Source organism: Musicola keenii, from assembly GCF_014855505.1.
GTDB lineage: Bacteria > Pseudomonadota > Gammaproteobacteria > Enterobacterales > Enterobacteriaceae > Musicola > Musicola paradisiaca.
This window is the reverse complement of sequence record NZ_JAAWVW010000008.1, coordinates 115,343-217,690: the sequence shown is the minus strand read 5'-3', so window position 1 is coordinate 217,690 and position 102,348 is coordinate 115,343. Positions and strand designations below refer to the sequence as shown.

Annotated in this window: 90 protein-coding genes (1 of these 90 running past the window's edge); 33 read left to right on the top strand and 57 right to left on the bottom strand. The window is 53.9% G+C overall.

Features of this window, described 5'->3' with window-relative positions; translation table 11 throughout:
* Window positions 1-182: 182 nt before the first annotated feature.
* From amtB to HEP82_RS11275, 5 genes are all read right to left on the bottom strand, one after another.
* The gene (gene amtB / locus HEP82_RS11295; RefSeq protein ID WP_192458166.1) at window positions 183-1,475 is read right to left on the bottom strand and encodes an ammonium transporter AmtB; all 1,293 of its coding nucleotides are present in this window, start codon (window positions 1,473-1,475) and stop codon (window positions 183-185) included.
* A 42-nt stretch (window positions 1,476-1,517) separates the two neighbouring features.
* Complete coding sequence (glnK, locus tag HEP82_RS11290) at window positions 1,518-1,856, bottom strand: P-II family nitrogen regulator (protein ID WP_002208627.1); 339 nt, start codon at window positions 1,854-1,856, stop codon at window positions 1,518-1,520.
* 304 nt (window positions 1,857-2,160) lie between these two features.
* Entirely contained in the window at window positions 2,161-3,945 is a 1,785-nt protein-coding gene (locus HEP82_RS11285) for a SmdB family multidrug efflux ABC transporter permease/ATP-binding protein (protein WP_192458165.1), read from the bottom strand.
* A complete protein-coding gene (locus tag HEP82_RS11280; protein WP_192458164.1) occupies window positions 3,942-5,711 on the bottom strand; it encodes a SmdA family multidrug ABC transporter permease/ATP-binding protein in 1,770 nt (589 codons plus the stop codon). Before HEP82_RS11280 ends, HEP82_RS11285 begins: the two co-directional genes overlap by 4 nt.
* An 81-nt stretch (window positions 5,712-5,792) precedes the next feature.
* Window positions 5,793-6,254, bottom strand: coding sequence for an Lrp/AsnC family transcriptional regulator (locus HEP82_RS11275; protein WP_015854546.1), 462 nt, complete (start codon window positions 6,252-6,254; stop codon window positions 5,793-5,795).
* 120 nt (window positions 6,255-6,374) lie between these two features.
* Here HEP82_RS11275 and HEP82_RS11270 point away from each other — a divergent pair, with 120 nt between their 5' ends.
* A complete protein-coding gene (locus HEP82_RS11270) occupies window positions 6,375-7,451 on the top strand; it encodes a PLP-dependent cysteine synthase family protein (protein WP_192458163.1) in 1,077 nt (358 codons plus the stop codon).
* A gap of 107 nt (window positions 7,452-7,558) precedes the next feature.
* On the top strand, window positions 7,559-8,254 hold the full coding sequence (gene queC / locus HEP82_RS11265; protein ID WP_192458162.1) for a 7-cyano-7-deazaguanine synthase QueC: 696 nt from the start codon (window positions 7,559-7,561) through the stop codon (window positions 8,252-8,254).
* Window positions 8,255-8,368: 114 nt separating this feature from the next.
* Here the strand turns inward: queC and HEP82_RS11260 are convergent, their stop codons facing one another.
* The 8 genes from HEP82_RS11260 to bolA form a co-directional block, all read right to left on the bottom strand.
* Entirely contained in the window at window positions 8,369-8,737 is a 369-nt protein-coding gene (locus HEP82_RS11260) for a ComEA family DNA-binding protein (RefSeq protein WP_192458161.1), read from the bottom strand.
* A gap of 138 nt (window positions 8,738-8,875) precedes the next feature.
* Window positions 8,876-10,756, bottom strand: coding sequence for a peptidylprolyl isomerase (gene ppiD / locus HEP82_RS11255; protein ID WP_192458160.1), 1,881 nt, complete (start codon window positions 10,754-10,756; stop codon window positions 8,876-8,878).
* A 251-nt stretch (window positions 10,757-11,007) separates the two neighbouring features.
* A complete protein-coding gene (gene hupB / locus HEP82_RS11250) occupies window positions 11,008-11,280 on the bottom strand; it encodes a nucleoid-associated protein HU-beta (RefSeq protein WP_015854551.1) in 273 nt (90 codons plus the stop codon).
* Between the two features lie 189 nt (window positions 11,281-11,469).
* Window positions 11,470-13,830 carry an endopeptidase La gene (gene lon / locus HEP82_RS11245; RefSeq protein WP_192458159.1) on the bottom strand — a complete coding sequence of 787 codons (2,361 nt, stop codon included), beginning with the start codon at window positions 13,828-13,830 and terminating at the stop codon, window positions 11,470-11,472.
* Window positions 13,831-14,019: 189 nt separating this feature from the next.
* Entirely contained in the window at window positions 14,020-15,294 is a 1,275-nt protein-coding gene (gene clpX / locus HEP82_RS11240; RefSeq protein WP_015854553.1) for an ATP-dependent protease ATP-binding subunit ClpX, read from the bottom strand.
* A 147-nt stretch (window positions 15,295-15,441) separates the two neighbouring features.
* Window positions 15,442-16,065, bottom strand: a complete 624-nt coding sequence (gene clpP, locus HEP82_RS11235) for an ATP-dependent Clp endopeptidase proteolytic subunit ClpP (protein ID WP_015854554.1) — start codon at window positions 16,063-16,065, stop codon at window positions 15,442-15,444.
* A 529-nt stretch (window positions 16,066-16,594) separates the two neighbouring features.
* Window positions 16,595-17,899 carry a trigger factor gene (gene tig, locus HEP82_RS11230; RefSeq protein ID WP_192458158.1) on the bottom strand — a complete coding sequence of 435 codons (1,305 nt, stop codon included), beginning with the start codon at window positions 17,897-17,899 and terminating at the stop codon, window positions 16,595-16,597.
* Between the two features lie 293 nt (window positions 17,900-18,192).
* The gene (bolA, locus tag HEP82_RS11225; protein ID WP_192458157.1) at window positions 18,193-18,507 is read right to left on the bottom strand and encodes a transcriptional regulator BolA; all 315 of its coding nucleotides are present in this window, start codon (window positions 18,505-18,507) and stop codon (window positions 18,193-18,195) included.
* A 324-nt stretch (window positions 18,508-18,831) separates the two neighbouring features.
* Between bolA and HEP82_RS11220 the strand changes: the two genes are divergently transcribed.
* From HEP82_RS11220 to HEP82_RS11185, 8 genes are all read left to right on the top strand, one after another.
* Window positions 18,832-19,410, top strand: a complete 579-nt coding sequence (locus HEP82_RS11220; RefSeq protein ID WP_192458156.1) for a lipoprotein — start codon at window positions 18,832-18,834, stop codon at window positions 19,408-19,410.
* A gap of 54 nt (window positions 19,411-19,464) precedes the next feature.
* The gene (ampG, locus tag HEP82_RS11215; protein ID WP_192458155.1) at window positions 19,465-20,934 is read left to right on the top strand and encodes a muropeptide MFS transporter AmpG; all 1,470 of its coding nucleotides are present in this window, start codon (window positions 19,465-19,467) and stop codon (window positions 20,932-20,934) included.
* Between the two features lie 424 nt (window positions 20,935-21,358).
* Entirely contained in the window at window positions 21,359-22,312 is a 954-nt protein-coding gene (gene cyoA, locus HEP82_RS11210) for a cytochrome o ubiquinol oxidase subunit II (RefSeq protein ID WP_192458154.1), read from the top strand.
* A gap of 19 nt (window positions 22,313-22,331) precedes the next feature.
* Window positions 22,332-24,323: a cytochrome o ubiquinol oxidase subunit I gene (gene cyoB, locus HEP82_RS11205; RefSeq protein WP_192458153.1), complete on the top strand. Its 1,992-nt coding sequence runs from the start codon at window positions 22,332-22,334 to the stop codon at window positions 24,321-24,323.
* Window positions 24,313-24,924 (top strand): cytochrome o ubiquinol oxidase subunit III, encoded by a 612-nt coding sequence (locus tag HEP82_RS11200; protein WP_192458152.1) that lies wholly within the window; start codon window positions 24,313-24,315, stop codon window positions 24,922-24,924. The genes cyoB and HEP82_RS11200 overlap by 11 nt, the downstream gene beginning before the upstream one ends.
* Window positions 24,924-25,256: a cytochrome o ubiquinol oxidase subunit IV gene (locus HEP82_RS11195; protein ID WP_192458151.1), complete on the top strand. Its 333-nt coding sequence runs from the start codon at window positions 24,924-24,926 to the stop codon at window positions 25,254-25,256. Before HEP82_RS11200 ends, HEP82_RS11195 begins: the two co-directional genes overlap by 1 nt.
* A 14-nt stretch (window positions 25,257-25,270) precedes the next feature.
* Complete coding sequence (gene cyoE / locus HEP82_RS11190) at window positions 25,271-26,161, top strand: heme o synthase (protein ID WP_192458150.1); 891 nt, start codon at window positions 25,271-25,273, stop codon at window positions 26,159-26,161.
* Window positions 26,162-26,309: 148 nt separating this feature from the next.
* Window positions 26,310-27,677 (top strand): MFS transporter, encoded by a 1,368-nt coding sequence (locus HEP82_RS11185; RefSeq protein WP_192458149.1) that lies wholly within the window; start codon window positions 26,310-26,312, stop codon window positions 27,675-27,677.
* A gap of 106 nt (window positions 27,678-27,783) precedes the next feature.
* Here the strand turns inward: HEP82_RS11185 and HEP82_RS11180 are convergent, their stop codons facing one another.
* A complete protein-coding gene (locus tag HEP82_RS11180) occupies window positions 27,784-28,275 on the bottom strand; it encodes a YajQ family cyclic di-GMP-binding protein (protein WP_192458172.1) in 492 nt (163 codons plus the stop codon).
* A gap of 390 nt (window positions 28,276-28,665) precedes the next feature.
* Between HEP82_RS11180 and panE the strand changes: the two genes are divergently transcribed.
* Complete coding sequence (gene panE / locus HEP82_RS11175) at window positions 28,666-29,574, top strand: 2-dehydropantoate 2-reductase (RefSeq protein ID WP_192458148.1); 909 nt, start codon at window positions 28,666-28,668, stop codon at window positions 29,572-29,574.
* Complete coding sequence (gene yajL / locus HEP82_RS11170; RefSeq protein ID WP_192458147.1) at window positions 29,537-30,127, top strand: protein deglycase YajL; 591 nt, start codon at window positions 29,537-29,539, stop codon at window positions 30,125-30,127. The genes panE and yajL overlap by 38 nt, the downstream gene beginning before the upstream one ends.
* Before the next feature lie 60 nt (window positions 30,128-30,187).
* Here yajL and thiI read toward each other — a convergent pair whose 3' ends face one another.
* The gene (thiI, locus tag HEP82_RS11165) at window positions 30,188-31,636 is read right to left on the bottom strand and encodes a tRNA uracil 4-sulfurtransferase ThiI (RefSeq protein WP_192458146.1); all 1,449 of its coding nucleotides are present in this window, start codon (window positions 31,634-31,636) and stop codon (window positions 30,188-30,190) included.
* 236 nt (window positions 31,637-31,872) lie between these two features.
* Between thiI and xseB the strand changes: the two genes are divergently transcribed.
* Genes xseB through dxs form a run of 3 tightly spaced genes read left to right on the top strand, consistent with a single transcriptional unit; the run spans window position 31,873 to window position 34,933 of the window.
* The gene (gene xseB, locus HEP82_RS11160; protein WP_015854570.1) at window positions 31,873-32,121 is read left to right on the top strand and encodes an exodeoxyribonuclease VII small subunit; all 249 of its coding nucleotides are present in this window, start codon (window positions 31,873-31,875) and stop codon (window positions 32,119-32,121) included.
* A complete protein-coding gene (gene ispA / locus HEP82_RS11155; protein ID WP_192458145.1) occupies window positions 32,118-33,029 on the top strand; it encodes a (2E,6E)-farnesyl diphosphate synthase in 912 nt (303 codons plus the stop codon). The genes xseB and ispA overlap by 4 nt, the downstream gene beginning before the upstream one ends.
* A gap of 32 nt (window positions 33,030-33,061) precedes the next feature.
* A complete protein-coding gene (dxs, locus tag HEP82_RS11150; RefSeq protein WP_192458144.1) occupies window positions 33,062-34,933 on the top strand; it encodes a 1-deoxy-D-xylulose-5-phosphate synthase in 1,872 nt (623 codons plus the stop codon).
* Between the two features lie 26 nt (window positions 34,934-34,959).
* Here dxs and pgpA read toward each other — a convergent pair whose 3' ends face one another.
* From pgpA to nrdR, 6 genes are all read right to left on the bottom strand, one after another.
* Window positions 34,960-35,466: a phosphatidylglycerophosphatase A gene (gene pgpA / locus HEP82_RS11145; RefSeq protein WP_192458143.1), complete on the bottom strand. Its 507-nt coding sequence runs from the start codon at window positions 35,464-35,466 to the stop codon at window positions 34,960-34,962.
* Window positions 35,456-36,430, bottom strand: coding sequence for a thiamine-phosphate kinase (thiL, locus tag HEP82_RS11140; protein WP_192458142.1), 975 nt, complete (start codon window positions 36,428-36,430; stop codon window positions 35,456-35,458). Before thiL ends, pgpA begins: the two co-directional genes overlap by 11 nt.
* Window positions 36,431-36,488: 58 nt before the next feature.
* Window positions 36,489-36,908 carry a transcription antitermination factor NusB gene (gene nusB, locus HEP82_RS11135; protein ID WP_192458141.1) on the bottom strand — a complete coding sequence of 140 codons (420 nt, stop codon included), beginning with the start codon at window positions 36,906-36,908 and terminating at the stop codon, window positions 36,489-36,491.
* Window positions 36,909-36,936: 28 nt separating this feature from the next.
* Complete coding sequence (ribH, locus tag HEP82_RS11130) at window positions 36,937-37,404, bottom strand: 6,7-dimethyl-8-ribityllumazine synthase (protein ID WP_192458140.1); 468 nt, start codon at window positions 37,402-37,404, stop codon at window positions 36,937-36,939.
* Between the two features lie 194 nt (window positions 37,405-37,598).
* A complete protein-coding gene (gene ribD, locus HEP82_RS11125; RefSeq protein ID WP_192458139.1) occupies window positions 37,599-38,711 on the bottom strand; it encodes a bifunctional diaminohydroxyphosphoribosylaminopyrimidine deaminase/5-amino-6-(5-phosphoribosylamino)uracil reductase RibD in 1,113 nt (370 codons plus the stop codon).
* A 62-nt stretch (window positions 38,712-38,773) separates the two neighbouring features.
* Window positions 38,774-39,223, bottom strand: a complete 450-nt coding sequence (gene nrdR, locus HEP82_RS11120) for a transcriptional regulator NrdR (RefSeq protein WP_015854578.1) — start codon at window positions 39,221-39,223, stop codon at window positions 38,774-38,776.
* A 537-nt stretch (window positions 39,224-39,760) separates the two neighbouring features.
* Here nrdR and mgtA point away from each other — a divergent pair.
* Window positions 39,761-42,472, top strand: a complete 2,712-nt coding sequence (gene mgtA, locus HEP82_RS11115) for a magnesium-translocating P-type ATPase (protein ID WP_192458138.1) — start codon at window positions 39,761-39,763, stop codon at window positions 42,470-42,472.
* 133 nt (window positions 42,473-42,605) lie between these two features.
* Window positions 42,606-43,160 (top strand): SadB/YajI family lipoprotein, encoded by a 555-nt coding sequence (locus HEP82_RS11110; protein ID WP_192458137.1) that lies wholly within the window; start codon window positions 42,606-42,608, stop codon window positions 43,158-43,160.
* Window positions 43,161-43,444: 284 nt separating this feature from the next.
* On the opposite strand, the gene secF is transcribed toward HEP82_RS11110, so the two are convergent.
* The 5 genes from secF to queA form a co-directional block, all read right to left on the bottom strand.
* On the bottom strand, window positions 43,445-44,416 hold the full coding sequence (secF, locus tag HEP82_RS11105) for a protein translocase subunit SecF (RefSeq protein WP_192458136.1): 972 nt from the start codon (window positions 44,414-44,416) through the stop codon (window positions 43,445-43,447).
* A gap of 10 nt (window positions 44,417-44,426) precedes the next feature.
* Window positions 44,427-46,274: a protein translocase subunit SecD gene (secD, locus tag HEP82_RS11100; protein ID WP_192458135.1), complete on the bottom strand. Its 1,848-nt coding sequence runs from the start codon at window positions 46,272-46,274 to the stop codon at window positions 44,427-44,429.
* 29 nt (window positions 46,275-46,303) lie between these two features.
* Complete coding sequence (yajC, locus tag HEP82_RS11095) at window positions 46,304-46,639, bottom strand: preprotein translocase subunit YajC (RefSeq protein WP_015854583.1); 336 nt, start codon at window positions 46,637-46,639, stop codon at window positions 46,304-46,306.
* A gap of 98 nt (window positions 46,640-46,737) precedes the next feature.
* On the bottom strand, window positions 46,738-47,901 hold the full coding sequence (gene tgt / locus HEP82_RS11090) for a tRNA guanosine(34) transglycosylase Tgt (RefSeq protein ID WP_192458171.1): 1,164 nt from the start codon (window positions 47,899-47,901) through the stop codon (window positions 46,738-46,740).
* 109 nt (window positions 47,902-48,010) lie between these two features.
* A complete protein-coding gene (queA, locus tag HEP82_RS11085) occupies window positions 48,011-49,093 on the bottom strand; it encodes a tRNA preQ1(34) S-adenosylmethionine ribosyltransferase-isomerase QueA (protein WP_192458134.1) in 1,083 nt (360 codons plus the stop codon).
* A gap of 196 nt (window positions 49,094-49,289) precedes the next feature.
* Here queA and HEP82_RS11080 point away from each other — a divergent pair, with 196 nt between their 5' ends.
* Together HEP82_RS11080 and HEP82_RS11075 are read left to right on the top strand one after the other, a co-directional pair.
* A complete protein-coding gene (locus HEP82_RS11080) occupies window positions 49,290-49,889 on the top strand; it encodes an acyl carrier protein phosphodiesterase (protein ID WP_192458133.1) in 600 nt (199 codons plus the stop codon).
* 206 nt (window positions 49,890-50,095) lie between these two features.
* On the top strand, window positions 50,096-50,698 hold the full coding sequence (locus tag HEP82_RS11075; protein WP_192458132.1) for a peroxiredoxin C: 603 nt from the start codon (window positions 50,096-50,098) through the stop codon (window positions 50,696-50,698).
* Window positions 50,699-50,811: 113 nt separating this feature from the next.
* On the opposite strand, the gene proY is transcribed toward HEP82_RS11075, so the two are convergent.
* The 6 genes from proY to phoB form a co-directional block, all read right to left on the bottom strand.
* Window positions 50,812-52,191: a proline-specific permease ProY gene (proY, locus tag HEP82_RS11070; protein WP_192458131.1), complete on the bottom strand. Its 1,380-nt coding sequence runs from the start codon at window positions 52,189-52,191 to the stop codon at window positions 50,812-50,814.
* Between the two features lie 78 nt (window positions 52,192-52,269).
* The gene (brnQ, locus tag HEP82_RS11065; protein WP_192458130.1) at window positions 52,270-53,589 is read right to left on the bottom strand and encodes a branched-chain amino acid transport system II carrier protein; all 1,320 of its coding nucleotides are present in this window, start codon (window positions 53,587-53,589) and stop codon (window positions 52,270-52,272) included.
* 454 nt (window positions 53,590-54,043) lie between these two features.
* Window positions 54,044-55,150 (bottom strand): cobalamin-independent methionine synthase II family protein, encoded by a 1,107-nt coding sequence (locus HEP82_RS11060; RefSeq protein ID WP_192458129.1) that lies wholly within the window; start codon window positions 55,148-55,150, stop codon window positions 54,044-54,046.
* Between the two features lie 281 nt (window positions 55,151-55,431).
* Window positions 55,432-56,367, bottom strand: coding sequence for a PstS family phosphate ABC transporter substrate-binding protein (locus HEP82_RS11055; RefSeq protein WP_015854591.1), 936 nt, complete (start codon window positions 56,365-56,367; stop codon window positions 55,432-55,434).
* A 100-nt stretch (window positions 56,368-56,467) separates the two neighbouring features.
* Window positions 56,468-57,790, bottom strand: a complete 1,323-nt coding sequence (gene phoR, locus HEP82_RS11050) for a phosphate regulon sensor histidine kinase PhoR (protein WP_015854592.1) — start codon at window positions 57,788-57,790, stop codon at window positions 56,468-56,470.
* A 26-nt stretch (window positions 57,791-57,816) separates the two neighbouring features.
* Entirely contained in the window at window positions 57,817-58,506 is a 690-nt protein-coding gene (gene phoB, locus HEP82_RS11045; RefSeq protein ID WP_015854593.1) for a phosphate response regulator transcription factor PhoB, read from the bottom strand.
* Between the two features lie 313 nt (window positions 58,507-58,819).
* Between phoB and sbcD the strand changes: the two genes are divergently transcribed.
* A complete protein-coding gene (gene sbcD, locus HEP82_RS11040; protein WP_192458128.1) occupies window positions 58,820-60,052 on the top strand; it encodes an exonuclease subunit SbcD in 1,233 nt (410 codons plus the stop codon).
* Window positions 60,049-63,732, top strand: a complete 3,684-nt coding sequence (locus HEP82_RS11035; RefSeq protein ID WP_192458127.1) for an AAA family ATPase — start codon at window positions 60,049-60,051, stop codon at window positions 63,730-63,732. Before sbcD ends, HEP82_RS11035 begins: the two co-directional genes overlap by 4 nt.
* 42 nt (window positions 63,733-63,774) lie before the next feature.
* Here HEP82_RS11035 and mak read toward each other — a convergent pair whose 3' ends face one another.
* A complete protein-coding gene (mak, locus tag HEP82_RS11030) occupies window positions 63,775-64,695 on the bottom strand; it encodes a fructokinase (RefSeq protein WP_192458126.1) in 921 nt (306 codons plus the stop codon).
* A 170-nt stretch (window positions 64,696-64,865) separates the two neighbouring features.
* Here mak and rdgC point away from each other — a divergent pair, with 170 nt between their 5' ends.
* Entirely contained in the window at window positions 64,866-65,777 is a 912-nt protein-coding gene (rdgC, locus tag HEP82_RS11025; protein ID WP_192458125.1) for a recombination-associated protein RdgC, read from the top strand.
* Window positions 65,778-65,824: 47 nt separating this feature from the next.
* On the opposite strand, the gene HEP82_RS11020 is transcribed toward rdgC, so the two are convergent.
* The 7 genes from HEP82_RS11020 to HEP82_RS10990 form a co-directional block, all read right to left on the bottom strand.
* Entirely contained in the window at window positions 65,825-67,615 is a 1,791-nt protein-coding gene (locus tag HEP82_RS11020; RefSeq protein ID WP_192458124.1) for a methyl-accepting chemotaxis protein, read from the bottom strand.
* Window positions 67,616-68,154: 539 nt separating this feature from the next.
* Window positions 68,155-68,439: a pyrimidine/purine nucleoside phosphorylase gene (ppnP, locus tag HEP82_RS11015; RefSeq protein ID WP_192458123.1), complete on the bottom strand. Its 285-nt coding sequence runs from the start codon at window positions 68,437-68,439 to the stop codon at window positions 68,155-68,157.
* Between the two features lie 76 nt (window positions 68,440-68,515).
* The gene (gene aroL / locus HEP82_RS11010; protein WP_015854600.1) at window positions 68,516-69,037 is read right to left on the bottom strand and encodes a shikimate kinase AroL; all 522 of its coding nucleotides are present in this window, start codon (window positions 69,035-69,037) and stop codon (window positions 68,516-68,518) included.
* Window positions 69,034-69,336, bottom strand: a complete 303-nt coding sequence (locus tag HEP82_RS11005; RefSeq protein WP_192458122.1) for a hypothetical protein — start codon at window positions 69,334-69,336, stop codon at window positions 69,034-69,036. Before HEP82_RS11005 ends, aroL begins: the two co-directional genes overlap by 4 nt.
* 119 nt (window positions 69,337-69,455) lie before the next feature.
* A complete protein-coding gene (locus HEP82_RS11000; protein ID WP_192458121.1) occupies window positions 69,456-70,502 on the bottom strand; it encodes a type II asparaginase in 1,047 nt (348 codons plus the stop codon).
* 174 nt (window positions 70,503-70,676) lie between these two features.
* On the bottom strand, window positions 70,677-72,338 hold the full coding sequence (locus HEP82_RS10995) for a multidrug ABC transporter permease/ATP-binding protein (protein ID WP_192458120.1): 1,662 nt from the start codon (window positions 72,336-72,338) through the stop codon (window positions 70,677-70,679).
* Window positions 72,339-72,482: 144 nt separating this feature from the next.
* Entirely contained in the window at window positions 72,483-73,586 is a 1,104-nt protein-coding gene (locus tag HEP82_RS10990; RefSeq protein WP_192458119.1) for a 5-methyltetrahydropteroyltriglutamate--homocysteine S-methyltransferase, read from the bottom strand.
* 554 nt (window positions 73,587-74,140) lie between these two features.
* Here HEP82_RS10990 and HEP82_RS10985 point away from each other — a divergent pair.
* Entirely contained in the window at window positions 74,141-74,812 is a 672-nt protein-coding gene (locus tag HEP82_RS10985; RefSeq protein ID WP_192458170.1) for an HAD family hydrolase, read from the top strand.
* Window positions 74,813-74,817: 5 nt separating this feature from the next.
* Here the strand turns inward: HEP82_RS10985 and HEP82_RS10980 are convergent, their stop codons facing one another.
* Window positions 74,818-75,747, bottom strand: coding sequence for a LysR family transcriptional regulator (locus HEP82_RS10980; RefSeq protein WP_192458118.1), 930 nt, complete (start codon window positions 75,745-75,747; stop codon window positions 74,818-74,820).
* Window positions 75,748-75,887: 140 nt separating this feature from the next.
* Here HEP82_RS10980 and HEP82_RS10975 point away from each other — a divergent pair, with 140 nt between their 5' ends.
* Window positions 75,888-77,315 (top strand): M20 family metallopeptidase, encoded by a 1,428-nt coding sequence (locus HEP82_RS10975; RefSeq protein WP_192458117.1) that lies wholly within the window; start codon window positions 75,888-75,890, stop codon window positions 77,313-77,315.
* On the top strand, window positions 77,312-78,589 hold the full coding sequence (locus HEP82_RS10970) for an MFS transporter (protein WP_192458116.1): 1,278 nt from the start codon (window positions 77,312-77,314) through the stop codon (window positions 78,587-78,589). Before HEP82_RS10975 ends, HEP82_RS10970 begins: the two co-directional genes overlap by 4 nt.
* A gap of 74 nt (window positions 78,590-78,663) precedes the next feature.
* Here HEP82_RS10970 and HEP82_RS10965 read toward each other — a convergent pair whose 3' ends face one another.
* Window positions 78,664-79,200: a GNAT family N-acetyltransferase gene (locus tag HEP82_RS10965; protein ID WP_192458115.1), complete on the bottom strand. Its 537-nt coding sequence runs from the start codon at window positions 79,198-79,200 to the stop codon at window positions 78,664-78,666.
* 617 nt (window positions 79,201-79,817) lie between these two features.
* Complete coding sequence (locus tag HEP82_RS10960) at window positions 79,818-80,465, bottom strand: hypothetical protein (RefSeq protein ID WP_192458114.1); 648 nt, start codon at window positions 80,463-80,465, stop codon at window positions 79,818-79,820.
* A gap of 530 nt (window positions 80,466-80,995) precedes the next feature.
* Here HEP82_RS10960 and HEP82_RS10955 point away from each other — a divergent pair.
* Genes HEP82_RS10955 through HEP82_RS10940 form a run of 4 tightly spaced genes read left to right on the top strand, consistent with a single transcriptional unit; the run spans window position 80,996 to window position 83,965 of the window.
* Window positions 80,996-82,228: a SpoIIE family protein phosphatase gene (locus HEP82_RS10955; RefSeq protein ID WP_192458113.1), complete on the top strand. Its 1,233-nt coding sequence runs from the start codon at window positions 80,996-80,998 to the stop codon at window positions 82,226-82,228.
* Window positions 82,207-82,812, top strand: coding sequence for a SiaB family protein kinase (locus HEP82_RS10950; RefSeq protein ID WP_269150422.1), 606 nt, complete (start codon window positions 82,207-82,209; stop codon window positions 82,810-82,812). Before HEP82_RS10955 ends, HEP82_RS10950 begins: the two co-directional genes overlap by 22 nt.
* A gap of 2 nt (window positions 82,813-82,814) precedes the next feature.
* Window positions 82,815-83,234, top strand: coding sequence for a DUF1987 domain-containing protein (locus tag HEP82_RS10945; RefSeq protein WP_015854614.1), 420 nt, complete (start codon window positions 82,815-82,817; stop codon window positions 83,232-83,234).
* A gap of 5 nt (window positions 83,235-83,239) precedes the next feature.
* Window positions 83,240-83,965, top strand: a complete 726-nt coding sequence (locus HEP82_RS10940; RefSeq protein WP_192458112.1) for a GGDEF domain-containing protein — start codon at window positions 83,240-83,242, stop codon at window positions 83,963-83,965.
* A 16-nt stretch (window positions 83,966-83,981) separates the two neighbouring features.
* On the opposite strand, the gene HEP82_RS10935 is transcribed toward HEP82_RS10940, so the two are convergent.
* Window positions 83,982-84,323: a zinc ribbon domain-containing protein YjdM gene (locus tag HEP82_RS10935; protein ID WP_192458111.1), complete on the bottom strand. Its 342-nt coding sequence runs from the start codon at window positions 84,321-84,323 to the stop codon at window positions 83,982-83,984.
* Between the two features lie 304 nt (window positions 84,324-84,627).
* Here HEP82_RS10935 and HEP82_RS10930 point away from each other — a divergent pair, with 304 nt between their 5' ends.
* A complete protein-coding gene (locus tag HEP82_RS10930; protein ID WP_192458110.1) occupies window positions 84,628-85,896 on the top strand; it encodes an MFS transporter in 1,269 nt (422 codons plus the stop codon).
* A 557-nt stretch (window positions 85,897-86,453) separates the two neighbouring features.
* A complete protein-coding gene (mutS, locus tag HEP82_RS10925; RefSeq protein WP_192458109.1) occupies window positions 86,454-89,018 on the top strand; it encodes a DNA mismatch repair protein MutS in 2,565 nt (854 codons plus the stop codon).
* An 84-nt stretch (window positions 89,019-89,102) separates the two neighbouring features.
* Here mutS and HEP82_RS10920 read toward each other — a convergent pair whose 3' ends face one another.
* Together HEP82_RS10920 and HEP82_RS10915 are read right to left on the bottom strand one after the other, a co-directional pair.
* Entirely contained in the window at window positions 89,103-89,618 is a 516-nt protein-coding gene (locus HEP82_RS10920) for a copper resistance protein NlpE N-terminal domain-containing protein (RefSeq protein WP_192458108.1), read from the bottom strand.
* Window positions 89,619-89,672: 54 nt separating this feature from the next.
* On the bottom strand, window positions 89,673-90,227 hold the full coding sequence (locus tag HEP82_RS10915) for a YaeQ family protein (protein ID WP_192458107.1): 555 nt from the start codon (window positions 90,225-90,227) through the stop codon (window positions 89,673-89,675).
* Between the two features lie 297 nt (window positions 90,228-90,524).
* Between HEP82_RS10915 and HEP82_RS10910 the strand changes: the two genes are divergently transcribed.
* Complete coding sequence (locus tag HEP82_RS10910) at window positions 90,525-90,725, top strand: YaeP family protein (protein ID WP_015854636.1); 201 nt, start codon at window positions 90,525-90,527, stop codon at window positions 90,723-90,725.
* The gene (rof, locus tag HEP82_RS10905) at window positions 90,712-90,972 is read left to right on the top strand and encodes a Rho-binding antiterminator (RefSeq protein WP_192458106.1); all 261 of its coding nucleotides are present in this window, start codon (window positions 90,712-90,714) and stop codon (window positions 90,970-90,972) included. Before HEP82_RS10910 ends, rof begins: the two co-directional genes overlap by 14 nt.
* A 164-nt stretch (window positions 90,973-91,136) precedes the next feature.
* Here rof and tilS read toward each other — a convergent pair whose 3' ends face one another.
* The 11 genes from tilS to bamA form a co-directional block, all read right to left on the bottom strand.
* Window positions 91,137-92,483: a tRNA lysidine(34) synthetase TilS gene (gene tilS / locus HEP82_RS10900; RefSeq protein WP_192458105.1), complete on the bottom strand. Its 1,347-nt coding sequence runs from the start codon at window positions 92,481-92,483 to the stop codon at window positions 91,137-91,139.
* Entirely contained in the window at window positions 92,473-92,862 is a 390-nt protein-coding gene (locus HEP82_RS10895) for a VOC family protein (protein ID WP_192458104.1), read from the bottom strand. The genes tilS and HEP82_RS10895 overlap by 11 nt, the downstream gene beginning before the upstream one ends.
* A 100-nt stretch (window positions 92,863-92,962) precedes the next feature.
* The gene (accA, locus tag HEP82_RS10890) at window positions 92,963-93,922 is read right to left on the bottom strand and encodes an acetyl-CoA carboxylase carboxyl transferase subunit alpha (RefSeq protein ID WP_015854640.1); all 960 of its coding nucleotides are present in this window, start codon (window positions 93,920-93,922) and stop codon (window positions 92,963-92,965) included.
* Between the two features lie 12 nt (window positions 93,923-93,934).
* Window positions 93,935-97,417 carry a DNA polymerase III subunit alpha gene (gene dnaE, locus HEP82_RS10885; protein ID WP_192458103.1) on the bottom strand — a complete coding sequence of 1,161 codons (3,483 nt, stop codon included), beginning with the start codon at window positions 97,415-97,417 and terminating at the stop codon, window positions 93,935-93,937.
* Window positions 97,418-97,483: 66 nt separating this feature from the next.
* Entirely contained in the window at window positions 97,484-98,080 is a 597-nt protein-coding gene (gene rnhB, locus HEP82_RS10880) for a ribonuclease HII (protein ID WP_192458102.1), read from the bottom strand.
* Entirely contained in the window at window positions 98,077-99,225 is a 1,149-nt protein-coding gene (gene lpxB, locus HEP82_RS10875) for a lipid-A-disaccharide synthase (protein ID WP_192458101.1), read from the bottom strand. Before lpxB ends, rnhB begins: the two co-directional genes overlap by 4 nt.
* Window positions 99,226-99,228: 3 nt before the next feature.
* On the bottom strand, window positions 99,229-100,017 hold the full coding sequence (lpxA, locus tag HEP82_RS10870; protein WP_192458100.1) for an acyl-ACP--UDP-N-acetylglucosamine O-acyltransferase: 789 nt from the start codon (window positions 100,015-100,017) through the stop codon (window positions 99,229-99,231).
* A gap of 4 nt (window positions 100,018-100,021) precedes the next feature.
* Window positions 100,022-100,495 (bottom strand): 3-hydroxyacyl-ACP dehydratase FabZ, encoded by a 474-nt coding sequence (gene fabZ / locus HEP82_RS10865; protein ID WP_192458099.1) that lies wholly within the window; start codon window positions 100,493-100,495, stop codon window positions 100,022-100,024.
* Between the two features lie 132 nt (window positions 100,496-100,627).
* Entirely contained in the window at window positions 100,628-101,650 is a 1,023-nt protein-coding gene (gene lpxD / locus HEP82_RS10860) for a UDP-3-O-(3-hydroxymyristoyl)glucosamine N-acyltransferase (protein ID WP_192458098.1), read from the bottom strand.
* 3 nt (window positions 101,651-101,653) lie between these two features.
* A complete protein-coding gene (skp, locus tag HEP82_RS10855) occupies window positions 101,654-102,151 on the bottom strand; it encodes a molecular chaperone Skp (RefSeq protein ID WP_192458097.1) in 498 nt (165 codons plus the stop codon).
* A gap of 150 nt (window positions 102,152-102,301) precedes the next feature.
* A protein-coding gene (gene bamA, locus HEP82_RS10850) for an outer membrane protein assembly factor BamA (protein WP_192458096.1) crosses the window boundary here: on the bottom strand, window positions 102,302-102,348 show its end. 2,377 nt of this gene lie beyond the right edge of the window; 47 of the gene's 2,424 nt are visible here — the last part of the coding sequence; its start codon lies off the right edge, out of view — the gene reads right to left on this strand; the stop codon is at window positions 102,302-102,304.

Below are 102,348 nucleotides of genomic sequence, written 5' to 3'. Positions count from 1 at the left end.
GCGGTAAGGTTGATAATGCCGAGGGCCTGTGAAAGTTCCATTAAAAAGGGTCCATGTGAAGACATGAACCCTTTTTACATCAGCCACCGGATCGGTCAACCGATCCTTAAACGATCGGCATTAGCCCAACGGGTGTTTTTTTATTGTCATTATGCGCCGTTGCCGGCGCATCCAGAAGAGGGTTACTGGTTGTAAGCATTTTCGCCATGGCTGTTGACGTCCAGACCTTCGCGTTCCTGTTCTTCCGGTACACGCAGACCAACAGCGATATCAGCAATTTTGAAAGAGATGAAAGCCGCAACACCGGACCACACAATGGCGACGATAACGCTGAACAGCTGAACCCAGAATTGATGCGCCATCGTTACGCCATCGGCATAACCTATACCGCCCAAAGAAGCCGAGGTAAAAATACCGGTCAGCAAGCAGCCGACGATACCGCATACACCGTGAACACCGAACACGTCGCAAGGATCGTCAACACGCAGCCATCTTTTCAGAACGGTAACACCCCATAGACCGGCAAAACCACCCGCGAAACCGATAATCATGGCACCGCCAATCCCAACAGTACCCGCAGCCGGAGTGATGGCAACCAGCCCGGCAATACAACCGGAGCAAGCCCCTAGCAGAGAAGGTTTGCCACGAGCAACCCACTCGCCGATAACCCATGCCAGAATCGCAGCGGCAGTCGCAACTACCGTGGTCAAAAACGCCAGACCAGCAATATTGTTGGCCGCAGCGGCGGAACCGGCATTAAAGCCAAACCAACCGATATACAGAATCGCGGTTCCCAGGAACACCATCGGCAAGTTATGCGGCTTGAACGCTTCTTTACCGAAACCGACACGTTTGCCCAGCAACAACGCACCGACCAAACCAGCAACAGCGGCGTTGATATGTACAACGGTGCCACCCGCAAAGTCCAGAGCGCCATCAGCAGCCAGATAACCACCGCCCCAAACCATATGGGTCATCGGTAGATAAGACAGCGTGAACCACAATGTGGAGAAAATCAGTACCGCAGAGAAGCGGATACGCTCACCCAAAGCACCAATCACCAGACCAACGGTAATGCAGGCGAAAGAAGCCTGATAGGCAACATGGATAAACTGATAGAAAGTACCGCTTAGGGAATTGATCGTGATGCCGTTCAGCATGAAGTTAGTCAGGCCGCCGAAGAACGCGCTGCCGGTACTGAAAGCCACGCTGTAACCGTAAATCACCCACAGAATACAGACCAACGCAAACGCTACAAAAATCTGAGTCAACATGGACAAAACGTTTTTGCCACGAATCAGACCACCGTAAAACAGCGCCAAGCCGGGAATTGTCATGAAAAGCACCAGAGCGGTACAAATCATCATAAACGCATTATCCGCTTTATCAACAACAGGTGCTGGCGTATCGGCCAACACCCATGCTGGCAGCATGGCAGCAGCACCAAGACCTAACGACAAAGAAAGTTTCTTCATTTTTTCACTCATCCCTATTTAAAGGCTAAATCAGGCAGTTTCTTATAATGCAGCTTCGTCGGTTTCACCGGTACGAATACGGATGACACGCTGCAATTCAGCAACGAAAATCTTGCCGTCGCCAATTTTTCCGGTATAAGCAGCTTTGCTAATCACATCGATAACTTCGTCGAGTTGATCGTCGGCAATAGCAATGTCGATCTTCACCTTGGGCAGAAAATTAACGCTATACTCCGCGCCACGATACAATTCAGCATGACCTTTCTGGCGTCCAAACCCTTTCACCTCAGTGACGGTGAGCCCCTGGATGCCCACAGAAGATAACGCTTCACGCACATCTTCCAGCTTGAACGGTTTAATTACGACAGTAACCAGTTTCATTCTCATCCCCCTAACCATGTAAGTTCAGGCCTGCGCCCGTCACTCTCAAATATGTCGACGCGATCACTAAAGCAAATCATGTGCCATAAATGATTTATCTGGTCAAAACGAGAAAAAAGCGATGGTCTCAAGGGTGAAAAGATATAGACCGTATAAAGTATGGACAATGACAGGAAAAACAGGAGCACGAAGCGCACAAAAAAAGTGCATCGCGCCTGCTTTCAGTGCACCACGATGAATGCAAGGGCACCAGGCTGCCAAGTTATGGTGCGAAGTGTTACGTTATGCCCGATTTCATGGTGCTTCAGGGCACAATATCTGCTGTACGACAGAGGTCTGCGCTCACTAACTGTTGCCCGGCCTGCTGCAACTGATACATCTGGTAATAGCGACCTTGCTGAGCCAGCAGTTGTTCATGCGAACCGTGCTCTACCGTTCGGCCATGATGCAGAACCAGAATGCTGTCGGCCTCGACGATAGTGGAAAGACGGTGCGCGATAACCACCAACGTAGTATGGTCACGTACCAGGCGCAGAGCACGTTGGATAGCCTGTTCAGTACCGGAATCAATATTCGCAGTCGCCTCATCCAGAATCAGAATCCTCGGCGTTTGCACCAAAACCCGGGCCAACGCCAACAATTGCTTCTGGCCAACCGACAGATTATTGCCTTGTTCGCCAATACGGCTGTGAATTCCCTCAGGCATCGCTCTCACCAAATCAGCCAACTGCACCGCTTCCAATGCGTGCCAAACACAGTCCTCACTGATATCGCGCCCCAATGTCACATTGGCATACATCGAATCGGCCAGTACGACGGGATCCTGTTGAACCATCGCCACATCCTGACGCAGAACCTGATGGGAAAGCGAAGACAACGGCCGACCGTCAAGCTGGATATCACCACAGTCTGGCACGTAATACCCCATCAGCAAATTTGCCAACGTACTCTTGCCGCTGCCGGTATGGCCGACCAATGCAATGAAACCGCGATCAGGCACCTGCAAGCATATATGACTCAGCACAGGTTTACCGGTGCGGTAGGAGAACGTGACATCGTTAATACCGATGCGCCCGCTAGCCAGTGCCCTGGCGTCTTCGCCGTACTGCTGACGCTCGCCATCCATCAACTCAAAAATCCGCTCGCCGGCTACTACCGCCTGTTGCAGGATCGACTGTTGTGTCGTCAGTTCGATAAGCGGCTCATTCAAACGGCCAAGGTAGTTGATAAACGCATACAAAACGCCCACACCGACGGTACCGACAGGGCTAAAACCGAACAATATCAATAGCCCACAAAGTACCATGGCGGAAAACAAGCTGAGCAACGGACGGAGCAGAAAACCATCCAGACGCAGCGTCTGCATTCGCGCCTCATAGTGCGACCAACTGGCCTGACTCAACACGTTGCCGAACTTCACCTGTTGGCGGAACTGCTGAATCACGCTCATGCCATTAATGGCCTCATTAAAACCATCATTAATATCAGCGAGATAACTGCGGACTTGGCGTACAATCGGCGTACTGTAGCGCTGATAGATCACCATCACGACCAATACCGCAGGGAAAATTGCCATACATACCAGTGCCATACGCCAATCGAGGCTGAACATGGCTATCAGCATGGCGCCAATCAGCGCAGTGCTTCGCAACACATTGCCGACCACCATTACGTACAGGTCTCTGACAACCTCGGTATCGTTAGTGACTCGGGAGATCAGCTGCCCTACGGGTTGCGTATCAAATACTGCCAACGGCTGCCGCAACGCCGCATCCATCACATCGGTACGCAATTGCTGCACAACACCAACCGCCACCCGATTAAACATCAGCGCCTGTACATAGTGCAGCAGCGCAGCCAGCGCCTGAAGCGCCACGTACCCTACCGCCAACCCGAGCGCCAGTTGAACAGGAAACTCGCCCCGCGCGATCACATGGTCGATAAAATAACTGACCAGCGCAGGCCCAGAGACCTCAGCCGCCGCCGCGAGCCACAGCAACAACACGCCCCCGCCAAGCGATTTACGCCACGGTATACCGTATGCCAACAACCGTTTCAGCGTGGGCCATAATGAACGGGAAGACGTCATGCTGTTTGCACCTCTTCTTCTACAGGTACATCATCCAGTGCAGCTTCCAGTTGCTGGTAACGATACATATCCCGATACCAGCCAGTCGATTGGGAAAGCTGTTGATGTGAACCACGCTGAGCCACATGGCCTTGCTGTAAAACCAGAATCTCATCGGCATCAGCCAACGCGGACAGACGGTGGGCGCTGATAATCAGCGTCCGTTTGTGTCCCCATTGGCGCAGATTACTCAGTATCTGATGCTCGGTTCGCCCATCGACCGCCGACAACGCATCATCCAGAACCAGCACCTCCGCCTCCAACAACAACGCTCGGGCAATAGCTATACGCTGTTTTTGCCCGCCGGAAAGCATCACGCCGCGCTCCCCTACTTCCGTCTGATACCCCTGAGGCAAACGCAAAATGTCGTCATGCACATTGGCCAGGCGAGCCGCTTCCTCAATCTGTAACGACGTCGCCCCAGGACGGCCAAGAGCGATGTTATTCGCCACCGTATCGGAAAAAAGAAATGGCATTTGCCCTACAACGGCAAACCGGCTGCGCAGTACATCCAAACGGATGTCGGGCAACCGCAAGTGGTGATATTCAATCTGCCCTTCCGCTACGTCAAAATGACGCAACAGTAGCGCCAGCAGGGTACTTTTCCCCGAGCCGGTGGGCCCGCATAACCCCAGTGTTTTACCTGGTTCCAATGTAAAACTGACGTCGTTGAGCACCGACGGCAAGCTGTGCGGATAATGAAATGATCGGATATCAGCCGTCAGCAGACCGGCCGTTTCCGGTAGATCCCGCTCGCCATCCATCACAACCAACTCTTCGGACAACAGATGGCGAATACGGCTATAAGCGGCACTACCACGTTCAACGATGTTGAACATCCACGCCAACGCCAACATCGGCCAGATCATCAATCCCAGGTACATCACAAAACTGGTTAACGCCCCCAGGGTCAGAGAACCGTGAATAACCATCCAACTGCCTCCGCCCACGGCCAGCAAATTGGACATAGCCACCGCAATGTAAATTGTCGGATCGAAACGGGCATCAACCTGCGCCACTCGCATGTTTTTGACCCCGGCATCCGCCGCCACCTCGGCAAAACGGCGAGACTGATAGTCCTCCAGACCAAACGCCTTAATCATGCGGATACTGGTCAAACTCTCCTGCGCCTGATCATTCAACGATGAGAACGCCGCCTGAGACAGCTTGAAACGCTGATGTAACTGCGAGCCGTAATGCTTGATCACCAACGCCATCAGCGGCATGGGGATCAGCGCCAGCAGCGTCAGTTGCCAACTGAGTTGGGTACACATAATCACCAACACCGCACACCCCATCACCAACGAATCCACCAGCGTTAACACCCCCTCACCGGCGGCAAACACAACGCGATCGACATCATTGGTGGCGCGGGCGATAAGATCGCCAGTGCGATGACGCAGATAAAAAGCGGGATGTTGTCGACTAAGTTGTTGATAGAAGTCTTGCCGCAGCTCGACCGCAAGTTGATAGGCCGCACCGAAAAGCCAGATACGCCAAAAATAACGCAGCAAATAAATCAACGCCGCGATCGCCAGCATCACGCCGATCCAGCGCAATACCGTCGATGCCGACATATTGTCGCGAGTTACACCATCCACGATAACGCCGACCAATTTCGGCGGCAGCAATTGCAGGATAGCGATCACCATCAACAGGATTACCGCCCCCAGATAACGCTTCCATTCGCGGCGAAAATACCATCCCAATTGAACAAAAAGTCTCACGCAATATTCGTCCGATAGCTGAAGATCAAGGTTGTGGCGCAACAAGCGGCACATTATACATGAAGTACACAGCGGATAATTTTATACCTGCAGCGGTAACGCCGTCGTATGCTTGATGCGTTCCATGGCAAAGCTGGAAGTGACATCCACCAACCCCGGAATGCCATTCACCAGCCGTTTGTAAAAATTGTCGTAACTCTTCATATCGGCGACCTGCACCTGCATCAGGTAATCGTATTCGCCAGCCATACGGTAAAATGTCAGCACTTCCGGCATCTCCGAGACAAAACCGGAAAACTCACGATACCAGGTGCTGTTATGGTGCTGAGTTTTCAGCAACACAAACGCCGTTAATCCCAAACCCACTTTGTCGCTATCCAGCAATGCCACGCGCGCGGTGATATAGCCCTCTTCTTCCAGGCGCTTCAGGCGCTTCCAACAAGGCGTCGACGTCAGGTTCACCGCTTCTGACAACGCCTGCAGCGACAGCGTACAATCCCGTTGCAGCAAAGAGAGCAACATTCGGTCAGTTTTATCTAACATAAAGCAACCTTATAGAAAAATTTTCTCTTATTACCCACAATGACGACTAAAAAAGCAATCTTTTTTCCCAATACACAGAGTAGGCTAGCATCATAACAATACAGAGCAGGACACATCATCATGACCAACACCTGGGTAAAAAACGCCATCAGCGCCATAGAAGCTGATTTTCAGCGCTCAGCCGACACGCACCTGATCCGTTTTACCCTGCCGGAATACCCCGGCATCTACTTTTATCTTAAAGACGAAAGCACACATCCCAGCGGCAGTCTGAAACACCGCCTGGCGCGCTCGCTGTTTCTTTACGGATTGTCCAATGGCTGGATTAAGGAAAATACCACCATTATCGAGGCGTCCTCTGGCAGTACCGCCGTCTCCGAGGCTTATTTCGCTCGTTTACTGGGCTTGCCGTTCATCGCGGTGATGCCGTCCTGCACGGCGAAAAGGAAAATCGAGCAAATCTCCTTTTATGGCGGTAAGTGCCACTTCGTGGAACATTCCGACCAGATCTATGCCGCTTCCGAGCAGTTGGCCCGTGAATTAAATGGTCACTACATGGATCAATTCACCTACGCCGAACGCGCAACTGACTGGCGCGGCAACAACAACATTGCCGATAGCATTTACCGCCAGATGGAGCGCGAACCTTTCCCTATTCCTGATTATCTGGTGATGAGCGCCGGAACCGGCGGAACCTCCGCCACCTTAGGACGCTATATCCGCTATAAAGGGCTGGACACCCGTTTGCTGGTGGCAGACCCGGAGAACTCCGTGTTCTACGATTATTACCACCAGCGCGATCGCACAATCACGGGCAAATGCAGCAGCCGTATTGAAGGAATCGGCCGCCCGCGTGTGGAGCCCTCTTTCATCCCCGATGTTATCGATGACATGGTAAAAGTACCTGACGCCGCCAGCGTTGCTACGCTCTACTGGCTCGAACGCATTCTGGGACGCAAGGCAGGCCCATCCACCGGAACCAACGTCTGGAGCATGTTGCAAGTGGCGAAGAGCATGGTTGCCGAGAACAGGCAAGGGGCCATCGTTACGCTGCTGTGCGACAGCGGCGAACGTTATCTCGACACCTATTACAATCACGGTTGGGTAAATGCGCACATCGGCGATATCGCCCCCTACCTTGCCCAGCTTACCGCCCATACCACGCCACAGAATGCCAAAGAGCCGCAACCAGCCTGACGAGTATCCCTTCACGCTGAAGCGTGAAGGGATTTCAGTTACCATATGCGTTAATGACGTTCTTTCCCGACCGCATCTCACACTTATTCACAAAAGGAGAATTGGAAATGTCATGCGCAGTTGTGGTTTTCAGTGGCGGACAGGACTCCACCACTTGCCTGATTCAGGCTTTACAACAATATGATGAAGTTCATTGCGTCACATTCGACTACGGGCAGCGACACCATGCAGAGATCGATGCAGCGGCTGAACTGACACAACGTCTGGGGGCCCGTGCCCACAAAATTCTGAATGTCGAGCTACTTAATCAATTGGCAGTCAGCAGCCTTACCCGAGACAGTATCCCGGTTCCTGAATACGACGAAACGAGTGAAGGGCTGCCAAGCACCTTTGTGCCAGGCCGCAATATTCTTTTTCTGACGTTGGCATCCATTTACGCCTACCAAGTCGGCGCAGAAAGTGTCATCACCGGTGTATGCGAAACCGATTTTTCCGGCTACCCGGATTGCCGCGACGAGTTTGTCAAAGCGCTCAATCAGGCGGTGTCGTTAGGGCTTGCCAGAGAGATACGTTTCGTCACGCCGCTGATGTGGCTTAACAAAGCAGAAACCTGGGCATTGGCGGATTACTATCATCAGTTAGACACAGTCAAACACCATACGTTGACCTGTTATAACGGCATCAAAGGAGAGGGGTGCGGTCAGTGTGCAGCCTGTCACCTACGCGCCCAAGGGCTTACCCAGTACCAGCAAAACAGAGAAGCCGTCATCGCCTCTCTGAAGAGTAAAACCGGTCTGAAATAACCTCGAAGGCCAGACCAGAGTCATCAGTTTCCGGTCTGGCTCCCGTTTCTTTACAGGTTCGGAGGTTTTCCCCATTGATGGGGATCGCCCCGACAGAACATCACCCTGCGCATATTACAGCCTGATGCGAGACTGGTTGCGCTCCACCAACGCCGCGCCAATCCCCGGAACCTCCTGCAGTTGTTCTATCTGGGTAAAAGGGCCATTCTGCTCGCGGTAGGCCACAATCGCCTGAGCCTTCTTCAGACCGACACCGTTAAGCGCTGCGGCCAGTTGTTCCGCACTGGCTGTATTGATGCTTACTTCTTCTTCATCCGTGGTAAGGGTTGGTTTAGCGTTTTTCCCCTGTTGATGTTCAGCTGCCGCGCTAACCGACGATTTCTCCGGTTCGGCTTTAGGCGTTGCCGCCTGTAACCAGGGCGAGATACCACCCAACGCCATCCCCATAAGCAAACAAAGCGCCTTGATTCCAGATTTTCTCATGCTGTTTCCTCCTTGTATTTGACAGCGAAGCTACATTGCCTCAGACACCTATCGGCAGCAAACAGCAAAGTTAAAATGTGGAAAAGGCCGCGAAAGCGGCCTTTGTCAGTTGCAAGGAATTGCAGAATTTTGCGAGGGCTATTGCGCGTCCTGAGCCGCGCTCCCCATTTTTATCTTGGCTTCGTCATGCAGGTTGGCGATCAGAGAATCAAACAGCGTCGCTAAAGAGCTCTGCTCTATCTGAGCCGCAAATTGCTTTTTCTGTGCGGCCTCAAGCTCACGCGCCTTCACATTATCCAGCGCCACGATCACAATGTTGCCGACTTGATCCTGGGCAATCCCATAGGACACCTTGTCCTTCTGCGGATGCGGTAAAGAGAATACGGCCTCTGACATTACATCGCCGCGACCGACGGAAGACATAACCCGAGGGGAGCTAAAACTGAGACCAGCAGCGGTAAGCGTGTCATTTTTGCCCTGCTTCAGATCAGCCAGAATCTTTTCGGCATCAACGCGCGCCTGCTGCTCGGCTTTCTGGCGCTTTATCGCCTGAACAACCCGATCACGCACCTTGTCTAACGGCTGGGTAGCTTCCGGTTTGTGTTCGCTGATACGCAGAACGAAAGCCCGATCGCCATCCACATTAATAACGTCCGAATTGCTGCCGGGCGCTCCATTTTCTCCAGTCAGGGTACCGTTCAGAATCGCCTGTTTCACCTGAGGAAAATCCAGCACAGCGGGGATATTGTCGCGAGTGAACCAGTCAGTTTGACGTGCTTTGATGCCAGAAGCTTTTTCCGCCGAAACCAGCGACTCATTATCATTGCTGGCCGCTTCACTGAGCTTCTGCTGTTGCGCGTAAAACTCGTCCAATGCTTTTTCGCGTTTAACCTTATCACCCAGATCACTGCGTACCTCATCCAGAGAACGGACACGTTGCGCCTGGATGTCGTCCAGGCGCACGATCAGGTACCCCACGGATGACTTAACTACATCAGACAACTGCCCTTTCTGCTGTAGATTGGCTTGCTTAATCTCGTCAACGGTTGAATTGCCGTCCATCCATCCCAGATCGCCGCCATTGCGACGGGATACAATATCCGTTGACTTCTCTTTCGCCAGTGCGGCGAAATCCGCACCTTTATGCAGCTGTTCCAGTACGGCTTTAGCATCAGCCTCATTTTTTAACTGAATAATGCTGTATTTACGACGTTCCGGCTGAGTGAATTCGCTCTTGTGCTGCTCGTAGTAACTGCTGACAGCAGTACTATCTACCGAGATGTTGTCCATGATGGCAGCGGCATCCAGCATGATGTAGCTGACTTTGAACTGCTCCGGCGCCAGGTAGCGCGAGCTGTTCTGGTTGTAGAAATTCTGTATTTCATCATCGGAAGCCGTCTGGGTTTTCGCCCGTGCATCCAAATCAATGGTCGCGGTACGGATAGTACGATCCTGCGCTGCTATAGCGACCAGATCGTCGATCTCCTTCGGCAACTGGAAATTACTGCCGCCCAGACCACGAACCAACTGCTGCGTCACCAACTGTTTGCGCAACAGTTGCGCATAGACATCCGGCGTTAATCCTAATTGCCGTACCTGGGCAAGGTATTTTTCGTTATCAAAGCGATTATTAGTCTGGAAGGCGGGAACAGAGAAAATAGCCTGTTTTACCTGTTCATCACTGATATTCAGCCCCAGATTACGGGCGAATTGATCAATTAGCGTATCGTCGATCAACTGGCTCAATGCTTGCTTGCGCAACTGCTGCATATACCCTTCGTTCGCAGCCAGTGCGGAAAAATTCTCGCCCAACATCTCCTGTTGCCGGTTGCGTTCATTTTGTACCGCCTGTTCCAACTGTGCGCGGGAGATTTCCTGACCATTAACTTTGGCGGCGTAATCACCTGAACCACGGATCAGATAGTCACCTACCCCAGTCAATACAAATGAACCAACGATCAAAGCAAGAATAACTTTAAGCACGACGTTGTTAGCGGCCGCGCGTAAATTGTCCATCATAATGTGACAACACTCCGCTGTAGAATGGATAACACTCCCTGCGCAGGCCGTAGCCATGCTTCCATGCTGTTGCTGTAGCCGAATACGGCCAGGGCGCACTCAAACAGATACCTGATAACAGTAATTCGAATTACCCGTAAAAAAAGGCACATCATGGCATGATGCGCCTCTATATTACCTTACCCATCGCGCCACGTCAGGCGATGTTTAGGCTACAAACCGTCCGGCCAAACGAATCTGCTATTTTATAATCAGTTCACAGCGTCTTTCAGCGCTTTACCAGCACGGAAGCCCGGCACTTTTGCGGCAGGAATGCTGATCTCTTTCCCGGTCTGTGGATTACGACCGGTGCGGGCTGAACGTTCACGAACGGCGAACGTACCAAAACCGACCAGAGCAACATCATCTCCTGCTTTCAGAGATTCAGTAACAGATCCAATAATTGCATCTAACACTCGTCCTGCTGCCGCCTTGGAAATATCAGCGTCGGCGGCAATTTTGTCGATCAATTGTGACTTGTTCACTCTTTCATCCCCTCTGAAATTCAGTATTCACGCAGATCACCCGCGCGTCATATAGCTTTCTGTCGAATCTAACAACCGGTCAACCAGCCTACCGGTAACAGTGCTCTAACTTAGCGGCACGAAAAAAGGCTGGCAAGCATCATTTAACTTACCAGCCTTTATTTTGTCAGTGGTTTTTGCGATAGGTCACTATTTTGCCGGAGAAGTGACGGCCTCCATACCATAAGGCGCATCCTGCAATGCCAAAGCCAGAACTTCTTCAATCCGTTTCACCGGATGGATATCCAGATCGGCAATGACATTCTGCGGTATATCTTCCAAATCACGCTTGTTCTCTTCGGGAATCAGCACGGTTTTGATTCCACCGCGATGGGCCGCCAATAGTTTTTCTTTCAGACCGCCTATCGGCAGAACCAAACCACGCAGGGTAATTTCGCCGGTCATCGCCACGTCGGCACGCACTGGATTGCCGGTCAGGCAAGAGACCAACGCAGTACACATGGCGATACCCGCACTGGGGCCATCTTTCGGCGTAGCGCCTTCAGGCACATGCACATGGATATCGCGCTTTTCATAGAAATCCGCATTGATACCCAGCTTTTCCGCTCTGGCCCGCACTACGGTCAACGCTGCCTGGATCGACTCCTGCATGACTTCACCCAGCGAACCGGTATAGGTCAGTTTACCTTTACCCGGTACACAAGCGGTTTCAATGGTCAGCAGGTCGCCGCCGACCTCCGTCCACGCCAGACCTGTTACCTGCCCAACCCGATTTTCTTCATCCGCACGCCCATAATCAAAGCGTTGAACCCCCAGATACTCTTTCAGGTTATCGCCAGTGATAGTGATGTGCCCAATGGCTTTATCCATCAGCAATGATTTAACCGCTTTGCGACACAGTTTGGAGATCTCGCGCTCTAGGCTACGAACGCCAGCCTCTCGGGTGTAATAGCGGATAATGCCGACTATAGCGCTGTCTTCCACCGTCAACTCGCCTTTTTTCAAGGCATTGCGCTCAATCTGCTTCGGCAGCAGGTGCTGACGGGCAATGTTAAGCTTCTCATCTTCGGTATATCCCGACAGACGGATGACCTCCATCCTGTCCAACAATGGCGCAGGAATATTCATGGAGTTAGACGTTGCCACAAACATGACGTCAGAAAGATCGTAATCCACTTCCAGATAGTGATCGTTGAACGCTACGTTCTGTTCTGGATCAAGAACCTCCAACAACGCTGACGCCGGATCGCCACGCATGTCGGAAGACATCTTGTCAATCTCATCCAGCAGGAAGAGCGGGTTTTTCACCCCAACCTTTGCCATTTTCTGGATCAACTTACCCGGCATGGAACCAATATAGGTGCGACGGTGACCACGAATTTCCGCCTCATCACGCACACCACCCAACGCCATACGCACATACTTACGGCCAGTAGCCTTGGCAATGGACTGACCCAACGAGGTTTTCCCTACCCCTGGCGGCCCTACCAGACACAGAATCGGCCCTTTAATTTTGCTAACACGGCTTTGAACTGCCAGATACTCCAGGATACGTTCTTTGACCCGCTCCAGACCATAATGATCGCTATCCAGCATTTCCTGCGCTTTGATCAGATCTTTCTTCACCTTGCTGCGGGCATGCCAGGGAACCTGTACCATCCAGTCGATATAGCTGCGGACGACCGTAGCCTCCGCCGACATAGGGGACATCATACGCAATTTCTGCAGTTCGGCTTCCGCTTTTTCCCGCGCCTCTTTCGGCATATTGGCGGCGTCAACCTTACGCTTTAACGCTTCCTGTTCGTCCGGCGCATCATCCATCTCGCCAAGCTCTTTTTGAATGGCCTTCATCTGCTCATTCAGGTAATACTCTCGCTGGCTTTTCTCCATCTGCTTCTTGACGCGGCTACGGATCCGTTTTTCAACCTGCAACAGATCGATTTCCGACTCCATCATCGCCATCAGATATTCAAGACGTTCAGTGACGTCTGACATTTCCAGCACCGATTGCTTGTCGGCCAGTTTCAACGGCATATGAGCAGCGATGGTATCAGCCAAGCGGGCCGCATCATCAATACTGTTCAAGGAAGTTAATACTTCAGGTGGGATTTTCTTATTCAGTTTGATGTAACCCTCAAACTGATTGATCGCCGTGCGCATCAGCACTTCCTGCTCGCGCTCCTCAATCGCCGGCGAATCCAGATATTCAGCCTGAGCAGCAAAATGTTCGCCACTATCAGACAAGGTTGTAATGCGCGCCCGCTGCAGACCTTCAACCAAAACCTTTACAGTACCGTCCGGCAGTTTCAGCATCTGAAGAATAGAGGCGACCGTCCCTACCGAGAAAAGATCGTTAACACCAGGCTCATCCGTTGAGGCTTCCTTCTGTGCCACCAACATGATCTTCTTGTCATGATCCATCGCGGCTTCAAGGCATCGAATTGACTTTTCCCGACCAACAAACAACGGAATGACCATGTGCGGATAAACCACCACATCGCGCAGCGGCAATACGGGGATTTCTATGCGTTCGGAACGCTCAGGGTTCATAGAGCTCTCTCTTAGTTTCGTTTCCGCCAGGTTAAGGAAATCTCGTGAAATGCGGACTTCACGGGGCTCACCTATAGGTAATCGAGTATATGGGGATAAATATGTCACATTCAACGACTGAAAGTATGTAAAAACAAATGGGGGGCTAAAACCCCCCATTTTGTCGTTCAACGTTGTTTTTTCGGCTAATTATTCACCAGAAGCCTGCTGGGCTTCTGGTTTGCCATAGATAAGCAGAGGCTCGGACTGGCCGGAAATGACAGACTCGTCGATCACCACTTTATCGACGTTCTCCAACGAAGGCAGATCGTACATAGTATCCAGCAATGCAGCTTCCACAATGGAACGCAAACCGCGTGCACCGGTTTTACGTATCATGGCTTTTTTCGCGATGGCCGTCAGCGCTTCATCACGGAACTCCAGATCCACACCTTCCAGTTTGAATAACGCCTGATACTGCTTGGTCAGCGCATTCTTCGGCTCACGCAGAATCTGAATCAATGCTTCCTCGTCGAGTTCTTTCAACGTCGCGACGACCGGTAAACGGCCGATGAACTCAGGAATAAGACCAAATTTGATCAAATCACCCGGCTCCACATGCCCCAGTAACTCACCTTCGGTCGCTTTCTGAGTCGAGCCTTTTACCGTGGCATTAAAACCGATACCGCGCCCGGTATCGGTACGCTGTTCGATAATTCTGTCCAGACCCGCAAACGCACCGCCGCAAATGAATAGAATCTTTGAAGTATCAACCTGCAAAAACTCCTGCTGAGGGTGCTTACGCCCCCCCTGAGGAGGAACCGCAGCAATAGTGCCTTCAATTAATTTCAGCAGCGCCTGCTGAACACCTTCGCCGGAGACGTCTCGGGTAATGGACGGATTATCCGACTTACGGGAAATTTTATCGATCTCATCGATGTAGACGATGCCACGCTGCGCTTTCTGCACATCGTAATCGCACTTCTGCAACAGTTTCTGAATGATATTCTCCACGTCCTCCCCCACGTAACCCGCTTCGGTCAACGTGGTGGCATCTGCCATGGTGAATGGAACATCCAGAAAACGCGCCAGTGTTTCCGCCAGTAACGTTTTACCGCTACCCGTTGGGCCAATCAGCAGAATGTTGCTTTTACCTAACTCAACACCACCGTTGGCTTCACCATTACGCAGACGCTTATAATGATTGTAAACGGCTACAGCCAGCACTTTCTTCGCCGGCTCCTGACCAATGACATAATCATCTAGGTGACGGCGGATTTCATGCGGTGTTGGCAACGCACTACGCTCACGGTGTGGAGCCACTTCTTTTATTTCTTCGCGAATGATGTCGTTGCACAAGTCCACGCATTCATCGCAAATATACACTGACGGCCCGGCAATCAGCTTGCGTACTTCATGCTGACTTTTGCCGCAAAAAGAGCAGTACAGTAACTTTCCTGAACCGTCTTTGCGCTTATCTGTCATCAGTAAACCTCTTCTTTAGTTCTTGCCCGTGGGCCAACCACATCACGACAGCGTCATAGCAAACGCCGACACAACCACATAGCCGAATACCTAAGCAGAAATCCGCATCGCAGGGAATACGAATTTCCCGGGTAACAGGAAACCCAGTTATTCCCGATGGGTCAGCACAGAATCTACCAACCCGTACTCTACCGCCTCGCCAGCAGAGAGGAAACGGTCACGCTCCGTATCTCTTTCGATAATATCAAGCGACTGACCTGTATGTTTAGCCATCAACTCATTCATACGGGCTTTCACTTTAAGGATTTCTTTGGCGTGTATTTCAATGTCCGTCGCCTGCCCCTGGAACCCACCCAAAGGTTGATGGATCATTACACGGGAATTAGGTAGACAAAAACGTTTCCCTTTCGCCCCTGCGGTGAGAAGGAAAGCGCCCATTGATGCAGCTTGCCCCATACAGATAGTGCTAACATCCGGCTTGATAAACTGCATGGTGTCATAAATCGACATCCCAGCAGTAATGACCCCACCCGGAGAGTTAATATACAGATAGATATCTTTTTCCGGATTCTCTGCTTCCAGAAACAGCATCTGAGCCACAATAAGATTGGCCATGTAATCTTCGACTTGCCCCGTCAGGAAGATCACACGTTCTTTTAGCAACCGGGAATAAATATCGTAAGAGCGCTCCCCACGAGAGGTTTGCTCCACAACCATAGGCACCAGAGCCATATGAGGGGTTTGCTTTTCCTGTTCGCCACTGTATGACATTAACGTCTCCTAGATAAAATGCTTTTGGCGCGTAGTATCTGATTCTACTTGAGATATAAAACAATAACCATGCTCTGGATGCGGCGTCGACCTTTCATCACAGAGCGAGCTCACTGTCGACACCGCCCGCTCATTCGAACACGCCCCTGCCTCCAGCGCATGTCTTCTTCGCCATATCCAAGAACGACTGTTCCAGTCAAGGCAATGCAGATAGAGAAACAATGGGTGCACAATGCATGAATTTCAAGCTTACACCCGCTAGGAATTCGGGTTAAAGCAATATTGCCATTGCCGCCCCACCATAAGTCTGCCGCCCCTATACGGAAAGACTCATTCCCAAGCGATCTATCAACAAGCGCGCTACCAGGAAATCGCTACCCCGACAGCACTTATGAAGAACACCTCACACTCCATATAAGCATAGTCAAAGACGTGTTGTTCGAAGCTGGTTACTCTAGATAGCCAATCAAAAAACAAAAAACCCGCAGTTTGGCTGCGGGCTGTTCAAAAAAAGTGTCGGTTTTGGCTATCAGGCTGGAACAGACTGATTCATCAATTCATTGAAGCTGACAGCTTTTTCAACGACTTTAGCTTTGGACAACAGCGTCTCGATTGCCTGTTCTTCCAGAGCAACGTTACGGATGTTGTTAAGCATTTCTTTGTTTTTCTGATAATAACTAACGACTTCCTGCGGATCTTCATACGCGGAAGCGATCTCATCGATCAGTGTATTTACACGGGCTTCATCAGCTTCCAATTCGTTGGTGCTAATCACTTCACCCAGCAACAGGCCAACAACGACACGGCGTTTGGCCTGTTCTTCGAACAGTTCGCGCGGCAGTTCATTCGCCTGTTTTTCATTACCGCCGAAACGACGGGCGGCCTGTTGGCGAAGAACATTGATTTCACCATCAATCAATGCAACCGGAACGTCGATTTCGTTCGCATTGACCAACCCTTCAATGACCTGAGATTTAACGCGATTACGGATAGCGCCTTTCAGCTCACGTTCCATATTCTTACGAACTTCAGCGCGCAGCCCCTCTACAGAGCCATCTTCCACGCCGAAACGTTTGATGAAATCAGGCGTCAGCTCTGGCAGCTCGCGCTCTTCAACTTTCTTCAATACAATCGCAAATTTGGCGTCTTTACCTTTCAGATTTTCCGCGTGGTAGTCTTCCGGAAATTTCACATCAATAGTGAATTCCTCGCCAGCCTGATGACCAACGATGCCTTCTTCAAAGCCCGGAATCATGCGGCCTTGGCCCATGGCCAATACGAAGTCGGAAGATTTACCGCCTTCAAATTCTTCGCCATCGACAGAGCCAGTAAAATCGATGGTTACGCGATCTTCCGCCGCTGCGGCGCGCTCAGCCACTTTCCATTCAGCCTGCTGTTTGCGCAATGTTTCCAGCATGCCGTCAACGTCGGCGTCAGTGACGTCAACCAGCGGTTTTTCGACTTCGATACTTTCCAGACCTTTCAATTCAACTTCCGGATAGACTTCGAACTCAACAGAGTAAGTGAAATCGCCGCCGACCTGGTATTCGCCTGGGACATAGCTGGGGGCGCCAGCCGGATTGATTTTTTCTTTGATGATGGCATCAACGAAATGACGCTGCATCAAGTCACCCAGCACATCCTGACGCACGGAAGCGCCGTAACGCTGCTCAACAATTTTCGCCGGCACTTTGCCTTTGCGGAAGCCATCGATACGAACTTTTTTAGCCACACTAACCAGTTCGCTTTTAACAGCATCTTCAATGTTGGCTGCAGCAACAGTAATCGTTACACGGCGCCCAAGGCCTTGAGTGGTTTCAACAGAAACTTGCATCTTGTTACCTCAAAAAATCACAGTGCTCGGTCAACCTCAGCAGCCGTTATCATCAGGCGCCCCAGGGGCAACCTTTCCGATCACAGTCCTTCACGGAACCAGGACAGCCACTCAGCCGGCCCCATTCCCTGTTGTCAGAAGCGTCCCGAATACATTCCGGAAAATAAAGACCCGGCATTATAGCGGTATAGACAAGACGAGTCGAGGAGAGTAACCGGTCTATTACCACAGTAAACTCACACTCTGACGTTTTATCGTCAGCTATTTCCACAATTCCGTCGACAGTCAGCAGGTTAACGTTCGATTCCAGCCCCACCACAAGGCGGCGAAGAGGGAACCACCATCTGGAGATCCTGCCACTCTTGCGGCGTATAAACATGAAGCGCCAACGCATGTACCGCCCCCTCCAGTTCGTCGGCCAACACTTTATAAATCGCTCTATGGCGCCCAATAACCCGCTCGCCATTAAAATGCTCACTGACCAGCACCACTTTGAAATGACTTTCAGAGCCTGCCGGAACGTTATGGCGGTAACTTTCATTAATCACTTCAAGATGCACGGGTACAAACTCCGCGCGCAATTTGGCTTCAATCATTTCACGAATCATACGTATACCTTCTGTGAGACGTCGGGAAACTTGCGTTTCCTGTTATGGCGGGATGTTTTATCCAATTCAATTCTATTTCAGCTCAAAACCCGATCATTTGTCATCGTATCGCTTCACTTGCAATATCCAATCGCCGTACCGAAGCCATATCATATTTTTCCATCGGCAAGGTATGATAGAACACTGCCGGCTGTTTCGGACGGGAACAAGGAGGGATGACTGAAGAATGCTGTTTACTTTCCACTCTTTTCCTTATCTACGGCAATGATATGATAGCCAGAACATTTATCAGCAAATCAACGCTCCATGAGTGAGAAAATACGCATGTTAAAAAAATTCATTTTTCCCCTGTTCGCCGCGCTGGTGTTAGCTGGATGTGCCGGCAAAAGCAATACATTAGATGTCACGCCAAAGATCACCTTGCCGTCTCAGGATCCAAGCCTGATGGGCGTCACCATTAGCATTAATGGCGCAGACCAACGTGCCGACCAATCCCTTGCCAGAGTCAATCGCGACGGCCAGCTCACAGCGTTGACGCCGTCTCGCGATTTGCGGTTCCTGCTTCAGGAAGTGCTTGAGAAACAAATGACTGCTCGTGGCTATATGATTGGCACCGGTGGGCCGGTATCTCTGCAGGTGGTCGTCAACACCCTGTATGCCGACGTGGCTGAAGGCAACCTGCGCTACAACATCACGACCAAAGCGGATATTTCGATCATCGCGCAGGCAGCCAATGGCAACAAGCAGGTGAAAAACTACCGCGCCAACTACAACGTTCAGGGCGCGCTTACCGCCACCAACGATAAAATCGCCGCAGCGGTCAATCAGGTTCTGAATGACGTCATCAGCGACATGGCGCAGGATACCAGCGTAAGCACCTTCATCAAAACTAACGCCCGTTAAGGGATTCCCGTCTCCCTTGCCCTGACATCAGGCGCAAGGGAGAGAGGACACCTCATGTTTAGCCGTATAGCCTCTCTTTTCCGCGATCGCAATAGCGTCATCCTCCTGATACTTGGCTTTGCTTCCGGTCTGCCACTGGCATTGACATCCGGTACACTTCAGGCATGGATGACAGTAGAAAACATGGATTTGAAAACCATCGGTTTTTTTTCGCTGGTTGGTCAGGCTTACGTATTTAAGTTTCTCTGGTCCCCGTTCATGGATCGTTATACGCCTTCATTTTTGGGACGCCGGCGAGGCTGGTTGCTGATAACGCAACTGATGCTATGTGTTTTCATTACCCTGATGGGAGCGCTCTCTCCTTCCAGCCACCTGGCATGGCTGGCTGTACTGGCCGTATTGATTGCTTTCTGTTCTGCGTCACAGGACATCGTGTTCGATGCCTATAAAACCGATCTATTGCCGCCGCAAGAACGAGGAAGCGGAGCGGCAATCTCCGTCTTTGGATATCGTCTGGCCATGCTGGTTTCCGGCGGCCTCGCACTTTGGATGGCCGACCGCTTTCTTGGATGGCTCGGTACCTACTGGCTTATGGCCGTGTTGATGCTGATTTGTACGCTAGCGACCTGGCTCGCTCCGGAACCAGATAATACACAACCAGCGCCCCGATCGCTTGAACAGGCTGTCGTCGCGCCGCTGAAGGATTTTTTCAACCGCAATAATGCCTGGCTGCTACTGCTGCTGATCGTTCTCTATAAACTGGGGGATGCTTTTGCGGTCAGCTTGAGTACAACATTTTTGATTCGGGGTGTAGGGTTCAATCCCGGCGATGTCGGTCTAGTCAACAAAACGCTGGGGTTACTGGCTACGATCGTCGGCGCACTGTATGGCGGCCTTCTGATGCAGCGCTGGTCCTTGTTCAAGGCACTCGTTATCTTTGGGCTGCTGCAGGCGATATCCAACGCGGGTTACTGGCTGCTGGCGATTACCGAAAAACAGCTGTTCAGTATGGCGGGTGCCGTATTTCTTGAAAATCTATGCGGCGGCATGGGCACTGCTGCATTCGTCGCACTATTAATGACGCTGTGCAACAAATCATTCTCTGCGACACAATTCGCACTACTTTCAGCCCTGGCTGCGGTAGGAAGAGTCTATGTCGGCCCTATTGCCGGATGGTTTGTGGAACTTTATGGTTGGGCATGGTTTTATCTGTTTTCCATCCTGATATCCATACCGGGTCTATTACTGCTACTGATTTGTCGCCGCACGCTGACATTGACGTCCCCAGACGCGGCCTTTATTCAGCGAATGTATTTCGCCCGCCAATATTTATGGGTAAGCAAGGGCCTTTTGTTCGGCATCCTGCTGTTTGTCCTTGGCGTAATAATCTGGGGGGCGGATAGACTGTCATGGTTCAACGACACAGAGGCAAGCCGGCTTCTGACAAGCGTCGGCAGCATTATCGCCATCGGCGCCGTGTTATCCGGCGCGACTCTTGACTACTTATCAATAAAGAAAAAGTAAGTCCTGCCGCCAGGAAATAATTACAAGCCGTAGCATATTAATTATCTGCTACGGCTTTATTAAACTATTTTTCTCTGGCATTTTCTGCACTTAACATTTATTTCGGCCTTTTCAATAAAATCATAATTCTTTCTTTCCTGATTTTCATCACAACAAAAAACAAACCCATCATTAACAGTAATAACAAAATAGATTTTAGAAGAAGTTGTAATTCTTAAAAAGTGATACATACTTTTTTGAAAGCATGTTAATAACTGTTTTTTAAAAAATTTTTTTAACAACACACTGCATCTGTGACATGCGGGGCAAAAGCTGGCAACAGTGAGCTGACATCTCTTTAATCATGTTTACAGTGTGGTAACCTTCCCGTAAAATGCCCGCTCGCGTGAAATGACAATAGAGCCCTTGTAATTGAGGTCGCTAGATGAGACTCAGGAAATACAATAAAATTTTTGGGATGTTGTCTTTAATCGTAACCACTCTGCTTCTCAGTGGCTGCGATATGGCATTAATGAACCCCAAAGGACAGGTCGGGTTAGAACAACGATGGCTCATTCTTACCGCACTTGGTTTGATGCTGATCGTTGTGATCCCAGTGATCATTATGACGTTAGCCTTCGCCTGGAAGTTCAGAGCTTCCAACCAAAAGGCGAAGTACACGCCAGACTGGTCGCACTCCAACAAAATAGAAGCCGTCGTATGGACGGTTCCCATCATTATCATCCTCATTCTCGGGACTATCACCTGGAAAACGACCCATTCGCTTGACCCGTACAAGCCGCTGGATTCCAAGGTAAAACCCGTTAATGTCGAAGTAGTGTCACTTGACTGGAAATGGTTGTTCATCTATCCGGATCTTGGTATCGCTACCGTCAATGAACTAGCCTTCCCGGCCAATGTTCCCGTCGATTTTAAAATCACGTCGAATTCGGTGATGAACTCATTCTTTATCCCGCGTCTCGGAGGTCAGATTTATGCCATGGCCGGCATGCAGACCCAACTGCATCTTATCGCCAATGAACCCGGAAAATATGATGGGATTTCAGGCGGATACAGCGGAAAAGGTTTTTCCGGCATGAAGTTTACCGCCATCGCGACACCTGATCAGCAAACGTTCGACCAATGGGTTGATACTGTCCGCAAGTCGTCCAAGACGTTGGGTACAACGAATGACTTCGACAAACTGGCGCAGCCGAGCGAATACCACCCGGTAGAGTATTATTCTCAGGTACAGCCCGATTTGTTCCATCAGATCATTACCAAATTCATTGGCAACAACATGACCATGCAGCACCATGGCGAAGGCGAGCCGAGCCAAAAAGAAGAAGGCGCGCCAAACCACACCGGCATGAACATGAGCGAACACTCCTCTCATTGAGGAGTCGAGGGATAATACGATGTTCGGAAAATTAACTCTTGATGCGGTTCCGTACCACGAACCCATTATCATGGTTACCGTAGCGGGAATTATTCTCGGCGGATTGGCGCTACTGGCGGCAATAACCTATTTTGGCAAGTGGAAATGGCTGTGGTCCGAATGGTTCACCTCTGTCGACCATAAAAAGATCGGGATCATGTATATCATCGTCGGCATGGTGATGATGCTGCGTGGTTTCGCCGATGCCATCATGATGCGTGGCCAGCAGGTTCTTGCCTCCGCCGGTGAAGCGGGATTCCTGAATCCCCACCATTATGATCAGATTTTTACCGCTCATGGCGTCATCATGATTTTCTTCGTGGCGACACCGTTCGTAGTCGGTCTGATGAACCTGGTCGTGCCGTTGCAAATCGGTGCTCGCGACGTGGCATTCCCCTTCCTGAACTCCCTTAGCTTCTGGCTGTTCGTCGCCGGTGTGATTCTGATCAACCTGTCTCTCGGCATCGGCGAATTCGCCCAAACCGGCTGGGTTGCCTATCCACCGCTATCCGGCAAAGAGTATAGCCCCGGCGTAGGGGTAGATTATTGGATATGGAGTTTGCAGATTTCCGGCGTCGGTACCACATTGACCGGGGTTAACTTCTTCGCCACCATTTTAAAAATGCGCGCTCCCGGTATGACACTGATGAAAATGCCGGTATTTACCTGGACCGCACTGTGCACTAACGTACTGATTATTGCCGCATTTCCAATTTTGACGGTGACTATCGCGTTGCTGACGCTGGATCGTTATCTCGGCACCCATTTCTTCACCAATGATATGGGCGGCAACATGATGATGTACATCAACCTGATCTGGGCCTGGGGCCATCCGGAAGTGTACATCCTGGTGCTACCGATTTTCGGGGTCTACTCCGAAGTGGTAGCCACCTTCTGTAAAAAACGACTGTTCGGCTATACCTCGCTGGTATGGGCGACCATCGCCATTACGGTATTGTCATTCATCGTGTGGCTGCACCACTTCTTTACGATGGGCTCTGGAGCCAATGTCAATGCCTTCTTCGGCATAGCGACCATGATTATCTCGATCCCTACCGGGGTTAAGATTTTCAACTGGCTGTTTACCATGTACCAGGGCCGTATCCAACCGCACACATCCATGCTGTGGACGACCGGATTCATCATTACATTCTCCATCGGCGGTATGACTGGTGTGCTGCTTGCCGTACCTGGCGCCAACTTCGTACTACACAACAGTTTGTTCCTGATCGCGCACTTCCATAACGTGATTATCGGCGGCGTAGTCTTCGGCTGCTTTGCTGGCATCACCTATTGGTTCCCGAAAGCGTTGGGCTTCACACTGAACGAAACCTGGGGCAAACGCGCCTTTTGGTTCTGGCTGATTGGCTTCTTCGTTGCTTTTATGCCGTTGTATGCGTTGGGCTTTATGGGGATGACCCGCCGTCTGAGTCAGCAGATCAACCCGGAATTCCATCCGTTGCTGGTCGTAGCGTCGTTTGGCGTCGTGCTCATCGCTATCGGTATCCTATGCCAGGTTATTCAGTACGTAGTGAGTATTCGCGACCGTGACCAGAACCGCGATTTGACTGGAGATCCTTGGGGCGGACGAACACTGGAATGGGCGACTTCATCACCGCCGCCGTTCTATAACTTCGCCATTGTTCCGCAGATCGCCGAACGCGATGCATTCTGGGATGCCAAGGAGAAAGGCGATGCTTATCGTAAGCCGGCAAAATATGAAGAGATTCATATGCCAAAAAATACCGGTGCGGGCGTTATTATCTCTGCATTTAGTCTGGCATTTGGCTTCGCGATGATCTGGTACATCTGGTGGCTGGCTATCATCGGCTTTGTCGGCATGATCGCAACCTGGATCGTGCACAGTTTCAACCAGAACGTGGACTACTACGTGCCGGTTAAGGAAATTGAAGACATCGAAAATCAGCACTTCGAGCAAATCACCAAGGCAGGCGTGAAAAATGGCCACTGATACTTTACATCACAATGCCGCCCATGCTGAACATGGGCACCATGATACGGGAGCGACGAAAGTTTTCGGCTTCTGGATCTACTTGATGAGCGACTGCATCCTGTTTGGCATGCTATTCGCCACCTATGCAGTGCTGGTCAATGGCACCGCCGGCGGCCCGTCCGGCAAAGATATTTTTGATTTGAAATTTGTGCTGGTCGAAACCTTCGCCCTGCTGTTCAGTAGCATCACCTACGGCATGGCGATGATCGCCATGAACAAGAACAGTAAATCACAGGTCAACACCTGGCTGGCGCTGACATTTCTGTTTGGGCTGGTGTTCATCGGCATGGAAATCTACGAGTTCCACAAGCTGATCGAAGAAGGTTTCGGGCCTGACCGCAGCGCGTTCCTGTCAGCATTTTTCGCCCTGGTCGGAACCCACGGTATCCACGTCACCTCCGGCCTGATTTGGATTGCTATCATGATGACGCAGGTTGCTGGTCGTGGTTTGACAGCGACGAACAGAACCCGCCTGATGTGTCTGAGCCTGTTTTGGCACTTCCTTGATGTGGTATGGATCTGCGTCTTCACCGTTGTTTATCTGATGGGGGCAATGTAATGAGTCATTCAGCACACGATCATTCAGGCGCCAGCCATGGTAGCGTCAAGTCCTATCTGATTGGTTTCGTTTTGTCGATCATCCTGACGGTGATCCCTTTCAGCATGGTCATGAACGGTACCACTGCACACAGTATTATTCTGTTGACTGTTCTGGGATGCGCCATCGTGCAGATACTTGTTCATCTGGTGTACTTCCTGCATCTGAACACCGCATCGGAAGAACGCTGGAACGTGGTCGCCATTGTATTCACCGTTCTGATCATCGCCATCGTGGTGGTTGGATCCATATGGATCATGATGAGCGCGCACCATAATATGATGATTCAGTAACCAGGCAGGCGACGATGATTAAGCAATACCTGCAGGTCACTAAACCCGGCATTATTTTTGGCAACCTCATCTCCGTTATCGGGGGGGTTCTACTCGCCGCTAAGGGTACGATCAGTTATCCGCTGTTTTTGGCAACACTGGTTGGTGTATCGCTTGTGGTTGCATCAGGTTGTGTTTTCAACAACGTGATCGATCGCGACATCGATAAGAAAATGGAGAGAACCAAGAACCGGGTAATGGTTAAAGGGCTGATTCCACTGAGGACAACACTGGTTTACGCCTCGCTGTTAGGTATTGCAGGCTTCGGGTTACTGTATATCGCGGCAAATCCGCTGGCCATGTGGCTAGCGGTGATGGGCTTCGTTGTGTATGTCGGTGTTTATAGCCTCTATATGAAGCGGCATTCTGTTTACGGCACCTTGATTGGCAGCCTGTCCGGCGCGGCGCCGCCAGTTATTGGTTACTGCGCCGTCAGTAACCAGTTTGACGCTGGTGCGCTGATTCTGCTGCTAATATTCAGCCTGTGGCAAATGCCCCACTCTTACGCCATCGCTATTTTCCGTCTTAAGGATTATCAGGCTGCCAATATTCCGGTACTTCCGGTTGTTAAAGGCATTTCTGTGGCTAAACATCATATTACGCTTTATATCGTGGCGTTTATGGTTGCGACTCTGATGCTCTCTCTTGGCGGATATGCCGGCTACAAATATCTGGTGGTTGCCGCGTCCGTTAGTATCTGGTGGCTTGGTATGGCGATTTCAGGTTACAAAAACTTGAACGATGACCGGGTATGGGCCCGTAAACTGTTCGTCTTCTCAATCGTGGCCATCACCTCGCTAAGCGTCATGATGTCGGTGGACTCCATGAGTCCAATGCAGGACGTACTGCTTACCTATATCCGCTGACGCAGCCAGCGTTCAGCCTCGAAAAACAGACGGTTCCGCCGTCTGTTTTTTTATTTCTCCCTCCAATTGCCAAATCAAGTAACAAACCTGTCATTTACGCCCCGACATGCGAAACCTAAAATAGCGCCAGCAAAATACAGAGGTAGCAATGAACGATAATAAAATGACGCCTGTTGAGTTAAGGGCGACGTGGGGATTAGGCGCCGTTTTTTCCCTGCGTATGCTGGGCATGTTTATGGTGCTCCCCGTGCTGGCCACTTATGGTATGGCCTTACAGGGGGCCAGCGAGTCACTCATCGGCGTGGCCATTGGCATCTATGGTCTGATGCAGGCGATATTTCAGATTCCTTTCGGGCTGATGTCCGATCGGCTTGGGCGTAAACCCCTCATCATTGGCGGTTTGGTGATCTTTATCCTTGGTAGCGTCATTGCCGCACTCAGCCATTCCATTTGGGGGATCATTCTGGGCCGGGCGTTACAGGGAGCCGGTGCCATTTCTTCCGCCGTCATGGCCCTGCTTTCCGATTTGACCCGCGAGCAAAATAGAACCAAAGCTATGGCATTTATCGGCGTCAGTTTCGGCGTCACATTCGCCATCGCGATGGTTATCGGCCCGATTGTCACTCATGCCTTCGGACTGCAGGCATTATTTTGGGGAATTGCGCTGCTTTCACTGGTCGCCATCGCTATCACTATTTTGGTGATTCCTTCAGCATCAACACATGTGTTAAACCGTGAATCAGCCATTATCCGTAGTGGGATCCGCAAGGTTCTCGCTAACAGCCAGTTGCTGAAGCTCAACTTCGGGATCATGTGTTTGCATATGCTGTTGATGTCGAGTTTTGTCGCCCTTCCCCGGGTTATGGAGCAGGCAGGGCTCGCACCGCAAGATCAGTGGAAAGTGTATCTGGTTACTATGCTGGTATCGTTTGTCGCCGTTGTGCCGTTTGTCATGTATGCGGAAATCAAACGGCGGATGAAACAGGTATTTATTATCTGCGTTATGCTGCTCACCGCAGCGGAGCTGGTACTGTTGCAAAGCCAGCACTCGCTGGAACAAACGCTGATAGGCATTCAGATTTTCTTCATCGGATTCAACGTGATGGAGGCTATTCTACCGTCACTGATCAGTAAAGAAGCGCCAACAGGTTATAAGGGAACCGCAATGGGTGTCTATTCGACGACTCAGTTCATCGGGGTCGCATTGGGGGGCAGCCTGGGTGGTACGCTTTACGACCTTCAGGGCGCATCGCTGGTTTTTAGCGCCGGAATCGGGCTGGGTTTAGTTTGGCTACTGATCAGTAGCACCATGAAGGAACCCCCCTATCTCAGCAGTCTGCGTATTACGCTGACGGATACCGCCCTTCAAGATGCCGGGCTGCCGCAAAAACTACAGCAACACCCTGGCGTAGCAGATGTCGTCATTGTGCCGGACGAAGCGAGCGCTTACATAAAAATCGACCGCAAAAAAACCAACCGCCAGCAGTTGGAGCAGTTGGTGAGTCAATATAGCTAGCGAGGCCAGATTCGGCATATCGATATCATCCAGGTGTGGTGAGACGCCACCTCACCTGGCTTGCCCCCCGCGAACAGGTGGCCGTTTATTCAGACTGTATAGAGTATCAATCGCGGAAGTTGTTAAATTGGAAGGGTTGTCCAAGATCAGAGCCGCGAATCAGTGCGATGACGCCCTGTAAATCATCACGTGATTTACCCGTGACACGCACCTGCTCTCCCTGAACCTGCGCCTGTACTTTCAGTTTGCTGTCCTTGATCAGTTTGACGATTTTTTTGGCCAGCGTAGCCTCAATACCCTGTTTCAGCTTAGCTTCAACGCTGTAGGTTTTACCGCTGTGCTCCATCTCCTCAGGAATTTCCAGCGAGCCGCCTTCAATACCGCGCTTGGCCAGTTTTTCACGCAGGATATCCACTAACTGTTTGACCTGGAAATCCGACTCGCTGCTGGCTTTGATCGTTTGCGCTTTTTCATTAATGTCAAAGCTGGCAGCAACATTGCGAAAATCCCAACGAGTGCCCAACTCGCGAGACGCATTCTCCACCGCATTACGAACTTCCTGCATATCAATTTCCGATACGATATCGAAAGATGGCATCATTTTTCTCCTGACAATTAGCTGCCGAGCATAATAACCGCTACCCACTGATAAACAAAATGCGTAGCGCTTCCAGAATCGACATTCACCGTCTTTACCACTCAGAGGTCTACCATCAGGATATGGTGCGGGCAAAGCGACAATGAATCCCCTATGATAGATGCAGTTCTGTTACACACGGCGACGAGATGCAGCACGGTTAAACAGAACACTGATGGATGTGTTTTCAACAAATACAGCGTCAATGGGCACAATTTCGATGGGCATCGTGTTGATGCGCAGAGTTAGCGTTATGAATATCATTCCGCCTCACTCCAGGCACTGTCTACATAGGCGCAGGGAAAAGAGTTACCGTACCGGTAGCATTTTCACCGGACAAAGGAAGAATGCATGAAGATTACCGTTCTTGGCTGTGGCGCTATTGGGCAGATTTGGCTTGCGGCGCTGCACCGACAAGGACATGACGTGCAAGGATGGTTACGCATCCCGCAAGCCGCATGCCGGGTCAATGTCACGATGCTTAACGGCGAGAACTGCGAATTCAGCCTGAAAGCAAACGATACGGAACATTTGTCGCAAAGTCGGCTACTGCTGGTGACGCTGAAAGCTTGGCAAGTCTCCAACGCCGTAACGCCGCTGCTTTCCCGACTTCACGGCGATTGTACGATCCTGCTGTTGCACAACGGTATGGGTACTAGGGAAGAGCTCCCTGCCATCACGCAGACGCTGTTATTCGGCGTCACAACGCATGCGGCCCGCCGAGATCCGACATCTGTCGTACATGTGGCCGCAGGCGTAACGCATATCGGCGCGGTCAATGGCATTGACGACTTCGGTCATTTCTCGGAAATATTGCACCAGGCGTTGCCGGACGTCGCCTGGCATAACAATATTAATGCTACCTGCTGGCTGAAACTGGCAGCCAACTGCATGATCAACCCGCTCACTGTCTTGTATGAGTGCACCAATGGTGGGTTGATGGCTTACCCGGAAACGCTAGCGACACTCAGTCAGGAGATCGCCCGTCTCATGGAACGGGAGGGGTTTCACACCTCGGCGGAAAACTTGCTGCACTATGCCCACCAGATTATCCAGAACACGGCAGCCAATACCTCTTCTATGCGACAGGATGTTCTGGCGCAACGTCATACGGAAATAGACTACATTACCGGCTATCTGCTGCGCCGTGCCCGGGTTCATGGGTTATCCCTGCCGGAAAATCGCCGACTATTCGAATACATCAAACAAAAGGAGAGTGAATATGACCGCATCGGTACTGGTTTGTCTGGCGCCTGGTAGTGAGGAAATCGAAGCTGTTACCGCCATTGACCTGCTGGTCAGAGCGGGCATCAAAGTCACTACGGCCAGTGTGGCCAGCGATGGCACGCTGGAAATCACCTGTTCCCGCGGCGTCCGCCTGATTGCCGATGCGCCATTGGTTAGCGTGGCAGATGAGGAGTTTGACGCGGTGGTGCTGCCTGGAGGAATGCGAGGGGCAGAATGTTTTCGAGATAGCCCATTACTGATCGAACGGCTGCGCCAAACGCATCAGGAAGGCAAAATCGTTGCGGCGATTTGCGCATCGCCAGCAGTAGTGCTGGAATACCACAAACTGTTTCCGGTAGGAAACATGACCGGTTATCCCACGCTAAAGGAGCGTATCGCGGCCGATAAATGGCAAGAAAAGCGCGTGGTCTACGATCCGCGCGTCAATCTGCTGACCAGTCAAGGGCCGGGTACCAGCATTGATTTCGCGTTAAAACTGATCGACCTGCTCGCGGGAAAAGCTAAAGCAGCGGATGTCGCATCACAATTGGTGTTACCGCCCGGCATCTATAACTATCAGGACTGATACGTCGTCGATGAGGCTAAACCTCAGCCTCATCGTAATTGTGCTGCGCTCAGAATGTTATTAGGGACGATAGACCTTCACATTGGTGAATCCCTGCTCCCGCAAATATAGCGCCTGCAAACGGCTCATCACACCACGTTCGCAGTACAGCAGATAAGTTTTATTCTGATCGAGATCGCCAAAACCGGTGCCCAGTTTGTAGAACGGCAGGGACTGCACTGTCACATGCTCCATCGTCAGCGGTTTGTCTTCCTGCTCATCCGGTGAACGGATATCCAACAATACATCGCTGGCGCCAAGCGCGCCGACGGTTTCCACTTCAACCACGTTCTGGCTGGTCTGCTCCGCAATCTCACGAATATCAATATTGCGCGCTTCGCTGACCACCTTATCCAGAATGGCGAAATCGAAATTCGCTTCCTCATGCTCGATTTTAGCTTTGACCGCTTTCACCGTCGGGCTCTTGGAAATCACGCCGCAGTATTCCGGCATGGTTTTGGCGAAATCTTCCGTTCCCAACTCGCGCGCCAGCTTGATGATGTGCTCTTTATCGTGGGAAATCAGTGGACGCAGAATCAGCGTATCGCTCGCATTATCAATAAGACGCAGGTTGGTCAACGTCTGGCTGGAAACCTGCCCAAGCGCTTCGCCAGTGACCAGCGCTTCAACGCCATAGCGCTCGGCGATTCTTGATGCCGCTCGCACCATCATGCGTTTGAGCACCACGCCCATCTGGCCATCATCCACTTTTTCCAGGATTTCGCCGACCACGGGCTCAAAATCCACCGCCACAAAGCGAACCCGATGGGAGCTGCCAAACCGGTTCCATAAATAATGCGCCACCTGTTTTACCCCAATCTCGTGGGCGGCGCCGCCCAGATTGAAGAAGCAGTAATGCACCCGACATCCGCGACGCATCAGCATGTAACTGGACACACCAGAGTCAAAACCGCCGGAAATCAGCGACAGTACATCCTCCTGGGTACCGATGGGGAAACCACCGATGCCTTCATAGCGCCCCTTGATCAACAACAGACGATCCTGATCGATTTCTAAATGAACCGTCACCTGCGGCGCGGTGAGGTTGACGCGCGCACTTTCAATATGCTGATTCAACCCACCACCGACATAACGCTCGACATCCTGAGAATTAAAGTCATGTTTACCACGACGTTTGACCCGCACGCAGAAGGTTTTACCTTCAAGTTGCTCACGGTACATGGTCAGCGTCTGCTCAAAAATATGGTGGATATCGTTATAGGCGTGGTCTTCAACCTCCAGGATATGATGAATTCCAGGGATTCTGGTCAATGCATCGCGAATAGCATCACGCTGACTTTCGTCTTTAGCTCTGACGTCGATATGATCCCAATAGCGGACAACCGCTAGTGTTTCATCGTAGTGTTTGAGGACATTGCGAATGTTACCGGTAAGGATTTTTATAAAGCGCAACCGCACAGATTGGCTTTTGATGGTGATTTCCGGGAACAATTTAATGATAAACTTCATGGCGGCGGTCGTTACCAGGCTTGAAAACATCAGGCTTACAGCCTGATTACTGAAAAATCGCGTTATCAGTAAAACCAGCAGACGTGTGATGGTTTTACCAATAACATCCAGGGCGCGAAGTATACCACCATATTGAGGTAAGCTGCGCTGGTTAAGCGCATAATTGACGTCCTTTGCGGCGTGAAGACCATACCGCAGGCAAAGCCGACGCAGACAGACAGGATTGAAGAAAACCTATGCCGAAAAAAAACGACACTCCCGTCAGCTTCGAGACAGCACTCAATGAGCTGGAACAGATTGTCTCACGACTGGAATCCGGCTCGCTTCCACTAGAAGAAGCACTGGGCGCTTTCGAACAGGGGATCCAGCTTGCACGCCAGGGTCAATTGAAATTACAGCAAGCCGAACAGCGGGTACAAATCCTACTGAATGATGATCCTGAAAGCCCTCTGTCCCCATTTACACCGGATAATGAGTCGCTATGACAGATTTTTTGGAGCAACTAAATGCTCACCATCAGAGAATCAACACCACGTTGCGCCGATTCATCTCCGCCTTGCCTTTCCAGCAGATACCGTTGATCGAAGCTATGGCTTACGGTTCGCTGCTTGGCGGCAAACGTCTGCGGCCGTTTCTGGTGTATTCCACGGGTAGGCTATTCAATCTGCCGCTTGAAAGCCTCGACGCACCTGCCGCCGCGGTAGAATGTATTCACGCCTACTCGCTGATCCACGACGACTTGCCGGCCATGGACGATGACGACTTGCGCCGCGGCCAGCCTACTTGCCATATCAAATTCGGCGAAGCCAATGCTATTTTGGCCGGCGATGCGTTGCAAACCCTGGCGTTTTCCATACTGGCGGGCACCGAGATGCCCCGCGTCAGCGATCGCGATCGGTTGTCGATGATAGCCGAGCTTGCCTCCGCCAGCGGCGTGGGCGGTATGTGCGGTGGCCAGGCGCTGGATCTCGAAGCGGAAGGTCGTCAGGTCGACCTCGCCGCGTTGGAACAGATCCATCGGCACAAAACCGGCGCGTTGATTCGGGCCTCCGTCAGGCTGGGCGCGCTGGCAGCGGGTGAAGCCGGACGCCAGGTCATGCCGAGTCTTGACCGTTACGCCAACGCCATCGGGCTCGCCTTCCAGGTGCAGGATGATATCCTTGACGTCATTGGCGACAGCGCCACCACCGGCAAACGGCAGGGGGCCGATCAGCAACTGGGGAAAAGCACCTATCCGGCGCTGCTCGGGCTGGCGCAAGCCAAAGCCAAAGCGTTGGAGCTATATCAGGAATCCCTTGCCGCACTTGACGAACTGGAAGCCGCCATCGCCCACCCGGCAGCCATATTGCCCCTTCGGTCACTGGCAAACTATATCGTCGAACGAGATAAATAATTGCAACACCAACACCGCGTAACGAGCATCCGATGATCTTTGATATTGCGAAATACCCTACACTGGCACTGGTGGAAAATCCTGACGATTTACGCCTGTTGCCCCGGGACAGCCTGCCGAAACTGTGTGATGAACTGAGACAGTACCTGCTGGATAGCGTTAGTCGCTCAAGCGGACATTTCGCATCGGGCCTGGGAACGGTTGAACTGACGGTGGCGTTGCATTACGTCTATAACACGCCATTCGATCACCTGGTATGGGATGTCGGTCATCAGGCTTATCCGCACAAAATCCTGACCGGGCGTCGCGACCGGATCGCCACCATTCGTCAGAAAGATGGCCTGCATCCATTCCCGTGGCGTGGAGAAAGCGAATACGACGTGCTGAGCGTCGGCCACTCATCTACCTCCATCAGCGCCGGTCTCGGCATGGCGGTAGCCGCCGAGCGCGAAGGTAAAGGACGGCGTACCGTATGTGTCATCGGTGACGGCGCGATCACCGCCGGCATGGCGTTCGAAGCCATGAATCATGCGGGCGATATTCGGCCGGACATGCTGGTGGTACTCAACGACAACGAAATGTCGATTTCTGAAAACGTCGGAGCACTGAACAACCACCTGGCGCAATTGCTCTCCGGCAAGCTTTACTCCACTCTGCGCGAAGGTGGTAAGAAAGTGCTGTCGGGGTTGCCGCCCATCAAAGAGCTGGTCAAACGCACCGAGGAACACCTCAAGGGGATGGTCGTTCCTGGCACGCTATTTGAAGAACTCGGCTTTAACTATATCGGTCCGGTGGATGGCCACGACGTACAGGCGCTAGCGCAAACGCTCAAAAATATGCGCAACCTCAAAGGGCCGCAATTGCTGCACATCATGACCAAGAAGGGCAAAGGCTACGCCCCTGCCGAACAGGATCCGATCAGTTGGCACGCCGTGCCCAAATTCGATCCAGCCAGCGGTACTCTGCCTAAAAGCAAGGAAGGGGCGCTGCCCACTTACTCTGCCGTCTTTGGTCAATGGCTGACGGAAACCGCCGCAGGCGACAGCCGGCTGATGGCGATTACTCCTGCCATGCGTGAAGGCTCTGGCATGGTGGCTTTCTCCCGCCAATACCCGCAGCAGTATTTCGATGTGGCTATCGCCGAGCAGCACGCCGTCACCTTCGCCGCTGGGCTTGCTGTCGGCGGTTATCGTCCGGTCGTGGCGATTTACTCGACTTTTCTGCAACGCGCTTATGATCAAGTGATTCACGACGTCGCCATCCAGAATCTACCGGTACTGTTCGCTATCGATCGCGGCGGTATCGTCGGCGCCGACGGGCAGACCCATCAGGGTGCGTTTGACCTCTCGTTCCTGAGATGTATCCCTAACATGGTGATCATGACGCCCAGCGATGAAAACGAGTGCCGTCTGATGTTGCATACTGGCTATCACTATCCACACGGCCCGGTCGCGGTGCGTTACCCGCGTGGCACCGCCGTGGGTGTGCCGTTAACGCCGCTGGAAGCGCTGCCGATCGGCGAAGGCGTGATGCGCCGTCAGGGCGAAAATATCGCCATCCTGAATTTCGGCACACTGATGCCGGAAGCGCGTCAAGCGGCGGAAGCGCTTAATGCCACACTCGTCGACATGCGTTTCGTGAAACCATTGGATGAAGCGTTGATCCTGTCGCTGGCTGGCACTCACCAGGCACTAGTGACCGTGGAAGAAAATGCCGTCATGGGTGGTGCGGGGAGTGGCGTCAATGAACTGCTGATGGCGCACCGGGCGCTGGTTCCCGTATTAAATTTGGGCCTACCGGACTACTTCATCCCTCAGGGCACGCAGGACGAAATCCGAACACTGTTGGGGCTGGACGCCGTGGGGATTGAGCGTCGCATTCGTCAGTGGCTGGCGGATGCGTGACGCGATTGACATGAGACCATGGGTCATCACAGGAAGTGATGGCCCGCCAGATAGATAATCCCCGCAGCAATCACCCCCGCCACAATATCATCCACCATGATCCCCATACCGCCGTGCACATGGCGATCAAACCAGCGGATCGGCCAAGGTTTGAAAATATCCAGCACACGAAAAATCACAAACCCTGCCAGCACCCATCCCCAGTGCATCGACGGCACCGCCATCAGCGTGATCCACATACCGACAAATTCATCCCAGACGATACTGCCGTGATCGTGAACCCCCATGTCTTTGGCGGTTTGATGGCAAAGATACACCCCGATGCAAATGCTGAACATCACCACCAGCGAGTAAAGCTGTAACGGGAGCAGCATCAGCAGATACCACAGCGGGATAGCAGCCAGCGACCCGGCGGTTCCCGGCATCCAGGGAGATAACCCGCTTCCGAATCCGGTCGCCAGCAAGTGCCACGGATTGCTCAGGCGCAAACGGCTTTTCGCAATCTGCGACCCTTTGTGTTCTTCATGCGCCAAAGTGGTCGTATCCTTTCAGATTGATGCTCATCGGCTCATCATGGTGGAAAAAACGCAGCCCCTCGGACGCAGGCCCGATTTGTCCAATACAGGTGTACGGCGCGCCCAGATGCCCGATGGCTACCTCCAGCGCTCCACGATTCAACTCAGGTACGGTAAAGCACAGTTCATAATCTTCGCCGCCACCAAGCGCCCATTGCAACGCCTGATCGGCATCGGCATGTCGGCGCATGGCGTCGGAATAAGGCAGGGACTCCAGGTTGATACGTGCGCCACAGTCGCTGGCCTGCAGAATATGTCTGAGATCGGAAGCCAGCCCATCGGAAAGGTCAATGGCCGAGCTGGCCAAATCGCGCAATGCCTGACCGTGCAATATGCGCGGCTGCGGCCGAAGATGGCGCCGCAGCAAAAACGTCTGATCCTCGTCGTTTGCAACGCTGAACTGCTGCAACAATATTGCCAGCCCGGCTGAGCTATCGCCCAGTGTACCGGTGACATAAATCCAGTCGCCGACTTTGGCGCCGCCACGACGCAACGCGCGACCGGCCGGTACCAACCCCTGGATGGTCAACGTCATACTTAACGGACCGCGCGTGGTATCGCCACCGATAAGCTGCATACCATAATAATCCAGTTGTTCGAACAGCGAATCGCTGTAAGCGGCCAGCCATTGCTCGTCGACGCCAGGCAGCGTCAGCGCCAGCGATACCCAGGCAGGGTCGGCGCCCATTGCGGCCAGATCACTCAGATTCACCGCCAGTGATTTATAAGCCAGGTCGGCAGGATCGATATTCGCAAGAAAGTGAATGCCCGACACTAGCGTATCAGTGCTGACAGCCAACAACTGACTCTCAGGAACGGTCAATAACGCACAATCATCGCCGATCCCCAATACAACATCCCGCCGGGAATTGGACGCCCGATTGAAATAACGGGCAATCACATCAAACTCGCCTTCAGCCATAACCCATCCAGACCACGATGTTTCAAAAAACAAGGCCGGAAAGCCGGCCTTAGTCTACTTACTTCTTACCCGGCCTCAGATGAGGCCCGGCTTTGTCCAGCACGCCATTCACAAATTTGTGACTGTCTTCGGCGCCAAACACTTTCGCCAGTTCAATCGCCTCATTGATGGCGACTTTGTAAGGTACGTCCTCGCGTTTGCTCAATTCATACACCGCCAAACGCAGAATAGCTCTCTCCACCTGCCCCAGTTCATCCAACTGACGGGACAGATATGGTGCCATCAATGCATCCAGACGCTCGGCCTGAGTAGCCACCCCCGCCAGCAGTTCGCGGAAATACGTGATGTCAGCACCTTTGACATCCTGCTCGCTCAGGAATTGTAGTTCAACATCGGCAATATCATTTTTGGATAACTGCCAGGAATAAAGCGCTTGAACCGCACATTCACGAGCGCGGCGACGAGCAGCAGGTTTCACGGAATACCCCTTACTAAATGAATCAGGCTTACTTGATAGCGTTTAATACATTGATCATTTCAAGCGCGGTCAGCGCAGCTTCTGCGCCCTTGTTCCCCGCCTTGGTGCCTGCGCGTTCAATGGCCTGCTCGATGCTTTCCGTCGTCAATACGCCGAAAGCCACCGGAATATCGCTGTTCATCGCGACATGCGACAGGCCGGAACTGCACTCGCCGGCAACGAATTCAAAGTGTGCGGTTCCCCCACGGATCACCGTACCCAGCGCCACGACGGCGTCATACTGCTGGGTTTTCGCCAACGCACGCACGGCCAATGGCAATTCATAAGCGCCGGGAACCCATACGACGGTAATATTTTCATCCTTCACCTGACCAATGCGTTTGAGCGCATCAACCGCGCCTTCCAGCAGAGTGTCATTGATGAAATGGTTGAAACGGGCGATGGCAATCGCCACGCGGGCATTCGGAGCAGCAACAACACCTTCAATAACGTTCATAGCTTTCCTTCGACTGGTTTTATTACCCCGCAGGGGGGCGGATTCTATCATATTCTTCCTGGCTCGTACCGGCTTTTGACCGCAAGTCTCGCTTAACGGCCATCACCGAGGGTTGCGCGTCAAAGCAATGTCCACGACAAAGGCAGCGCCATATTTTCCCCTCCACAAGGGGTGACAAGCTGGGTATGCATCGTTTAACGGGGTTTTAGCGTCAGGCGCACATCCGGCCCAACCTGGCAAACGTCCGCGATGAAGAACTCTGGCGTCTGCGAGAGCGTTTCTACTCCCGACAACACACACAGTGGTCTGGCGGCATCTCCCAGCAGGCGCGGCGCTATATACACAATCAGTTCATCCACGACATTGGCTTGCAATAACGCCCCAGCCAGACGTGGCCCTGCTTCAACCCAAACAGAATTAATCTGACGTTTGCCCAGCAACATCATCAATGCAACCAGATCCAGCCCTTTGCCGTGCAACGGCACGTCGATCTGCTCCACTGACGATGGCCATGCCGCCCCATCCCGCTGCGGCCTGGCAAGCCAGGTGGAAGCGGGTTGGCTTACCAGACGATGCTCCGGCGTCACACGCGACTGGCTATCGACAATGATCCGTACCGGTTGGCGCAAACTCTCTTGTGGGTAGATACGCTGCGTGTCGGCATCCAGTTCCTGCCAGCGAACCGTCAGTGACGGGTCATCGGCCAACACGGTGGCGCTGCTGCTGAGGATTGCCGAGCTGCGGGCGCGAAAGCGTTGTACATCCTGCCTGGCCTGTGGCGAGGTAATCCACTGGCTTTCTCCGGACGCCATGGCAGTACGCCCGTCCACAGAGGCGCCCATCTTGAGTTGCACATAAGGGAAACCGGTACGCATACGCTTGAGGAAACCACGATTGATGTTTTCCGCCGCATCCGCCATCACGCCATGGCACACGTCGATACCGGCCTGATGCAATCGATGCAGGCCGCGTCCCGCCACCTGGGGATTGGGATCTTGCATTGCTGCGACCACTCGCGCCACCCCGGCGGCAATCAAAGCATCGGCACAAGGCGGTGTTCGACCGTGATGGCTACAAGGCTCCAGCGTCACGTAAACCGTCGCGCCTTGCGCTTTATCTCCGGCCATTCGCAGCGCATGCACTTCCGCGTGCGGCTCCCCTGCTTTTTGATGAAACCCTTCGCCGACGACTTCGCCATCCCTGACGATCACGCACCCTACATTCGGGTTGGGCGAGGTCGTAAAAATCCCGCGACGTGCCAGTTCCAACGCTCGGGCCATATAAAATTCATCAGACAATACGGACATCCAGTGCATCTCCTGGCATGAGTGACTCAGAACGGACAGGACTCGCCGACCGGAAGACGGCATCAATCCTGCAGACGGGCAATTTCTTCACCGAATTCGCGAATATCCTCAAAACTGCGGTATACCGACGCAAACCGGATATACGCCACTTTGTCGAGTTTTTTCAACGCATCCATCACCAGATTACCCACCATCTTGGCGGTCACTTCCCGTTCACCAGTGGCGCGCAATTGGGATTTGATATGGGTTATCGCCATTTCGACGTCATCAGAGCTGACAGGGCGCTTTTCCAACGCTTTGAGCATGCCTTTGCGTAATTTTTCTTCATTGAACGGCTCACGCACATCGTTGCTCTTGATAACCCGCGGCATAACCAGTTCCGCTACTTCAAAAGTAGTGAAACGTTCATTGCACACCAGACACTGACGTCGCCGCCGAACCTGCGACCCTTCACCCACCAGGCGGGAATCAATTACTTTGGTATCAACTGCGGCACAAAAAGGACAATGCATAACGATCCCAGACCATAATCTTCACATTAGCCATAGTTTACCCTGAATTTCCTGCACAACCCAACTCTCGGCTCATGTCTGGAAGCGGGCTCGAAAAATCGACGGACGCTAGATGAAAAAGCGGCGCAGAGGCCCCAAACGTGTCCGGCGGATTGCCATGTTGAGTATCGAGCTCACAATCTTTTTGGGGATGCCATCAGGTTTAAACGCCGTTTAAACATTGTGCGATAAAGTAGCGCCGCACTATGCCGTAATGTGTCGAACATACGGGTATAGCGCCAAGGGGCGGACGCCAGATCTGCGTGCTCCGCCAGTCAGCCATTACCGGAGGAATCTTGATGGAACCCGATCCTAATCCTCACCCAGAGAGCAATCTTATCCACCGGTAAGCCAGCGTTTAATGCTGCCTTGCCGGCACAGGCAAGGCAGCGACGTCATCACTCGTCCCTGCTGAACAAATATTACGCCGCGTGCGGCCGATTCCCGTGCGCGCCAGCGCCGTAAACTCCGTCGGGGTTACGGCCGGGGGGACTTATCATGTTTTTTATCCGTATAACCCGACAACTGCTCGCACAACTCGGTCTTCATCTGCCACGCCGTCTGTTCCAGCGTAATCCGATGCCGGATGGACACACGCTGGTAACACAGATCATTCCGGACGATCTGTCCAAACGTAGCCTTCGACTGGCGCAACTGGACGAAGCAGCGTTGTATCAGGAATTCGCCAGCCATCCGGAAGGGCTGCTGGCATCTGAAATCGCCCAGGCAAAGCAGGTGCACGGCGCCAATCGCCTGCCTGGAGAACAGGCTACCCCGTGGTGGCTACATCTCTGGCGCTGCTACCGTAATCCGTTCAATCTGCTGTTGACCATACTGGGCATGATCTCCTACGCCACCGAAGACATGACAGCAGCATTGGTGATCGCTCTGATGGTCGCTATCTCCACGCTGCTGCACTTTGTCCAGGAATCCCGCTCAGGCAAAGCGGCCGATGCGCTTAAAGCAATGGTCAGCAACCGGGTTACTGTTCTACGCAGCGATGACCAAACCGGTTACAGCGACTATCAGGATATCCCGATGGATCAGTTGGTTCCCGGCGACATCGTCAAACTGGCGGCGGGCGACATGATTCCGGCCGATCTGCGCGTACTGCAGGCGCGCGATTTGTTCATCAGCCAGGCTTCGCTGACCGGCGAATCACTGCCGGTAGAGAAGGTTGCGCAAAGCCGTCAACATAATCCGGGGTCGGCGCTGGAATGCGATACGCTATGTTTTATGGGCACCAACGTGGTTAGCGGCACCGCGTTGGCCATGGTCATCAATATCGGCGTCAACACCTGGTTCGGGCAGTTGGCTGGACGGGTGGTGCAACAAGACGGTGAAGAGAATGCCTTTCAGAAAGGTATCAGCCGCGTCAGTTGGCTGCTGATCCGCTTTATGCTGGTCATGACGCCGGTGGTACTGATCATCAATGGTTATACCAAAGGCGACTGGTGGGAAGCCGCGCTGTTCGCTCTGTCGGTGGCCGTCGGGTTAACCCCGGAAATGCTGCCGATGATCGTGACCTCGACCTTGGCCAAAGGCGCAGTGAAACTTTCCCGTCAGAAAGTGATCGTTAAACGCCTCGACGCCATTCAGAACTTCGGCGCGATGGACATTCTGTGTACCGATAAAACGGGGACGCTGACGCAGGACAAAATTGTACTGGAGTGCCATACCGATGCGTTCGGCGCCAGCAGCCAACGGGTACTGCACAATGCCTGGCTGAATAGCGCCTACCAGACCGGCCTGCGCAACCTGCTCGATCAGGCGGTGCTGGATGTCATGCCGGCAGAGGAACAGCATGCGGCACTGTCCCGCTGGAAAAAAGTGGACGAAATTCCGTTCGATTTCGAGCGCCGCCGGATGTCGGTTGTCGTCGAAGAGCAGAGCGATGGACACCTATTGATCTGTAAAGGCGCGCTAGAAGAGGTACTCAGCGTCTCTACGCAGGTTCGCCAGGGCGATCGGCTGCTGGCGCTGAACGACGCGCTGCTGGTTCAGATCCGGCAGTTGACCGACGACCTCAATCGTCAGGGGCTGCGCGTTGTGGCGGTAGCGACCCGCAGTCTGGCGGCCGACCGCCAGGATTACAGCCGGGTCGATGAATCCGATCTGATTCTGGAAGGCTACATCGCGTTTCTGGATCCGCCGAAAGAAAGCACGGCGCCGGCGCTGAAAGCGCTGAAAGAACATGGTGTCACCGTCAAGATTTTGACCGGCGACAGCGAATTGGTCGCAGCAAAGGTCTGTCGCGAGGTCGGCATTGATAATACCGGAGCGTTGATCGGCAACGACATTGATGCGCTCAGTGACGAACAGCTGGCCGCACAGGCGCGTCAAACGACTCTATTTGCACGCCTGACGCCGCTGCACAAAGAGCGCATCGTGCGTTTGCTGCGAGCCGAAGGACATGTAGTTGGATTTATGGGCGACGGCATCAATGACGCCCCGGCGCTGCGGGCTGCGGACATCGGTATCTCCGTCGATTCCGCCGTCGACATCGCCCGGGAAGCGGCAGACATCATTCTGCTGGAAAAAAGCCTGATGGTATTGGAACAGGGCGTGATTGAGGGCCGGCGAACTTTCGCCAATATGCTCAAGTACATCAAGATGACCGCCAGCTCCAACTTCGGCAACGTATTCAGCGTACTGGTCGCCAGCGCGTTCCTGCCGTTCCTGCCGATGCTGCCGCTGCACCTGCTGATTCAGAACCTGATGTACGATATTTCACAAATAGCCATCCCGTTCGACAATGTGGATGACGAACAAATCCGGCAGCCACAACGCTGGAACGCTGGCGACCTTGGGCGCTTTATGGTGTTTTTCGGTCCGATCAGCTCCATCTTTGACATCCTGACCTTTGGATTAATGTGGTGGATATTCAAAGCCAATACGCCGGAAACGCAAACGCTGTTCCAGTCCGGCTGGTTTATCGAAGGGCTATTGTCGCAGACGCTGATCGTACACATGATCCGCACCCGCAAGATCCCTTTCCTGCAAAGCAGGCCCGCCTGGTTACTGGCTGTCATGACGCTGCTGATTATGACGGTCGGCATCGGTATTACCCTATCGCCACTGGCGGGATTCCTGCAATTGCAGGCGCTTCCGCTGGCGTATTTCCCCTGGCTGGTTGTGATTTTGGGCAGTTACATGATGCTGACCCAGGCCATGAAAGGCTTCTTCACCCGCCGCTACGGCTGGCAGTAACCATCCTTTCCCCCGAACCGACAAGGTTCGGGGGGGCTCATCGCAAATTCGGAGTCCCGCTCTGGCTCTGTAGGGCAAATCATCGTTAACTATCCGCAGTATAATGACGCCACCTTACGCAGGGAGACACGATATGATCCTCCGCTACCGACTGTTCTCCATTTTGTCTACAGCGCTATTACTGGCAGGTTGCGCCCAACAACCGCAGGCACCGCAAGTCCAGAATGAGCTGAGCCAGATCAACCAACAGCTACGGGATTTGACCGACCGTGCCGCCGCGCTGGAACAGCAGAACACCCTGAACGCTAACTCGACGACCGGCGTTTATCTGCTGCCAGCAGCAAAAAACAACGTTCTTGTCGACAGCGCTATTGGTCGACTTAGTCTTATGCTCAGCCAGATTGAACCCGAAGCTAACGGGACTCGCGCCTTACTGCGAATCCGCACGATGAATACCGTCTCGCTGCCTTCGTCATTCCAGGCTCAGCTTGATTGGGGCATGCTTGATCCGGTCAGCGGCAAACCTTTGGCTCGCGATATTCAAACGCAAACACTGAATGTCGAACAACCTCAGATGCCCAAGTCAGACATCACGATAGAAATCCGTCTTTCCGGGATCACGCCCGAACAACTGGGTTTTGTCCGTATTTATCAGATAACCACGACGACAACCGGCAGGCTGAACTAAACGCCCGACGCGAAGATGAAGGGAAAAGAACACCATCACTACCAACAAAGAATGGGCACCGCGATAAACGTAAAGAGGGATGAGGCGGCCTCGCTCATGGAAAAGGCTAGCGTGGTGTTTTTAATAGCATTTACAGAGATTACAGGGTGAGTTGAGTATGCGGGGAAAAACGCCGGAAGCGTCTTCAACGGTATATTCTTGCCGGCGACTGGATGAACAATGGTGACATCCACCCTAAAAAAAACTCCGCCGAAGCGGAGTTTTTATCATGGGAATACGGGTAATCAGGGCAGCAGCGACGGCTGATCTGCGCCTTCTTTTTCCACTTTCTGCACCAGCATGTGCTCGCGTTTCATACCCAGCTTGAGTGCCAGAGCGGATGCGACATAGATAGAAGATACCGTACCAATGGTCACACCTATCAGCATCGTCAATGAGAACCCTCTCAGCATCGCGCCGCCGAACAGATACAGCATCAGGATCACGACTAACGTAGTCCCTGACGTGATCAAGGTTCGATGCAACGTTTGAGTTAACGATACGTTGAAAATCTCATAAGACGTGCCACGACGAATCTTACGGAAATTCTCACGAATACGGTCAGAAACCACGATGCTGTCGTTCAGCGAGTAGCCGATGACCGACATCAACGACGCCACAATGGTCAAATCGATTTCAATATTGAACAGCGACAGTACGCCCATGGTGATAATCACGTCATGTGCCAACGCAATAACCACCCCCGCCGCCAGACGCCATTCGAAACGGAAACCGACGTAAATCAAAATACAGATTAACGCCGCCATCAACGCCATGGCGCCCGTCTGCGCCAGATCGGCGCCCACGCTCGGCCCAACGAACTCAATACGTTTAACCACGGCATTCTGACTGGTCGTCTCGTTGATCACATTAACGACTTTGCTGCCCAACACCTGGCCGCCGGTTTCACCTTTAGCAGGCGGCGTGCGCACCATAATGTCGCGGCTGCTGCCGAAGTTCTGTACCAGCGGATCCGCAAAGCCGGCTTTCTCAAGCGCCTCGCGCATTTGCTCCAGATCCACGGATTTTTCCAGCGAAATCTCGATGACCGTACCACCGGTGAAATCCAGCCCCCAGTTGAAACCGCGCACGCCCATCACGACGATAGACAGCAACAGCAACAGGCCGGACAAGCCAAATGCCCAGTAATCCCAGCGCATAAAGTCATAAACTTTACGGCCGTAGTTCAATTGTTCAACAGTATATTCCTGTGCCACAACGCACTCCTCAGATAGACAGCTTTTTGATGCGTTTGCCGCCGTACAGCAGGTTTACGATGGCACGGGTACCCACGATCGCAGTGAACATGGATGTCGCCACGCCGATACCGGTCGTAATCGCAAATCCTTTAATCGAACCAGTACCGATCGCGTACAGGATAATGACCTTAATCAGCGTCGTGACGTTCGCATCAAAGATGGAGCTGAATGCGCCTTTGTAGCCTTCGTCAATTGCCTGCTGAACAGTACGCCCGTTACTCAGTTCTTCTTTAATACGCTCGTTAATCAGTACGTTGGCATCCACCGCCACCGCAAGGGTTAACACAATCCCCGCAATCCCCGGCATGGTCAGCGTAGCACCCGGCAACAGCGACATAATGCCGACCACCAACACCAGGTTCGACAGCAGGGCAGAGGTCGCGATCATGCCGAACTTTTTGTAGAAGAAGATCATGAACAGGATGGAGACGGCAAGACCAGCCAGACAGGCTTCCAACCCTTGAGTGATATTCTGCATCCCTAGTGTTGGGCCGATGGTACGCTCTTCCACGATCTGAATCGGCGCGATCAACGCACCGGCACGCAGCAACAGTGACAATTGGCGAGCTTCGTTCGGGTTGTCGATACCGGTAATCCGGAAACTGTTGCCCAAGGCAGACTGGATTGTGGCGACGTTAATCACCTCTTCCTGTTTCTCCAGAATGGCACGACCGTTGGCGCCTTTTTTACCGCTGTCCTTATACTCCACAAACAGGGTTGCCATCGGCTTGCCGATGTTGACCTTAGTGAAGTTGAGCATCATATTGCCGCCGGCGCTATCCAGCGAGATATTCACCTGCGGGCGGTTGTACTCATCGTTACCGGAGGTGGAGTCGGTAATATGATCGCCGGTCAAAATGACACGTTTGTACAGCGCTATCGGCCCGCCGTCACGCATGTTCTTCACTTCGGTATCGCCGGGTACGCGGCCGCTGGCTAACGCAGCGGGATCGACGTTGCTGTTCACCAGACGGAATTCCAGCGTTGCGGTCGCACCCAAAATTTCCTTGGCGCGCGCGGTATCCTGAATCCCCGGCAGTTCAACCACGATGCGGTCAGCACCCTGACGTTGCACCAGCGGTTCGGCCACGCCCAGTTGGTTAACACGGTTACGCAGGATATTGATGTTCTGCTGAACGGCATATTCGCGGGCTTCGCGCAACCGGGCATCGCTCATCACCGCACGCAACGTGTCGCTGCCGCTGGAGGTAATGACCAGATCACGATGACGGGACGTCAGATAATCAATCGACTGATCACGCTGTTGACCATCACGAAAAACGATTTCTACGCCATAGTTATCAGACTTACGGATAGAGGCGTATTGAATATTTTTCTCACGCAGATCGCTGCGCAGAGAATCCATGGTCTGTTCCTGCAATTTGCTCAACGCGGTTTCCATATCCACTTCCATCAGGAAATGTACGCCGCCGCGCAGGTCGAGGCCCAGCTTCATCGGTTCTGCACCGAGCATTCTCAGCCAGTTGGGGGTTGACGGCGCAAGGTTGAGCGCCACAACGTATTTCTCACCCAACGCATTGAGCAGCGCTTCGCGTGCCCGCAATTGGATATCAGGAGTAGAAAAACGCGCCAAAATGGCGCCATTTTCCAGCACAATGGATTTGCTGGAAATATTTTGTTCTTTTAAAACGCTCTGGATCTGGACCAGCGTACTCTCACTGGCGGCGGTTCCCCGCGCGCCAGTGACCTGAACAGCCGGATCCTCACCATAAAGGTTAGGAAGTGCGTAGAGCAGACCAACGACAATCGTCACGATCAGCATCAGGTACTTCCACAAAGGATAGCGGTTTAACACGGTAATTCCCTTTGGGAAAGATCGATGGATTACAGAGCCTTCATGGTACCTTTCGGCAGCACTGAGGTCACGTAGTCACGTTTGATGACCACTTCGTTGGTGTCGTTCAGCGCGATAGTGATGAAACCGTTGTCCGCTACTTTGGTCACACGTCCCACCAAGCCGCCGTTAGTCAGCACTTCGTCGCCTTTACCGATCGAATCCATCAACTTTTTGTGTTCCTTGGCACGTTTTTGCTGAGGGCGCAGGATCATGAAGTAAAAAATCAGACCGAACACGGCCAGCATAATCACCAGAGAGTACGGGCTTCCCTGAGCCGGAGCACCTGCGGTTGCTGCCACAGCGTCAGAAATGAAAAAACTCATTTAAATGTCCTCTTTAGTTATCAAAACAACAGTTATCAATACGAAAAATCATGAATATAAACATTTAATTGCAAAACATTCATGCCATGCAAACGTGCTTATTGCGACACATGGCCTTCATGGCCATCGCCCGCCGAATTGTCCGCCAACGGCGGAACCGGCTTACCAATACGTTGATAAAATGCCGCGGCAAAGTCCTCTAATTTACCTTCCTCAATAGCCTGCCGTAAACCCGCCATCAGCCGCTGATAGTAACGCAGGTTGTGGATAGTATTGAGGCGTGCGCCCAGTATTTCGTTGCAACGATCGAGATGATGCAAGTAGGCACGGCTGTAATTGCGACATGTGTAGCAATCACAGTGTTCATCCAGAGGGCCAGTGTCATCCTTGTGCTTGGCATTGCGGATTTTCACAACGCCGTCAGTGACAAACAGATGACCGTTACGGGCATTGCGAGTCGGCATCACGCAGTCGAACATATCAATACCGCGACGCACGCCTTCCACCAGATCTTCCGGCTTGCCAACACCCATCAGATAGCGCGGTTTATCCGCCGGGATCTGCGGGCAAACATGCTCCAGAATACGGTGCATATCCGCCTTAGGCTCACCGACCGCCAGGCCGCCCACAGCGTAACCATCAAAACCAATGTCTACCAGACCTTTTACCGAGATATCGCGTAAATCTTCGTAAACACTGCCTTGAATGATGCCGAACAGCGCGTTCCGGTTGCCCAGTTCGTTAAAACGCTGACGGCTACGTTGCGCCCAGCGCAGCGACATTTCCATCGAGCGTTTAGCGTAATCCCAATCTGCCGGGTACGGCGTACACTCGTCGAAAATCATCACGATATCGGAACCGAGATCGTACTGAATTTCCATGGATTTTTCCGGACTCAGGAAAATGGCGTCGCCGTTGATAGGGTTACGAAAGTGCACCCCCTCTTCAGTAATCTTGCGGATATCACCGAGGCTGAAAACCTGAAAACCGCCGGAGTCGGTCAGAATCGGGCCTTTCCACTGCATGAAGTCGTGCAGGTCGCCGTGCAGCTTCATGATGTCCTGACCGGGACGCAGCCACAGGTGGAACGTGTTGCCCAGAATGATCTGCGCGCCGGTATCTTTGACTTCTTCCGGCGTCATCCCCTTGACGGTACCGTAAGTGCCCACCGGCATAAATGCCGGGGTTTCCACCACACCACGCTCGAACACCAGTCGGCCGCGACGCGCACGCCCGTCGGTTTTCAACAACTCGTACTTCAACATAACCTCCAGCACCAGAGAGACAGTCTGATGTCATCATATAAAAGAGATATACCCACAGAACCTGGTCTGCGGTATGTACGGGATTCGGCCCGGCTGGCTTGCCGCCTCAGCGACGCGGATCCTGACCGACGATTTCCTGTTCAGCGGCAGGGTTGGGAGTAATAAACATGGCATCCCCATAGCTGAAAAAACGATATTCGCTGACAACTGCCTGACGATAGGCCTCCATGGTATGGCGATAACCGGCGAAAGCGGAAACCAGCATGATCAAGGTTGACTCCGGCAGGTGAAAGTTGGTGACTAACGCATCCACGACGCGGTAGTGATAGCCGGGATAAATAAAAATGCGGGTATCGCCGAAAAAGGGCGCCAGCTGCCCGGCAGGGCTGGCTTGTGCCGCGCTTTCCAGCGAACGCACCGAGGTTGTACCAACTGCGACCACCCGGTTCCCTCTGGCTTTGCAGGCCAGCACAGCGTCCACCACCTCTTGCGGCACTTCGGCATATTCGGCATGCATGACATGCTCTTCGATGGATTCCACCCGCACTGGCTGGAACGTACCTGCGCCCACATGCAGCGTGACGAATGCCATCTGCACGCCTTTTTGTTTCAATGCCGCCAACAGGGGTTCATCGAAATGCAGACCAGCGGTCGGTGCCGCGACCGCGCCAGGGCGCTGACTGTAAACAGTCTGGTATAACTCGCGATCGGCGGCCTCATCGGGGCGGTCGATATAAGGCGGCAGCGGCATGTGCCCGATGTCATTGAGGATCGTCAGGATATCGCGCTCGTCGTCAAAGCGAATCTCGAACAGCGCGTCATGGCGCTCCAGCATGGTGGCGTGGACGCTTTCATCTTCCCCCAACAGCAGTTCCATCCCCGGCTTCGGCGCTTTGGAAGCGCGAACGTGCGCCAACACCCGCTTGTCGTCCAGCATACGCTCCACCAACACTTCCAGCTTGCCGCCGCTGGCTTTACGGCCGAACAGCCGGGCGGGGATCACCCGGGTATTATTGAACACCAGCAGATCGCCGGGACTCAGCGTATCAAGCAAGTCGGTGAATACGCCGTGAGTCAGCGCGCCGGTTGTCCCTTCCAGAGAAAGCAGTCGACAAGCGCTACGCTGCGCTTGCGGATAACGGGCGATCAGGGATTCGGGAAGTTCAAACGAAAAATCGGCAACACGCATGACCATTCACTTAATTTTCGGTACTAGAAACAGGCGGCCTAGTCTAGAGCCCGAAAAGAGCCGCTGCAAGAAAGAAGTGCCACGGCAGGAAATAAGCCGGGACGCGGTGCGCAATTCGGCTATAGTAGGCAAGCGCCGACAACGGACGTCGGCGCTGAGCGCATCACCACCCTCATCAAAGGACATCCCGGATACCATGAATTTTCTTGCTCACCTTCACCTTGCTACGCTAGCCCAAAGCTCTTTGATGGGAAATCTGATGGCGGATTTTGTGCGCGGCAATCCCCAGGAATTGTATCCGGACGATATCGCGGCGGGTATTCGCCTGCACCGGCGGATTGATACGCTGACCGACAGCCTGCCGGAGGTGCGCGAAGCCTGCCGCAGTTTCAGCGCCGACTATCGCCGCGTGGCACCCATCGCGCTGGATGTGCTGTGGGATCATTTTCTGGCGCAAAACTGGTCACAGGTGGAACCGTCCGTCGCATTATCCGGCTTTATCGACCATGCCAGACAACAAATCACGCCACATCTGGCCCACACGCCGGAACGTTTCCAGAACCTGAACCGCTATCTCTGGCAAGAACGTTGGCTCGAACGTTACGCCGAGTTGCCGTTCATCGCTGAAGTATTGCACCGCATGGCAATGCGTCGTCCCAGATTATCGGCGCTTTCCGGCGCTATTACCGACATCGAGCGGCACTATCATCAGTTTGAAACACTCTTCTGGCAGTTCTATCCTCGTATGATGCAACAGGCCAGCAGCGGCCAGCTTCACCCATCTCAGGGCAGTTGACGCGCTTTCCCACGTAGACGTCATTTACAAGAAGAATTATCGATTGCTCCGATAGTCAAAACCTATCTCATTGATTGGCCTGTTTCGCTTTATTGGTACGAGGGGAGTACCTATACTTACGGCGTTTATCAGGCATAAACCTGCACAAATCATCGGGTTTATGCCGGTATCCATCCTCCTTTAACCCACTATTTACAGGAGTAATTATGGTCCTGGTAACTCGTCCTGCCCCCGACTTCACTGCAGCTGCCGTATTGGGAAGCGGGGAAATCGTTGAAAATTTCAACCTGAAAAAGCACATCAACGGTAAACCGGCCGTGATCTTCTTCTGGCCGATGGATTTCACGTTTGTATGCCCTTCAGAACTGATCGCCTTCGATCACCGTTATGAAGAATTCCAGAAACGTGGCGTTGAAGTTGTTGGTGTTTCTTTCGACTCCGAATTCGTGCACAACGCTTGGCGCAGCACCCCGATCGAAAAAGGCGGCATCGGCCCGGTGAAATATGCCATGGTGGCGGACATCAAGCGTGATATCCAGCAAGCCTACGGCATTGAGCACCCTAATGCGGGTGTCGCGCTGCGCGGATCTTTCCTGATTGATAAAAACGGCATCGTGCGTCATCAGGTAGTGAATGATCTGCCGCTGGGCCGCAATATCGACGAAATGCTGCGTATGGTCGACGCACTGCAATTCCACGAAGAGCATGGCGAAGTTTGCCCGGCACAGTGGGAGAAAGGGAAATCCGGCATGGGCGCCTCTCCGGACGGCGTGGCGAAATACCTGAAAGAGAACGCCAGTTCTCTGTAATAGCCCGGATTTTTCCGTATCAAGCCAGCAGCTTCACTGCTGGCTTTTTTTATTGCCGACCCCGAACGTGGTCGGTTCCATGCGCGCTACAGAAAAATGAAAAAGAGGTGATTTCAACTCTCCGTAACAGGGTTCCCGGTCGTTTTACGGCGCTGCCACAGTGCATAGCTCACCAACAGCATAACCATCCACGCCAGCCCGGCGAACAGGGAGATGCGCGTGTCAGGGAAATAACCGATCAAGCCGATGATAAACAGCAGAAAAGCCACACCGACTGCGGAGGTCGCTACACCGCCCGGCAATGGAAACGCCAGTTTACCCGCCTGCTCAGCCGACAACTGACGACGGAAAGCAATCTGCGAACACAAGATCATGATCCAGACCCAGACAGTAGCGAACGTTGCCAGCGATGCAATCACCAGAAACACCTTTTCCGGCATAATGTAATTGAGGTACACCGCAATCAGCAGCGCGGCCATCATGACCAAGACCGTCACCCAAGGGATACCGCCGCGCGACAGCCGGGCAAAGATTTTGGGCGCATGCCCTTGCTCCGCCATGCCGTGCAACATGCGACCAACACCGAACACGTCGCTGTTAATGGCAGACAGAGAGGCGGTAATCACCACAAAGTTAAGGATGCCCGCCGCCGCGGTGATCCCCATATGCTGGAAGGTCAGCACAAACGGGCTACCGCCCGTGCCGACCTGATCCCACGGATAAATCGACATGATGACAAACAGCGTGCCCACGTAAAACACCAGAATCCGCCAGGGAACCGAGTTGATGGCGCGCGGGATGGATTTATGCGGCTCTTTGGCCTCGCCTGCCGTGATACCGATTATTTCCACGCCGCCATAGGCGAACATCACCATCTGCAGCGACAGAATCATCCCCATCACTCCATGGCTGAAGAAACCGCCGTTGCTCCACAGATTATGGATGCCGGTGGCCTCGCCGCCGTTGCCGATCCCCCAGAAAATGATGCCAATCCCGGCAACGATCATCACGATGATGGTGGCGACCTTAAAGAAAGAGAACCAGAACTCCAGTTCACCGAACACCTTGACGTGCATCAGGTTGATGCCGCCGATAATCAACACCACGCTCAGCACCCACACCCAATGCGGCACGGCGGGAAACCACACCCCCATGTAAATCCCGAATGCAGTAACATCGGCAATGGCCACGATCAGCATCTCGAAACAGTAAGTCCAGCCGGTGATATAACCCGCCAGCGGCCCGAGATAATCCCGCGCATAGCGCGAAAAAGCGCTGGCCTGCGGATTATTGACGGACATCTCTCCCAGCGCACGCATGATGATGTAAGCGAACACCCCACCAATCAGATAAGCCAGTAGCACACTGGGCCCGGCCATTTGAATCGCACTGGCGGAGCCATAGAACAAACCGGTACCGATGGCGGAGCCCAATGCGATAAAACGGATGTGTCGCGTGCTAAGGCCAGGCTTGAGTCTGGATTCTTGTTCCATAAAAGAGCAACCCTGTTTTTAAAGACGAAAAAACCACAGGCAGCAGCCTGTGGTGAAAAACGCGCCATATGCAACGGTTCAGGAATGCGCCGTCACTTCCTGACGACCAGAGAGCCGATCGTAAATGGCGACAGCCAGCAATACCACCAACGACGGCGGCAACCAGGCCAAGCCCTGTTCGCTCAGCGGCAAACGCTGGGTCCATTCGGGCAGCAACGCGGCCAATGCGGATGACTTCACACCGTCGATAGCGCCAAATACCAAGCTAACCAACATCACCGGCGATACCACCAACGCGCTGTTATGCCACCAGCGCCGAGTAAAACTCAACAACACCAGGACGATGCAAGGTGGGTAAATCGCGGTCAGCACCGGGATCGACAACTGGATCAGATGGCTCAATCCCAGATTGGAAACCACCATCGAGAACAACCCCAGCACAAACACCAGTGAACGGTAGGATAACGGCAGGTATGCCGAGAAAAACTCGGCACAAGCGCAGGTCAGGCCGACAGCCGTCACCATGCAAGCAATGAAAATCAGCAACGCCAAAAAACTGCTGCCCATATTGCCGAACGTATATTGAACATAAGCATGCAGAATCTCGGCGCCGTTTTGCGCTTCCGGCGCCAGTGAACCGCTGAATGTCCCCAGGCGGAACAGGCTCAGGTATACCAACGTCAGCCCGATCCCGGCGATCAACCCGGCCAGGATGGTATATCGGGTCAGCAAACCGGCGTCGCTGATGCCACGGGAACGTGCTGCATTAACGATCACAATGCCGAAGACCAGCGCGCCCAACGTATCCATCGTCAGATAGCCGTTAACAAAACCGCTGGAAAAAGGGACATGCAGGTAAGCGTCTGTTGCCGGAATCTGCGGGCCGGCAGGCCATAATAATGCGGCGATGCCCAGTACGGTCAGCGCAATGATTTTCACCGGCGCTAGAATATGCCCTACCGTATCCAGCAGACGGCCGGGATAAAGTGAAATAAGAATGACGATGGCGAAATAGATCAGGCTGTATACCAGTAACGGCGCGGCGCCCGTTCCCACCAACGGTGCAATCCCCACTTCAAAAGAGACCGTCGCGGTACGCGGCGTGGCGAATAGCGGCCCAACCGCCAGATAGCAAACCGTCGCCAGCAAAACGCCGGCTTTTTTGCCAATCGGGCTGCTAAGTGCGTCGATACCGCCCCCAACTCTCGCCAACGCGATAACGGTCAGAACAGGTAGACCGACTGCGGTAATCAAAAATCCGCATGCAGCGCTCCAAACATGCTCCCCAGCCTGCAACCCGACCATGGGAGGAAAAATGATATTGCCGGCGCCGACGAACAAGGCAAATGTCATGAAGCCCAGCGCGACGATATCTTTAGACGTTAAACGATGACTCATAAAAGTTGTGGCCTGTGAAAACTCGAACAATTAACAATGCTGGCCGCTGCGTGATAGCGACGTCGCCGGGCCCCTTTCGGGTGATGTGCTGGTGTGTAACGACGAAGCGTCCTTCAATGTCTGAACGCGGTGGATAATCAGGAACCGTCGCCGTAAATAAGATGATTTCTTGCCCAGCGTTAATGGGCGATAAGTAAAACGTTTATAGTAAAAAAAGACAATACGAGATCAATAAACCAGAAGATAAATCTTATTTTCAATAAAAATATAGAATTTATATTTAAAACAATGCGATCATCGCTATACATGATTTGTGCATTTATTAAATAAACAGCGCAATTAAATTGCACTAAAAGCCCAACACAGTGCAATTATTGACCATAATAAAAACTTATTACAATAAAAAACGCCAGCATCTTGTGCTGGCGTTATAACGGGAGCGTATAAAACGGAATTACCAGACGCGCGCGGCGATATCCACCACCAGACGCACCTTCGCCCATTGTTCCTCTTCGCTCAGGGAATTGCCCTCTTCCGTGGAAGCAAAACCACACTGCGGGCTGAGACACAACTGCCCAATATCCACATATGACGCCGCTTCAGCGATGCGCGCCTCCACCTCCGCGGCACTCTCCAGTACGCCGGTCTTGGTGGTAATCAGCCCCAGCACCACCTTCTGGTGCCCCGGACGAATAAAGCGTAATGGTTCGAAGCCACCGGCCCGTGCCGTATCGTATTCAAGGAAAAACGCATCAACATTGACTTCACCAAACAGTGTTCCGGCGACCGGCTCATACCCGCCTTCAGAAATCCAGGTTGAACGGAAATTACCGCGACACACATGCAGCCCGACGGTCAGATCTGCGGGCTTACCTTCCAACGCTTTGTTGAGCACATAAGCATAGGTACGGCTTAACACCTCAGGATCATCACCGCGTTCACGGATCTGGCGTTTCTGATCCTCCGAGCACAAATAGGCCCACACGGTATCGTCCAACTGCAGATAGCGGCACCCCGCCTCATAAAACGCCTGAATGGCGTCGCGCCAGGTTTGCGCCAGATCGTCAAAATATTCGGCCAGATCAGGATAAACCCGGCTATCGATAACTTCCCGACCGCCGCGAAAATGCAACACGCTGGGGCTGGGAATGGTCATTTTGGCGACGGCATCGCCCGCAATGCTATTTAGAAAACGGAAATCCGCCAGCATCGGATGTTGTGGATTAAAACTGATCTTACCGGTGACTTTGATGCCGCGTGCTTTGGTTTGCACACCGTTAAACTGAATCCCCTGACTGGCTTCATAGCGTTCAACGCCGTTGAGGCTATCGAAGAAATCAAAATGCCACCAGGCGCGACGGAACTCACCATCCGTCACCACCTGCAACCCGTTGGCTTGCTGTTGTTCTACCACGCGACGGATTTCCCGATCCTCAACCTGACGCAGCGTGTCGGCATCAATTTCGCCGGACTGGAACTGCTGGCGAGCCTGTCGGATAGCGGCCGGACGTAAAAAACTGCCGACGACATCGGCGCGAAACGGGGTGCTTGCTTGGGTCATGTTGTGCTCCTGACTGTCAGCCTTGCCGACTGACACGAGTGATTTCTTTGAGAAACGATTACGTCGATGACGAAACCGGCCATCTGGACGGCTAAAATTGAATGCATCCTGTCATGCGCATTTCTCACCGACAACAGAATAATTTTCACATCACATGAAAGAAATTCACTCAATAAGGCTGTGATGACAGCCATCAGGTAGGCAGATATACATCAATATATTGTTAGATAAGGATAAAACTGCCTCGTTCACGACCGAGGCTGATGCCGTTATAGGCCAGACTACAACCCCAACTGCTGACGCGCCTGGCGCCGCACAGCATCAGGCAGCGGCAGATAACCGTCCTGACTGACCAACGCCTGCCCTTCTTCCGACAACACCCGATCCAGAAACGCTGCCGTCAGCGCTTCCAGCTCACGATCCGGTGCCTTATTGACGTAAATGTACAGATAGCGGGTATAGGGATAACGCCCGCTGCGGATCGTTTCCGCAGTCGGCAGCACGTAATCGTCCTTGTCGCTGGCAGCCAGCGGTACCACCCGCACGCCGCTGGCGCGAAAACCGATGCTGGCATAGCCGATGGCGTTTACCGATGTGGCCACCGCCTGTACGACGGATGCCGATCCCGGCAATTCATTGACTTGCGGAAGAAAATCACCGCCGCATAGTGCCTGTTGCTTAAAGAAACCATAGGTACCGGACGCGGAGTTCCGGCCATAGCGTAGCAGCGAACGTTGCCGCCAGACGCCGCCCAGGCCGACGTCCTGCCACCACCGCACCGATTTCCCCGCGCCACAACGGCGGGTGACGGAAAAGATCGCGTCCAATTGCTGCAGATTAAGGCCGGCAACCGGATTGTCCTGATTGACCAACACTACCAATGCATCCATCGCCACCGGCACCGCCAACGGCGCGTAACCGTAATGTTGAACGAAAGCCTCAATCTCGCTGCTTTTCATTGGCCTGCTCATCGGCCCCAGCTGCGCGGCACCCGCCGCCAACGCTGTCGGTGCGGAGGATGACCCTGCCGCCTGGATCTGCAGATTGACGCCGGGGTAATGCTGGCCAAAATCCGCCGCCCAAAACGTCATCAAATTGGCCAGCGTATCCGAACCGGCGCTGGACAAATTGCCCGCCAGCATCTGGCGCGGCTCTGCATGGCAAACCAGGCTGAACAGCAGGCCAATCAAGATGTACAGGCGCGAAGCGGGTGTCATATCGGTATTCCATCGGAAAAAGATAAGCCGCGCCCAAGCAGAGCGCGGCCGGCGTATTTTCAGCCACGAACAGGCGGCGATCAAGCGCAGAAACTCACTCTCAAACCAGCGGTTTAGCCGCATTCTGATTCAATGCTGAACGAACGATCAACGGATTGGGCAAGGTAAACATGAAACGAGAGCCGACGCCCTCTTCACTGATGATTTCCAGCCGCGAATCATGATGGCTGAGTGCATGCTTCACAATCGCCAGCCCCAACCCGCTGCCGCCGGTCTGGCGCGAACGCGCCTTATCGACGCGATAAAAACGTTCGGTCAAACGGGGAAGGTGCTCCGCGGCAATCCCCGGCCCGTTATCGCTGACCTGAAACTGCGCGCCTTGTGGAGTCTGCTGCCAGCACACTTCGATACGGGTGCCCTTCGGCGTATGGTTAACAGCGTTATACACCAGATTGGACACCGCGCTGCGTAATTGCTCTTCATTGCCGAACACCTGAAGCTGCTCGTTAACGCGAAAGATGATTTCATGCCGATCCTGACTGAGCGTCTGCGCCTCACGCTGCAACACCCGCAACATCATGGGCACGTCGACTTTTTCATTCAGGTCGATATCGGTCGCCGCTTCGATGCGTGACAACGTCAGCAACTGCTTGACCAGCCCGTCCATGCGGCGCGTTTGCTCCTGCATGGTCTGCAACGCCTTGGCCTGCAGCGCGCCGTCCAGCGAATCGTCATTCATCATTTCCAGATAGCCCTGCAACACCGTCAACGGTGTGCGCAGTTCATGGCTAACATTGGCGAAGAAATTGCGACGCGCGCCCTCTAACTGACGCATCTGCGTCACATCACGCACCACCATCAACAGTTGCCCTGCGGAATATGGCATGACGCGGAACTCCACATGGCGAGTCTGCTTGATCTGCAACATCAAGGGACGGCTGAAGTCCTGCGATTGCATATACTGGGCAAATTCAGGGAAACGCAACAGGTTAAGCACATTCTGGCCGTTGTCTTCCGGCCAGCGGAAACCCAGCAGATGCTGAGCCAGCTGGTTGCACCAGATAATCACGCCGTCTTCAGTCGTGATGATCACGGCATCCGGCAACGATTCCGCACCGCTGCGAAAACGTTTGATCAACAACGCCAGTTCGCGACGGCGACGGCGATTGCGCAATTGCATCTGATACAAACCATAAAACAGCGGCTCCCAGCTCCAGCGGCCGGGAGGTGGCGTCATGCTGCGGTCGACCCACAACCAATGGGAAAGGCGTAGCTGATTATAAAAATTCCAGCACAGAGCGCCGAGCGCCGATGCCAGCAGACACCACGGCAGCGCGTCGAACAATAGCCCCAGCAGCACACCGGGCAAACAAAAAAAAGCCAGCTCCAGCGCCAGCTTTTTCCAGGATAAACGTTCCAGCACCTAAAATCGTCTCCGGGCTCACGCCGTCAGTAGCGCGTTGAAAAACGGTATCCGGTTCCACGAACCGTCTGCACCATCTTGTCATGCCCGGTAGTTTCCAGCGCTTTGCGCAGGCGGCGGATATGAACGTCCACAGTGCGATCCTCAACATAAACGTTAGTGCCCCAGACATGATTCAGCAACTGCTCACGGCTGTACACCCGTTCAGGATGAGTCATAAAAAAGTGCAACAGCTTAAATTCGGTCGGCCCCATATCCAGCGCGTACTCTTCGGTAGTCACGCGATGCGAAGACGGATCCAGGCTCAGGCCGCGCATCTCGATCACCTCTTCCACCGCCATCGGCGAAATCCGGCGCATGACCGCCTTAATGCGCGCCACCAGCTCTTTGGGCGAAAACGGCTTGGTAATATAATCGTCGGCCCCCACTTCCAGGCCGCGTACCCGATCCTCTTCCTCGCCGCGAGCGGTCAACATCATGACGGGAATATCGCGGGTCAACGCTTCGCGTTTCATATGCTTGATGAACTGCAAACCGGAACCGCCCGGCAGCATCCAATCCAGCAGCACCAGCTCGGGATACGGTTCCGCCAGCCGGGAAACAGCGACGTCGTAATCCTCGGCTTCCACCGGCTGATAACCGTTTTGCTCCAGCACAAAGCACACCATCTCACGAATGGGCGCTTCATCCTCTACCACCAAAATACGTCTTGCCATTGTCAATCCTGCCGTTAATCATCACGGTTAGCATGCGGTGTGCATTATGCGTCAGTTTTATGACAGATTTATGAAAAGCCGCCCGCACAGCGTTTTCCCCTAAATGGCTCCCTCAACCTACTCCGCCCCCGCCCCACCGTACAAGATTAATTTCGGACACAGCCTAAACCGCATGCTTATAATCGCCGATGATAACAGTGCAGAGCCCTCTTCTTCGCAGGATGTGCTGGCGATTGCCCCAGCCTGGGGCCGTGCCGCGAACGGGGCAGAAACAAACAGACGATATCGGTTGCACGCACCTGCAGGGAATTCCATGCGAATTATTCATACGTCAGACTGGCACCTCGGCCAGTACTTTTATACCCGAAGCCGGGCCCCCGAACATCAGGCATTCCTGAACTGGCTGGTGCAACAAACCGAAGAACACCATGTTGATGCAGTAATAGTCGCAGGCGACGTGTTTGATAACGGCACGCCGCCCAGCTACGCCCGGGAAATGTACAACCGCTTTGTGGTTGACTTGCAACGCACCGGCTGTCAACTGGTGGTGATGGCGGGCAACCACGATTCGGTGGCGACGCTCAACGAATCCCGCTCGTTACTGGCTTGCCTCAACACGCAGGTCGTCGCCGGTTTCGAAGGCGACTATCACCAACAGGTGCTGTTGCTTAAAAACCGTCAGGGCGAGCCCGGTGCGCTGCTGTGCGCAGTACCCTATCTACGCCCACGCGATGTACTATTCAGCCAGGCCGGGCAATCGGCCGGAGAAAAACAGCAGGCGTTGCAGGACGCCATCGCCCGTCATTATCAGCAGTGTTACGACTTGGCCTGTCAGCGGCGGGACGAACTGGCCCGCGCATTGCCGATTGTATTGACCGGCCACCTCACCACCGTCGGCGTGACCACCACCGAATCCGTGCGCGACATCTATATCGGTACGCTGGATGCGTTTCCCGCCCAGGCGTTTCCTCCGGCGGATTACATCGCCCTCGGGCACATTCACCGCCCGCAGCGGGTAGCGCAAAGTGAGCATATCCGTTACAGCGGCTCACCGATCCCCCTCAGTTTTGACGAGCTGAATCACGAAAAATCCGTCTTTCTGGTGGAGCTCGATAACGACGGGCTACACGACATCGTCGCGCTGGAAACGCCCGTCACCCAACCGATGCAGTTGGTCAAAGGCAACCTGGCGGAAATCGAACGTCGGCTGAATGGGTTTCGCGACTATCAGGGCGAGAAGCCGGTGTGGCTGGATATCGAAATCGCCACGCAGGATTACCTCAACGACATCCAACAGCAGATACAGCACATGACGGAAAACCTGCATGTGGAAATCCTGTTGCTGCGCCGCGCCCGGGAACAGCATTTACAGATGTTGATGCAGCAGGAAAAGGAAACGCTGGAAGAACTGCAACCGGTCGAGGTGTTCGAGCGGCGCCTGGCGCTGGAGCCGGAACTGGAGGAGGAACGTCGGCAACGGCTACGGGGCCTGTTCAGTCAGGTACTACAGGAAGTGGAAGAACAGCGTCAGGAGACATCGGCATGAAAATACTCAGTCTGCGCCTGAAAAACCTGAATTCGCTACAGGGCGAATGGAAAATCGATTTCGCCCGCGCGCCTTTCGTCAATAACAGCTTGTTTGCCATCACCGGCCCGACCGGCGCCGGAAAAACCACGTTGCTTGATGCTATCTGTCTGGCGCTGTATCACCAGACGCCCCGGCTGAAGGTCAGCCCCAGCCAGAACGAGGTGATGACCCGCCACACGGCGGAATGTCTGGCCGAGGTAGAATTCGAGGTGCAGGGAACCGCCTACCGCGCCTTCTGGAGCCAGCGCCGGGCGCACGACAACCCGGAAGGCAATCTGCAACCGCCCAGAGTCGAGCTGGCACGCTGCGCCGACGGCAAAATCCTCACCGATCGCGTCAACGACAAATTGGCGCTGATCGCCGATATCACCGGGCTTGATTTTGGCCGTTTCACCAAATCCATGATGCTGTCGCAAGGCCAGTTCGCGGCCTTCCTGAATGCAGACGCCAACGAACGTGCCGAGTTATTGGAGGAGCTGACCGGTACCGATATCTACGGTCAAATATCCGAACAGGTGTTTGAAAAGCACAAACAGTCGCAGGCCAGGCTGGAAACACTACAGGCGCAGGTCGCAACCATTGAATTGATGAGCGACGAACAGCGCACATCGCTGGAACAACAGTTGGCCGTCTTACAGCAACAGGAAAACGATCTGGCGCTGCAGCGCGATGAAATTCTGGCGCATCAGCGGTGGTACGAGCAGCTCCAGCACTATCAGGAGGCGCTGGCGACTAGCGTACAACAGCGTTCCGCGCTGGATATCGCGCTGATCCAATCCCAACCGCAGATGGATCGTCTGGCGCGTAGCGAACCGGCTGAAAAACTGCGCCCGTTGTACAACGAACGGGAACGCTGCGCCCGCGAGAAAAGCCTGTTGACCCGGCAAATCACCAGCGTCAAACAGCAAATCGGCCAGTATCAAACCGCGCTGAAACTGCTCAAAACGCAGGCGGAAAAAACGCTGTCCGACCAGAAAGCACATGCCGAACACCGGCAACAGCAGGAAGATCTGGTCAACGAACGCATTCTGCCGCTGGATCAACATATTGCTACCCAGCAGGCGCTGCGCGCTCAACGACAACAAACGCTGGATCAGTTAAACGAGCGACAAAAAAACCTGATCGCGTCATTGGATAACCTGCAGCGACAACAGCAGGCAACCCGTCTCCGGCTGGAGGATATCGACGCCTACCGGCAGCAAAACGCCATCCACCAACACTGGGGCAGCCATATTCCGCTCTGGCAGGCCCAATTCCCCCAGCAGCAAAAATGGCAGCAGGATCGGCAAATCCAGCAGGAAAAAGCGAACCAGCAACAGGTGCAGGCCGAATATCTGGAACAACAGCGACAGACGCTGTCGGAACAGCAACAGGCCCAGTCCGACGCCCAGGAGCGCGCCCGGCAGCGTCTCGCCGAACAACAGCAGCATTATGAACAACAGGAAGCCGCGCTGCCGATATCGGATCTACAGCAGCAATTGGCCCGCAACGTCGCCCAACGCCATGATCGGCAGCAACTGGCCACCAGTGCGGCGGTGCTGCAACGCCTGCTCAGTCAACGCACACTGCTGGAAACGCAGCGGTTGGGTTCCCGCCAACAGTTGGAGCAATTGGAAGACGCGCAGGTACGCCAACGGCTGGATTACCAGCGTCAGGCCGAACATCTGCGCGATCTGGAAAAACGTTACGAACTGGAACAACACATCGTCAGCCTGGAGAGTGAGCGCCAACAACTGCAGCTCGGTAAAGAGTGCCCGCTGTGCGGCTCGACTCACCACCCCGCCGTGGAGCGCTATCAGGCGCTGCGCCCTTCCGAAACCCAAATCCGGTTGCAGACGCTGCGTCAGGAGGTGGAAACCCTGCGCGCTACGGTGGTACAGACCGATACCCAGATCAACCTGTTGCAGCATCAGCGCCAACAGCAGCAAAATGCGCTGGATAGCGTGCAGCAGGATTTATCCGCGCTGGAACAGCAGTGTGTCGCGCTGAGTAAACACTTACTTATCGATTTCGATCCGCAGCAACTGGAGCGATTGACGCAATGGCTGACATCCTGCGAGGAACAGGAACAATCCTTACAAGCGCACATCGCCGACCGGGAACGTCAATCACGGCAAATTCAGGAAAGTAAGGATTTACTGACCTCAGCCAGCCAGTTACTGCAACAGACCGAGCAGCAGCTGGCGCTCAACCAGCAGCAACGGGATGCACTGACGCTGGCCCAGTCGGAACTGCAGCAAACACTGGAGAAGATCACACAGGAATTGCAGCGCCTGCATCAGGCCATCAGCCAGACGTTGGAGGGTTTCGGCCTGTCCGCGCCCGAATTGACTCAACAGGACGACTGGCTGCGTCAACGTCAGTTGGAGTGGCTACGCTGGCAGGAAAATGAGCACGAACATCACCAGAAACAGCCCTATCTTTCCGCCGTCAGCGCTGACATTGAAAGCAGTCAGCGTCAACGAGAGGAAACCAACCTGGCTATCAAAAGTCAGCATCAGCAACTAGCCGAACTCCAGCGCTCGCTGGAACAGGCTCAGCAGCAACGCTGGCAATGGTTCGGTAACAAGGTGGTCAATGAAACGCTGACTGAACTGCGTCAACGCAGCCAACTGCTGGAGCGGGAAAATCAACAGGCACAAATCCAGTGGCAAAACAGCCAATCGCATATCAGCCACCTGAACGGGGAGTTGGGCAGTCTGGAACAGCAGCACCAACGCGCCGACGATGCACTCAACGCCGCGACGGAACAATTCGGCGCCGCACTGCGGGAAACCGAATTTCAGGACGAGGCGGATTTCCGCCAGGCATTACTGGATGAGTCTACACGCCACCAATTAATGACGTTGAAAGAACGCCTCAATCAACGCCAGCAGCAAGTGGAAAGCGTGCATCAACAGGCGGAAAACACGCTGGATCATCACCTGCAGAACAAGCCGGCGTCCATGCCGGAGGGCATCAGTCACCACGATATCCACCAGTTGCTGGCAGGATTGGGGGATATGCTGAAAAACGAGGTGCGGCATCAGGGCGAGCTACGCCAACAACTCGCCGGCGATCAGCAACTGCGTGATAAACAGCAAGCCCTGCTGAACGAGGTAGAACGCAGCCGCCAGCGCAGCGAAGACTGGGGCTGCCTCAACCAATTGATCGGTTCACAGCGCGGCGACAAGTTTCGCCGGTTCGCTCAAGGGCTCACGCTGGATCATCTGGTGTATCTGGCCAACCGTCAGTTATCCAGACTGCACGGCCGGTATCTGCTGCAACGCAAAGCCGCCGATACGCTGGAATTGCAAGTGGCGGATACCTGGCAGGCGGATGCAGTGCGCGACACCCGCACGCTCTCCGGTGGCGAAAGCTTTCTGGTCAGTCTGGCGCTGGCGCTGGCATTGTCCGATCTGGTTAGCAATAAAACCCGTATCGACTCGCTATTCCTGGACGAAGGATTCGGCACGCTGGACGAAGAGACGCTGGATACCGCGCTGGACGTGCTCGACAACCTCAACGCCTCCGGTAAAACCATTGGCGTTATCAGCCATGTGGAAGCCATGAAGGAACGGATTCAGGTGCAAATTCGGGTGAGGAAACGCAACGGGCTCGGCATCAGCCAGTTGGATAGCGAGTACGCAGTGAAATAAAGGCGACGGGCCGAGGCGCTACGCTCACGGCCCGTTCCTCCATCAGGTATTCGACTCATTTTGCGGCCACAGCCAGGCAGCGCCGCGCACGCCGCTGGAATCGCCATGCAGCGCCCGACGGATCGGCGTACTGCATTCCCCGCCGAACGCCCATCCGGCCAGCAACGCGGGCACCGTCTCGTACCAGCGGGCGATATTGCTCATCCCGCCGCCCAGCACGATCACATCCGGATCCAGAATGTTAACGACATGCGCCAATGCGCGCGCCAGACGACGCTCATAATGCTGCAACGCCAGTTCCGCCGGGGCGTCGCCCTGGGCAGCCAGTTGCACGATCTCTTCGCCCCGCCGCGTCCTGCCGCTAAGACGCGCATAGTCAATGCCGAACCCGGTGCCGGAAATAAAGGTCTCAATACACCCGCGTCGGCCGCAATAACAGGGAACGTCCTGTTGATAACGCCACTCCTCGTCATCCATCCAGGGCAGCGGATTATGCCCCCATTCACCGGCGATGCCATTCATACCGGCATGAACCTGTCCGTCAATCGCCACCCCAGCCCCGCACCCGGTGCCGATAATCACGGCAAATACCACTGCGGCACCCGCCGCAGCGCCATCCACCGCTTCGGATACCGCCAGGCAGTTGGCATCGTTGTCCACCCGAACCGGACGCGCCAGCAAGGCCGATAAATCCTGATCCAATGGCTGCCCATTCAGCCAGACGGAGTTGGCATTTTTGACTCGCCCAGTCACCGGTGACAATGTGCCTGGAATACCGACGCCCACGCTGCATGACGCGCCGACAGCGCGTTCCGCAGCGACGACCAGATCCGCAATGGTGGTCAACGTCCGCCGGTAATCGTCGCGCGGCGTCGATACCCGGTGCCGAAACGCCACACTCCCGTCATCCGCCAACGCCACCACTTCCGTTTTGGTGCCGCCCAAATCAATACCTATCCGCACAAGCTCTCCCGTTATTCGCTTTGGCCGCATTCCTGATTTTATCTTAACTTCATCTGCGACAATTCGTTATGATGCCCGCTGCCAACAATATCGCGCATGGCGACGCGCCCGTATCCCGGCCCGGCCGATAATAGCGCGCACTGCGCCGTGCGACAGTCAGGAACAACACAATGCTGTGGTTTAAAAATTTGATGATTTATCGCCTGAGCCGCGATATCAGCCTCTCGGCGGATGCCATGGAATCCCAACTGGCCACCTTCGCCTTCACCCCATGCGGCAGTCAGGACATGGCCAAAACCGGTTGGGTCTCCCCTATGGGAGCACATGGCAACGCATTAACCCATGTCGTCAACGGACAGATCCTGATCTGCGCACGCAAAGAAGAAAAAATGCTGCCCTCGCCGGTCATCAAGCAGGCGCTGCAGGCGAAGATAGAAAAACTGGAAGGCGAACAGCATCGAAAACTGAAAAAAACCGAGAAGGACGCGCTGAAAGACGAAGTCGTTCACAGTTTGCTGCCGCGCGCTTTTAGCCGTTTTAGCCAGGTCTGGCTGTGGATTGATACCCAGAGCGGCTTGATTATGGTGGATTCCGCCAGTGCCAAAAAAGCCGAAGATACGCTGGCGTTGCTGCGTAAAACATTAGGATCGCTGCCGGTCGTTCCGCTCACCATGGAAAACCCGATCGAACTGACGCTGACCGAGTGGGTTCGCTCCGGCGACACGCCCGCCGGCTTTGCCTTGCAGGATGAAGCCGAACTGAAGGCGCTGCTGGAAGACGGCGGCGTCATCCGTTGCAAAAAGCAAGCGCTGGTTAGCGACGAAATTGCCACCCACATTGAAGCCGGCAAGATGGTGACGAAACTGGCGCTGGACTGGCAGGAACGGGTGCAACTGGTTCTGGCGGACGATGGTTCGCTTAAACGGCTAAAATTCGCCGAGGTCTTGAAAGAACAAAATGACGATATCGATCGCGAAGACGTCGCCCAGCGATTTGATGCCGATTTTTCGTTGATGACCGGTGAACTGGCGGCGTTGATCGCCAACCTGACTGAGGCGTTGGGCGGGGAAGCACAGCGCTGACCTGCCAAAAAGTAGAGCGTGCCGCCTGATGGCGACACGCTCGCGGATTACAGCTTGAAGTGGCCGATTGACGAGTGCAGCTCTTCCGTTTGTTCTTGCAACGAAGCGAAAGCAGAGGCGGATTCCTGCACCAGTGCCGCGTTCTGCTGCACCATAGAATCCAACTGCGCCACCGCCTTGTTGATCTCCTGAATACCGCGCATCTGCTCTTCCGAAGCATGGGTAATCTCAGACATTACCGACGTCACCGTTGATACCCCGGTAACTATTTCATGCATGGTGTTGCCGGCCTGACGCACCTGCTGGGAACCCGCGCTCACACTCTCAACCGTAGATTCGATCAGTTCCTTGATCTCTCTCGCCGCCTGAGCGCTACGCTGTGCCAGCGCACGTACTTCGCCCGCCACCACAGCGAAACCGCGCCCCTGTTCGCCGGCACGCGCGGCTTCCACCGCAGCATTCAACGCCAGAATATTGGTCTGGAACGCAATGCCATCAATCACGCCGATGATATCGCCGATCTTGCCGGAGGCGACCTCGATCTCCTCCATCGTCACCACCACTTCGGAAACTACTTTGCCGCCCGCGCCGGCATCATCCGCCAGCGCCAACGCCCGATCATTCACTTGGCGCGCCGCACCGGCCGATTGCGTTACCGTCGCGGAAATTTCCTCCAGCGCGGCAGCCGTCTGTTGCAGACTGGCAGCCGCCGCTTCGGTTCGGGACGACAAGTCGTTATTACCGGAAGCGATTTCACCGGTCGCCGACTGTAGCGAGGTGCTGATGTCGCGGATCTGCAGCATGATCATGCTGAGCTTGTCGATGAATGTATTGAAAGAGCGAGCGATCTGCGCCACTTCGTCATGCCCTTCATCCGGCAGACGCTGGGTCAGATCGTTAGTACCATGACTGATATCGTCCATCGCATCACGAATCTGCATCAGTCGCTTGAGCGATGCGTTGATCAACGTCCCGACAATCGCCGACCCCAGCAATGCAATAATGATCAGCGTCACCACGGAGGTCCACAGCAAAGAACGCATACCCGCCGTCGCTTCGGACTTGTCCAGCGCCACCAGCACGTACCAGTCCGTACCTTTTACCTGTTGCGCCCGAACCAGCATATCGCGCCCGCTGATGACCTGGCTGCGTGGGTGTTCGGATTTCAGCACCGCCGGTAAATCGATATCCGGAGCGATGCCGGAAAATTTTTTCAGCGTCAGAGAGGCATCCGGGTGCGCGATAATGGTGCCGTCGGCCTGCACCAACAACCCGTAGCTTGCAGGCGTTGGATGAATCGCCTTCACGTTGGCGATCACGCTTTCCATGGTCACATCGCTACCCAGTACCCCTTTCGTCTGGCCGCCGTCCAGCACGGGAGCGACAAACGACACCACAATGGTATTGGTGGCCATATCCAGATACGGCGCGGTCGCGATAGGTTTACCTTCACGCACGGCCTGCTGGTACCACGGACGGACTGTGGGGTCATAATTGGCGGGAATGCCGCCGGGGTCAGAAAATTTGGCCGTATGATTGGCGTATCCCATGTAAACATTGATGAAATTGCCGGCGGCAGCCATCTGTTTAAACACGGGGATAGGATCATCGTTGGTCAATACCGCTTGGTTCAGAGAGGAGATCATCTGTTTCTTCGCCGCCACCCAATCACTGATGGCGAGACTGTGGCTGGAAGTGACTGCAGCCAACAGATTATCAATGGATTCATCGTTATATTTATCTGTTACTCGATAGTTGAAGAAGGTATTAATTATCAAAGAGAAAATAATGATACTGGTGCATACCGCCAGTATTCGTGCGCGAGTCGTCTTAAGCATAATAACCACTTATTATTTGTACTATGTTGAAACAAGATATATTGACGGTTGTTCTATCCTTGAGGTGTATCCCATTGTCCAGGGAGCGACATACAGTTATATCCACTACCTGTAACGAGGAGATAGCCCTAAACCATCGTAAAAATGCAAATAAGCAGACAGAAAATACAACGACTTTCCTCAGATTTACAGCGTTATCTTTAAAATAAAGAAATAAGAAAAAATTATTGATACAGAATAACAAGCGATTATTTCAGACTGAAAATAATTAAGATCAGTCGTCTGCAGGATTGCTCGAAGAGAAAACGTTACCCTGTTTCGACTGAATGATTACCGTGTAAAAATAATTACGGGATGAAATAAACAAAATGACTCACTCAACGATATTCCACCATTATTTACATCGCTGCCGGTCTTAAATAATAGAGGCACGACCAGGTTAATGACGTTAAGCCCAAACAAGGCATGGTGAAACACGAGTCAGGAAAGGGTCCGGCGGCGTCCCCCGGCGGGCAACCTAGGGACGCCGTCAGACTGTATTACAGATAACGGCAGAGGTAAGAGGTGGGTTCCGCGACTTTCAGATCGAACTTACTGTTTTCAGGCACATTGAAAACCGCGCCCGGCCCAAATACCTGCCACTCGCTGGCGCCCGTCAGCAGGACTGTCAGCGAGCCGCTGACGACCGTCATCTCTTCGGCCTGAGCCGTGCCAAACGTATACTCGCCGGCTTCCATTACCCCTACGCTGGCGCGGCCGATACTGCTGCCGTCAAAACCGATAGACTTTACTTTACCTGAAAAATATTCATTTACATTCAGCATAACGTACAACCCTTTCTGTCTAAAAAATCCGTCAATTATCGTCGAGCACACGCCAAAACACCGACACATCGCCACATCATGCGGCAGGCTGACGCAGCCATTGCAGCAGTTCGGTCACGATCATTTGCGGGGAACGAGTCGCGTCGACCACATGATGCGCCACGGCCTGATACAGCGCCTCGCGCTCAGCCAGCACGGCGGCGACCTCTTCCGAGATCGGACGCCCGGTCAGCGTCGGACGCTGATGTGCCTCGGGACTAGCCTCCAGGCGATGGGCCAACTCCGCAACGGGCGCTAGCAGATAAATCACTGTCCCCTCGTCATGCATGAAACGGCGGTTCTGCTCCAGCAACACCATACCGCCGCCGGTCGCAATAACCCGATTCGGCCGGCTCACCCGTTGCAACGCTTCGCTTTCACGACGGCGAAACCCGGGCCATCCTTCCGAAGTCACGACATCCGCCACTGTCATGCCGCTGGTTTCCTGCATAAAAATATCGGTGTCGACAAACTCATAACCCAGCGCTTGCGCCAGCTTGCCGCCGACAGTGGTTTTTCCGCACCCTCTGGCACCAACCATGAAAATGGGTTGTGTCATGTAACGACGTATCCTTCTTTATTTCCCAGGCGTACCGCCACGACCCACGCAGCAGGCACAACCTGACGCACCAAGAGCAGAATCATACAGGCAAAAATTGCCATTAAGGAAGCTTCTGGCTCCGGCTGGCCGAGGAAAGCCACTTCGCGCCATGATTCCAGCAATATGCAGCACAATTTTCCGTTGTTCGGCGTAAGCTCGGCCAATCTAGCCACAAACGGCAAGGGAAACAGTATGGAGCGAGATACCCCGACACGACAGGGCACATCGCGGGGAATGACATCGTGGGGAAGCAACATTGTAGGGAAACAACAACCCGCGATGCGGACAGAGGCCAGACACCTGACTCTTCGCTACAGCCGGGAAACCGCCGTCGTCGGCAGCTTCCCGGCAGGGTCAGAAATACAACGAGACGAAATCAGTAGCGATGAAAATACTGCTGAATCTCCGCAGGCGCCGTCGTGCGAGTCAGGGCCAGCATCAACAGGATGCGGGCATGAGCCGGATTAAGCGAATCGGCCGTCAGCCCAGGTAATGCGTCGTCCGGCGGCACAATGCCATTGCCCGTGCGGCTTGAGCGAACCACAATCACGCCCTGTTTTTCAGCGTTGCGCATACCGGCTTCCCCCCGTACCGATACAGACCCAGCGCCCATACCGGCATACACGATGCCCTTGACGCCATGACTGATCGCCGCGTCATACAGGTATTCAGGGTCATCCTGATACCCATAGATGATGTCGACTTTCGGCAGGGTTTTCAGGCCGCTCACGTCAAACACCGAATGCGTGGTATGCAGCTTGTCGATACGGTTCTGGTAGTAAATGCGATTGCCGATCGCAACACCCAGATAGCCTTCTTCGGTGGCGCGAAACGTGTCCAGCGTAGAAGCGTTGGTCTTGGTGATATAGCGCGCAGAACCGATACGATCGTTCAGCACCACCATCACACCGCGTCCGCGAGACTGACTATCGCCGGCCACCCGCACCGCCGTCAGCAGATTCATCGGCCCATCGGCACTGATGGCTGTCGCCGGACGCATGGCGGCGGCAAACACCACCGGCTTATCGCTCTTTACCGTTAAATGAAGAAAATAAGCCGACTCCTCCACTGTATCCGTTCCATGCGTAATGACCACGCCATCCACATCATTCTGCGCCAGCAGCGCGTTAACACGCTGGCTCAGTCGGAGCACCAGATCGCCGGTCATATTCTCGCTGGCGATATTGGCAAACTGCTCGCCTTTGACATTGGCAATCGCCGTCAATTCCGGCACCGCTTTAATCAGAGTATCCACCCCCAGCGCACCTGCCTTGTAACCGGTCGTTTGCGTGTTGGCGGCGGCAGACCCGGCGATGGTGCCGCCGGTCGCCAGAATGACGATGTTCGGCAGCCTCTCCGCTGCATTGGCCGTGAATACCACACAAAAAATGAAAAACAGGAAAGGTTTGAGCCATCTTTCCATAACAGACTCCCTTCTTATTATTCGGGTTTAGGACGGCAAACAAGATATTTACACCTGTCTGCCCGCTTTTATTGGAAAATAATCCTTGATACCGACACAGAGCCGACATCGGCACCTATCTTGCAGTAAGTGTGGATGGCTGTATATCCGAGGATGGCAATCTAGCGAATCCCGTCACTGAATGGATGAAATCATCCGACTCTGGTTTACACGCGCAATAGCATCACGGCTGGCGTCCAACCGCGCATCACCGGTCAGCTCCGTGAGCGTACCGGCGCGCATCTCCAGCAACCGGTCGGCCTGCTCGAAATAGTGATCGTCATGGCTGATGGCAATAATGGTTTTTCCCTCCGCCCGTAACTGTGGCAATAACATCTGATAGAACACACGCCGGAATTGGGGATCCTGATCGGCGGCCCATTCATCCAACAGCAGAATGTCCCGCTGCTCTGCCACCGCCAGCAACAAAGCCACACGCTTGCGTTGCCCCTGGGACAACGACAAATTGCGAACCTGAAAATCGGCAATATCCAGTTTACGGCGCATATCCAGGCGCTCCAGCCAGTCGGCCAGCAGTTGGTTATCCGGCTCGCCGCCTTGCGGGCCCATCAGGTAATCAAACAGATGAAAATCGGTGAATACCGCAGAGAACAGCGCCTGATAATGCGCCGGCGCCACAGGCTGGCTATCCACCAGAATGTCGCCGGAGACCGGGATATAAAGCCCGGTCAGCAACATCGCCAGCGTAGATTTTCCGCTGCCATTGCCGCCGATAAGAAAGATCAGCTCACCACGCCGTATCGTCAGATTGACCGGGCCGACGTCAAACCCACGCTCGCCATAGTGAAAGCGGACATTTCGCAACTCAAGCGTTTGCCACCCCTGCGGCGCAACGGTCTCGGCAAAACCGGCGCTGAAATCCACCAGTTTGAGCCGCCGCAACGTTGCGAACGCGACCTGTGCGCTAGCCAGCGTGGGAAACGCACCGACCGCTTGCAACAACGGCGTGCGTAAAAACAGCAATACCAGAGAATAGGTAGCGGCGACCGCGTTATCCGCCCAGGAAAGGCGATTGGCCATGAAAAACACGGCGCCAATCGCCCCCAGCATCATGATATTGGCCCAATTGATGGCACTGAGGTGATAGGTATCGGCACGGATAATATGGTGGCGGTAATCGAGGGCATGACGCTGATAGTCCCGTTCATACAGGCGCTTTGCCCGGTCGCGATTGAGCATCAGCTCTTTTCCCCCTTCAATCACCCGCCGGTAATCCTCATGCAGCCGATCTTCCTCTTCGCGTACTCGACTGATATGGCGATAGACCCTCGCCACCAGCAAATACCCCCCCCAAATAGTGACGATGATCCAGACCAACGTCACCAACATCATCCGGGGCGACAGCCAAGCCAGGTACAACGCCGACCCCAGCGTCAGAATCACCCCCTGCAGCAGCTCCGGCAAACGCACAAAAGCAAACGTAATGGTGTGGATATCATTGGCTAAACTGGCCTGCAACTGTGCCGGGCCGATTTGCTGCAAACGCTCCAGCCCGGTATCCAAAATACGTTTGATCAGATCGCCGCGCAGGCGATAGATAAAATGGTGGCCGAGCATGGTCAGCGCCAATTGCGAAGCCAGCGTCACCGCCATCAGCAGGAGCAATAGACCGATAAAACCGGGCAGAACCTGCAGCGAGGGGTTAACCGTCTCGATCAGTTGCCGGTTGATAAAGGCGATTAAACCAATCCCCAGCGCCGCACTGGCGAGACTGAGTGCGATAACCGCCATAAACGGCCAGCGATACTGCCGGTAGACCAGGTGAAGTAATTCCATAACTGATGACTCTCCGCGATAAAAGGCGCAGCCAGTTTAATAAGCGGGAAAGCGATATCAAGAATTATTCTCACCTTTGAGAGGTAGGGGAAATACGCGAAACGGGCGCAGGAAGCCAAGCTATCTACGCCCGAATGACGCCGTTTAATCGGGAATGGTCCAGACCTGACGGGCAATACTCACGATATGGCGCAATTTGTCCCACTGCTGTTCCTCCGTCATATTCTGACCGTTGACGTGGCCGAACCCGCATTTAGGGCTGATGGCCAATTGTTGCAGCGGGACATATAACGATGCGGTATTAATCGCCATTTTGATAGATCGCGGCTCCTCCAGCTCGCTGTCATGGGGATCCACTAGGCCGAGCACCACCTTTTGGCGATGAACCTTGCGCAACGGTTCCAGCCCGGCGGGACGGCTGTCGTCGTAATCAAGAAACAGACTGTCCACGTTAGCGTTAGCCATGGCGTAGCCCAACACATCCAGCCCGGTATTGCACCCATGCCGAGCGGAGAAACGGCTGCGGCACAAATGCAGGCTGATATACATATCATCCGGACGCTGCTCCAGCGCGCGATTCAAGGTTCTGGTGCACAACGTCAGTAATTTTTCCGGCGCGATGCCGGATTCGCTTTCCCGCGCCAACATGTTTTCGTCGCACAGACAATGCCAGAACAGATCGTCCAGTTGCAGATAACGGCACCCCTGCTGGTAAAACGCGCGGATGGCTTTGCGATACACCTCGGCCAAATCGTCGCTGAACGCTTCCAACGATGAATAGAACCTACTTTGCCGGATACAAGAGTACATCAGCATATTGGGACTTGGCAGCGTCTGCTTGGCCAGCATGCGCGGGTCATCACCGATCGCCTGATGCAAAAACCGGTAATGGGCAAGAAACGGATGGGTATCCTCAAAATCCAGCCGACCATTGATGCAAATCCGGTACGGCGCGCCCCCTTCGTACGGTTCAGCTTCGCTTTTGCCGATGCCCTGAAGGTGTTCAAAAAAATCGACGTGCCAGTCATCCCGTCTTAATTCGCCGTCCGTAATGACCGTCAGACCGCAAGCTTTCTGACATGCCACGACGTTCAGCACTTCTTCATTTTCAATCTCGGTTAACCGGTCGCGGGAAATCACCCCTGCCCGCCAGTCGTGGCGAGCCTGCACCAGCCGTTGAGGCCGCAAAAAGCTGCCCACATGCTCGGCATGAAAGGGAGGATAAGGTTTTTTGATTGTACGTTGCATCAACGCGTCCTTTTAGTTAACAAACCACTGTCTGCGCCTCATGCGCATTTATTATTTTTTACGACTTTATGCTCAAACCGCCGCCGCATCCCACCGGGCGGGCGCTCGTCGCTTTCAAATTCATACAACAGCACACTGATAATGATGCAAATGCCAATCAACAAATAATCCATGCAAACTATTTGGCGACTATGTATTCCAGCCCAATCTTTTACTTCCTGAAAGGTCCTACTGGCAATACCTTCTCGCAAATGTCGGACTCCTCTGACCAGAAATACGCAATCACCGGCCAACAGAGAAACGTAATCGTTTTCGTCTGCGGATATCGTTATGATCTAACTCGTTATGCCCGTCAACCCGTAAATGACGGCTCATCGTTGTTTTCTATGCCATGCGGGAGTGCACCGCGCGATGACGAGCCGCATCGGGCGGCGGTTTTTCGCAAACCCACCGTTGTGGCCGGTCGGCTTATCACACGCCGGTCATGATTGACGACTATGCTGACGCCCCGTCAAGATGACGATTCAACCCGACACATCGCCCCGGAGAGCCCGATGGATTTAGCCCTGTTCGATTTGGATGAAACCCTGATTTGCGCCGACAGCACCGGCCTGTGGTTACGTTGGCTGGTGGCGCAGGAGGTCGCATCGCCTGCATTGCTGCAACAAGAACGCGAACTGATGAAGGCCTATTATCAGGGCACCATGTCGATGGATGCATACATGCAACTGACGCTGTCCCCGCTGGTAGGCGTTGCGGCGGATACAGTGGCAGGCTGGGCCGAACGTTTTATTCGTCAGGAAATTCTGCCGCGGGTCTACCCGCAAGCCAGAGAAGCCATGGCCTGGCACCGACAGCGGGGGGATATCATCGTGGTGATTTCCGCCTCCGGCGAGCATCTGGTTGCTCCCATTGCGCGCCATCTTGACGCGGATCTGGCGCTGGCGATCGGCGTCACCCTGGACGCACAACGTTTTACCGGCGCTATTCACGGCACACCGACCTACCGACAAGGCAAAGTCACCCGCGTTCAGGAATGGCTGGAAAGCCGACCCGGCGCACCGTTCCAACGCACGCACGGCTACAGCGATTCGATGAATGATCGGGCGCTGCTGGAATTCGTCGATCACGCCAGCGTTATCAACCCGGATGAAACACTCACCGTGCTGGCGCAAGAGCATGGCTGGCGCATCTGCCGCTGGCAGCCGTCGCGCCACCCAGACTAACGCGGTTACGACAACGACAGATCCGCCATTACCCGTTCATTTTCCTGGCTAAGCTCATCCGTCACAAAGTCAATAAAATGGTTGAGCGCCGCAGAGCGATGCTTGCCCGCCATGGTCTGGATCTGCAATGTACGTTGCGTCAGCGGATTGCGCAGCACCGGCTTCAACATCAACCCGTCCGCTTTCGCCCGGTAAAGTACGGAGAAATGGCTACAGGCCGTCACCGCATCCGGCGTCTGTAGCAGGAAATAATAGAGGGTGGAAAGGTTGTTGCAGCTCAGCACCGGCTCCAGAAACGTCCCACTCATCCGGCAGGTGAGATCGAACAATTGGCGGGTCGTGGTGCCTTGCTGCGGCAGCAACAGAGGGAAAGCCTGCAAATCCGCCATCTGGATATCCTGTTCTTGCGCCAGCGGATGTTCCGGGCGCATCAGCAACATGACCGAGGCGGGATAGGACGCCAACACTTCCACGCTCCGTTCCGGCGACAGACTGAACTGGAACGCCACATCGCATTCGCCGTTGCGTACCATTTCAGACACCTGCATTGCCGTGCCCACCTGCAAAAAGAATGTCACCGATGGATTGGTCTGACGAAACCGGGTCAACAGGCTAGGCAGCAGATCGAAAGCCATGCCATCGGTACAGGCAATCCGCAAAAATGCGCGCCGAACCGCTTTCAGCCCCTGGATCTCGGCGATGGCGTATTCCATGTCCATCATGCTTTTACGCACATGGTTTTCCAGAATCTGACCGGCGTCGGTCAATACCATGCCGCGAGCATGGCGCTCAAACAACGGCGCGCCAATCCGTTCCTCCAGCTTTTGAATCTGTCGGCTGATGGCCGATACCGCCACAAACAACTGCTGACTCGCCGCGCTCAACGAACCGGTATTGGCGACCGCCAAAAAGTATTTGATTTCACTGTTATGCATGACGCCCCTGCCGTTGCCTCGTTTCTGTGCACTCAAGCCTTATATTAAAAGCAAAGATCGATTGCAATTATTATTATTGCGGCAACGCTGCGCATGGTTTAGACCTGTAAGTACCATAACAACAGCAATACAGGCACAACATGACCGCAACACAGGTTGTCCAGCAGGCGCTGGACTATTTCAACAGTGGAAAACTCAAAGAGGTTCTGGCTCGCCGGGTAGCCATAGCCAGTGAAAGTCAACGCAACGATCGCGATGACGCCCTGCGGCAGTATCTCGACGACGAAATCGTACCGGCGCTGCAAGCGTTGGGGTTCGACCTTCGTAAAATCGACAACCCGCAAGCGGCCAACCGGCCGTTCCTGCTGGCCTCGCGCATTGAGGATCCGCAGTTGCCCACGTTGCTGTGCTACGGCCACGGCGACGTCGTTTTCGGCGACGACGAAAACTGGAGTGACGGGCTCTCGCCCTGGCAACTGGTGGAAAAGGATGGCCGCTGGTACGGCCGCGGTAGCGCCGACAACAAAGGCCAGCACACCATCAATCTGGCGGCGCTGGAGCAAGTCTTTCAGGCGCGGCAGGGCAAACTGGGCTTTAACTTCACGTGGATTTTTGAAATGGGGGAAGAGATCAGCTCCCCCGGTCTGGCTGACGTCTGTCGCGAATATGCCGACCTGCTGAAAGCCGACGTGTTCCTCGCTTCCGATGGCCCGAGGCTCAACGCGGAGCGGCCGACCCTGTTTCTCGGCTCGCGCGGCTGTGTCAATTTTCGCTTGACCCTCCATGCCCGCGACCGCGACTACCACTCCGGCAACTGGGGCGGATTGCTCAGTAATCCCGGCACTCAGTTGGCTAACGCCATTGCCAGCCTGGTCAATCAACATGGTCAGTTACAAGTCTCCGCACTTAAACCGCCGCGTCTGACGCCGGCGCTGCGCGATATCCTGAGCGACGTCACTCCCGGCGGCAACGCCGGCGACCCGGACATCGATCCGCAATGGGGCGAAAGCGGGCTTTCGCCGTCGGAACGGCTGTTTGGCTGGAATACACTGGAAGTGTTGTCGTTCCTGACCGGTAATCCACAACGCCCGATGAACGCCATTCCCGGACATGCCACAGCAGTTTGCCAGTTACGCTTTGTGGTCGGTACCGACTGGCGACAACTAGAGCGTCACCTGCGCGAACACTTGGACGCCCACGGCTTCAGTCAGGTCGTGATCAGCGAAGTCCGCGGCACACCGGCCACCCGGCTTGACCCAACCGACCCGCTGGTCGACTGGACGCTGGATTTGATGCAACAAAGTTGCGCGAAAAAACCGGCGCTGTTGCCCAATCTCGGCGGTTCGCTGCCCAATGACGTGTTCGCCGATATTCTGGGCCTGCCGACGCTCTGGATCCCCCACTCCTACCCGGCCTGCGGCCAGCATGCCGTGGATGAACACATGTTGGCGGATATCGCTCGTGAAGGGCTGCTGATCATGACCCGATGGTTTTGGGAATTTGGCGAACAAGGCGGCGAGATTCTGGCACGTCACCATGCGCATCGCACAGCAGGGGGGCGCCCATGAATACACTGACCACGGCGCTGGAGTCGCGAGCTCCGGCACGTCCGAGCTTGTACAAAACGCTGTTCGCTACCTGTATCGGTAACGCGCTGGAATGGTTCGATATCGCCGTATACGGCTTTTTCGCCAGTTATATCGCCAAGGCGTTCTTTCCCACGCAGGATCCAGTGGTGTCACTGTTGCTGGCGTTCGGCAGCTTTGGCCTGTCGTTTCTGATCCGTCCGTTGGGCGCCATCGTGCTGGGTGCCTACGCCGACCGGGCCGGGCGCAAGGCATCGCTGCTGTTATCCATCAGCCTGATGATGCTGGGCGGCGCCATCATCACCTTCATTCCGTCTTACGCCTCGATCGGCGTAGCGGCGCCGATACTGGTGATGTTGGCCCGTCTGATTCAGGGCTTTTCCGCCGGCGGCGAATTCGGTAGTTCAACCGCCTTTCTGGTAGAGCATTTTCCAGAGCGACGCGCTTTTATCGCCAGTTGGCAATTCGCCACCCAGGGCGCCAGCACGCTGATGGCCTCCGCCTTCGGTCTCGGTCTGTCGCAATGGCTGAGCGAAGCGCAGATTCAAGAATGGGGTTGGCGTATTCCTTTCGCCTTCGGCCTGCTGATTGGCCCTGTCGGGTTATACATTCGGCGTCATGTCCATGAGCCGGCGAACTTCGAACAGGCGGAAAAAAACCACGCACCGGTAAAAACGTTATTTACGCAACAGAAAGGACTGTTTTTTACCGCGATCGGTCTGATGGTGATCTCAACTGCCGTCAACTACATGCTGAACTACGTTCCCACCTACGCCACCAAAACACTGCACCTGCCTTCTAGCGCAGCGTTCAGCGCCACGCTGATTGCCGGCATCATCCTGACGGTAGTCACGCCGCTGATGGGCCTGTGGGCGGAGAAGATCGGGCGTCTGCCGCTGATGTGGGGCTCGCTGCTGTTATTGGCCGTCACCATCTATCCGGCATTCTGGTTGATGACCCAGCACCTTTCCGCACTCTCGCTGATTCTGGTGGTGGGCTGGATGGCGCTGCTCAAGTCGGTCTATTTCTCGACGGTACCGTCGATGATGGCGGATCTGTTCCCGGTATCGACTCGCGCCAGCGGTATGGCGATCAGCTATAACGTCGCGGTCACTGTTTTCGGCGGCTTTGCGCCGTTCATTTGCACGTTGTTGATTTCGTCCACCGGCAGCAACCTGGCACCGAGCTACTACTTGATGATCGTTTCCATCCTCAGCGTACTCGCCCTGAGGAAGGCTCAGCAACAGCATCGCTGATACCGCAAGGCCGTAACCGACCCCAGGTCACGACAGCCTTGACGGCGTCCGAACATAACCGGACGCCGTCAGGCTCATCGACCTTCCGGCGGCAGCGTGTTATCCCCTTCGCCCAATGCTCGCTGCATGATGACCGTATCGACCCAGCGGCCATGCTTCATACCAACGGAACGCAACGTCCCCACCATTTCAAACCCCAGCGACCGGTGAACCCCCAGCGAGGCCTGGTTGTCGCTATTACCGACCACCGCCACCACTTGCCGATACCCCAACTGCCTGACACGTTCGAGCGCCGCCTGTAACAAGCGTTTGCCCAGACCGCGCCCGGCGCACTCCGGCGCGAGATAGATAGAATCTTCCAGCGTAAAGCGATAGGCATAGCGGGGACGATAAGGGGAGAGATAGCAATATCCCAGCACATGGCCATGCTCTGTCGCAACCAGCCACGGCAAGCCCGCCTGTCGCACCTTATCCACCCGATGGGCCATTTCCTGTTCATCTGGAGGTTCGGTTTCGAAGGTCGCAATCCCATGCAGCACATGGTGGCGGTAGATTTGATAGATGGTCGCAATATGCTCAGCGCCAGCCTCTTCAATAACAATCGACGACATAATCGCTCCCGTCAGTAAGTCCATGTTACGCCATCGCACGACAACGTCCGGACAAGTATCAGACCCATAGCCTAAATCATCGGTTTAATGAGAGTCATACGAGTTACTTATCCATACCAGCAATACACGCATTGACAACAGCAATGCAGATGCATCGACACGCCTCATTTACGCCGGTCATTTATTGATATATTCGCCATATTTCAGGTGCAGCTACGTTATACGTTAGCTGCGTCATTATTAAAAAACCGCATGATTATTCCAACGCGGATCCGTCGTGATGTATAAAAAACGATTAATCCCCTCATAATGAGTTATACACTTCATACCACAAGTTACCTGCGCATTGGCCGCCATTGTCGCTTACGCCACCCGCTGGCTAATAAAAACGACCGGAGATTAATCTGGCTATCACCTACCTGAAACGTAAAGTACGACGTGTATAGATATAAAGGCACTATCAATATGGTTTCTTTATATCAAGATGGTTTTTTATAATTAAAAATAGATAATAACAGGAGAGAGTACACGCTTTTCAGATAAAGAAAACGCGCCCGATGCAACATCAGGGATTAAGGTAGGAGATCAAAAAAAATAATGCTTACTACATCATATTATTAGAATTCACTTAATGAGTCAGCGGTACCTATTACATTCCAGGATATCTCCGCCGAGCCATTACCCAGCATTTGCTGAATTTGCTGATAAACCTCTGCCGCTGACATGCCGTTATATAACCCTTGGCTGTAATAACTAAATGCTTCTTCCGCATCGGTGAAATTTTCCGTACCCACCCAAAGCATGTCTTCAGCACTCATACGTTTCCCGGTAAAGGCATCAAACACTTCTGATTCGCCATCCGGATAATTAATAACAGAGACCAGGGAACCGCCATACAAAGGGATACCGCTCATGCGTAAAGAGCGCTCCACCGCGTATTCCTTTTGTTGCTGCTGTTGTTGCTGTTGTTTTTCCTTATTTTCCTGCGCTTTTTTCTCTGCCGCTTTTTCGTCGGATACCTGACTGCTGCCAGAATATCGGGTTGAGTCGGAACGATTTTTACCATCGCTGGATAACGTCACTTTAGTGCCGCTATTTGACAACAAAGAATCCGATGAACTATCCCCCGTCGTCGACGAATCAGTTTTATTTCCCGCACTGACCGCCGCCACGGCATTGGGATTCTTTATCACACTCACCGTGGAGAGATTAGGCTGAAAATTCGCAACGCTCGCGTTTTGTGTCTGAATGTCTGGAATAGCCACAATGTAACTCCTTTTTATATTCATAAAACGCCGGCACTTTTCTCATGCCAGTGAGTTACCGTAATTAATTCACACCAATTTATTGAAATGAAAAATAATTATTCTTACCGGCGGCATCTACCAATGAACGCAAGAACACCACCACTTCGGCTTACCACCTCAAATCATCCCCGGCACTATTGGCTTAATAGGGGACTAACAGACAAAAAAGACTCTCTTGTAAACTATATCGGCTGTTTCATTTTTTCATTAAGATTGAAAATGCATAAAAATGTTCATTTAATAACCCGCATGGAAATATTTGCTCATATATGTAAAGGTTATCTCACGAACTGCAACACAAAACCCAACATTGTATGTGCCAGCCCCTTCCCTGAGATCTCGCTTTTTCGTTAGCCAGCGCTGGCGTCACGCCACTACAACGAACACGAAACAGCCCTCGCATCATCCACCGGGTTTTGTCACTGTCATGTTTCTGTCATCCGGCATTGCTATTTTCAACAAAGTCGCATTTGCCTTAAGACAAGCACATGAGCACTTTATCCTCCCCGATTAACCGACTACGTTGTGTCAATTTTCCTAGCGCGCGTGACTTGTGTATCGCCACACCCAATGTCTCCCCCGCCACCGATAATGCAACCGTGATGCAGCTTTTCAGCCGTCATAAAGAATTGACCAGCCTGCCGATCGTCGAGGCGGGGTATCCTCTCGGGCTCATCAATCGCCACAGTTTTCTATCCCAGATGACGCGCCCCTACTACCGTGAAATATACGACCGTAAAAGTTGTATCGCGTTCATGGATAAAAACCCATTGATGGTAGAAGCCTCTTCACTACTGAGCGATGTGGCCGATAAAGCCGTGATCAGCGGAGACAAATTTCTGGCGGACGGTTTTATCATTACCGAAAACGGCCGCTATCTGGGCATTGGGCTTGGCCTGGACTTGTTCCGAACCGTCTCGGATATACACACCCGCCAGCATCAGCAGATCATACAAAGTATAGAATATGCCAGCGTCATACAGGGGGCGATGCTAAGCCCATTTAGGCAGGCTATGGCGGCCTCGCTGCAAGATTGGTGCCTGACCTGGGAACCCCGAGACTGCGTAGGCGGCGACTGCTATGCCTTTCAGGTCTGTGAGCACGGCTGGCTGGCAGTTATTGCCGATTGTACGGGGCACGGCGTGCCCGGTGCGTTTATGACGCTCATTTTCAATTCTGCGCTGGAACAGGCGCTCTCCAGCCATTCCCCCGCTCAGACCGGCCAGCTACTGGGGTATATCAATCGCTATATCAAAGACACGCTGGGCCAGAATGATTTCCAGGGCCAGCTCACCGCCTCCAACGATGGGTGCGACGCGCTAATGATCTATGTGAATACCGAAACGCATACACTCCATTGGTCCGGCGCACGTCTGCACGCTTTTTTTATCGATACCACAAACAACGAATTACTCACCCTCGATAGCGACCGAATGGGCATTGGCTACACGGATACGCCATATGACTATCAATGGCCGACCTGCCAGCGGCGGTTGCAGCCACAAGATTTGCTGCTCGCCGCCACCGATGGGCTTACGGATCAGATCGGCGGTGAAAAACAGATCAAGTTTGGCAAGCGTCGCTTACAAAGCCTGCTATTACGTTTGCAGGAACTGCCGATGGACGTGCTGGCACACCAGGTATTGCAACACCATCACGACTGGCAAGGCACGCAGGAACGACGCGACGATCTCACCCTATGGGGATTCAGATACCAGTGAATACACACCATCAGATTCCGCAGAGAATCACGCCCCACGAAGGCTATGCCGATATTTTTGACCTGATGCAGCAGCAGGAAATCGCGCTGTATTACGTGGGGTATTTCTCACAGAACATCATCTGCTCGCTGGCAGAAACAGTGCGACTCCAGCTTGAGAAAAGCCGGGTTCCGCCGGCAACACGTCGTCGGCTGTTTTCCAGCCTGGTGGAGTCGATGCAGAACATTATCCATTACTCAGCGACGGCGCTGACCGGGGAAGAACAAACCAGCGACGAAGTGCGCCACGGTTCTGTGTGCGTCGGCCATGAAGCCGGGAAATACTTTCTGCTATGCGCCAACCGGGTTCATCCCTGCGATATTGAGAAACTAAAGGGCCGTCTTGAACCACTGAGCGCCATGAGCAGCGATGAAATCCGGCTTGCGTATAAAGCTTCGCTACGGGAAGAGGCGCCGGCATCCAGCAAAGGCGCGGATATCGGACTGCTGACTATCGCCCGCGATGCCAGCGAACCCTTGCAGTTCACCTTTCGTGACGACGACGCCACCGGGCTCGCCACGTTTTATCTGAAGGCGGTGATCTAACCATGACGGAAACTATAACAACGGAAAATCTCCATATTGCCGGTACACCCAGTACGCCGACCGTGGATTTTCACTTCGACACACATCATCTTTCCCTTGCCGGCGAGTCCTACCCTGAAAATGCCGCCGCATTTTATGGCCCGCTGATCGCCAGAGTGCAGGCGTATCTGGCTGCCAAAATCAACGACACGGATTGGCAGAATGCCTGTACGGAATGCCATGTGGCGCTGGCTTATTTCAACAGTTCCAGCACCAAAATGCTGTTCGGTTTGTTCAACGTGCTCAATCAGGCGGCCGAGAACGGACAACCCGTGGCGCTACACTGGCACTACGACCGGGACGACGATATTGCCGAAGAATTCGGTCAGGAATTACGCATCGATTTCCCTGCCCTTGCGTTTTACAGCCACATACTGGAGTAACAGCAATGAGCGGCTATGAACTTTTTACCCCGGAATATGACATCCTGCTTTCTGCGCGCAATGTGGCTGCACAACCGAATATGCCGGCGGATATCTATCGGGAAAATCTGCTGATATTGACGGAGCATTACCAACGTCTGGTGCGGGAAACCCACCGGCTGATTACGCGCAGCGATCGGGCGGAACGCGAGCTAACCCGTCTCAACGCACAGTTGCATAAATTGGCAGTAGAGCTCGAATACAAAGCGACTCATGACCCGCTGACTGATGTTTTTAACCGCAGCGCCATTATCGACCTGATCGATCTCGCTCTGGAGCACGAGCAGGCCGCGCTGATCGTGTTGGATATCGATCACTTTAAAAAGATCAACGACACTTACGGCCACCCCACCGGCGATGCGGTGATCTGCGCGCTCATCGGACGTATCAGAGAGGTTTTACAAGGGAAGGGCAGCATCGGCCGCGTCGGGGGGGAAGAGTTCACCATTTTGCTGGACGGCTACTCGCTAATGCAGGCGGTGGAGCTGGCGGAACACATTCACGCCAGCCTGAACCACACGCCGCTGGACGCGCTGCCTGAATACCTGGTCACGGCCAGCTTCGGTATCAGTTGGGCCCCGCCGCAGGCGCATTTCGACGAACTATACAGTGCAGCGGATATTGCCTTGTACCAAGCCAAAAACGCCGGCCGCAATCGGGTGGAATATATGCCGACTGCGGCTGCCGGTTAAGCAGGGAGCGCGCACCTCAGTTCTTTTTCACAAACTCGGACTTCAGCTTCATGGCGCCGAATCCGTCGATCTTACAGTCGATGTTATGGTCGCCTTCCACTAGGCGAATCCCCTTCACCCGGGTGCCAATCTTCAATGTGGACGAACTGCCCTTCACTTTCAGATCCTTGATAACAGTCACTGTATCGCCGTCCGCCAGTAGATTGCCATTAGCGTCACGGACGATCAGCCCCTCTTCCTGGGCATCAGCCTCGCCAACCTGCGCCCATACATGCCCGCACTCGGGACAATTCAGCATCTCGCCGTCCTGCCATGTATACTCTGACTGACATTTTGGACATGCAGGTAACTGTTCCATAAAAACCCTCGATAAAATGGATTAAACAAAATAAAAATGATAAATATCAATACATAAATAATAAAATCGCCACTATTTTATCTTATTGAAACGCATTTCGACAGCCAGATACCTGTAATAAATTTAGATTACCCGTCATCAAAATAAAAAACATCACGATTATTAACACCTTCTGTTCTTTTACCTTCTCTATCACGGCATGTTTCATCATGGTTTTCCAATCTTTGCCAGGCACAGCCAATACGCTGTTTTATAAAGCCTTAACTCAGGTACACTGTCGGCTTGTTCTTATTTCCCGAACCGGATGGAAACTGTGGATACATCCCCGTTAAAACACCCCACCTTCATGTGTTTTTGGATAGGTCAGATTGCCTCTTCCTTCGCCTTTCAGATGCTGGTAGTGGGTATCGGCTGGCAAATGTACGACCTCACCAATAGCGCCCTCAATCTGGGGCTGGTCGGTCTGTCGCAGTTTCTGCCGCAGTTGGCGCTCACACTGGCGGCGGGCCACGTTGTGGATCAGTACAATCGCCAGCGTATCATCCTGTGTTGCCGCATCATCATGGCGGCGACGGTGTTTATCCTGGTCGTAGGGTGCGTCACTCATACCATCAGCGCCGCCATGATTTACAGCTGTTCGGCATTATTGGGCGCGACTCGCGCATTCGAAATGCCGGCCACGCAGGCGCTACTGCCTAACCTGATTGAACCGGCGTTGTTATCCCGCGCGGTGGCGCTAATGGCTTCCGCCCGCGAAGCGACCGTCATTGCCGGCCCGGCGCTAGGTGGGTTGATCTACCTGATAGGCGCAACCACGCTTTACGCATCCAGCGTGGTCTGCTTCTTAATCTCTTCACTGATCCTGCTGAACCTGCACTACAACTACAAAGCCCCGGCACGCACCCCCGTCAGTCTGGAAACACTGTTCGGCGGCATGAATTTCATCCGCCGCAACCCTGTGATCTTTGGGTCGATTTCGCTGGATATGTTTGCGGTGCTGCTGGGCGGCGCCACGGCCCTGTTGCCCATCGTCGCCAGAGACATTCTTCACACCGGCCCGTGGGGGCTGGGGCTGCTGCGTTGCGCACCTGCGCTGGGCGCGGTACTGATGTCGGTCTACCTCAGCCGCCGGCCGCTTCAGCGCAACGTCGGTAAAATCATGTTTATGGCGGTAGCGCTATTCGGTATCGCGACCATCGCCTTCGGGCTTTCCACCAACCTGTTCTTGTCGCTGTTTGCGCTCTTGATTCTGGGTGGATCCGATATGATCAGCGTAGTTATCCGCTCCACGTTGGTACAGTTGGAAACGCCGGATGAAATGCGCGGGCGCGTCAGCGCCGCCAACTCGATCTTCATCGGCACGTCCAACCAATTGGGAGAGTTTGAATCCGGCGTTACCGCGGCCTGGCTCGGCGTTGTACCCGCCATCGTTATCGGCGGCATCGGTACGCTGTTCGTGGTGGGACTATGGATGAAATGCTTTCCGATGCTCACCCATCGACAAACATTGGAGGCCGGGGAAACCGCCCAACAGACAGCGCCCAAGCATCAGTCACCGGCTTCCGGAGCCTGAGCGGCCGAACGGAACGAGGAACCGTTTATGTCACCCTGGGGATTTATCGACAATGAGTGTGACCGCCCCGTTGAACGTCGCGCTTTCACCACAGAGTTAGCGCTTCTGCCGCATCCTACACGGCACATTGCACGGCGTTGCGAATCGCTTCGCACGCCGACGAAAGAGCCGCCCAAACGGATACATTTCCGGTCATGGCTCTGGTAACGTCTGCCAAACGCCGTCTCCGACCCGATGATGACGATGCGGGAATGTCCGGGCTGACGCCAATTGGAAAAACACGACGCTTTTCAGTGATAATGCCGGACTTCCGTCGGTGTAGGAGCGCCTGACGAGCAGGATCTCTGACGACGGGGGGATGTCGTGTAACGAGCAGCCGATCGGCGGCACATCGCCGCACTCATCACCACCGCCGACACCGGGGGACTAAGGCGATAACAAGCATCGCCCATATCCAATCTGTCGCCGATCGATAATTTTTCAGATTCGGCCGTTTTTCGGCGCGCGACTGGCTTCAGTGGAACAAACAGAATGATTGAAAATCGAGTAAATTCATTATGAAAGAGTCTATCGACATGGATCTCACCGACCACACGCCGATGATGCAGCAATACCTAAAGCTGAAGGCGCAGCATCCTGACATTCTGCTGTTCTATCGTATGGGAGACTTTTACGAGCTGTTTTACGACGATGCGAAACGCGCATCACAGCTGATGGATATCTCGCTGACCAAACGCGGCGCATCGGCGGGTGAACCGATCCCGATGGCGGGCGTTCCGCACCACGCAGTGGAAAACTACCTGGCAAAACTGGTTAGCCTTGGCGAATCCGTGGCGATTTGCGAGCAGATCGGCGATCCCGCCACCAGCAAAGGGCCGGTTGAGCGCAAAGTCGTCCGCATCGTCACGCCCGGCACCATCAGCGATGAAGCATTGCTGCAAGAAAAACAGGACAACCTGCTGGCCGCCATCTGGCAGGACGGCAAAGGGTTCGGTTACGCCACGCTGGATATCAGCTCCGGCCGTTTCCAACTGGTGGAGCCCGCCGATCGGGAAACCATGGCGGCGGAACTGCAACGCACCAATCCAGCCGAATTACTGTACCCGGAAAACTTCGAGGCCATGCCGCTCATTGAGCATCGTCACGGCCTGCGCCGCCGCCCACTCTGGGAGTTCGAGCTGGATACTGCCAGGCAGCAGCTGAATCTTCAGTTCGGCACCCGCGATCTCACCGGTTTCGGCGTTGAACAGTCTCGAATGGGACTGCGGGCGGCCGGATGCCTATTGCAATACGCCAAAGACACGCAGCGTACCTCTTTGCCTCATATCCGCAGTATCACCATGGAGCGGCAACAGGATGGCATCATCATGGATGCCGCCACCCGACGTAATCTGGAACTGACGCAAAATCTTTCCGGCGGTACGGAGAATACATTGGCGGCAGTGCTGGATCGCACCGTCACACCGATGGGCAGCCGTATGCTGAAACGCTGGTTGCATATGCCGGTTCGCGATGCCCACTTGCTGATGCAACGCCAACAGGCAGTGGGCGCCTTGCAGGATATCGCTCATGAGCTACAGCCTTTCTTGCGCCAGATCGGCGATCTGGAACGTATCCTCGCCCGGTTGGCGCTACGAACCGCCCGCCCACGCGATCTCGCCAGAATGCGCCACGCCTTCCAGCAACTGCCGGATATCCATGCCCTGCTGACCAGAGTAGACGTCGACTTCATCCGGCAACAGGATGCCCAAATCGGCCAGTTTGATGACCTGCGCGCCCTGCTGGAGCGCGCCATCATCGAGTCCCCTCCGGTACTGGTTCGCGACGGCGGCGTCATCGCCAGCGGCTACAACGAGGAACTGGACGAATGGCGTCGACTGGCGGACGGCGCCAGTGACTATTTGGATAAACTGGAAATCCGCGAACGCGAACGGCTGGGCATAGATACGCTGAAAGTCGGCTTCAACGGCGTTCACGGATACTATATCCAGGTGAGTCGCGGCCAAAGCCACCTGGTCCCCATGAATTACGTCCGCCGCCAAACATTGAAAAATGCGGAACGCTACATTATTCCGGAGTTGAAGGAATATGAGGACAAGGTTCTGACGTCTAAAGGCAAGGCTCTGGCGTTGGAGAAAGCGCTTTATGACGAGTTGTTCGATCTGCTGCTGCCGCATCTGGCCGAATTGCAGCAAAGCGCCAGCGCGTTGGCGGAGCTTGATGTACTCGCCAATCTGGCCGAACGCGCTGATACGCTGAATTACGTTTGCCCAACCTTAAGCGACAAACCCGGCATCAGAATCACCGGCGGCCGTCATCCGGTGGTGGAGCAGGTACTTAGCGAACCTTTCATCGCCAACCCGCTGTCGCTGTCGCCGCAACGTCGCCTGCTGATCATCACCGGCCCCAATATGGGCGGCAAAAGTACCTATATGCGTCAGGCAGCGTTGATCGTACTTATGGCACATATCGGCAGCTACGTTCCGGCCGAACAGGCAAGCATCGGCCCGGTAGATCGCATATTCACCCGTGTCGGCGCCGCCGACGATCTGGCATCTGGACGTTCTACATTCATGGTGGAAATGACGGAAACCGCTAATATCCTGCACAACGCCACAGAACACAGTCTGGTGCTAATGGATGAAATCGGACGCGGTACATCCACCTATGACGGCCTGTCGCTGGCCTGGGCCTGTGCGGAGACACTGGCCAACAAAATCAAGGCGATGACGCTGTTTGCCACCCACTATTTTGAACTCACCAATTTGCCGGAAAAGATGGAAGGCGTGGTTAACATCCACCTGGATGCGTTGGAACACGGCGAAACCATTGCGTTTATGCACAGCGTACAGGACGGTGCGGCCAGTAAGAGTTATGGTCTGGCGGTCGCCGCGCTGGCCGGCGTGCCCAAAGACGTCATCAAGCGGGCCCGTCAAAAACTGAAGGAGTTGGAATCTCTCGCCGGCCATACTTCCAGCAGTCATGTGGACGGTTCACAACTGGCACTGCTCAGCCCTGAAGAACCGTCGCCTGCTATTGAAGCGCTGGAATCCATTGACCCGGACAGCCTGACGCCGCGCCAGGCACTGGAATGGCTCTATAAGCTGAAAAATATGCTGTAACTAGCGTGGAAACCGTGTCAGGCGAGGCACCTCTGCTTTCGCCGGATTCGGTCGGATAAAAGGCCCGGCGGATAAACCGCCGGTTCAGACGCGACGAGCCGCCGATTCAAGTCCGACGTCACGACGAACATTAAGTGCAAATGTCTTCATGATGCGGCTGTCGCAGCCGATTTCTACGCCGTGCCAGGATACGGGGGTGGTCATGAAATCGACCACAAACAGGCGATAACGGTTATCAGACAGTGGGTTTTTATCCTGCCCCAGCGCTTCCAGGTAGGCATCTCTGGCACGGAAGTAATGCTTATCGCCGTGATCGTCGGTCAGTATGAGTTGTTCGGCGGTACGGCGCCAGCGGCCGGACTCTTCGGCCATCACCTGGCCGCCAGTGCGATCACGATAGGACTCTTGCATGACGAAACTGCCGTCTGCATCCAGAAACAACGCGGCGTCGATATCGCCGCACGCACCGCAGGGAAGTTTACCGCGGTAGTGCTGGGCCATTGGCCTCAGTTGCTCTTCCGTCCCTTTGGGTGAAGAATGGCAGCCGATTAATCCCGATAGTGCGACAATCAACACGCCCCCAGTGATCCATTGCCTCATCCATTCCTCTCCTGTGTCGAGTCGGCTCGACATAACGTTGCACAACGGGTGCCATCATCCTTGATGAATGGCCGTTTTCCAGTCGTCAAAAGCGAGTTCCAGATTATTCTTATCATCAGAAAACCAGATCGTTCCTTCCTGCAGCGTGGCTTGCAGCGTCATATTACGAGTCGCCAGAGAGGCCAGCAGACCCAGTTGCCGATCATCCAAAAAGCGAATGGTCAGATTACGCAAAGGAGCGATTTTGTCAGCGATGTTTTGCCACCAGACCCGAGCCGCCCGCTCACCATAGGCATATAGCACGACGGTAGGCGCAAGACTGCAGGCTTTTTTCAACCGTTTCTCATCCGGTAGCCCCAGCTCGATCCACAGTTGCAGCTGTTGCGCATCGTCATGCAACCAGATTTCCGGTTCATCATCGGCACACAACCCTTTGGTGAAACGTAAACGTTCATCGGCGTGACATACCCATGCCAACAAACGGAGCATCATCCGCTGATCGGTTTCCGAAGGATGCTGGGCGATGGTCAAGCTGGCATCATGAAAAAAAGATCGGTCCATATCCGCAATGTTAACGCTCGCTTTGTAAACCGTTGCTTTCAATGCCATGTTTTCCCCCTTTCGACAGACGCGACAGTGTACCCGAAGCACGCGACGCAACCCAACGCATTCCATGGCAAAACGCCATTCCGTCTGCGCAGACTGTTTATGTCTGAACCGAGCACGCCCTCACAATCAATACCCTAAGCACGGAATATGGCGCTTGCATATGCTGATAACCCGTAATGGCCTGTGCTATAGTCGAAAATAGAATTAGAGTTTATCTTCGTAGATTTATATTCTCGGCCACGATAACGACGACAAACGCATGAATGTCTACCGGGCTAAGCTCTAAGGGAGGATATTGTGCAACAATACAGTGAATTAGTACGCCGTCTTTATGCAGAGATCGCCAGCGGCGATCTGGGTTTCATACCCGACGCTCTGGGTTGTGTATTGAGGACCCTGGATGGCATTGCCGCCGACAGCGAATTGCCATCCTCTGTCAGGGAACAAGCGGCTTATGCCGCTGCTAACTTATTGGTGAGCGATTATGTCAATGAGTAATGAATATCAACCCATCAATTGTGATGACTACGATAATCTGGAAGCCACTTGCCAGCAGAAACTGACGCTGACCGTTGAATTGCGTGACGGGGAGGTCGTTGTCGGAACTGCCAGCGATATGATCTCTCGAAAACGTGTTGAATATCTGGTGATTGAAGCCTCGGGAAAAACTCGTGAACTTCGTCTTGACCATATACTGAGCTTCAGCCATCCCGAAATCGGCAAAGTTGTGGTGAGCGAATCCTGACGGAATTCTGCCCGGTAAATGCAGCCAAACGGACAACCCAGGTTGTCCGTTTTTTATTGCCAACGGGAAACCACGTCCAGGCGGCAACAAAGCAAACGTTGTCGCAATCCCTTTCAAAGAAACACGGCTATCCGAGATGGCATACCGGCGCGACCGACACTGGGCTATTCATCGCCGTCCCCCGGCAAATGCCAGTCAACATACCAGCCATCACTCTCCGATGCCGGTTGCCCGGTTTGGGTCACAAAACGCCCGAGCGCGGCGATCAGCACATCGTTGTAGAAAATCATCGGTGTTCTGTCACGAAGCCAGGGCGGCACGCCCAACTCCTGCCACAACTTTTTGAGGTGACGCCCATGCTGGCGTCCGACAATATGCACGTCGCCGGAAGCACTGAATCTCACCGTCACTGTTTCATGACGTTGTGGACGACGGATACAGGCGCCGGTTTTCTCAGACGATAACCGTAATTCTCCCAAACCATCGGGCAACGGCAACGCCCCGATTTCCGGCTGCCACGGCAGAACACACGCCTTCACCGAGTTCATTACCGGCAAAAGGTACAAATCACCCCGGAATCGCCGTACTTGCCAACGCCCCAATAGGAGTGACGGTTCAGCGTCCTCCCGGCAGCAGGCGACTTCCAGCCACAAACGTGACAGTTGATCCCGCGCGGGCATTTTCGCCCCACGCGACGCCAGCCAGCGACGTAGCAACGCGAAACGACGCACCGGGCTCAATGGACGTAGAGCATCGATAGCCAACCCGCCTTGCGGATTGCACATCCCCGCCAAAGCCTCCGCCAGCAGTTCATCCAACAATTGTTCCTGCTCCGCGCACAGTTCGGCGCTGCGCGCCACGGCGGACGGAAAGTGCGGCCATCGCTGTTTCAACAAGGGAAGGATCCGCAGACGAAGGAAATTGCGATCAAATCGCTCATCGCTATTGCTGTCATCTTCAATCCAACTCAATTGGTGTGTGTTGGCATAGCATGCCAGTTGTTCGCGCGACATATTCAGCAAAGGCCGCCGTTGTCTGAACGCTCTGCCTGCCGAAAACGCCGCCATGCTGGCGAGCCCGGCAGGGCCGCTGCCCCGTTTGAGTGCCAACAGGAATGTCTCGCTCTGATCGTCTTGATGCTGCGCTGTCAGCAATGTTTCCTGCGGTTGCAACGACGTCCTCAGGGCGGCATAGCGCGCCTCGCGAGCGGAAGCTTCAATACCGCCACGCCGCGCATCAACGTGGACGGTCAATACCTCAAACGGAATCCGCCATAACTGGCATTGGCGACGACAGTGGTCAGCCCAGGCATCCGCACGCGGATTAAGCCCGTGATGAACGTAAGCGGCCCGCACCTCAATCGGCAATTGCTGTTGCAAGCGCATCATCAGATGCAGCAGTACGCAGGAATCCAGCCCACCGCTGTATGCCACCAAAAAACGGCTATCGGCATCGATCTGCCGGCGCAACAACGCCAGGAGATCGTTTTCCGGCACATGTTCAACGCTCATAAAGTTCCAGGGGTAATCCATCAGGATCGGCGAAAAAGGTAAAACGACGCCCGGTTATCTCGTCAGTGCGAACCGGCTCGCAATCCACACCCGCGACATTCAGTTCAGCCACAGCTTGCCCGATATCCTCCACCGCAAAAGCCAAATGCCGCAGACCGCAGGCTTCCGGACGACTCACCCGCGCAGGTGGAGCAGGGAAGGAAAACAGCTCTATCAGATAACGATCATTGAGCGACAGATCGCCTTTCCAGGAGTCTCTGGCCGAACGATAGATTTCATTGGTCAGAGTAAAACCCAATACGTCGCAATAAAAATGCTTACTTCGAACGTAATCGGAAGCGATGATCGCTATATGGTGGATATCCTGCAGTTTCAACATGGGTGTCAATCCGGAACAGATCAGGCCGCCATCATAACAAAAAAGCCCGCTATCGTTGCCAATAGCGGACTTTCCGGACAAGCATTATGTGGTCGAACGATCAACAATAGCCGTAGTTCATCAACCGCTGATAGCGACGGTTGAGCAACTCGTGTTCACTCAGCGTGTCCAGTTCAGCGAGATCCGACAACAGTTGAGATTTCAGCGAAGCGGCCATCGCCTCCACATCACGGTGGGCCGAGCCCAGCGGTTCGGGAATCACTGCGTCGATCAATTGCAGTTCCTTCAGACGCGGTGCCGTAATCCCCATGGCGTCAGCCGCCAGCGGTGCCTTGTCCGCACTCTTCCACAAAATGGATGCGCAACCTTCCGGCGAAATTACGGAATACGTGCTGTACTGCAACATGTTGACTTTGTCGCCCACACCAATCGCCAGCGCGCCGCCAGAACCGCCTTCGCCGATCACGGTGCAGACAATCGGTACGCTCAGCCCAGACATTTCACGCAGGTTGCGGGCAATAGCCTCGGACTGCCCGCGCTCTTCCGCGCCTACGCCCGGATAGGCTCCCGGTGTATCGATGAAGGTGATGATCGGCATTTTGAAGCGTTCAGCCATTTCCATCAGCCGCAGCGCCTTACGGTAGCCTTCCGGCGCCGGCATGCCGAAATTACGGCGAATCTTTTCTTTGGTTTCACGGCCTTTCTGATGACCGATGATCATCACCGGACGCCCATCCAGCCGGGCGATACCCCCAACGATCGCTTTGTCGTCGGCAAAGGCGCGATCCCCCGCCAGCTCGTCAAAATCGGTGAAGATGTGCTGCACATAATCCAACGTATAAGGACGCAACGGGTGACGTGCCAACTGGGCGACTTGCCATGCCCCGAGGTCGGAGAAGATTTTGCGCGTCAGTTCTACGCTTTTCTCTCGCAGACGCTTTATTTCCTCGTCCAGATTAATATCTAATTTTTCGTCCTGGCGGCTAACTGAGGTCAGGGAATCAATCTTCGCTTCCAACTCTGCAATCGGCTGCTCAAAATCAAGAAAATTCAGACTCATAGTATTCCTATATTAGTCAAATTCCAGTTCTACCTGTTCACTACCAACCAGAGTGCGTAAGTCATTCAGCAACCCGTCGGTAGGCGTAACACGCCACGCGGCACCAAAGCGTAACCGGGCTCGCGCATCCTCTCTCAGGTAGTAAAGATGCACCGGAATCGTCCCCGATCGATGGGGTTCCAACGACTGACGGAGACGGTTTAATAGCTGGTCATCAATTTGCCTGTCAGTCAGCGAGATAGCAAGTCCGCGCGCGTATTTTTCCCGCGCTTCGCTGATATCCATTAACTCCCGGGCAGTCATTCTAAGTCCACCGCTAAAGTCATCAAAGCTGACCTGTCCGCTGGCGATAAGAATGCGATCCTTCTCCAACAGATGCTGATATTTATCCAGTGCGTCGGTAAACAGCATCACTTCCAGGCGACCAGAACGATCGTCCAGCGTACACACGCCGATACGATTGCCTCGTTTAGTCACCATGACACGTGCAGCCAGCACCAACCCGACGGCGATGGTGACTTTTCCCCGTTCCGTGGGATGCATGTCTTTCAAACGCCCGCTTCCGGCATAGCGTTCAATTTCTTTCAGATACTGGTTGATCGGATGTCCAGTCAGGTACAGTCCCAACGTCTCGCGCTCGCCATCCAACACCACCTGCTCCGGCCACGGCGGTACCGTACTGTACGATTGCTCAACCTGCTCCGGCGATTCCGTCAATACACCGAACATATCCGTCTGCCCAATGGCTTCCGCCCTGGCGTGCTGCTCGGCGGACTTCATGGCATCGGGCAATGAGTTCATCAACGCTGCACGGTGAGGGCCCAGTCGGTCAAACGCGCCGGACATGATCAGTTTTTCCAGTACCCGGCGGTTCAACTTTTTAATATCGGTACGGGCGCAAAGATCGAACAAATCGCGGAAATAGCCGCCGTTATTGCGAGCCTCGATAATGGCTTCAATCGGCCCTTCGCCCACGCCTTTTATCGCCCCGATGCCGTAAACGATCTCTCCCGCATCGTTAACATGAAAATGATACAGACCGCTATTGATATCCGGTGGCAGGATTTTCAGCCCCATACGCCAGCATTCATCGACCAGACCGACGATTTTGTCGGTATTGTCCATATCCGCGGTCATCACCGCCGCCATAAATTCAGCGGGATAATGCGCCTTCAGCCACAGGGTCTGATACGACACCAGCGCATAAGCCGCCGAGTGTGACTTATTGAAACCATAACCGGCAAACTTCTCCACCAGATCGAAGATTTTCATCGACAACTCGCCGTCGACGCCCATCTTCTCCGCGCCCTCTTTGAATACTGAGCGCTGCTTCGCCATTTCCTCCGGTTTTTTCTTACCCATCGCACGGCGCAGCATGTCCGCCCCGCCCAGCGTATAACCCGCCAGCACCTGCGCTATCTGCATCACCTGTTCCTGGTACAGGATGATGCCGTAAGTCGGCTCCAGCACCGGCTTAAGCGATTCATGCTGCCACTGGATATCTGGATAGGAGAGCTCTTCGCGCCCGTGCTTACGGTCGATAAAGTTATCCACCATACCGGATTGCAACGGCCCTGGCCGGAACAAAGCCACCAGCGCGATCATATCCTCAAAGCAGTCAGGCTTCAGACGCTTAATCAAATCCTTCATGCCGCGCGATTCAAGCTGGAACACCGCAGTGGTTTCCGAACGTTGCAGCATATCGAAGCTTTTTTTATCATCCAGCGGGATCGCGGCGATATCCACCGGTTCCAGCCCCTGCTTTTCCCGGCGGGGGTTGATCATCTCCAACGCCCAGTTGATGATGGTCAGGGTGCGCAATCCCAGGAAGTCGAACTTCACCAGACCGGCGTATTCCACGTCGCTCTTGTCAAACTGAGTCACCGGATGGTGCCCTTCCGGATCACAATACAGCGGCGCGAAATCAGTGATCTTGGTCGGCGAAATCACCACGCCGCCGGCGTGTTTACCCGCGTTACGAGTGACCCCTTCCAATTTGCGCGCCATATCGATCAGCGCCTTAACCTCTTCATCCGCGTCATAGATCTCGCCCAGTTGCGGTTCGGCGGCAAAGGCTTTCTCCAGCGTCATCCCGGGATCTGGCGGAACCAGTTTGGAAATACGATCGACAAAACCGTAAGGGTGCCCCAGTACACGCCCAACGTCCCGAATAACTGCCTTCGCGGCCATAGTACCGAACGTGATGATCTGGGATACCGCATCACGGCCGTACATGTCGGCAACGTGATCGATCACCAAATCACGCTTTTCCATACAGAAATCGACGTCAAAGTCAGGCATCGACACACGTTCCGGATTAAGGAAACGTTCAAACAGCAGGTCGAACGCCAGCGGATCCAGATCGGTAATCTTGAGCGCATAGGCCACCAACGAGCCTGCCCCCGAGCCTCGCCCCGGCCCAACCGGCACATTGTTGTCCTTGGACCACTGGATAAACTCCATCACGATGAGGAAGTAACCGGGAAACCCCATCTGGTTGATAACATTGAGTTCAATCTCCAGGCGCTCATCGTATTCAGACCGGCGATTGGCCCGCTCCTCATCATCGGGAAACAGGAAAACAAGCCGCTCCTCCAGCCCTTCTCTGGCCCGCAAGACCAGATAATCCTCCGTCGTCATGTCGCCCGTTGGGAACTGCGGCAGGAAATATTCACCCAGACGGATGGTGACGTTACACCGTTTGGCGATCTCTACGCTGTTTTCCAGCGCTTCAGGAATATCGGCGAACAGTTCGCACATTTCCTGTTCGCTGCGCATATATTGCTGGGGACTGTAGTTGCGAGGGCGCTTGGGGTCGTCCAACGTAAAGCCGTCGTGGATGGCGACGCGGATCTCATGGGCGTCAAAGTCATCTTCACTGATGAAACATACATCGTTGGTGGCCACCACCGGCAAACCGCGCTCCGTAGCCAGAGCAACCACTGCGTGCAGATAACTCTCTTCATCAGGGCGGCCGGTGCGTATCAGTTCCAGATAAAAACGTTGAGGGAAGTGCTGTTGATAAAATGCCACACACTGATCCACCAGCGTCTGGTTGCCACGCAGCAGAAACTTGCCGATGTCGCCTTGCCGTCCTCCTGAGAGCAACAGCAATCCGGCCTGGAGCTCCACCAGCCATTCTCGCTCGATCGTCGGCCCAGCAGCACCATAGCCGCGCTGGTAGGCGCGTGAAATCAGCAACGTCAGGTTCTGATAACCTTCGTTATTCATCGCCAGCACGCTGAGGCGCGCCAGCTCATCCCCCAACTCTTCACTTTGCAGATAAAAATCGGCGCCGATAATCGGCTTGATACCCACGCCATGGGCGCTGCCGTAAAACTTCACCAGCCCGCAAAGGTTGGTGAAATCGGTGATCGCTATCGCAGGCATTCCCAGCGCCGCCGCTTTCTTTACCAACGGGCCGACTTTCGCCAACCCATCGATCATGGAATAGTCACTGTGAACACGCAGGTGTACAAAACGTGGTTCGGCCATTTTCAGATCCCATAATCTCTTCAGTAATCAGCCTGACTAAAATATCAGGCTGCTCATGCGTTTGCGTTATGCCAGACCCAACGCCCGCTTAACCGGGGCAAAACTGCGTCTGTGGTGGAGGGTGGCGCCAAGCGTCGCCAGTTTTTCCAGATGATAGGCTGTAGGATAGCCTTTGTGCTGTGCAAATCCATACGCAGGAAACAGCTTATCCAGCTCTTCCATTTCACGATCGCGCGTGACCTTCGCCAAAATGGACGCCGCGCTAATTTCGGCGACCCGGCTATCCCCTTTGACCACCGCCATTGACGGCATAGGCAGCGAAGGACACCGATTGCCGTCAATCAGTACATAGTCCGGCGTGACGGGCAGCCCGGCTACGGCACGCTGCATCGCCAGCATGGTGGCATGCAAGATATTTAACTGATCGATCTCTTCCGGTTCGGCACGCCCAAGGCTCCAGGCCCGCGCTTTTTCCCGAATTTCGTCATACAGCACCCGACGACGTTTCTCGCTGAGCTGCTTGGAATCAGCCAAACCGGCAATCGGTTTGGCCGGGTCAAGAATGACAGCGGCAGTCACCACCGCACCGACCAGTGGCCCGCGGCCGACTTCATCCACGCCGGCAATACAAATTGCCTGCGGATAGACAAAAACCTCACTCATGATCGTGACAACTCCAGTACCGCCTGGGCAGCTTGCTCGTCGGCATTGCAACGGATCTGCTCATGCAGGTGCAGAAAGGTCTGTTGCAGCACATTGACCTGTTCGCCACCCTGTAGCCATGGCATTAATGCGGCCGCCAGATTTTCCGGCGTGCAGTCGTCCTGAAGCAATTCAGTGACCAGCTCCCGGCCGGCCAGCAGATTCGGCAGCGATACCCAAGGGGTTTTTACCAGTCGTTTCGCCAGCCAGAAAGTGAAAGGTTTCATTCGATACCCCACCACCATCGGGCTTTTAGCCAACATACACTCCAACGCCGCCGTTCCCGATGCCAGCAGCGTCGCATCGCTGGCGATCATGGCTTCACGCGCATTACCGTCCAGCAAACGAACCGCCAAATTCGGCGCGACTGCGGCCTTGATGTGCTCGAACTGTTCGCGGCGTCGCTGATTCACCAGCGGCACAACCACTTCCATATCCGGCCATGTCTGGCGCAACAGCGCTGCGGTCCTCAGGAAATCCGCGCTCAGCATTTCCACTTCAGCACTGCGGCTGCCTGGCAATAAAGACAGACAGCGCGATGCTTCAGGAAGCCCTAGCATACGGCGTGCAGCCAACTTGTCGGGATGTAACGGCATGGCATCTGCCATGGTATGCCCGATAAAACGGCAAGGAACATCGAAACGATCGTAAAATGCTTTTTCGAAAGGCAGAAACGCCAACACCATGTGCGTAGCGCGCGCAATCTTGAAAACCCGCTTCTGACGCCACGCCCAGACCGACGGGCTAACATAATGGATAGTCTTGATGCCATTGCGTTTTAGGCGTTCTTCAAGGGTAATGTTGAAGTCCGGCGCATCAATGCCGACGAACACATCAGGCTGTAATTCGGTAAAACGGCGGGTAAGGTCGCGGCGGATCGTCAACAATCGAGGCAAACGCCCCAGCACTTCAACCACGCCCATGACGGCCAACTCTTCCATCTCATACCAAGCTTCACACCCGGCAGCCTGCATACGCGGGCCGGCGACACCGACGAAGCGCGCATCAGGCATGGCGGTCTTTAACGCCTGGATCAACCCGGCACCCAAAATATCGCCGGAGGTTTCTCCGGCGACCAAGCCTACAGTAAGAGGACGCTGCGACATAAATCAGCGGATGATGCCGCGCGTTGAGCGGGCGAAGAAATCGAGGAAAGCCTGCACGGCCGGTTGTTCAGCCGCCAGCGCTTCCAAATCGAGTTTGACTTCGTCCAGCGTTTTGCCGCTACGGTAGATCAGTTTGTAGGCAGCGCGAATCGCCTGCAGTGTTTCCTTCTCAAAACCGCGACGTTTCAAGCCTTCAATATTGATGCCGAACGGCGTTGCGTGGTTTCCCTGTGCAATCACATAAGGGGGAACATCTTGCGCCACGCCGGAACATCCACCGACCATAACGTGTTCACCGATAACGCAGAACTGATGTACCGCCGTCATCCCACCGATGATGGCAAAATCATCGACAAAGACGTGTCCACCCAACGTTGCATTGTTAGCCAGGATGCAACGGTTTCCGACGATGCAATCGTGAGCGATATGCGTATTGATCATCAGTAGGTTATCGCTACCGACCTTAGTCAACCCACCGCCTTGCACCGTACCGCGGTGAATGGTCACGCTTTCGCGGATCCGGTTACGGTCGCCAATCTCAACACGGGTCGGCTCCCCGGCGTATTTCAAGTCCTGATTGACCTCCCCGATAGAGGCAAACTGGTAGATTTCGTTATCGCAGCCAATGCGCGTAATGCCATTTACCACAACATGGGACTTGAGCACGGTTCCAGCCCCGATCTCTACCTGAGCGCCGATATAGCAGAACGGCCCGATATGGGCGCCAGCACCTATCACTGCTCCGTCTTCAACAATCGAACTGGGGTGAATAAAGGCGGTTTGATCAATCACGTTATCAGGCCTCCCGACGGCGAGCGCACATCATTTCCGCTTCGCAAGCTACTTCACCATCTACTTTAGCTACGCCACGAAAACGAGCCACACCGCGACGTTCTTTAATAAATTCGACTTCCAGAATCATCTGGTCTCCCGGCAGAACCGGACGTTTGAAACGGGCTTCATCAATTGCGGCGAAATAATACAACTCGCCCGGCTCAAGCTTACCTACGCTCTTGAACGCCAGAATACCGGTGGCCTGCGCCATGGCTTCCAGAATCAATACACCTGGGAAGATGGGCTTGCCTGGGAAGTGCCCTTGAAAGAAGGGCTCGTTCACCGTAACGTTCTTCACCGCGCGCAGGAATTTCCCTTCTTCAAAATTCAGTACGCGATCTACCAGCAGGAACGGGTAGCGGTGCGGCAATAGATCCAGAATCTCTCCGATATCCAGAGTATGGGTGTCTGTATTCAAAATACTCTTCCTGTCCATAAAATGATGTCATCAACAACACGGCCCGCCGAAACCTCAACATGAGGAATACGATGCAGGCCGCAAATCAGGCTCAGGCGCGCCAGCGCCAGCCTTGCTTGTCAAACGCTGAAGGTCATGAATACGGGTGACTTAATCCTCCTGAAGCTTACGCTCCAGAGCTTTGAGCCGCTTGCTCATATCATCAATATTCATTACCAGTGCGGCGGTCTTACGCCAGACTTTGTTGGGCTGCAATGGAATGCCTGAAGAATACACTCCAGGTTCGGTAATAGGCCGCATGACCATCCCCATTCCCGTCACCGTGACTTTGTCACAAATTTCCATGTGACCATTAATCACGCTGGCACCACCAATCATGCAATAACGACCGATTTTCAAACTTCCGGCCATAATCACACCACCAGCAACTGCGGTATTGTCACCAATCACAACGTTGTGTGCAATCTGACATTGGTTATCGATGATGACACCATTGCCGATGATCGTATCATCCAATGCGCCGCGATCGATGGTGGTATTTGCCCCGATCTCAACGCGATCACCGATTATAACCGTCCCTAGTTGTGGTATTTTGACCCAATTGCCGCGATCGTTAGCATAGCCAAAGCCATCCGAACCAATCACAGCGCCAGACTGGATCAAACACTTCTCACCCAAAACAACATTATGGTAAACCGTTACATTTGCCCATAACCGGGTGCCAGCCCCGATACGGGCTTGTTTACCAATAAAGCAGCCAGCGCCAATCACTGCACCCTCGCCCAGTATCGCACCAGACTCAATAACAGCATTGGCGCCAACAGAAACCCCATCTCCTAAGCGCGCATCAGGAGCAATCACCGCAGAAGGCGAAATGTCCTGTGCCGGCGTTGGCGTTGTATCCATCAACTGTGCCATACGCGCATAGGTCAAATAAGGATTCTTCACCACCAGAGCGGCAACATTGCAAAAAGGCACATCGGCCTCTGTCAGCACAACCGCCGAAGCATTCGTACTCGCCAGTTGCTCACGATAGCGGGTATCGGACAAAAAAGTAATCTGACCTGCCTGGGCGGACCGCATCGAAGCCACACCGGTGATGACGATATCGCCATCACCGTGCAACTGTGCATCCAACTGTTGAGCCAAGGCGTCCAGTCGAATTGAAAGCATGGATTATTTAACCTGTTTCAGCACATCAGCAGTAATATCTTTCGCATTATCCGCGTAAGCGACGGCATTGGCGTCGATAACCACATCATAACCCTGCTTGGTCGCCACGGATTTAACTGCATCCTGAATACGGCTCAGGATCTTGTTACGCTCTTCCATCTGGCGGCGACGGCTATCCTGTTCGAGAGCCTGCCCTTTGGTATTCAACTGATCGCGCAAAACAGACAGATCTTTCTCCGCTTTGCTGCGTTCGCTGGCCTTCATAGTAGAAGCATCGCGCTGATATTTTTGCACTCTATCCTGCAATTCACGCTCCATGGACTGCACTTCGGAAGCACGGCCCTTGAACTCGTTGTCCAACTGCTTCGCCACGGTTTCACGCTGCGGCATCTGCTGAAATACGCTGGAAACGTTAACGATAGCAATCTTATCAGCAGCCTGAACACTTGCCGCAGCAGCCAATGCCAGGCCCAAGCCCGCGGCAGATAACCACTTTTTCACTATAAACTCCTCACCCTAGACTAATATTCGCGCTTAATGCGCTTATCGTGAACACGGCGTTCAACGTCAATTCACATGCGCCACTATCACATGTTCAGAAGGCTCTGACCGCCGCGCATTTTTACATCTCATACCCACCGGGTATTCCGTTTACCAGGTTTTGCCGATGTTAAACTGGAATTGCTCTGATTTATCCC

What these genes read in the sequence shown, in the direction of transcription:
- mutS (WP_192458109.1), top strand. Translation starts at nt 86,454, where the DNA reads ATGAAAGAGTCTATCGACATGGATCTCACCGACCACACGCCGATGATG.
- HEP82_RS10930 (WP_192458110.1), top strand. Translation starts at nt 84,628, where the DNA reads ATGGAAACTGTGGATACATCCCCGTTAAAACACCCCACCTTCATGTGT.
- HEP82_RS10985 (WP_192458170.1), top strand. Translation starts at nt 74,141, where the DNA reads ATGGATTTAGCCCTGTTCGATTTGGATGAAACCCTGATTTGCGCCGAC.
- lpxB (WP_192458101.1), bottom strand. Translation starts at nt 99,225, where the DNA reads ATGTCGCAGCGTCCTCTTACTGTAGGCTTGGTCGCCGGAGAAACCTCC.
- HEP82_RS10940 (WP_192458112.1), top strand. Translation starts at nt 83,240, where the DNA reads ATGAGCGGCTATGAACTTTTTACCCCGGAATATGACATCCTGCTTTCT.
- dxs (WP_192458144.1), top strand. Translation starts at nt 33,062, where the DNA reads ATGATCTTTGATATTGCGAAATACCCTACACTGGCACTGGTGGAAAAT.
- tilS (WP_192458105.1), bottom strand. Translation starts at nt 92,483, where the DNA reads ATGAGCGTTGAACATGTGCCGGAAAACGATCTCCTGGCGTTGTTGCGC.
- ribD (WP_192458139.1), bottom strand. Translation starts at nt 38,711, where the DNA reads ATGTCCGTATTGTCTGATGAATTTTATATGGCCCGAGCGTTGGAACTG.
- HEP82_RS10995 (WP_192458120.1), bottom strand. Translation starts at nt 72,338, where the DNA reads ATGGAATTACTTCACCTGGTCTACCGGCAGTATCGCTGGCCGTTTATG.
- nrdR (WP_015854578.1), bottom strand. Translation starts at nt 39,223, where the DNA reads ATGCATTGTCCTTTTTGTGCCGCAGTTGATACCAAAGTAATTGATTCC.
- HEP82_RS11000 (WP_192458121.1), bottom strand. Translation starts at nt 70,502, where the DNA reads ATGGAAAGATGGCTCAAACCTTTCCTGTTTTTCATTTTTTGTGTGGTA.
- HEP82_RS10975 (WP_192458117.1), top strand. Translation starts at nt 75,888, where the DNA reads ATGACCGCAACACAGGTTGTCCAGCAGGCGCTGGACTATTTCAACAGT.
- queA (WP_192458134.1), bottom strand. Translation starts at nt 49,093, where the DNA reads ATGCGTGTTGCCGATTTTTCGTTTGAACTTCCCGAATCCCTGATCGCC.
- ribH (WP_192458140.1), bottom strand. Translation starts at nt 37,404, where the DNA reads ATGAACGTTATTGAAGGTGTTGTTGCTGCTCCGAATGCCCGCGTGGCG.
- HEP82_RS11110 (WP_192458137.1), top strand. Translation starts at nt 42,606, where the DNA reads ATGATCCTCCGCTACCGACTGTTCTCCATTTTGTCTACAGCGCTATTA.
- yajL (WP_192458147.1), top strand. Translation starts at nt 29,537, where the DNA reads ATGACCGCATCGGTACTGGTTTGTCTGGCGCCTGGTAGTGAGGAAATC.
- ispA (WP_192458145.1), top strand. Translation starts at nt 32,118, where the DNA reads ATGACAGATTTTTTGGAGCAACTAAATGCTCACCATCAGAGAATCAAC.
- HEP82_RS10980 (WP_192458118.1), bottom strand. Translation starts at nt 75,747, where the DNA reads ATGCATAACAGTGAAATCAAATACTTTTTGGCGGTCGCCAATACCGGT.
- HEP82_RS10965 (WP_192458115.1), bottom strand. Translation starts at nt 79,200, where the DNA reads ATGTCGTCGATTGTTATTGAAGAGGCTGGCGCTGAGCATATTGCGACC.
- rof (WP_192458106.1), top strand. Translation starts at nt 90,712, where the DNA reads ATGTCAATGAGTAATGAATATCAACCCATCAATTGTGATGACTACGAT.
- HEP82_RS10990 (WP_192458119.1), bottom strand. Translation starts at nt 73,586, where the DNA reads ATGCAACGTACAATCAAAAAACCTTATCCTCCCTTTCATGCCGAGCAT.
- rdgC (WP_192458125.1), top strand. Translation starts at nt 64,866, where the DNA reads ATGCTGTGGTTTAAAAATTTGATGATTTATCGCCTGAGCCGCGATATC.
- HEP82_RS11200 (WP_192458152.1), top strand. Translation starts at nt 24,313, where the DNA reads ATGGCCACTGATACTTTACATCACAATGCCGCCCATGCTGAACATGGG.
- ppiD (WP_192458160.1), bottom strand. Translation starts at nt 10,756, where the DNA reads ATGATGGACAATTTACGCGCGGCCGCTAACAACGTCGTGCTTAAAGTT.
- HEP82_RS11060 (WP_192458129.1), bottom strand. Translation starts at nt 55,150, where the DNA reads ATGACCCAAGCAAGCACCCCGTTTCGCGCCGATGTCGTCGGCAGTTTT.
- clpX (WP_015854553.1), bottom strand. Translation starts at nt 15,294, where the DNA reads ATGACAGATAAGCGCAAAGACGGTTCAGGAAAGTTACTGTACTGCTCT.
- thiI (WP_192458146.1), bottom strand. Translation starts at nt 31,636, where the DNA reads ATGAAGTTTATCATTAAATTGTTCCCGGAAATCACCATCAAAAGCCAA.
- bolA (WP_192458157.1), bottom strand. Translation starts at nt 18,507, where the DNA reads ATGATTCGTGAAATGATTGAAGCCAAATTGCGCGCGGAGTTTGTACCC.
- amtB (WP_192458166.1), bottom strand. Translation starts at nt 1,475, where the DNA reads ATGAAGAAACTTTCTTTGTCGTTAGGTCTTGGTGCTGCTGCCATGCTG.
- HEP82_RS11195 (WP_192458151.1), top strand. Translation starts at nt 24,924, where the DNA reads ATGAGTCATTCAGCACACGATCATTCAGGCGCCAGCCATGGTAGCGTC.
- xseB (WP_015854570.1), top strand. Translation starts at nt 31,873, where the DNA reads ATGCCGAAAAAAAACGACACTCCCGTCAGCTTCGAGACAGCACTCAAT.
- lpxD (WP_192458098.1), bottom strand. Translation starts at nt 101,650, where the DNA reads ATGCTTTCAATTCGACTGGACGCCTTGGCTCAACAGTTGGATGCACAG.
- mgtA (WP_192458138.1), top strand. Translation starts at nt 39,761, where the DNA reads ATGTTTTTTATCCGTATAACCCGACAACTGCTCGCACAACTCGGTCTT.
- HEP82_RS11180 (WP_192458172.1), bottom strand. Translation starts at nt 28,275, where the DNA reads ATGCCATCTTTCGATATCGTATCGGAAATTGATATGCAGGAAGTTCGT.
- rnhB (WP_192458102.1), bottom strand. Translation starts at nt 98,080, where the DNA reads ATGAGTGAGGTTTTTGTCTATCCGCAGGCAATTTGTATTGCCGGCGTG.
- HEP82_RS10915 (WP_192458107.1), bottom strand. Translation starts at nt 90,227, where the DNA reads ATGGCATTGAAAGCAACGGTTTACAAAGCGAGCGTTAACATTGCGGAT.
- proY (WP_192458131.1), bottom strand. Translation starts at nt 52,191, where the DNA reads ATGGAACAAGAATCCAGACTCAAGCCTGGCCTTAGCACGCGACACATC.
- HEP82_RS11260 (WP_192458161.1), bottom strand. Translation starts at nt 8,737, where the DNA reads ATGAGAAAATCTGGAATCAAGGCGCTTTGTTTGCTTATGGGGATGGCG.
- HEP82_RS10950 (WP_269150422.1), top strand. Translation starts at nt 82,207, where the DNA reads ATGGGGATTCAGATACCAGTGAATACACACCATCAGATTCCGCAGAGA.
- cyoA (WP_192458154.1), top strand. Translation starts at nt 21,359, where the DNA reads ATGAGACTCAGGAAATACAATAAAATTTTTGGGATGTTGTCTTTAATC.
- HEP82_RS11005 (WP_192458122.1), bottom strand. Translation starts at nt 69,336, where the DNA reads ATGTTGCTTCCCCACGATGTCATTCCCCGCGATGTGCCCTGTCGTGTC.
- aroL (WP_015854600.1), bottom strand. Translation starts at nt 69,037, where the DNA reads ATGACACAACCCATTTTCATGGTTGGTGCCAGAGGGTGCGGAAAAACC.
- clpP (WP_015854554.1), bottom strand. Translation starts at nt 16,065, where the DNA reads ATGTCATACAGTGGCGAACAGGAAAAGCAAACCCCTCATATGGCTCTG.
- HEP82_RS11035 (WP_192458127.1), top strand. Translation starts at nt 60,049, where the DNA reads ATGAAAATACTCAGTCTGCGCCTGAAAAACCTGAATTCGCTACAGGGC.
- thiL (WP_192458142.1), bottom strand. Translation starts at nt 36,430, where the DNA reads ATGGCTGAAGGCGAGTTTGATGTGATTGCCCGTTATTTCAATCGGGCG.
- tig (WP_192458158.1), bottom strand. Translation starts at nt 17,899, where the DNA reads ATGCAAGTTTCTGTTGAAACCACTCAAGGCCTTGGGCGCCGTGTAACG.
- HEP82_RS11275 (WP_015854546.1), bottom strand. Translation starts at nt 6,254, where the DNA reads ATGTTAGATAAAACTGACCGAATGTTGCTCTCTTTGCTGCAACGGGAT.
- HEP82_RS10945 (WP_015854614.1), top strand. Translation starts at nt 82,815, where the DNA reads ATGACGGAAACTATAACAACGGAAAATCTCCATATTGCCGGTACACCC.
- HEP82_RS11185 (WP_192458149.1), top strand. Translation starts at nt 26,310, where the DNA reads ATGAACGATAATAAAATGACGCCTGTTGAGTTAAGGGCGACGTGGGGA.
- HEP82_RS10955 (WP_192458113.1), top strand. Translation starts at nt 80,996, where the DNA reads ATGAGCACTTTATCCTCCCCGATTAACCGACTACGTTGTGTCAATTTT.
- glnK (WP_002208627.1), bottom strand. Translation starts at nt 1,856, where the DNA reads ATGAAACTGGTTACTGTCGTAATTAAACCGTTCAAGCTGGAAGATGTG.
- yajC (WP_015854583.1), bottom strand. Translation starts at nt 46,639, where the DNA reads ATGAGTTTTTTCATTTCTGACGCTGTGGCAGCAACCGCAGGTGCTCCG.
- sbcD (WP_192458128.1), top strand. Translation starts at nt 58,820, where the DNA reads ATGCGAATTATTCATACGTCAGACTGGCACCTCGGCCAGTACTTTTAT.
- HEP82_RS11055 (WP_015854591.1), bottom strand. Translation starts at nt 56,367, where the DNA reads ATGACACCCGCTTCGCGCCTGTACATCTTGATTGGCCTGCTGTTCAGC.
- HEP82_RS11220 (WP_192458156.1), top strand. Translation starts at nt 18,832, where the DNA reads ATGTTAAAAAAATTCATTTTTCCCCTGTTCGCCGCGCTGGTGTTAGCT.
- queC (WP_192458162.1), top strand. Translation starts at nt 7,559, where the DNA reads ATGTCATGCGCAGTTGTGGTTTTCAGTGGCGGACAGGACTCCACCACT.
- lon (WP_192458159.1), bottom strand. Translation starts at nt 13,830, where the DNA reads ATGAACCCTGAGCGTTCCGAACGCATAGAAATCCCCGTATTGCCGCTG.
- HEP82_RS11285 (WP_192458165.1), bottom strand. Translation starts at nt 3,945, where the DNA reads ATGACGTCTTCCCGTTCATTATGGCCCACGCTGAAACGGTTGTTGGCA.
- HEP82_RS10895 (WP_192458104.1), bottom strand. Translation starts at nt 92,862, where the DNA reads ATGTTGAAACTGCAGGATATCCACCATATAGCGATCATCGCTTCCGAT.
- panE (WP_192458148.1), top strand. Translation starts at nt 28,666, where the DNA reads ATGAAGATTACCGTTCTTGGCTGTGGCGCTATTGGGCAGATTTGGCTT.
- HEP82_RS11075 (WP_192458132.1), top strand. Translation starts at nt 50,096, where the DNA reads ATGGTCCTGGTAACTCGTCCTGCCCCCGACTTCACTGCAGCTGCCGTA.
- ampG (WP_192458155.1), top strand. Translation starts at nt 19,465, where the DNA reads ATGTTTAGCCGTATAGCCTCTCTTTTCCGCGATCGCAATAGCGTCATC.
- HEP82_RS11020 (WP_192458124.1), bottom strand. Translation starts at nt 67,615, where the DNA reads ATGCTTAAGACGACTCGCGCACGAATACTGGCGGTATGCACCAGTATC.
- ppnP (WP_192458123.1), bottom strand. Translation starts at nt 68,439, where the DNA reads ATGCTGAATGTAAATGAATATTTTTCAGGTAAAGTAAAGTCTATCGGT.
- dnaE (WP_192458103.1), bottom strand. Translation starts at nt 97,417, where the DNA reads ATGGCCGAACCACGTTTTGTACACCTGCGTGTTCACAGTGACTATTCC.
- HEP82_RS10920 (WP_192458108.1), bottom strand. Translation starts at nt 89,618, where the DNA reads ATGAGGCAATGGATCACTGGGGGCGTGTTGATTGTCGCACTATCGGGA.
- HEP82_RS10970 (WP_192458116.1), top strand. Translation starts at nt 77,312, where the DNA reads ATGAATACACTGACCACGGCGCTGGAGTCGCGAGCTCCGGCACGTCCG.
- fabZ (WP_192458099.1), bottom strand. Translation starts at nt 100,495, where the DNA reads ATGGACAGGAAGAGTATTTTGAATACAGACACCCATACTCTGGATATC.
- cyoB (WP_192458153.1), top strand. Translation starts at nt 22,332, where the DNA reads ATGTTCGGAAAATTAACTCTTGATGCGGTTCCGTACCACGAACCCATT.
- phoB (WP_015854593.1), bottom strand. Translation starts at nt 58,506, where the DNA reads ATGGCAAGACGTATTTTGGTGGTAGAGGATGAAGCGCCCATTCGTGAG.
- cyoE (WP_192458150.1), top strand. Translation starts at nt 25,271, where the DNA reads ATGATTAAGCAATACCTGCAGGTCACTAAACCCGGCATTATTTTTGGC.
- HEP82_RS11270 (WP_192458163.1), top strand. Translation starts at nt 6,375, where the DNA reads ATGACCAACACCTGGGTAAAAAACGCCATCAGCGCCATAGAAGCTGAT.
- brnQ (WP_192458130.1), bottom strand. Translation starts at nt 53,589, where the DNA reads ATGAGTCATCGTTTAACGTCTAAAGATATCGTCGCGCTGGGCTTCATG.
- HEP82_RS10935 (WP_192458111.1), bottom strand. Translation starts at nt 84,323, where the DNA reads ATGGAACAGTTACCTGCATGTCCAAAATGTCAGTCAGAGTATACATGG.
- accA (WP_015854640.1), bottom strand. Translation starts at nt 93,922, where the DNA reads ATGAGTCTGAATTTTCTTGATTTTGAGCAGCCGATTGCAGAGTTGGAA.
- HEP82_RS11080 (WP_192458133.1), top strand. Translation starts at nt 49,290, where the DNA reads ATGAATTTTCTTGCTCACCTTCACCTTGCTACGCTAGCCCAAAGCTCT.